Source organism: Rickettsia montanensis str. OSU 85-930, from assembly GCF_000284175.1.
Classification (GTDB): domain Bacteria; phylum Pseudomonadota; class Alphaproteobacteria; order Rickettsiales; family Rickettsiaceae; genus Rickettsia; species Rickettsia rickettsii.
This window is the reverse complement of record NC_017043.1, coordinates 459,712-575,054: the sequence shown is the minus strand read 5'-3', so window position 1 is coordinate 575,054 and position 115,343 is coordinate 459,712. Positions and strand designations below refer to the sequence as shown.

The following is a 115,343-nucleotide window of genomic DNA, read 5'->3' as shown; positions in this document are numbered from 1 at the left end:
TAAACTTACTCCTTTTATCGTTTCAACTAAAAATTTTAATACTTTTGCAATAGGGCTAAGTTCGTTAGTGTGATGAAGAGGTTGACGATTAGGATTCCAGTCCATCGGATCAAGATGTACACCGGAATCTGAAACAAGGTTAACAAGTCCAGGATCGCTATAAGCACAAAGTTTAGGAGGTTTTAAAGTAACTATTTTTCCGTCTACACCGATTATCTTATTATCAGTTTCTGTATAACCGACTTTATTGAGATGTACTCCATCGGTATAACCTGGATCTGCAGGGGAAGGTAGGGCATTTATCCCGGGAGGTAGAGGCATATCCGGTACGGCAACTCTAGCACAGACTCTAGTTAGAGGTAGACCGTAACCTGTAGGCCATAATACACATTCTCCATCCCAATTTAAAGTAGAGTTTTGGTGCCAACAAGCTACGGCATTACAGCTTTGAATTCTAATACGAATTTTTGGAGTAAAGTAACTACTATCAGGGGCTTCTTCCGCACATCTATTGAGTAAAAAACCGATAAATGTACCTGGGTAATCAAATTTTAATAAACAAGTATCATTATCGCGACCGTCGCTTTTATTCCAAGGAGGACATAATGTGCCTGGTTTAAAAGGCCCTCTTGGCTTTGCATTGATGCCTCCATCCTTATTCCAAATTTCCGTTCTCTCACTTTGACCGCAATTACATGGATCGCTAAGACAACTGGCTATATCATCCCAAATAGATGCATATACATTAAATGAGAAAAATGAAAATAAGAAAAATAGTAAATATTTTTTTAACACTTTGAGTATTCTTTATGCTCGTTGTTTTTATAGTTCATAATAAATTATTGTCATCCCACGAGCTTGTAGCGGGATCCAGTCCTTTTTAATTTTTTTTGGATCCCATAATAAATCACGGGATGACAGAGTGAAATATTAGTACGTATTTAACTCATTATATAGGTAATTAACCCAATTATCCGGAGGACCTTGGTGTTGTTCAAGTATTTTTTTATAAATATCCATTTCCTCCTGTCTGCTTGATAAAATACGGACAACTCCTATTAAAGCGGCAATACTTAATTCAGAAGCTATCGATTCATTATCCTTACTAATTAAGAACATTCTTGCAGAAAGTATTAGCTGTGATAATTTTCGTATTTCCGGCTCGCTTAAACCTAAAATTTTATCTAAATCTTCTATTTTAACGTCAGACGGTAGAATAATTTTAGTATTAATTAAATCAAGCCAAGGTTTTATAGTATATTTTGGATATGACTTAAGATAAATAAAATTGAAATTACTGACGAAAATACCGTTATTTTGAGATAAATTATTATAGATTAAATTTATATTATCATAATAAACCTCAGGTCTGTAAAGTTTATCAAAATTATCGGCAGCAAATATTTTAGGTTTTGTGCCAACTAGACTTAAATGATAAGTAAAAGCATAAATTACTGCTGCACTAATACTTTGGTGTTTCTTTAAATTATTATTAAATTGTTCTAAAAATTTTCTCTCCGTCGGGTAAAATTGTTTAGAAAATGGCTCATCAGAAAGTTTATATAAATTAAACCCTATAACTTTCCCTTCTTCAATGTTAAGAGACGATCCGTCAAATAATCCGGAATATAATTGTTCTTCGGTAAAAACTTTAAGTTTATCAAGTATTTGTATTCCTCCTTCCTCCTTAAAATCTTCTAATTTTAAAATATCGGAAAAAATACGTTTTTCTTTTTCAATTGATAAAATTTTATTTTTTAATTTCTCTAGAAAGGATATCTCTACTTCGCTAAGAGGTGAAATATAATGACCACTGATTAATTTTAAAAATTCTAAAATGAATGCTTGTGATTTTTCTGTATCATCTACTAAAAATGGATTGATAATTTGTTTGTCCGGTTCTAACCATTTGCCTTCTATTGCCTCGATAAAAATTTTAGAATCATTATTATTAGAGATATAAATTATTGTTGGATCGTATTTAGTCGATTCTGATATTAAAAAGTTCAATAATACGGTTTTGCCGGTTTTTTCCGTACCAAAGATGCAAGTATTACCTTTATTCGTTTTATCATGAAAATTCATGAAATATGGAGTACCTTTCTCGGTTCGCAGTAAAGTTATAGCCTTACCCCAAGGATTATATTGATTACCGAGTGTAGTATTATGAAGAGCGGTAAGAGAAGCAATATGCTCTAAGGATAATGGCGACATTCTACGTATAAAGGCAAAGTTAGCAGGTAATTGCGACCAAAATATTTGCTCAATATTAAGATCTTCTTTTACATGAATAATACCAAGTTTAAAAAGTTCGATTGATGCTTTAGCTACGGCTGCATCTAGTTTATTTTCATCTTCTTCTATAACGGCAATTGAAATTTGCTGATTACAAAATTGAAAATCTAAATTAGCTGCATCAAGCTTATTAATCCCTTTGTGATTAAGTAAAGTTGAGTCGTTAGTAATTTTTAGAATATAATCTTGACCACGCAATTTGGACATTACTTGTTTTTTGCTAACAAAGTAAAATATTTCAGTTATTATTAATTCCATCGGTAACTGTAAAAATTTATCCAGTGCATTAGAAGGAGTTTCGTGATATTCTTTTATAGATAGTAAAGCAGCGAATTTATTATTTTTCTCATGATCCGTAACTACCATTTTATCGCCGCTAATTGTATAAATACTTCTACCTAGTGCATCGGATAAATCTATTATAGGTACCAAACAATCATTATTATTAAGGTTAGCTATTCGATTATATAAAAATAAAGGATTAGAAAAAACATTATCATTTTCAAATATTATACCAAGTTTTTCAGCACTGAATTCGTTTAAATCGTTTAAAATATTATTAGTGATATTGTCTAATTTTTGAAAAGCTGAATCTAAGTAGTTATTTTCAAAATCAGTAATTAATTTATTAGATAAAGAATTTATTAAAGAGTTAAAATTTTTGATGTTAACTTTAGCAGAATCATGTACTATAGATATATATAAAGTATTAACGAATTTATCATTCCAATGGTTTTTTCTTTGCCATAGGGTATGAATATTTGCCGGTAATAATTTTTTGTAAGGAGTTGAATCGTCTAAGTTTTGTTTTTCTCGTATTGTATGTAGCCAAAAAGCAAAATCATAATCGGTTATATTCTTTTTTATAGAAACTCTAACCATTTCACGTAAATTTTGTATGTTACCGCTTATTTTCTCTGAGTTAATGCCGTGTATTTTGATAATTTGCAGTAATTTACCGTCTTTGGTAAGTAAAGTACTTTCATTATAATGACATGCTATAGGTATAAAATTAGGAGCATTATAATTATATATATCTTTGTCAAATTTTCGTAAATTACTAAACACAAATAACCTGAATTTAAATTATTTTAAATTATCGTTTTGTATACTCGTGCAACTTGAAAAATTGACTACGTCGTCTTTGTAAGTCCTCGGATGCTCACGTATTAAGTATAAGCTCCGCCCCTCGGCTTACAGACTCCTTGCTCTTTTCCGAGTTGAACTTCGTATAACAACTCTTCATTTCACAGGAGTATATACTAATGAACTTTGCCTGCGTGGATGCTAGAATCGTCATTGCGAGCAGCCGTAGACCTCTACTCGATGTCATTCCCGCGAAAGCTGGAATGACATAAGAGCCATGCAACAAAGCCAATTTAACAACAACTAGAAACTTTATCTTATTATTTATATTTAATAAACAATTATCCACTATAGGCAGTGATTTTTTGTAATCCTCCCATGTAATTTATCAAGACATCCGGTATAGTTATTGATCCATCTTCATTCTGATAATTTTCAAGTATTGCAACCATAGTTCTTCCGATAGGTAATCCTGAAGCATTTAAAGTATGAACTAAGGTAGTTTCGTTACTGCCGAATTCTTTATATCTTGCTTTCATTCTACGTGCTTGAAAATCTCCACAATTAGAACAGCTAGCAATTTCGCGATATTGCTTTTGTCCCGGAAGCCATACTTCTATGTCATAGGTTTTTTTTGCCGCAAATCCCATATCTCCGGTGCAAAGTAACATAACACGATAAGGAAGATTCAGTTTTTGTAAAATAGTCTCTGATGCATTAGTTATATATTCATGCTCATTTTTTGATTCTTCAGGGGTAGTAATAGACACTAGCTCAACTTTACCGAACTGATGTAATCTAATCATACCTCTTGTATCTCTACCGCTACTACCTGCTTCTGATCTAAAGCACGGGGTGTAAGCAACATAACGCATCGGTAATTTTTCTCTTGGTATAATAGTATCGGCGACTATATTTACTAAAGATACTTCTGCGGTTGGAATTAGTCTGTAACCATTTGTTGTTGCAAAAGACTCTTCGGCAAATTTAGGTAGTTGTCCTGCATTATACATAGCATTATCTCGAACTAATACCGGAGGTGATATCTCAAAGAAATCCAACTCTTTAGTATGAACATCAATCATAAAATTAATTAAAGCACGTTCTAGCTTGGCTAAATCACCTTTTAACGTTACAAATCTAGTTCCAGAAATTTTAGCAGTTTGTTCAAAATCCATTAAATTTAATTTTATACCTAGTTCAAAATGCTGTTTATTCAAAGCATTTGGATTTGTCTCTCCGTAAGTACGAACTAATTTATTCATACTTTCATCCATTCCGTAAGGTACTTCTTCGTCCGGAATATTAGGAAACATATTTAATAGTTCATTTAATTCGTTATTATTATTTAGATCCTGTTCAAGTGCTTCCAACTTCTCATTTATATGTTTGACATCTCTTTGTAACCCTTCAAACTCTTCGCCGCTTTTAGAGGCCATATTACCTAAAATCTTTGATTTTACCTTACGTGCATGCTGAAATTCTTGAATTAAACTCGTAATTTTTCTTTTCTCTCCGTCGAGCATAGCAATTTTACTAGACATAGGTTCAATAAATCTTTGGCTAAGCTTTTCATCGAACAATTCTTGATTTTCTCTAATCCATTTGATACTTAACATTTAGTGTCCTCGGTTTTTCTATAAAATTACATATCATTATTGAAGTTTCATATAATAAAAGTAGCGGCATTGCAAGAGCAAACTGGCTTAAAATGTCAGGAGGCGTTAATATTCCTGCAATAATAAAGTTAATTACCACGGCAATGCGTCTTTTTTGCTTAAGTGTTTGTACCTTAACTATTTTTAGTATATTTAATATCATTATCACAACTGGTAATTGAAAAGCAACTCCAAAAGCAATAATTAAATGAATAACTAAATTTAGATACTCGCTAATTCTTGCTTCCAAAACTATCGGTACTATCATATCACGTTTTTCAAAACTAAGAAAAAAATTCCAAGCTTTCGGCATTACAAAGTAAAAAACAAAAATACTACCGCACCAAAATAAAATAGGCGACATAAAAAGAATAAAAGCGATAATTTTTTTTTCATGGCAGTGTAACCCGGGACTAATAAATAAATAACACTCCAAAGCAATTATAGGTATAATAATAGTAAAAGCAGTAAAAGCTGCAAGTTTAATATAGGTAAAAAATGCTTCTGTAAGCCCTGTATAAATTATATTTCGTACCGTATCACCGCTTAGCTTAGCAAGCGGTTTTAATAAAACACTATAAATATTGTCGCTAAAATAATAGCAAATAGCAAATATAATTATAAAAGCAGTAAATATTCTAAGAAGTCTTATTTTTAATTCTAATAAATGTTCTTGAAAACTATATAGTTTCATAAAAATTCTGACTCTTCATTTCGCAGAAATATATATATCAATATTATAAACCTTTTTTAATAATTGTCATATCTTTTTAGAAATATTCACAAAGTCTAGTTTCTTTCTATATGTTTTATAAAATATCGGGATAAATAACATGCTAAACAGAGTATTACCTAAAAAGAATACAGGCCAAGTAAGATATTTTGCACAAATACCGCCAAGGCTAGCTAGAATAATACGGCTAAGAGAGCTAAAAGATGCAATAATAGAATATTGTGTGGCAACAAATTCACTATTGCAAAGGCTAGCAAAATAGATAGAGATAATAGTTCCTGCAAAGCCTGCACAAAAATTTTGTACTGTAACAGTTATTATAAATGTCTTTATATCATAGCCGATAGTAGCAAGAATCATAAACATAAGAGGTGACAATAATTGAATAACTCCACCAATTAAGACACTATGAAATATACCCATTTTTGCAGCTAAAATGCCGCCTAAAGCTCCTCCGACGAGCATGATTAGTAACCCGTAAGCTTTGTAAATAACGGCAATTTCATGAGTAGTAAAACTTAAATCTAGAAATAAAGGCGAACTCATAGCCATAGGTATAGAATCCGCAGCTTTATATAAAAAGATAAACAATATAATTAGCAGTAAATATTGCTGTTCATTTTTTAAGGAGATAATACTTTTTTTAATAACTTCAAAATATTGTTGTAATCCTATTAAATTAGTAGTTGTATGGTGTATTTCTTTTGATTGTGGTTCTTTGATACATAAAATTACTATAGGTCCAATTAGAGTAATGAATAGAGCAAATTTATATACTGTATTCCAGCCTAAAATAATTGATGAATATAAAGTACCGACGCTGCCGAGTAACATACCTAAACGAAACCCTATGCTACTAAAGGTAAAAGCCATTGAAAGCTCTTGTTTAGATGTAGGTCTCTCAATTCTATATGCATCAAGTACAATATCTTGTGTAGAACTGCAGAATGAAATAATAAATAAGATAATTGCAGTAATATATAAGTTATTACAAGGGCTTATGTTTAAGAACCCCGTCATCGCTAGGATTAAAAATATTTGTGATACCAATGCCCAGCCACGCCTGTGACCGAATTTAGAACATAAAAAAGGTATAGAGTATTTATCTATAAAAGGTGACCATATGACCTTTAAGCAATACGGAAAGGCAGCTAGTGATATCGAACCTATTATATCAGTGGTGTATTTTGCTTCGGATAATTGATATGGAACTGTAAAAAAAATTAAATTGAACGTAAGACCAGAAATTAAGCCTAAAAGTAAAATACCGATTAAATATGTATGGTTATTTATGTCATTCTTGCGTGAATTGATCTTCAACGTCATTGTGAGGAAAAACTGTAAGTTTCGACGAAGCAATCCAGTAAAAAATTCTGATTTACAGAATATTCTATTATTATTTCTGGATTGCCACGTTCCTTGCAGTTGTGGCTTTGTTGCATGGCTTACTTCCACCTCTGTCATCCCGCAAGTTTGTAGCAGAACCCAGTTAAAAATACTAATATTGTTAGTATTTTTAGTGGTTTTCTGGATACCGTGGTCAAGCCACGGTATGACACCGAACACGTTTTTTGAGCCATGCAACAACGCTTTCAGTCGCTCGCAATGACGATTAGGTACACACGCAATAATGCCTCGCAGGAATGACATAAAGTAATGATTAAAAATTTTGTACATGAAATCTAATAGCTTTAAATAGTTACTTAATATTTCATTTTTAGGGAGTAAGGAGCGACTTTGGAAAATATTTTACCGACTACCGGTATTTTAGTTACAATAGTGCTGATTAAGAAAAAGGAAGGAATAACATTTCCTTTAACCATAATTAATTGCTGCTTGGTATCAATATTACCTGTCATAGTAAAATCAAAGAACGGTCCATGTGCTTCCGTATCAAAAATTGTAATTATATTTCCTCTATAATTAAATTTACCGCTCATATCTTCAAATAAAATATTTTTATTATTAGTTATTGAACTAAGAAAACCCGGCAACGAAACAAAGGAAACAAGCCGTGTTAAAAAAGGAGTATCGACTACCGTAAAATGTTTTATAGAAAATTTGCCGTCTAATATTGGCACTATTTCACCTTTTTTTACTTCATATCTTTTTGCATTTAAGTTGATGTTAATCTGACCGTTTTGCATAGTGGTATACATTCCGAGCCCCTTAAGCAATGCTCCGGCATTATCGGATTCAATTAACCATTGTTCAAAAGTTTCCTTAGCGGTAAGCGACATCTTAACTTTTTTATTATCAATATTAGCATTTAGAAAGCCGGAGAAACACCGCACTTTATCACATTTAATTGCTAAATCAAGATTACCTAAAATTATATTATTCTTTAAAAGTATTTTTGATATATTAGTTTTTAAATTAATATTACGTGTAGAATCGCCCGCTTTTTCTAAAAACTGCATCATATTAGCATTTGATAAATCTAATCCGCTTCCATAAAGTGCTGTATTAAGATTATGGTTATCTATGATTATTTTTCCTTTTAAATCCGTATGATTATGTTTAACAGAGGCTAGATTAATATTATAAATATTTTTCTTAATTAAGGCATTACCTTTAATTTTTAGATTATCCTGCCCTGAAAGGTTAAATTCAATATTTCTATCGAAATTTTTATCATTTAATTTAGTATATAAATATAAATTGGCTTTTTTATATAATTTTTTATGAATAGATACTTTATCTATATAAAATTCTAAATTATTAAGATTAGAATTAACGGTAATAAAACTCTCATTATTATGCTGCTTTTTATACTCAAAATTTAAAACGGTGCTGCCTGAAATTAATTTAAATACTCCAAATCTTTGATTATTTGCCGCAATATTGCTTTTTATTTTAAGTAAACACTCATTATTTTTATCCGATATATCATGATCATAAGTAAAGCTGCTTGCATAATTATTAATGTTACCTTTACCGCTAATATTTAGTTTATTATCTTTAAAACTACCTTTGGCTTCACCGTTTTGTAATAGGATATTATTGTCTAAGGTGTTAAAAGAGATATTTGTTAATGTCGACAAAACATTATAGCTATTAGGGATATTGGGGCTAATAGGAATTATTAGCTCTATTATTGAATTTGCTGTTCCTTTGATTTTTTTAAGATCAATATTTTGAGCTTTAATATTTTGATATGCATCATTTGGAACAAAGGCAATTAAGTCATTAATTTCACCTTTAGCAGTAGCATTAAAAACAAATCGTGATTTATCCGGTCCTTCCCATTTGAAAGTCATAATACCGTCTGAAACGACACTTTTACCGCTATATGCTTCATTAATTAGAAATTTTATTTCCGGTCCTGAAATGATTATATTAGTATCAACTTTAGTCAAAGGCGGTAAATCTGTATGATATTTATATTCGAAATTCGAGATATGTAAATTTGCTTTTAAATTATCTTCTACTAAAATATTTTTTTTTAAAAATTTTTTATCTAATTTAATATTTAATTCTCCATTTTGGATGTAACCTTGTTTTATATGTTCTCGTAAATATGAGATTATAGGATTATCCGGAATAATTTTTTCGACTGTTTGATAAATTATTAAAGGCATATTTGCGGCAGCTGCACTTGCATCGATATTTTTATCGGTTATTATACCGCTTAGTGATAAAAAAGCTTTGTCCCCAAAGGTGAGTTTACAATTAACGGTCTTTGGATTATCCTTAGAATAGGCGGTTTTATATGAGCATAAAGCATTTCCTAGAGGTAAGTCTGCTCCTTGCGCATCAGTTAAGATATCACTTTTTATTGAAGTTAGTCGTATGTCGGTTAGGGAATATTGTTTAATTATATTTAACGAATAATCACCGGTCGTTGAAGTATTTATAATCTCTTCATCGTTATTTGAAATTACGGAAATTTTATCTATATTAAAATTAGCCTCTATTAACGAATTAGAGAAGAAATTTTTGAAATTAAAGAAAAGATTAAAATCGTTAATTTCTCCTCTAGCATTATCTATAAGACTTAAGGAAATTTTATCTATGGATAATCGGTTTTCTTTAAATTCTAAATTATGTAGTACAGCCTTTATATCATTTTTACTTAAATAAAATTCAATTATTTTTTTCAAAGGTTCATTTAAGTGTCCTTTATTTGCATTATAAACAGTTAGAGTTATAGCCAAAGATAATGAAATCAGAATTATAAAAATACTAATAAAGGTTTTTTTAATAAAATTCATTTGAGTTTGTAAATCTATTGAAATATGATAAAAGCTTTATATACTCGGATAGAACTTCAAAAATTGGTTACGTCATCCTACAAGTACTCCGGTACTCACGTATTAAGTATACGCTCTGTTCCTCGTCTTGTGGACTCCTTGCACTTTTTGAAATTGAGCTTCGTCTATACTACTCTTCATTTATTTGAGGTATGCACTTGGAATATAACGTATAATTTAAAAATTTAATATAAAAATCACAAAAAATTATGAATATTACATTTATCGGTAGCGGATATGTGGGATTAGTCTCAGGTATTATTATGGGCTATTTAGGTCATAATGTTACTTGTCTTGATAATGATGAGGTTAAAATATCCAAATTAAATAAGCAAATATTACCGATTTATGAAGCTAAACTTGATGAGTATCTTAAGCAAGTTTTAGAATCTGGTAGGTTAAAATTTACAAATATTTATAATAATGAACTTCAAAATGCCGATGCAATATTTATTACGGTCGGTACACCTTCAAAATGGTTGGGGGACGCGGATTTAAAATATGTTTATGATTCTATTGATAAAGTTTCCGAGCATATAAATAAAGATTGTTTAATAGTCATAAAATCTACCGTTCCGCCGGGTAGTTGCAGTAATATTATAGCTTATTTAAAATCAAGAGGCTTTTCATTTAATGTTGCTTCTAATCCTGAGTTTTTAAGAGAGGGTAGTGCGGTAGAAGATTTTTTATATCCTGATCGTATAGTTATCGGTGTAAATAATAAAGAATCAGAGGCAATATTGCGAAAAATTTATGCACCTTTAATAGAACAAGCTGCAAAGTTTGTGGTTACCGATTTAGTGACGAGCGAACTTATTAAATATGCTTCAAATAGTTTCTTAGCTACCAAAATTGCTTTTATTAATGAGATGGCTGATTTATGTGAAAAAATCGGCGGTAATATTAAAGATTTATCTAAAGGTGTAGGATTTGACCAAAGAATCGGTCAAAATTTTTTAAATGCAGGACCTGGTTTTGGCGGTTCGTGTTTTCCAAAAGATATTCTAGCATTAAATAATCTTGTAGAAAATCATCATATAGATTGTAGGATTCTTAAGGCAGTAATTAAAAGTAATAAGCAGCGTCCAAGTAATATGGTAGATAAAATAGCTACTTTGTTAGACGGAGATTTAAAAGGTAAAAATATAACAATTTTAGGCTTAACATATAAAGCAGGAACAGATGATGTGAGAGCAAGCCCTGCCATCGAAATTGTAAAGATCTTATTAAATAAAGATGTATATGTTAAAGCATTTGATCCTATCGGTCTTGAAAATGCTAAAAAGAATTTGGAACATAAAAATTTGCTATATTTAGATTCAGCAGTTGAAGCCTGTAAATCAGTAGATATTATAGTTATTGCAACTGAATGGTCAGAATTTAAAGAACTTAATTGGCAAGAAATTTATGATTTAGTAAAATTGCCGATAATCATTGATCTTAGAAATATACTAGATAATGAAGCAATGAAAAAAATCGGTTTTAGATATTATGCAGTCGGAAGTAAAATTTAGTCTTGTCGTTAAGGCTTCCGATGTTATTCCCGCCTACGCGGGAATAACATAAAAAGTCTACGGGAATGACATAAAGAGTCATACAGTAAGACAATAAACTTTAACATTAATTTAAAATGCGACCTGAATTTATTCATTTAAGAACTCAAAGCTCTTATTCTTTTCTAGAAAGTGCATTAACGATTGAGAAGGTAGTAGAACTTGCTTCATCGAATAAAATGCCTGCTATTTGTTTGGCAGATAAGGGAAATTTATTCGGCTCATTAGAGTTTGCATTATATGCAGTAAAAAAAGGACTGCAGCCGATACACGGAGTTATTCTAAATATAAAATACGATATAGATATTTTTGCTCAAATTTTGCTTATAGCTAAAGATGAAACTGGCTATAAAAATTTACTCAAACTATCAAGCCTTACTTTTACTAAAAATGATCGTAAGATATGCGATCACATTGATTTTGAAGATTTAATCGAATATCAAGAAGGATTAATAGGATTATGCTGTTATACCGACGGTATTGTAGGAAAATGCTTGCTAGCTCGCAACGAGGAGCAAGCGATGCTGTTTGCACGTAAATTACAGGAAATTTTAGGAGATCGTTTTTACTTTGAGATTATGAGACATGAGCTACCGGAAGAACAGTTTATTGAGAATAGTTATATTAGAATTGCTGCCGAGCTTGCTATTCCGCTTGTTGCTACTAATAAAGTTTTGTTTAGTGAGAAAAGCATGCATGATGCACATGATGTATTGTTATGTATATCAGCCGGTGTTACTAAAGAATATCCGGATCGAAAAACAGTTAGCGAAAATTGTTATTTTAGATCACCACATGAGATGATAGAGCTTTTTTCCGATTTACCTAGTGCCATCCAAAATACCGTGAATTTAAGAGAGCGTTGTTATTTTGCTGCACATGCAAACCCGCCGATGCTGCCTAATTTTGCCACCAACGATATTAGTGAAACGGATTTAATTAGAAAAGATGCAAAAGAAGGGTTGCTTGCAAGGCTTGCTACAAAGTTTAAATCTGAAAATATTTCGTTAGAGAATCAAGAAGAATTGAAAACCGAATATTTTGCTCGTCTTAATTATGAGCTAGATATTATCTGTAATATGAATTTTGCAGGTTATTTTTTGATTGTATCCGATTTTATTAAATGGAGTAAAAAAGAGGGTATTTTAGTCGGACCGGGTAGAGGATCGGGAGCAGGCTCGGTTGTTGCTTGGAGCTTGCTTATTACTGATCTCGATCCAATTAAATTTGGCTTATTATTTGAAAGATTTTTAAATCCTGAACGTATTTCAATGCCTGATTTTGATATTGATTTTTGTCAGGAAAGGCGTGAGGAAGTAATTAATTACGTACGTTCCAAATACGGTAATAATAGAGTAGGACAGATTATCACTTTCGGTAAGATGCAGGCAAAGGCTGTAATTAAGGATGTCGCTCGTGTGCTTAGCTTACCTTATAAATTTGCTGATTATCTAACGGAGCTTGTCCCTTTTAGTGCAGTTAATCCAGTCAGCTTAGAACAGGCAATGCGTGAAGTCCCAGAGCTTGCAAATGCCGCTAAAGGTAATGGGCTGTATAATTTAGACGGTGAAGCGGAGTTAATTAAGCTAGTGCTTGATACTTCGTTAATTCTTGAGGGGCTGCATAGGCATTCCTCAACTCATGCTGCAGGAATCGTAATAGCAGGTACTGATTTAGTCGATATAGTACCGGTATATAAAGATGCTAACTCCGATATGCTAGTAGTCGGTTATTCTATGAAATATTCCGAGATTGCCGGTTTAATTAAATTTGATTTTTTAGGGCTACAAACCCTAACGGTTATTACCAATTGTAAGAAACTGCTTAAAGAGCAAGGGATAGAAGTAGATTTTAACAATATGACGTTTGATGATAATAAGACTTATCAAATGTTGTGTAAAGGTAAAGGAGTCGGCGTTTTCCAATTTGAAAGTATCGGGATGAAAGATGCACTTAGACGCCTTAAACCTGATTCTATACATGATTTGATAGCTCTTGGTGCGTTATACCGTCCTGGTCCTATGGAAAATATTCCTACCTATATAGCTTGTAAGCATAAATTACAACAGCCTGATTATTTACATGAGCTATTGAAGCCAATCTTAGAAGAAACTTATGGAGTGGTGATATATCAGGAGCAGGTACAAAGAATTGCTCAGGTTCTTGCAGGTTATACGCTAGGAGCTGCCGATTTACTTCGTAGAGCAATGGGTAAGAAGATAAAAAAAGAAATGGAGGAGCAGGAAGAAATTTTTGTTAAAGGAGCAATTGCTAATAATATTTCGGAATCTCAAGCTAAATCCATTTTTGCGACCGTGGCTAAATTTGCCGGATACGGTTTTAATAAGGCACATGCTGCGTCTTACGGTGTTATTTCATACCAAACTGCATATCTTAAAGCTAATTATCCTGCTGCATTTTTAGTAGCATGCTTAAATCTTGAATTGAATAATCACGATAAAATTAATTTATTTTTACAAGAAGCAAAAGATAACGGCATAAAAATTACTGCACCTAATATTAATATTTCTGAAGGGTATTTTAGTGTAAAGTTTTCAGACACTGTCATCCCGCATAGCGTAAAGCCTGTCATACCGCGACTTGATCGTGGTATCCAGGAAATTTCAAAAGATACCGTGGTCAAGCCACGGTATGACATCGCGGGTGCAATAATCTTCGCCTTAGGTGCTATTAAGGGGGTCACGCCGAATTTCGGTAAGTTAGTAACGGATGAGCGAAAAGCAAGAGGGGCGTTTAAATCAATTACTGATTTTATTGAAAGATTACCCCCCAAATCTATTAACAGTAAATTATTGGAAAATTTAATCAAGTCAGGCTGTTTTGATGAGCTGCATGATAATCGATTGCAATTATTATCAAGCATTCCAAAATTGCTTTCTTATTCAACTTCATATCACGAAGAGCAGGAATCTAATCAATTTAGCTTAATTAAAGTTTCTAGTTTAAGTCCAACTATTTTAGTATCAAGCGATTATGCCGATAAAAATACTTTAGCCTTTTATGAATTTGAGGCTATGGGTTTATTTATCTCTAATCATCCTCTTACGGAATATCAAGAAATATTTAGTCGTTTAAATATTTTAAATACTGCGGATTTGCATAATAACTTACCTGATGGTACTAACCGAGTAAATCTTGCCGGTGTAATACAAAAAAAGGATTCTCGTATGTCGGCAAGAGGTAGGTTTGTGACGCTTGTGCTTTCCGATCCTGAGAATATCTTTGAACTTAGTATTTTTAGTGAGGAAGTTTTAAAAGATTATGTACATTTACTTGATGTTAAAAGTTTGGTAGTTGTTAATTGTGACATAGTTAAAGATGAGGGAGGAATAAAACTAACGGCAAAAAGCTTTTCATCAGTTGAGGATGCAATTAATAATAAACAATTTGAACTACAGTTTTATCCACAAAATCATGAAGAATTACGGCAGATAGTCACCTTGCTTGCAGCTCGTATAAATAACGAAGATCAGAGTAATGCTAAAGCTACAATCTATTTACAAAGCGCAGATGTAAAGAATTTTGTAGCAAAAATTACATTACCTGAAAAATTCTTGCTCCAAGGGCAAGATTTTGAGATTTTAAAAGGATATAGTAAATAGCGTAGTTGTTGCGTGGTTCGGTTTTCTGCTGTCATTCCCGCAAGGCATTGTTGTGTGGATACCGAGTCGTCATTGTGAGCAGCCATAGGCTGCGTGGCAATCTCATGAAATAATAACAAACTCCTGAGATTGCGGACGTACAATTACTTCGTAATTTTCCTCGCAATGACGAAAAAACCGAGCCATGCAACAAAGCCAATGCCTCGCAGGAATGACATCGAAACCTTGAGTCAACTTTTTATAGGCAATACCTGAATTGACGGTAAAATGAATCTATAATTGAGTAATATTCTTTGATGTTTTTTTACCGCTAAATACTGCATTATTATTTTTATTATCGCTAAGTTCCATATATTTTGTTAGTCGATGCTTGTCTGCTATTAACTTTGCTTCTTTTTCTAAATTGATATTTTGCTCAAGATTTGGATCTTTAACTAATTCTTTAAAATAATTACTTAATGGATTTTAATCCCAATTTTCTCGTTAATTTACTTAAATACTTATAAAATTTATTTTTGATAGTTTGTTTTTTATCTTCTGAATTTTTATTGAATGTATTATCGGTTTTAACTGCTTGTTTTTTATCTTCTAATACTCCTGTATTATTAGGTAGATTTTTATTAACTTCAGTTATTAGTGCATTTATTAAATTTTGTTTTTCTTCTTTAAGTACAGAGTCATTCAAAAAGCTTGATACAGGCGAATTTTTTGAGTGTATTGTATCCAAGTTAAGGTTAGTAGTTTCTTGTTTTTCTACGTTCGGGAGCGGTATATTAATATGCTCGTTTTTTGTTTCAATTATAGGTGAGTCTATTAATTTATGCTCTCCAAAAATATCTAGAGTTTGCTGCGTAAATTCATCTACTAATTTTTGAGCTTTTATAGGTGTTATTTCTTCATTAAATTTATTTTCACTATAATCTTTGACCATTTGAGTGATTTCTTCGGATGCTTTTGCTTCCGGTATAGTCATTTTGTATTTTTGTGCCATATCTTTTATGACATCATCCAATTTCTTATGTTCTTCCTATAGCTCTAGCGGTTTAGGGTTAGTATTACTTTGTTTCATTTGTTGGAAAATATCTATAGCCGGGCGGTTTGCTATTTTCGCTTGTATTTGTGCTTTGATAAGTATATTTACATCTTTATCATTTAAGCATTTTGCTGATAGCTCTTTAATGATTTGTTCTTTGTTAGATTTATATAATCTATAATTTTCTAAAACTTTTTTTGAGGGCGCGATTTCGTGATCTTCAAAACAAGTTTGGATATGGTTTATAACAGGCTTTAAAAGATCCTCGGTAATAGGTAAATCAGTGTCCTTATAGGGAAACACAGTAGATAAAAAATCTACTAGATCAATCTTGATGTACTTTAAATTAGATTCTTCAGCAACTTTATTAAATAACTTTTCTGTTGTGCTTGGTGTATGCCCTTCATTATAAAAAAAAGTATCAAAATAATTAGTAATTGATGCTGAATTGGCAATATCTTTTTGAATTTGATAAGTTGTATTTGAGATACTTTGTTCTTTTATTAAAGGTATATTTAAGATATTTGCTAAATTTTTTTGTTCACTTTCTAAGTTTGATATTATTTGTGATACTTGATTTTGTGCAATAAAATCATATATTTCACGAAATTCTGAATCCGGTACATTGTCTCTTAAAGCTTCTCTTATTGACCTGCTACTACAATTCCCTAAAGTTTGTCCGGTAACTGTTTTTCTTGAATCAGCTGTTGGATTAATAAATTGCTCCGATTTGAATCTGTTGATTTCGTTATTATGAGCTTTTATCGCTTCTATTTCATTTATAGATAATATAGAAAATATACTATCTTTTATTTCTTTATCTGTTTGATTTTTGAGTTCATATTTAATTGAGCTGAATTTTGCTTTACTTCTTGCTTCTATTGTTTCATTTATTTTAGATAATTGATCTTTTGGTGTTTGATTTAGCTTTGAATTATCTGCTCTTACCCCAGCACCGGCATTATATATATACGATAATTTAGAATATTTTATAACATTTGCATGTAATTCTGTATTAGTAGGAGCATTAGAATATGATAAATATGCTTCTCCGGTTTTTTGCAGTTTATCATATATTGCATCTGTAGTTTTTTCTAAAAATTTTTTTAACTGTTTTGCTGGTGGTAATTCAGTTAAGCTAGTTAAATTACGTACTAAAAAGGATTGCTTATAAATCCCATCTAAGCCATCCATAAGATGGTCTAATTTTTGACCTGTATTTTCGTCAAGATTTAAAGCTTTATAAGCTCCAAGTAAAGCTTTATACGCTAGCCGTTATAAAATGAGCTGAGCCTAAATTATAATCTTTTGTGGATTTATCATAGGTACGGGCATCGTCAAGCATTGCGCGGTACTGAGTTGCTTTTGCTTCATACTCATATTTCCGTATGTTATTTAAGGCTTGAGTGATATTTTCATAATGCTCTTTCAGCTTATTTTGGTTATTCTCTTTTAGAGCAGTATTTGTAAGTGCATTATCATAATTTTCTAAGTTGCCGAACTTCCTATCATTATTTATATTTTTAGCCATATTTTCAACTGACTAGTTAAACAAGGATAAAAATAATCATGTATTACGAATAAATAAATGTCAATAATTACTCACCTCAATATATCTACTTTATCTAATTGCTCCCATGTAAAATTTTCGTCTTCTCGGCCGAAATGACCGTAAGAAGCCGTTTTTTGATAACATGGAGTGCGAAGCTTAAGATGTTTAATAATTCTTCCTGGACGCATATCAAAATGCTGTGTTATAAGCTTAGTAATTTGTTCGTTGCTTAATTTGCTAGTACCGCAAGTTTCAGCATAAACAGATACCTACGCCTATTGTGTAGGATATTTATATTTCACAGCGATCGGCAAGTCCTGCTCCTACTATATTCTTAGCAATATAGTGTGCCATGTAAGCAGCCGACCTATCTATTTTTGTTGGATCTTTTCCAGAAAAGCAACCGTCGCCGTGTCTTGCCATTCTTCCATAACTGTCCACGATAATTTCCCTACCGGTTAAACCGCAACCTGCAACGGGATCGCCTATAACAAACCGACCCGTCGGATTAATTAGGTATTTAGTGTCTTTATGAAGTAAATTGCTTGGTAATGCCTGTTTAATAATTTCTTCCATTACTGCTTCAATAAGGTCCTTTTGTTGTATTTCCGGATGATACTGAGTTGATAAAACTACTGCATCAATGGCAATTGGTTTGTTATTTTCATATCGTAACGTGACTTGAGATTTTGCATCGGGTCTAAGCCAAGACATTTTGTTTACGTAAATATGCTTGCCTTTTCATTAATAAATGAGCGTAGTAAATCGGTGCGGGCATGAAACTATCCGTTTCATTACAGGCATAACCGAAAACCATACCTTGGTCTCCTGTACCTATTTCATCATCATTTGCATTGTCAACACCCATAGCTATATCGGGTGATTGTTTAATGATAGCTGAAATTACGGCACAACAGCTACCGTCAAATCCATAATTTGGATTATTATAGCCGATTTCTTGTATCTTGCTATGTACTATTTGCTCAATATCCACATAGGTACTAGTAGTAATTTCGCCGCTCACTAGAACTAAGACCGGTTGTTACAAATGTTTCACAGGCAACACGACCGTTAGGGTCTTGTTTTAGAATCTCATCAAGTACCGTATCTGAAATTTGATCGGCAATTTTGTCCAGGTGCCTTTCAGAAGCTGACTCAGACGTGAATATAAAATTTTTCATACATTACGCTCCTTTTAAAATTCTTCAAATGTTATATTAATATATGCTTTACTGGATTCCCGCTTTCGCGGGAATGACATCAAGTCATGCAATAACGCTGCCTTTAGCTAGGAATGATACACCTTCAATGAATTTCCATCCAGTTATTACCTGCTCTAATTTCGGTTATAATCGGTACATCCATATTAGTAGAATTTTCCATGATTTTTTTAATAATAGGTGTTATAATTTCTACTTCATCAATCGGTGCTTCAAATAGTAATTCATCATGAATTTGCAGTACTAATCTTGTTTTAAGTTTACGTTTTTCTATTTCTTGATCTAGATTGATCATAGCAATTTTAATTATATCGGCATTAGTTCCTTGAATCGGAGCATTAATAGCCGCACGTTCTGCAAGTTGTTTAAGCTTTTTATCATGAATTAGAGGTACAAAACATTTTCTGCCAAAGAAATTTGTGACATAGCCGTTACTACTTGCAAAAGCTTTTGTTTGCTCCATATATTCTTGCACTCCTTTATATTCAGCAAAATATTTCTTGATATATTCGGATGCTTCGCCGTTAGTAACGTTTAGTTGCTTAGCAAGCCCAAAAGCACTTATACCGTAAATGATACCAAAATTTATAGCTTTTGCTTTACGCCTATGTTCGCTAGTTAGTTCGTGTTTTTGTAAGTTAAAGATCTGACAAGCAGTTTGAGTATGGATATCGTCTTTATTGATAAATGCTTGTTTTAGTGCATCTATATTTGCGATATGGCTTAATATTCTAAGCTCAATTTGAGAATAATCGGCAGATATTAATTTATAACCTTCTTCAGCAATAAAAGCTTGTCTGATTTGATTCCCCTCACTAGAGCGAATAGGTACATTTTGTAGATTAGGTTCTTGTGAGCTAAGTCTTCCTGTAGTGGTAGAAGTTTGTAAAAATGTCGTATGTACTCTATGTGTTATATTATCTATCTGTTTCGGCAAACTATCGGTGTAGGTATTCTTTAATTTTGTCAGTTGCCGCCATCTTAATAACAAATCTGCAATATTATATCCATGCTCACTAAGTTTTTCTAGTATTTCCGCTCCCGTTGAGTAAGAGCTTGTTTTAGCTGAAGCTTTACCGAAAGGTAATTGCATTTTTTCGAACAAGATTTCGCCTAATTGTTTTGGCGAACCAATATTAAATTTAGTTCCGCTAAGAGCAAAAATTTCTTCTTCAAGTTTTAGAATTTCTGTTCCAAATTCAGCAGATAATTGTTTTAGGTAATTAGCATCTACTGTAATACCCACTTTCTCCATTTTATCTAAAATAAAACAAATAGGTAAATCAATGTTGCTATAAAGTCTAAAGGTTTTGTTGTCTTTAAGCTCCAATATAGTTTGCTTATAAAGTGAGATAAAGTTTATTACTATTTTTGCTGATTCGATAATTATATTGTCTATCAAAGTTTCTTTCAAAACTTCTTTAAATAAATTTTTCTGTGATAAACCGGCAGATAACGCATACTGCATTAATTCTAAATCTTCTATAGCCGTAATGTCATGAGATTGGTTTGCATAAAATTTAAGTAGAGGTTTAAGAGAGTAAGTAATTTTTTTTATGGATTTATCGGTTAGTAAATTGAAGATTGTATACGAAAACCAGTTGTTATTAGTTTTAGTATTATAAGAAAATAGATCATGAGAAGTGTTTGGAATTTTAATAATATAGCTTTGGTTTTGCAGTGATAAAATAAAAGCAAGATTAGTTCCTTTATGCTGTAATAAATATATCCCGAATATTCCTATTTTCTCGGCTTCTTTAGCAAAGTCTGCTAACTCATTAACATTATTAATTTCTTTTATTTCCGTTACTTTATTATCTGCTATCTCTTTGTGGTCATTAATTTTAATATCCAATAAATTTTCTACTCTTTTATATAAAGATCTAAAACCGTATTCCTGTAAAAATCCTGTTAATTTATCGCTATTTGGAGGTGACCATTCTAAATTATTTAGCTGAAAATCTAAATCAACATTAGAATCAAGCCCTATTAACTGCCATGAAATTAACGCCGCTTCTCTTGAATTTTGTAAAGTTTCACGTTGTTTTACGCTTGAGACTTGGTCTAAAGAGTTAAATATATTTTCTACAGAACCAAATTGCGTTATAAGACTACTTGCAGTTTTTGGTCCAATAGATGGCACACCCGGAATATTATCCGATCTATCGCCGATTAAAGCCATTACTTCACGTAATTTATTAGAAGTAGTGCCGAATTTTGTAACAACATCATCCTCCGTAATATATTTCCCTTTTAACGGATCATATATCTTGATGTTTTTAGTCATTAACTGTAATAAATCTTTATCGGAAGAGATAATGACTACATGTTCGCCAAGTGCAGCAGTTTTAGTAGCAAAGGTTGCGATAATGTCATCGGCTTCATAACCGTTCTTCTCTAGAATAGGAAAATTTAAGTTACTTGCAACATCACGAACTAAAGGTAATTGTACAATTAAATCTTCAGGGGGTGGAGGGCGGTTAGCTTTATAGTCGGGATAAATCTGATGGCGAAAATTTTTCCCGCCGCTGTCAAATACTACAGCGACATGTTTAGGCTTAAAGTCGCTCAGTAATTTTAGCAGCATTGAAGTAAAACCGTAAAGAGCACCGACAGGCTCGCCTTTTGGTGAAGTTAAAGGCTGTTGTGCATAATAGGCTCTAAAAACAAATCCGTATCCGTCTATGAGCAATAAGGTATTTTTTTGAGTCATTTTATGATTTTATTTTTAATTAAATCGTCATTGCGAGGAAATTGCATAGCAACTGACGAAGCAATCTCAGGAGTTTATTATTACTTCATGAGATTGCCGTGTAACCTACGGCTGCTCGCAATGACAACTCAATATTCGTGTGGGCAATGACGTAGCAAAACCTCACAACCCCACTAGATTTCTAGCAAAATCATGTCGGTTGAATATTTTTAAGTCCTCTATCTTCTCGCCTATACCGATAAAGTATAAGGGTAAATTAAATTTTTGTACTACTCCGACAATTACACCCGCTTTAGCACTGCCGTCTAGTTTAGTCACGATAAGCCCCGTCAAATTAGTAGCATCATTAAAATGTTCTACTTGGTTATAAGTATTTTGTCCGGTAATAGCATCAATGACTAAAACGCTATGAGTGGGTGCATTCTCGTCTAGTTTTTTTATAACTTTTACAATCTTAGACAGTTCATCCATCAAATTTTTCTTATTATGAAGCCTACCTGCCGTATCGATAAAAAGTATATCGATATTTTGTTTCATCGATTCTTCCATCCCGCGATAAGCAACACTCGCAGGGTCAGCCGATTCTTCACCGGTAATAAGTAGTGCATTTGCTCTATCTGCCCAAGTACTTAGCTGATTTACGGCAGCTGCTCTAAAAGTATCGCAGGCTGCAACTGCTACTTTTTTCCCTTGTGCCGAGTACATTGCAGCAAGCTTACCTATAGTCGTGGTTTTACCTGCTCCGTTAACACCGCAAACTAAAATTACGTTTAATTTATTTTTGTTTAAAGTAAAAGGAATTTCTGATTTTGATAGCTGCTGCTCTATTAATTTAGCAAGGGCTTCTTTTACTGTATCACTATCTATTTCTTTGTCAAATTTTACCTTTTTAAACTCTTCAATAATATTAGTTACTACCGAAACACTCATATCACTTGAGATAAGTAGCTCTTCTAGCTCTTCTAGAGTTTCTGCATCTAATTTTTTCTTGTAAAATATTTTGTCGATACCTTCCGATATTTTATTAGAAGTTTTAGATAAACTTTGTTTTAATTTACTAAATATCGAAATCATATTGGATAGTTTTTTGTTTTATGGGTGTTGGTGTTACGCCTGCGTGAGTATCAAATCGTCATTGCGAGGAAATTACGTAAGTAATTGACGAAGCAATCTCAGTAGTTTGTTGTTATTTTATGAGATTGCCACGCAGCCTATGGCTCGCAATGACGATTAGGTATCTACACAGATAAGCCATCTTGCAATGATGATTAAGGTACTTATCTCTTTTTCTTATTTTTGCTTTTGTTTTTATTTCCGTCAGTGGTTTTATTGAATCTACCTAAATTTTTAACAAATTTTTGTAGTCCGTTAAGTTCCGTTCCATATGTCCTAGTATATTCATGGACTATTTCTATATCTTGTCTATGAGAATCATCTATTACTGCTACTTCCTGCATAAAATTATTAGCATCAAACGTAATTTTTACTATCTTCTGCTTTTCAATTTTTGGATTGAGCCAAGCTCTTTGAGACATAACTCTTTCAACATAATACCAGGTATTTTGGGAATATTCCGGTACCATAGTAGGCGTACCTATTAACTCTACGACTTCTGTTTTATTTAGTTTTTTAGACTCTAATTTTACAAGTGCCGAATCATCTATGGATTGCCCTCTATTTTCGATAGTTTTGCAGCCGCTTAAGGGAAAAAAGGCTAATATACTAAAAATGTATGTTATAAAGATTTTCATAAGTTTAATTTTATCTAGATTTTATTACAAGATTATAATATACTGCTTCACTAATTTGACAAATACTTTTTAATTCATATTTAGAGAGACTAATAATGGCAGTTCCAAAGAAAAAAACATCAAAATCAAGACGTAATATGAGACGTTCGCACTTAGCACTTGGCAAAGTTAACGTAATAGTTGATTCGCAAACTGGTGAATATAAGCTTCCGCATCACGTTTCTTTAGTCGACGGTACTTATAATAATCGTCTAGTAGTAACAAAGAAAATTAAAACTGAAGAAGAAGTAGCCTAAAAGATTTATGACCTGTAAAATTATTGGTTGCGGCGGGTATCTTCCTTCAAAAATAGTTAGTAATGACGAGCTTGCAAAATTCGTAGATACTAACGATGAATGGATTAGAACAAGAACAGGTATTACGCAGCGTCATATAGCAGGTGATACAGAATATACTTCCCATCTTGCTTTAAAATCAGCTGAAAAAGCTATAGCAGATGCAGGGATATCGGTAAATGATATTGATTTAATTATTACATGTACTACTACCCCCGATAATAGCTTCCCTTCGGTTGCCTCTAAGCTTCAAGGTTATCTTGGTTTAACTAATATACCGTCTTTTGATTTACAAGCAGTATGTGCCGGCTTTGTTTATGGTTTACAAGTAGCAAATTCTCTTATCTCATCAGGTAAATATAAAACTATTTTGCTTATAGGAGCCGAGAAAATGACGTCGTTATTAGATTGGAATGATAGGACTACTTGCGTTTTATTCGGTGATGGGGCCGGTAGCGTAATATTACAGCGTAGTAGTGATGATTCCGGTTTAATAGATAGTAATATCTTCTCAAGCGGGGCTGATTATGAAATATTATACACAAACGGTGGTGTAAGTATGAACGGTATTAGTGGCAAAATAGTTATGCAGGGGCAAAAATTATTTCGTCATGCAATAGAAAAAATGCAACAATCTATAAAAGATTTACTGCATGCTAATCAATTCAGTGTAAGCGATATTGATTATTTTATACCTCATCAAGCAAATATCCGTATTATAAATAAACTCGCTGAACTATTAAATATAGAAGAGCATAAAGTAGTGAAAACCTTAGAAAAACATGCTAACTGCTCTGCTGCTTCTATTCCGCTTGCTTTGAGTACTCTCAAAGCATCAGGCAAAATAAAAAAAGGTGATATTCTACTATTTTCAGCTATCGGTGCAGGTCTTACTTGGGGCAGTGCATTCATTAGATGGTGAATATACTCGTTTTATTAGACATCTTCGGAAACTCTACCGTCTAGAGGTAATTTGTACGTTGATCCTGTACTTGAATCCTCACGTACCTCTATGTACGCTGCAGTTCTGCATGCCGTGTCTCCTTCAAATTCCTCTCTATAAGCGAGTTTCTGAAGATGTCTATTTGAAAAATTGGCAACGCTACTTATTTGCTTATAATCCTCACATATTATATATGCGCTGCAGTTATAAGCTTCAAAATCGATTCCTCTTTTCCCCATTAAACTTCATCTATCTATTTATCCAAAGTATATACTTGTATTATAAAAATGATATTTTTACCACATTTATGCATGAGTAATTGCATTTTATGATATTTTAGCCTTTAAACTGATAAAATAATGATATATACTAACTCACATAGCTTTTGGTTAGTTTAGTTTTATGACTAGCTAAAATGAATTCAATATTAATAAATTATAATCTCAAGGAGTTTAATTATGAAAACAAAAATTATATTAGCTTTTCTTGCATTATTTGTGCTTGCAGGGTGTAATACAACAAAAAGAGCGCCGCAATTTGACGGTAATATGAACCAAGGTGAAGAAACTTCGTTAATGAAAGATTTCGAGAAGCATGCAGGAAATGCAGTATGGTTTGCTTTTGATAGCTCTGCTTTATCACCAAAGGCTAAAGAAGAACTAGAGAGACAAGCTTGCTGGTTATCAAAGCATCCTGAAGTAAAAGTTACTGTTGAAGGACATTGCGATGCAAGAGGTACCAGAGAATATAACTTAGGTTTAGGTGAAAGAAGAGCAGAAGCAGCGAAAAAATTCTTAGCTCATAAAGGAATCGATCATAACAGATTAAATACAATCTCTTATGGTAAAGATAGACCTGCTATGATGGGTAATACTGAAGAAGCTTTTGCTTATAATCGTAGAGCTGTAACAGTTGTACACCACTAAAATTATTTACTAATTATAGTATACTAAAAGGTCGAGCTTACTGCTCGGCCTTTTTTTATTTATAACTTGATGTTATTATTGCGAAAGCGTTGATGCGTGGACACCAAATCGTCATTGCCAGCCATAGGCTGTGTGGCAATCTCATGAAATAACAACAAATTCCTGAGATTGCTTCGTCAATTACTTTGTAATTGCCTCGCAATGACGAAAAAACTGAACCATATTGCCCTGTTTTTTAGGCGATACCTCAAAAATATAAAAATTTTACTAGACTTAACTACATAATAATTATATAAATTTCAAATGAAAAGGGGCTGTAGCTCAGTGGGTTAGAGCACGCCGCTCATAACGGTGTGGTCGTAGGTTCAAGTCCTACCAGCCCCACCACACAAATTCTTATTTAAATTCGCATTAGCACTGAATTTATAATGATTAATCTAAAAACACTTTCTTGGTATCTTACTAAATTATATTCTAAGTGTTTCTTTATTATATTATTTCTTTTAATCGGGCTATTAATTATCTCAAATATTTTTGATCTTTTACAAAAATTCAAAAATATTTATGTTCCTTTTAGTTTTTTTTGGAGACTTATCTTATATAAGATTCCTTATTTACTAGGTCAAGTATCTTCGTTAATTAGTTTTACCGCTATGTTATTTTTTCTTAGAAATCTAACAAAAAATAATGAATTAACGGCTATGTTATCTAGCGGTATTCATATTTGGCAAGTGCTTGTTATTCCATGTATTGTAACTTTAATGTTAGGTATAGTTTTTACGACTATATTGAATCCTATCGGTACTATAGGCTTACAAAAATATGAGTTATTAGAAGCAAAACTAACTAAAAAAGCCTTGAGTGAGGGTATAATATCTAAATCAGGCTTATTATTTTTTGAAGCTTTAAATGATGCAAATCAAATTATCCAAACACAATTTATTAATGTTGCCGAGAAAAAATTAAATAATATTACAATTTTATTTGTTGATCATAATAATTCTTTTTTAAAGAGAATTGATGCATTATACGGTATTATTGAAAATAAAATGTTACATTTAAATAGAGTTAAGGTTTTCACAAAAGAGGAAACTAAGGCTTACAATAATTTAACTATACAGACAAATTTATCAATTAATAGTTTAGTAAATAAATTTATTCGTCCTGAAATGGTTTCTATTTGGGCTTTACCTAAATTAATTAATGAATTATTAAATTCAGGTTTACCGGCTATTAATCATCAAATTTATTATTACAAGCAATTATTTAAGCCTATAATGATGATGGCAACCGTAATTTTAGCAGGTTGTTTTATTAGTCTTAAACAGCGTGATAATTCCCAAGAAAAAATACTGCTATTAGGTTTATTTTCAGGTTTTATAGCATATTCGTTATCAGAAATATTATTAAAAATACTTACTTATAATAATTTGTCTTTAATTGCTGCTATTTTATTACCTAGTATGCTAATATTTTTTATTAGTAACTTTATTATGTTACATTATAAAGAAATTTAATATAGACGAAGTTTAATTTGAAAAATTGGCATCGTCGTTTCTCATTTTTTATCCTCACGTAGTATTCTACGCTGCGGTCAAAAATTCCGAGGCTTCTCGCTCTTTTCCAAATTAAACTTCGTCTATATTAAATTTTTATTTACTATGGGACTGTTTATTTTGTTAACAGTTCTATAGAAGTGTTTTTAGAATTTAGAGAGAAAAAATAAAATGATAATGAAATTTTTGGAAGGGTTTTCTTCCGGTATGGCCATAGATCTTGGTACGGCAAATACTATTGTCTATCAAAAAAATTGTGGAATTGTTCTAAGGGAACCTTCTGTTATTGCGTTAATAAAAAAAGACGGTGCTTTTGTGCCTTATGCTTATGGTCATGAAGCAAAAATGATGCTTGGGCGTACTCCTACGGATATTGAAGCAAAAAGACCTTTAAAAGACGGTGTTATTGCCGATTTTAAGGGTGCAGAGGAAATGATAAAGTATTTTATTAGAATGGTGCATAATCGTCGCTCTTTTTTTGGGCCGACAATTGTTATTTGTGTGCCTTCCGGTTCTACGCCGGTTGAGCGTCGTGCTATCCAAGAAGCAGCAGAAAGTGCAGGGGGTAGGGATGTCTATTTAATTGAAGAACCTATGGCGGCAGCGATCGGAGCAGGGCTACCCGTAACGGAAGCAACCGGTTCGATGATTGTTGATATTGGAGGAGGCACTACCGAAGTTGCAGTTTTATCACTAGGGGGCATAGTATATGCAAGGTCGGTAAGAGTCGGCGGTGATAAGATGGATGAAGCTATTATCTCATATATAAGAAGGCACTATAACCTATTGATAGGTGAGGCTACTGCCGAAAAGATAAAGCAAGAAATAGGTACGGCTTATGTAGATGAAAATGCTGAGCCGAGAAAGATGGAAATTAAAGGACGTGATTTAATTTACGGTATTCCTAAAGAAATGATATTGAACGAAAGACAAATTGCTGATAGTCTAATTGAACCGGTAAGTCAAATTGTTGAAGCGGTAAAAGTAGCACTAGAAGCAACACCTCCTGAATTATCTTCAGATATAGTTGATAAGGGGATTGTTTTAACAGGCGGCGGCTCATTATTACGAAATCTTGATTTTGTTCTTAGTGAAGCCACTAAATTGCCAGTAATAGTTGCAGATGATGCCCTCTCTTGTGTGGCACTTGGAACAGGAAAAGTACTTGAAGATTTTACAAAGCTAAAACATGTACTATTTAAACAGGATTAAAAATGGCAATACTTGCAAATAGAGTAAAAAATTCTTCAAATTCATTAGAATTAATAAGAATAATATCAAATACTCTTAAGCGTTTTTTTGTTATATTTGGGCTTGGATTGTCTGTATATTTATTTTTTATTACACCTAAAAAAATATCTAGTATATCACTTGAAGTAACCGGTAGTATAGTATCAACCGGTTTAGTAGTTTATGAAGATATATTTGAATATATAAATTCAATAACACAAAAATTTGTTTATTTTCAAGATTTAGAACGAAAAAATATAGAGCTTAAACTTGAGATAGCAAGATTACAACATTTACAAAGTGAAGTAGAATCGGTAAGAGCCGAAAACATTGCATTAAAAGATTTGTTAATGATTGCTGAGGAAGAAGAATTTGAATATATTACTACTAAATTACTGAGTGTTTCCTTTAATCCCTTTTCTAGAACTGCTTTGATTTCTGCAGGTAAAAAGCAAGGCATTGAACCTGATCAAATCGTTGTTAATGCAGGAAAATTAGTAGGAAAAGTAATAGAAGTGAGTAATAATTATGCTAAAGTAATGTTAATTAGCGATGTTAATTCTAGAATACCTATTAAAGCTAATTCTTCAAGAGAACAAGGTATTTTAGCAGGTAATAATAATAATAGTAAAATTTTATACTTGCCTAACAATCACTTAGTACAGAAAGATGAGGAGATAGTAACCTCTGGACACGGTAGTATTTATCCTGCAGGTATTTTAGTGGGCTATGTGTCTAAAGTTACGGAACATGATGTTATGGTAAACGTAGCAGCTGATCTATCTAAAACGGAATTTGTACAAGTATTATTGCCTAAGGAGTAATTTCTGTTTTTTTTGTACTCTATGTCATTACCGCAGAATCGGGGCTTTGTTGCATGGGGCAGTTTATGTCATTCCCGCGTAGGCATTGTTGCATGGACCTGTACAATCCCCTGTGTGTCACCCCGTGGCTTGACCACGGGGTCCAAAAAACAATATAATTTTAGTATTTTTAACTGGATCCCGTGATCAAGTCACGGGATGACAGAGGTGAAATTGATCCACGCAAAAAAGCTTTCCCGTGTAGGCGGGAATTCAGCAAAATAACTTCAATATTGCTACAGAAGTTATATATTTGATAAAATAACCATATAAAAACTTGTTTTTATATGGTTTTACTAGATTTTCGCCTACGCGGGAATGACATTGAGTAGGCTTTTCGATCCATGTAACAAGGCTGGTAATGCTCGACACACTTTGTATATATCTATCCATTTATTCAGAGGTTATTAATATGGCACTTGCTACTAAAGTAAAAGAATTTTTAGAAGAAAAATTAAAACAAGAAAAGATAGATCGTAAATATCTTGCCGAAGTCACTAATATCCCTTATACGACTGTTAGCAGAATTATGAGAGCGGAAGCTAATCGTGAATTCAATCCTGAGATAGATACTATTTTAAAAATAGCAAAATATTTTAATTGTACTATGGATGAGGTAATAAAAAGAAAAGTACAGAATAATTCATAAAGCTTGATGCAAGCGAATTTTGCATGACTCGCCTGTACTCACGTAGTTTACCTACTGCTTTCGCAGGCTCGCATTTAAATTCATCTTGTCTAAATCTTTCTGAAATATGCTGTACCTACGAAATAAAACATAAAATATGACAACAAAAAATAAAAGAGTTCTTCAGAAATTCGCTTATATAGAGGAATTTAAAGGAGACATGGAACGTAGCACTGCAGCGACGTCTAAATTACCTCTAGAAGTAGAACTTTCGAGGAACTCTAAAGGACTGATTATAATTTTATCTTCCCCTTCAGGTACAGGCAAGTCGAGTTTAGCTAAAGCATTATTGAAAATAGATAATAATTTGCGTTTATCTATTTCGGCAACTACAAGAAAACCACGTTTAGGAGAAGTAGAGGGCATAAACTATTACTTTAAGACCGGTCTAGAGTTTGAAGAATTAGTTAAGCAGAATAAATTCCTTGAATATGCTAAAATATACGATAATTATTATGGTACGCCTAAAGAATATGTCGAAATGTTATTAAATCAAGGCTTGGATGTTTTGTTTGATATTGATTGGCAAGGAGCAAGAAGTATTAAGAAAAATGCTACTAATGTTGTTGCTATATTTGTATTGCCTCCTAATATTGAAGTATTGGAACAACGCTTAAGGAATAGAGCGACCGATAATGAAGAAGCAATAAAATTACGTATGCAGTCGGCACAAAACGAAATATCACATGCTAATGAGTATGATTATGTAGTTACTAACGATGACTTTGACCGGACGCTTAAAAAAATACATGCGATTATAGTTGCAGAACGAGAAAAAGCGTTTTGACTTTGTCGTTTTTTCTTTCTATACTGAGAATTAGACGTTATGTTTCTAATTTTCATGGTACTAATTTAAATGCTTAGAAAACAATTCCTTTCATCAATAATAAAACATTTTAAAACTCATAAAGTTTGTGCCTTGTTAGGACCAAGGCAGTGCGGGAAAACTACACTTTCTAAACAATTCGTAGAAGCTTCTAATATTCCTAAAATCAATATTTTTGATCTTGAAAATCCTTTAGATTTAGCAAGATTAAATGAACCGATGCTTGCTTTGTCTGATCTAAAAGGATTTGTTATTATTGATGAAATTCAGTATAAACCGAATCTATTCCCTATTTTAAGAGTTCTTGTTGATACAACTGATATTAAATTTTTAGTACTAGGCAGTGCATCAAGAGACTTAATTAAACAAGGTTCTGAAACACTAGCAGGTAGAATAGGTTATATTGAAATGACACCGTTTACCTTATCTGAAGTGTCAGGTACTCAGCAATTATGGATACGCGGCGGATTTCCTTTATCATATCTTGCAGATGATGAAGAGTTAAGTGCTTTATGGCGTCAGAATTACATTAAAACATTTTTAGAAAGAGATATACCAAATTTAGGTTTTACAATTCCGTCTATGCAGTTACGTAGGTTTTGGTTAATGCTTTGCCATTATCACGCTAATATATTTAATGCTTCAGAACTTGGAAATTCTTTATCTATCTCATATCATACCGCAAAGCATTATTTAGATATTTTAGAGGGAACTTTTATGATCCGTATTTTGCAGCCTTGGTATGAAAACCTTAAAAAAAGACAAGTTAAGACTCCAAAAATCTTTTTTAGAGATAGTGGAATATATCACGCTTTATTAGGCTTAAATAATTATGAATCTTTAAGCACTCATCCTAAAATAGGTGCATCATGGGAAGGATTTGCCTTAGAACAAATTATTAGATATTATAAAGCCGAACCCGAAGAATGTTATTTTTGGTCATCTCATAATGGAGCGGAAATAGATCTTTTAATTTTTAAAAACGGAAAACGTCTGGGGTTTGAAATTAAATATACAAATACACCGAGCATTACAAAATCAATGCAAATATCCTTAGAAGATTTAAAACTTGATCAAATTAATGTAATATTTCCAGGTGAGATTAGTTTTAAATTGTCAGAAAAAATACAGGCAATAGGTCTCTCGAGCTTAACTCAAAATGATACAAAAACTGCAACTACATAGTTACAGCTTTTAGAATGTTATATTATTTCACACCCGCCTTTAGAAGCTTTACCGGCAAGTTTGACATCTTTGGAAGCATTATCCACGCAACTACCTAAATCTTGATTATATTGGTGGATTTGACTACTCGCTTGCATAGCTTCTTTAAATATTGCGTTATGTTGTTGCTGTTGTTCTTCAAAGTGTACTTTTGCAGCTTCTAAAGCTGCTTTTCTTTGTTCAGGAGTTAAATTTTTAAATTTAGACATAATATTTACCATTTAGTTAAATTCCTCTCGTTTTATTATTTGTAACTTTAATATTAGGAGTACGAGCAGGAGATAAACTCCCAGTATTAGTATCTTTTACTTGTGTTTGTTCTCTGATTTTATTAGCTAAAGATTTAGTTTGATTCACGTTAATTTTATTTATTACTTTATTATGATGCTCTATATCCTTTACAACGCCGTTTGTCTTAATTGCTTTATGCTGATTTTTTAGAACTACATATTTTTCATATGCATCTAAATATTTTTCTGGTTCTTTTTTATAACGCTCTTTAATATCACTTCCTAATTTCTTTATTTTATCTTTATTTATGTTGTGTTCTTTTTCACGTTTAATAATTTCTTGATCTAATATTTTTTTACTATTTTCAATCTTCTCTACATATGCCTTATGTATTTTTAGCATTTCTTGGTGAAATTCTAATTCTCCTTTTAATTCTTTAACTTTTTTTGGTGCTAAGCCTTTTTCTTGTAATTGTTGTGATAAATTCGTTATTGTTGTATTTAATTCATTTAATTCTGTATGTGCTTGTTTGTGTTCTTCAGTTATTTTTTTATGATTTTCATGTAATGCTTTATGCGTTTGATTTAGTTTCAATATTTCTTCATGAGTTAATATTTCACGATTTAACTCTTCATGATCAATAATGTTTTCCTTTTCCAGTTTATTTATTATCTTATCTAAACGTTTATTACTTTCTTCAATTCTTTTAGTATCTTTAGTAATATTTTTTATAAATTCATTATGCAAATTATTAAGTGCAGAAATTCTTTGTGCAATTGCTTTTTCTTTTTCGGCAAGTTTTATTGCTCTTTGTGATTTTAGAAATTCTTCTTCTTGAACCCTAGCTTTCTCAATAGATTGTTCTACTTCATAGTTCTTGATCTTAGTTTCAGCATTCTCTTTTAGATTGGATATGTCAAAATTCACGCCATATGAAGCTGCTTCGCTTTGTAAACTACTCAATTCTCCTAGGATTGTTTCTATTTGAGAGCGAGAATAAGAATTTTTAAGATGCTCTTTTAAATTATCGAATTTATATTTTAATGTAGCTGTTATATCAGACATACATGCTAATCATCTTTAATATTAACGCCAAGAAATGTTAACAAAAGTTAATAATTAAGTCAAGAAAATTTTAACAAAAATTAATCTTGTATTTCTAGCCATTGATTTAATAACTCGTCTAGTTTCTTTTTATCATTAATTAATTGGCTAGTAATGCGGTTATATTTTTGAGGATTATCTAAATATAGATTAACGTCTTCAAGTTCTTTTTCTAAGTGTTTGATGGATATTTCTAGCTTTTCAATATCGTTGGGCAATGTTTCAAGCAAACGCTGATATTTATAAGATAGCTTTTTATTTAGAGGTTCTTTTTGAGAAGTTAGTGGTAGTGGTTTTGAAGCTTTTTTGGCTATAGGAGAGGTAGTAAAATACTGCTTATAATCTTCATAACCTCCTGTTAAATCATGAATTTTACCTTGAGCGAAAACTAAAGTTCTAGTAACTAACCTATCTAAAAAGTCACGATCATGGCTCACGACTATTAAAGTACCTGAATAATCTGCAAGTATATCTAGTAAAATTTCCAGACTATCCATATCGAGGTCATTAGTCGGTTCATCTAAAATTAACAGATTTCCAGGGTTAATTAGAATTTTTGCAAGTAATAATCTATTAGCTTCACCGCCTGATAAAATAGCGGTTTTTGCATTAAGTAGTTTAGGATTAAACATGAATTGTTTTAAATAACCGGCAACATGTATGGTTTTACCGTTTGGCAAAAATACTTGATCACCGTCTGTAGGACATAAAGTTTGTTGTAATGTATGATTAGGCTCTAGTTCTTCTCTATGTTGATCAAAATATGAAATATCTAAATTACCGCCATATATAATTTTGCCGCTTTCAGGGGTAAGCTGTTTTGTTAGTAGTTTGATAAAGGTAGATTTGCCTGAGCCATTTGCACCAATTATACCAATTTTCTCGCCTTTTTTTACACGAAAGCTAAAATTATCAATAATTTTAGTATTTTTATAACTAAAAGTAATATTATCTGCTTCAATAATGAATTTACTTTTAGCTATATTTTCGGCAAGCTCTGTCCTAACTCTTTGTGTTGAACTAGCTAGTTTTGCAGTCTGTTCTTGTGTTATTGCTCTTAAAGCTTTCAAATCTGCAAGTCTCTTTTGATTCCGCTTACGTCTAGCAGTAACACCGGCATTTAACCATTCATTTTCTTGAGATAATTTTTTATTTAATTTCCGAAGAGCGGCTTCTTCTTGGTCTATGATAATTGTTTGCCATTCATCAAAAAATTTAAATCCTTTATCGGATTTACGTAAAATTCCTCTATCAAGCCACCAAATTTTATTAGTAACATTTGAGAGGAATGTTCTATCATGACTAACGCAAATAATAGCACCGTTATAAGATTTAACAAATTCTTCTAACCATTCGATTGTTGCAATATCTAGATGGTTAGTCGGTTCATCAAGTAGTAATATTTCCGGCTCTAATATTAAAGCTTTAGCAAGGCTTGCTCTTCTCAGTTGACCGCCTGAATAGGTGGATAAATTATCTGTTCCGTTGATTTGTAATTTTTCTAGAATTATATCGATTTGGTATTTATCTATTTCTTTTGTACTATCTGTTTGTTGTAAGACAAAATCATAAACAGTTAGATGAGTTTTTATAGAAATATCTTGTTTTAAATAACCGGTTGTAACTAAAGGATCTTGAAATAATTCACCGTTATCTAGCTCATAATCACCTGATATTACTTTCATTAAGCTTGATTTCCCGCAGCCGTTACGTCCTATAAGACAAATCTTATCGCCTTTGTACAAATAAAGCTCTAAATCAGATAAAATTACTTTATCCGCAAAACTTAAGTTACCGTCTTTAATGTAATAAATTGGGGGCATAGTTGATTATTGGCTAGTTTTTATGTCATTCCTACGGAAGCAGGAATGACATTAGTTAAAGGTTGGTAGACAAAGTTTAATTTGGAAAAGCGCAAAGAGTCCATAAGACGAGGAGCAGAACGTATACTTAATACGTGAGTACCACAGTGCTTATAGGACTTTGTGCCAATTTTTCAAATTAAACGAGTATACTCTTAATCACTAAACTAGCATTAGTACCACCGAATCCGAACGAGTTGGAAAGCACGTAATCTATCTTAGTTTTCTTAGCTTTAAGTGCAACTAAATCTATATTCACCTCATCCATAGGGTTATCTAAGTTTAAGGTTGGCGGTGCAATCTGGTCTCTAATTGCAAGAGCTGAAAAGATAAACTCAACACTTCCTGCCGCACCAAGCAAATGTCCTATTGATGATTTAGTAGAAGACATTAAAACTTTGGGATTCGCTTCTAAAAATAATTTTTGTACGGCTGCTAATTCTATTCCATCACCAAGTGTAGTAGAAGTACCGTGTGCATTAATATAATCAATCATATCGGGCGTGATAGTTGCATCTAGAATTGCGTCTCTCATCGCTCTATAAGCTCCTCTACCTTCAGGGTGTGGAGCTGTCATATGATAGGCGTCACCTGTAGAGCCGTATCCTATAACTTCACCGTAAATTTTAGCCCCTCGATTTAAGGCATGCTCATATTCTTCTAAGACTACAACGCCTGCTCCTTCACCCATAACAAAGCCGCTGCGGTCTTTATCCCAAGGTCTTGAGGCTTTTTCAGGATTATCGTTATATTTAGTACATAATGCTCTAGCAGCAACGAAACCTGCAACTCCGACAGGTGTAACTGGAGCTTCCGCACCGCCTGCGATCATAACATCGGCATAGCCGTGCTTTATCATGCGCATAGCATCGCCTATAGCATGTGCCCCTGTAGAGCAAGCTGTTACTGCCGCGTGGTTTGGACCGCTAAAACCGTATTTTATAGAAACAAGACCGGATAAAAGATTAATTAATGAAGCGGGGATAAAGAAAGGACTAACTTTGCCGTTATTTTCTTGATAAAGTTTGATAGAGGTATCTTCGATCATTTTAAGCCCGCCGATTCCTGAACCTAATATCACGCCGGTTCTATCACGAGATTTTTCATCGTCGGGTAACCAGCCGCTATCTTCAACTGCTTCGGTTGCGGCTGCTACTCCGTAATGGATAAATTTATCCATTTTACTTAGTCTATTAACGTCATCTGCTTGTGTGAAATTTTCAAGTTTAAATCCATCTTTCTCAGAGTTATCTATAAGTCCGGCAATTTTACACGCAAGTTTAGAAGTGTCAAATTCTGTAATAGTTTTTATACCGCTTACTCCATCTACAATATTTTTCCAAGATGAGCCAACATTAAGCCCCACAGGAGTAACAAGTCCAAGTCCGGTAATAACTACTCTTTTATTTACTCTTTGATTCGGCATTTTTAATTGTCTATTAGGGATTTAATTTATGCAGATTAAGATTGGCGTTCTTTGATATATTTTATAACATCGGATACGGTTTTAATTTTAGTGGCTTCATCATCAGGGATATCAATACCGTATTCAACTTCTATTGCCATCATTAACTCTACGGTATCAAGGCTATCGGCTTTCAAATCTTCTATAAATCTTGAATCCGTAGTTATTATCGATTTATCTTTATTTAGCTTTTCAGCAACCATTTCAATAACTTTCTGTTCGATCTTATCCGTTGTACTCATAATTTTGAACTCCATAAATCATTTAATTTTATATGCCGTATAATAGCGGTTATGCAGCTATTAGACTTTGTTTTAACTGTATGAATATTTATTTAAAATATTCATTGCATTTTATCTTTAAAAGAACTTCTAGCACAAAAAATTATTTTATGCTAGCACAAAATAATCTTATTAATTTTTATACCATTAACATACCGCCGTTTACATGTATAGTTTGACCGGTAATATATGATGCCTGATCGCTTGCTAAAAATGCTACTGCGTTTGCCACGTCTTCCGGCATACCGTAAGTGCCTAGCGGAATTTTTTGTACCATAGCTTCTCTTTGTTTTTCATTTAGTTTATCGGTCATATCTGATTTAATAAATCCTGGAGCTACTGCGTTAACCGTAATTCCTCTGGTTGCAACTTCGTAAGAGAGCGATTTGGTCATACCTATTAAACCTGCTTTAGAAGCACAATAATTAGCCTGCCCGGGGTTACCTGAAATTCCTACTATTGAAGATATGTTAATAATACGTCCATACCTGTTTTGTATCATTTTTTTTATTGCTTCACGATTTAAAATAAAATTTGCTTTTAAATTAATATCAATAACTTTGTCAAAATCTTCATCTTTCATTCTAATTGCTAGCGTATCGCTAGTAATACCGGCATTACATACTAAAATATCTAACTTTGATGCTTTAGATATTAAATTTCTACATTCTTCCTTATCGGCAAGATTACATACCTCTATCGTATAATTATCTTTTACAACATTTCCAAGGGATTTTAATTTTTCCTCATTACTACCGCTAATAATTACATGGCTTCCGAGCTTGTGCAGTAACCTCGCTATAGCTCCGCCTATGCCTCCTGAAGCTCCCGTAATTAAGGAAGTTTTACCTGTTAAATCAATCATTTTCTTCCTCCGTTTGATCAAGATTTATATTAGTAATTTTTGACGATTTTTCACGTATTATTTTTTCAATTTCGTTGGAAATTTGTGGATGTTCTTTTAAATATTGTTTGACGTTTTCACGCCCTTGACCTATGCGTACGTTCTTGTAGGAAAACCAAGAGCCGGATTTCTCAACAATATCAAGCTTAACTCCAAGGTCGATTATCTCGCCTTCTTTTGAAATACCTGAACCGTACATTATATCAAAATCTGCAGTTTTAAATGGAGGAGATACTTTGTTTTTGACTACTTTTACTTTGGTTTGGCTGCCTATTACTTCTTCTTTATCTTTAATGGGGCCGATTCTTCTTATATCGATCCTAACAGAAGCATAAAATTTTAAGGCATTACCGCCTGTCGTAGTTTCAGGACTACCGAACATCACACCTATTTTCATTCTGATTTGATTGATGAAAACAGTAATACAATTGGTGCGATTAATTGATGCGGTAAGTTTACGTAAAGCCTGGCTCATTAATCTTGCTTGAGAAGCCATTTGAGCATCACCCATTTCGCCCTCAATCTCTGATTTCGGTACTAAAGCCGCAACACTATCTATTATTATCATATCAATACCACCGGAGCGAATTAACGTATCGGCAATTTCTAGGGCTTGTTCACCTGTATCGGGCTGTGAAATAATAAGCTCATCAATATTTACGCCTAATTTTTTAGCATAAGCAGGGTCTAATGCATGCTCGGCATCAATAAAAGCACATGTACCACCCTTTTTTTGAGCTTCTGCAATTAAATGCAATGTTAGGGTGGTTTTACCTGAGCTTTCAGGACCGAAAATCTCGATGATTCTACCTTTGGGAACACCGCCGATTCCAAGAGCTATATCTAGCCCAAGTGAGCCAGTCGATACGGCCTCTATATCAACATGCGGACGCTGCCCTAGTTTCATTACCGAACCTTTACCGTAGCTTTTTTCAATTTGTGCGAGTGCTGCGGCAATGGCTCTTTCCTTATCTGTATTTGACATAAATTTCCATATTATAAACTTACCAATTAAAATATAAGCTTGAGAAAGAAAAATCAAATTTTATTTATGTTATTGCGCTTGTAAGATTAAATCTTGACTTCCATACTAGGTGATGCTTAGATGTTAAATTTACTTGTGTTATGGTTAATTGATTTGGACTTGCTTACTATGTTACCAACTGAATTAACCTAGGACTATTAACAAAATAAATTTTAAAGCTAATTAAAATACTTGTTAACAGTCCCATAGTTCTCGAAAAAGATAGATTTAGTAAAACCCTTATTAAATAATTTATCACATATGGTATCACAATTTCCGCAAACTGAATATATTGCTAAAGATAATTCATCATCTATATCTTATAAATTTAGATGGCATATTTTAATTATTTTAAGCATTTGCTTACTTTTGGCATCGATGGGTGCTACAATCTTGCATGCTGTTATGCCTACTATAATCCTTGATTTAAAACCATCTAATTTACAACAATTATGGATAATCAATGGCATATGCATTAGTATTATGTCGTGTTTTACTTGGGTTAGGAGGATCAGTGATGATGCCCTCCACTTTATCGGTATTGCGTAACATTTTTACTAATACACATGAACGTATGATCGCAATATCCGTGGGGAATAATGGCAACCGTAGGAGCAGCTATAGGACCAGTACTAGGGGGAGTATTGGTTGAGTTTTTAAATTGGCAATTTGCATTTTTTATAAATGCACCTATTGCATTAGTAATTATTGCCTTTGGCATAGTTTAGATTCCTGAATCATCTAATCCTAGTAATGAACCATGGGATTGGATAGGAGTATTTCAATCGTTTTTTGGGATGGCAGCTTTAGTTCAAGGCATTAAGATGTTGGCTAAATACGGTATTATGAATCTAGTATCCGGCGGAATGCTATTAATTGGTATTGTGTTACTAATAATATTTACCTTATGCCAACTTAAAAGTGATGATCCGTTAGTGGATATGCGTTTATTCTTAATTAGCAATTTTAGTATAGGAGTGATAGTTTATTTGCTGATTACGTGTGTCTTAGGATCCATAATGTATCTTATGTCCTTATGGTTACAGTTTATCATCAAAGGGTTAAGTCCTTTGTATGCAGGGCTTTATATGTTGCCTGCAGCAGTTTTTGCTTTAATTGCATCTTTAGTTATGCCATATTTACTCACACGATTTATTGCACGTGTAATAATGTTTAGTGGGCTTATTTTACTACTATATCATTGATTTTACCTAGTATATTAGACTATATTATCGAATACTATATATCTTGGATTGCTTGGTATAGGAAGTAGTCTATGCCTCTCTACCACCGTAACAGTTATGATGAATGCAGTACCGGCAGAGAGATCCGGAGGTGCAGCAGCATTACAAGAAACAGCATATGAATTAGGTAATGTATTAGGTATAGCTGTTATTGTGAGTATTACGTCTTTTATATATAGTAACAATCTAGTAATCCCTCACGGTGTTTCTGTATCAATGGCAGAAATAGCTCGTGACTTAATCGGTGAAGGAATAATTATTGCTCAACAACTACCACCTTCATTTGCTCACGAATTAATTAAGGAGGTTAATATTACTTTTATAAATGCATTTAATATAGTAGGTATTATTCTAGGAATAATCATGCTAATATTGGCGAGTGTGATTATGTATGTTCTTACTCCTTTTAAAGCATCTACCTCTCTACATTAATATGATGAAACTGGTATAGAAACCTTACCGTCTTTTGCTATTTTTGCACTATTTACCATAATAGTTAATAATGATCTTAGTGCTTATTTTTATAGTAGGTAGTTAATAAAATGAGATGATGATATTTTCAAGGCTATAAATCATTACTAAATATTTTTTCTAATTCTGCTAAGCGTTGTTCTATTCTTTCGATATCGCTTTTTGTTATAGGTCTTTCTAGTAAATCTGCTATCTCGGCTCTTAGATTTTTTTTATTTTCATTTACAGTAAATTCTGTAACGAGTCTTGAGATGGTTTTAGTATTTTGGTCAGACATATTTGTTTCCGATTGATTAAACTTAAACTGCTCAAGTTTCAACCACCGAAGAGAAATAAACTCTTGGTGGTCGTGGGAGTAAGAAAACCGTCAACGACAGCCATAATAGTCTTTAGGTTCTAAGCTTAAGCTTTAAACCTTGGACATAACTGTTATAACCCCGACCGGAATAAAGCCGAGGATTGCATCAGTTTTGTGAGCAATGTTCTCACTTTTGGCAGAGGTTTTGACACACCGAAATAGCACTTTGCTACTCTAAGTATCATTTTATATATAACTTTCAAAAAGTCAATGATGGTTTTTGTTATGGTACTAACAACGTTCTATGCTTCTATATCTGAGGAGTCATATGATGATGATACATCGGCTAATAACGGCATTTCGCAATTTTGATAGTCAATATCTGTGTAACGAGGGTTAAATATCTCAAATATTTCTGTAATGCTTTCTTTATATTCTTCAGACTCGGGATTTGCTGTTCGTATGATTGTTATTAAGCGTGCAAAGTTGCTGATAGTCTTAAAACTATCATCACCGCCAAGACTCTTACATATTTCATGCAATATTCCGCTTGAAGAACCTAAGTTTATTGCTATAGCGGATGGGGAATTTAATTTTACAATTTCATTATTTAAATTAGTTAGTGGTAGTATTGAGAATTCATATTCCTTAATAGATTTTGCTAGTTTTATAATATCATGTAAATTATTTATTTTTATAACTTCATCTAATATAACTGCATTATTCTTAAAATTTGCATGTATTAGTTCTATAAATGCTAATTCTTTATTCTTCATTACTAAATCTAAATTTTCATTTTTTATATTTCTTCCCTTATACCAATCCCATCCATATTTAATGCAATACCCTAAGATAGTACCTACAGCTAGTGTTCCTAATGCTACTCCAGCTATATAAGCACCGCTATATCCACCGTCATTTGTATCATCGTTAGGTCTTTCTGTAGTAGTAGGGTCAGTGTAAGCTTTACCGAGTTGATCTAAAATATCTTTACCTATTTCTGTAGGAGAGACATTATCTAAAGAGAGACCTAAGTGATTTAGAGTATTTTCAAGAGTATTTATAAACGATTCACGAGGGATTAAAGTTTCTTTATAAGTGTTATAGTTTTGTAAAGCACTCATAGCTTCTTCTTTAGTGCATTCATTTAAACCCAAGAAATCAGCTCCGCTAGTTTCGGTAATATTGCCTTGAGAGAACATATAATCATTCGTTACTTTATAAAGTTGATCAAGAATACTAGCCGTACCGTTTTGATGAGGTGTCACGGCTTGTTGTAAAAGTATATGAGGATTATTTTCAGCATCGATAAAAATATTATTTATTGGAGTATTTAAACCATTGTTGCACTCTTGGTGTAATATTGAAAAATCATTTGGGGACTCATTGAAAGATTGTTCAATGTTTTTCCAATTACACTGTGCATTATACACTATATAACCTTTTTTAAAAGCTCCTTCAACAGTACTATATACTGATGAAAATATAGTACTGCTTAATTTATGAATAATGTGGCTTACATTACCCGGTAAACTGCTTGCTATTTCATTTCCAAACATAGGCATAATGCATTTAAAATTTATATTTAATATAGATGCCATAATGTTACTCCTTTAATTAATAAAACGTGGTTTCTAAAGTATGTGAATGTTTTTGTCAAGAATAAATAAATTAATATATGGAAATAATATATGGAAAGATTTGAGAAAGATGATTGTTATGCTGTAATGTTTCGTTTTTTCGTCATTGCGAGGAGAGGCAAAGCCTCAACGTGGCAATCTCAGGCATTTTGTACTAGACTTCTTGCATAACCTATCTTATAAAGAGGAACTTGCAGGAAACGGATGCGAGTACCGGATTAACGTACAAATTACCTTTAGAAGGAGGTTATGCAAGAAATCTACTGTTTCATGAGGTTGCTACGCTCCTTACAGTCGCTCGCAATGACGATTTGGTGTCCATGCAATAATACCTTGCGGGAATGACATAGAACGAGCTATACAATATTACTTACCTATGCAGAAATTTTTAAAGATCTCGCCTAGTATTTCTTCTACGTTGATAACACCCGTAATTGCACCGATGCAGCGTGCCGTCATTCTAATATCTTCAGTTGCTAGAACTAAATCATTATCTAAGCTAAAAGCCGTTAAATGTGAGAGAGCTTGTTGTAAATAGTTACGATGACGCTGATTTGTTATATAAGGAGTTTCGGTAAATCCTGCCATGTTTTCGGCAATATTTTCAATATTTTTTAATATACTTGAAAGAGCAATATTATTTTTTACTGAAACTCTTAAGCATTTATATTTATTTTCAATAGAAAAGATTTTACTAGCTTCGATTAAATCGATTTTATTAATTATTGTGATAGTATTTTCATCAATTAAATTAATAATATCTTCATTTATAGAGGAGTCTAATTTTTCGGCATCAAACATTATAATTTTAATATCTGCTGTTTTAGCTGAATTTATAGCTCGTTTTATACCTTCTTGCTCGATAATGTCACTACTTTCTTCTCTTATACCTGCTGTATCCTGTAAAATAATAGGATAGCCGCCAATGTCTAAATGTCCCTCAATTATATCTCTAGTAGTTCCTGCAATATTTGAGACAATCGCTATATCTCTCTGCATTAAGAAGTTTAGTAAGCTAGACTTACCAACGTTTGGCGGACCGATAATTGCAAGCTTAAGACCACTGCGTAGTAATTCTCCTTTTCTGTTATCATTAAGATATTCCGATATTGTATTTACAAGAATTGTATGAGTATTAGTAACCTCATTAAGGACGGTATCAGGTATATCTTCATCAGGGAAATCTATATAAGCTTCAAGCAGAGAGATAATTTTTAAAAGCTGACTACGCCAATTATTATATAATTCTTCAAGTTTGCCGCTTGCTTGTCTAATTGCTTGCTTATGCTGCATTATAGTTTCGGCATTAATTAAATCGGCTATCCCCTCTGCTGCAGTTAAATCAAATTTGTTATTTAAAAAAGCTCTTTTGGTAAACTCTCCTGCTTCTGCCAAACGAATACCAGCTATATTTAATAATGCATTTGTCAGCATTATAGATATAGCTTTGCTGCCATGCGTGTGAATTTCGACTACGTCTTCCCCGGTAAAGCTACCAGGTGACTTAAAATAAACAACCATAACATTATCGATTAGCTCCTTAGTTTCAGGGACTGTAATTTGTTGATAATACATTAATCTTGATTTAAAGTCCTTTCTACCGGTAAGTAGCTGTAAAACTTCTAGGCTTTTAGGACCAGAAATCCTAAAAACCGCTACGCCTGCTTTACCGAATGCAGAGCTTTGTGCAAATATCGTTTCCACTTATTTTCTATGCCTCTTGCTTAAGTTATTTTATATAATATAATAACAACAGAAATAATCATATTATTATTACTTAAGAAAATCATGACACCAAAAACAACCTCTTTAAACTTTAGCCGTTTAAATTGTCAAATCCCGAATTATAAAACTAAAATTCTAGAACTTAGCAAGGAACGTGATTCAAGTTCCATATATATAGATTTTGTTCAAAAATTTTTAAATTATATTCCGATAGATTATGATTTTGAGAATAGAGAAGAATTATTCCAAAATTTTGCAGATGAAGCCTTTAAGTTTTTTAAGCAGAGGATAGCAAGAGCAAGAAAAATAGCAATAACAAAGGCAGTTATCGAAAATGATCCGGCAATAAATGTCTTGATATTACTTGATAATAAGCCGTATATTGTTGATTTTATCATATGTTTGCTTAAAAACATGAATTTGCAAACTAAGTTTTTACTCCATCCGGTAATAAACTGTGTCCGAAATAGTAAAGGAGAATTAGAAAAAATATTAGAAAATTCTGTGTCGGATGAAAAATCAGAATCAATACTACATTTAACCATTTTAGGAAATTTTGACGATAAAACTACTACATTTTTAACCGAGGCTATAAATGAAAGATTAGAAAAGTTAGAGCAAAGCTATAGCCATTTACCGCAATTACTCACAAAATTACAAGATTTATCTAAAAATATAATTGATAATTATAAATTAAATTTTAAAGAGGCTAAAGAATTCTTAAATTGGTTACAAAACGATAATTTGGTTTTATTGGGGACTCTTGATTTTGAAGTAAAATCTTTAAAATTAAGCAATGAAATAGGAGCAGCAAAAATATGGCAAGAAGTAAAAGACGAGATTGATGATATTATAAAATGTTCTGCTAGTCCTTTATATCAAAATCAATTAATAATACTCGGTAAAATAAATAGTGCGTCGCTTATCCATTCAGATAATTTAATCGACTATATCTTAGTGAAAAAATTTGACTCTTCGGGTGAATATATTTCGGGAAGTATAATTTTCGGTATATATAATTCAAATATGTATTACCATTCAATAAGTAATATTCCAATCCTACGACAAAAATTTAATTTTGTAATTGAGAAAGCCGGTTTTGCATTATCTGGTTATAATGCCGATAAGTTAAGAATTTTAATGGAGTCGTTACCGAGAGAAGCTTTAATACAAATTGATCAAGGCGATTTATATTGTATGTGTTTACATATGCTCTCAAGTATGATGAGTAAGAAGCTTAAATTATTTATTCAATATGATTGGTCTAGTTCTTTTCTTAATATCATAATTTTTCTGCCACGAGAACGTTTAACGGCTGAAATGCATAATATGATAGATTGTTATTTAGCAGAAAAATTCGGTAGTAAAATTTTATCCAACCATATCACCGAAGTAGCCGGTAATTTTTCTTATCTTTTTGTAACGCTTGAAGCACAAGGGGAACATAAAATAAATTTTGCAGCAGAAATAATACAACAAGATTTAGATCGTATCTCTACACGTTGGAGTGAAGATTTTTATTTTAAGCTTTCTAAAAAATTCGGCGAATATCAAGCAGGTATTAATTTAAAGCTTTTTGATAATGTTTTTCCGGCAGATTATAGGCAAAAATTTTCTCCGGAAATAGCTTTAGTAGATATTGAATATCTAACGGAAGCAAGTAAGTCACAAAAATATATGTTTAATCTAGTTTCTGTAAATGAAACGGAATTTTACTTAAAAATATATAGTCCAAAAGTAAAACTTGCACTTTCTAACATATTGCCGCCAATAGAAAATTTAGGTTTTAAAGCAATTGATGAACAAACTTTTGCAATTAAGGAGGCTCTCGAAATCAAAGAAAGCTGGATATATAATTTTATCTTAACTTCTATTGTACCTGTAAAGGATAATATTACCGAATTAAAAATAAATGTTGAAGAAGCTTTAGACAAAATGGCACTTGGGATGCTTGCTAATGATTCTTTAAGTAAATTAATAGTGCTTGCCGGTTTTAATTGGAAGCAAGTTAAACTCGTCAAAGCTTTAACAAGATATTTACATCAAACGGGATTTAGTTACGGTAAAGGCTATGTACAGTTAACGTTACTTAAACATCCCGAATATACAAAAATGTTGGTAAATCTATTTGATATAAAATTTAATCCTAAACATTCGGATAATAATTGTGAAGTAATTAAAGACAAACTAAATAATTACTTAGTAACCGTTGAGATGAGTAGTGAAGATAAAGTACTACGTAATATGCTTGGTATAGTTAATGCTATTACTAGAACAAATTACTATCAACCACATAAACATATTTTTTCATTTAAGTTTGATTCTTCAAAAGTACCGGATTTACCTAAACCTGTTCCGTTTGCCGAAACATTTGTTTATTCTAGAAATTTTGAAGCTGTTCATTTAAGAGGCGGTCCCGTATCACGCGGAGGGCTTAGATGGTCGGATAGAGCAGAAGATTATAGGCTTGAGGTCCTTGGGCTTATGAAAGCACAAATGACTAAGAATTCCGTTATTGTCCCTGTCGGTTCTAAAGGCGGCTTTTATGTTCATTTTACTGAGGAAGGGCTTACTCGTGATGAATATATGGAAAAAGTGGTAGAATGCTATAAGAATTTCTTGAGAGGTTTATTAGACATAACTGATAATATCATTGACGGTAAAGTAGTACATCCAAAAGATGTTATTATTTATGATAAAGAAGATCCTTATTTAGTGGTTGCTGCCGATAAAGGTACAGCCTCATTTTCGGATTATGCTAATAGTGTGGCAAGAGAATATAATTACTGGCTTGATGATGCTTTTGCTTCCGGTGGTTCTGCAGGTTACGATCATAAAAAAATGGCTATTACTTCCAAAGGAGCTTGGATTTCCGTAACTAATCACTTTAAAACTTTAGGGTTAGATGTCCAAAAAGACCCTATTACCGTCGTAGGTATAGGAGATATGTCGGGAGATGTGTTCGGTAACGGTATGCTCAGATCAGAGGCTATTAAGTTAGTTGCTGCCTTTAATCATAAACATATATTTATTGATCCTACTCCTGATCCTTTATCAAGTTTTAATGAGCGTTTGCGTTTATTTAATTTAAAGGGTTCTAATTGGTCTGATTATGATTCTAAGCTTATTTCTAAAGGAGGCAAAGTATTTGAACGCAGTAGTAAATTAATAAAATTATCACCGGAAATTAAAAAATTACTTGATATAAATGATAATGAATTATCACCGGAAGAATTAATTAAAGCTATTTTAAAAGCAGATGTTGATTTATTGTGGAATGGCGGAATAGGCACTTATATCAAAGCTAAAACGGAAAATAATTTAGAAATCGGTGATAAAGCAAATGATAACCTTAGATGTAACGGTGAAGAAATTAGAGCAAGAGTTATAGCAGAAGGCGGTAATGTTGGGGTATCACAGAGAGGTAGAGTTGAATATGCTAAAAAAGGCGGACGCATAAATGCTGACTTTATTGATAATTCAGCAGGTGTTGATTGCTCCGATCATGAGGTAAATATCAAGATTGCTTTAAGTAGTGCGATAACCTCAGGAAAAATTACTTTAGAAGAACGTAATAAACTTCTAAACGATATGACAAAGCAAGTTGAAGAGTTAGTATTACTTGATAATTATAAGCAAACCGAAGCAATAACAATTATGCAACTATCTCCTACTTTAACTGTTAATATACTTAGTCAATTTATAGATATTTTAGAAGAAGAAAAAGTATTAGAGCGGGAAAATGAATTCTTGCCTAGTGCAGAAGAATTGAATAGAAGAGCTATTAGCGGTGAAGTATTAACTCGTCCTGAGCTTTGCATATTGCTATCATATAGTAAGAGATCTGCTTATCATGAGTTAATTAATTCTACTTTTTCCCATGATAAATATTTTGATGCATATCTTATAGATTATTTTCCTGAAATGATGCAAAAAAATTTTCGTAATGAAATTTTATCTCATCCACTTAAACATGAGATTATTAAAACCGTTACTATAAATAAAATAATTAATCAGCTTGGAGGACCGCTTATTAGTATTGTAAAGCATGAGATTGGGGCTCCTCTTTGTGATATAATAAGGTCATATACCATTATTTGTGAAATTTTTGATCTTGATGATATATGGGAAACGATAAGTAAGCTACCTACTAATATTGATTACAATGTAAAAATCGACATGTTTACCGAAATAACGAAATTAATGCGTCGAGGTATTTCGTGGTTTATTAAAAATTTAAAACATCCTATTAATATTAGTGAAACTATAGAAGAGTTTAGAATTCCTGCACAAAACCTAAGAAAAACGGTAGATACTTTATTAGTCGGAGAAACTAAAATAAGATTTGAAGAAAAATTAAATTATTATACCACTAGCGGGGTAGAGGCATCATTTGCTGCTACTATCGCTACATTTGACAATTTAATTTCAGTATTTGACATTATATATGTAACAAAACAGACTTCAGGGAATAATAAAGAGATAGCAAAAGCTTATTTTGTTATAAGTGATATGTTTAGTCTTGATTGGTTACGTAAAGCTTGTGATAGTCAATTGAACGATTCATTTTGGCGTCGCTTAGGTATTCAATCGCTAAAAGATGATTTATATGACAAACAACGTAGATTATTAATAAAAATAATTAATAAATCTAAAACAACTATTGATTTCAATTTATGGATTGATAATAATAATAACTTAGTTAGAAATTTTCTTGATTTTATTAAAGAAATTAAAGCTCAAGAAACTATAGACTTAAATATAATTATTTTAGCAAACAAGAAATTTGAAATATTCTTACAAAAACTTGAGTAAATTATGTCGTCAATGCTTAAGCAAATTAGGTTAGATTCAGGTAAAACTTTAAATCAGGTATCTAGTGATTTAAAAATTAGAAAAAAATATTTAGTAGCTTTAGAAGAGGGTGATTTTGATATTTTACCGGGAGCAGTATACGTAAGAGGTTACTTAAAATTATACTTGGATTATCTTAATGTAAAAGATAGAAATGCAGAGCAGATAGAAGCTACTAAACAGAACGAAACCGAAAAATTATTAAATAATAAAAGAGCTACGGTATTGATAAATTATAAACGTAAAAAACAATTAGCACTTATATCTATTATAATGTTATCAATTATTATTGTAAGTCATCCATTCATAATTAACGCTTAAACGAAAATGGATAATGAAATATTAGACTGCTTACAGAACGAAGCTAATAAAGAGGCATTTGAAGGGGACACGGAACGCGGCACCGCAGCGTACATAGACGTACGTGAGGATGCGAGTATAGGATCGACGTACAAATTACCTTTAGAAGCAAGTTATGTAAGCAGTCTAAAGAAATTAATGGAAGAAGTAGAACATAAACTCGATGATTTGTTGAGTATGCTTGTAAATAATCAAAATGAAGTTCAAAAATTACAAAACGAAAATAAAGCATTAAAAGATAATTATATAACAATGCTAGATCAAATTAACATTTATATTAATGAACTTGAAGAAATAAAAAAACAGCAAAAATAATTATGTCAATTGTTACGGTAACATTAAATAACAAGAGTTTTCAATTATATTGTAATAATGGAGGTGAGGAAGAATTACTATCTTTAGCGAATAAATTGAATGATAAAATAGCGGAAATTAAACTTGGTAGTCCCACAGCCTCTTTTGAGCTATTATTAGTTATGGCATCACTTAATGCGCAAGCTGAAATAGCTAGTCTAACAGAAAAACTTAATAAAAACGGTCTTCAAAAAAATCATCCTGACGAAGAAAAATTCGCAGAAACCTTAACTACTATAGCAGGTTACCTAGAAAACCTTGCACGTAAAATGGGAAAGTGATATATTAGCTCTTGGCTGCTTGGTTCGTGAGCTTAATATTAACCTAGGACTACCACTAACTTTTAGGACATCGTCCCTGTCTAATACTAATTCAGTTTAGATATATGAAGTCCACCTTTACATAAAGGTCTTTGAAGGATTTTAAGTAACGGCCAAAGCGGTCATGTATACTCGTTTAATTTGAAAAATTGGCTACGTTGTCTTTTGCTGATAATCCTCACGTACTAAGTATGTACGCTGCGGTTATCAGCTTCAAGACGCCTTGCTCTTTTCCAAATTAAACTTCGTCTACCTACTTTTCGTTTACTCACAGTATACCTTTAAAATGAAACAAACAAAATCACGCAATAAAGTTCTCGGTGCTTTTTTAGGCACTATTATTGAATATTACGACTATAGTTTATATGGTTTTTCAGCGGCAATTATCGCTGATAAATTCTTTTCAGCCAGTACTGATCTATTAACAAAGCTTGTAAATGTTTTTGCCGTTTATGCAGCAGCATATTTATCAAAGCCTATGGGTGCTTATATTTTTGGACGTATAGGGGATATATACGGTCGAAAAAAAGCCTTAAGTTTTACGATTATCGGTATTGTAATCCCTACCTTAATAATAGGTTTATTGCCCGATTATTCCTCGATAGGAGTTTGGAGTACAATAATTTTAGTTTTATGTCGCTTCATGCAAGGTATTTTTATTGGAGGGGAATATGACGGTGCAGCGATTTATGTTATTGAACATTTAGGAGCAAAATACCGATTTACTGCCTCGGCAATAACTAGATGTACAGGAGTAATGGGTTTATTATGCGGAATCGGTGCAACTAATTTCTTTAATTCTCATATTTTTCCGGAGTGGGGTTGGCGTATTCCGTTTTTACTAAGTTTACCACTTGCATTAATAACTCTTTATTATCGCCGGAAATTTGATGAAACACCGGAGTTTAAAAAAGCACACTATAGTCAAGATTCTATTGAAAAACTTAGCTCTATAATTAAAAAGCAATGGAAAAATATTGCACGGTTAATATTTTTAGCCGGAGGTTTTGGAGCAACATATCAAATTGCGATCATCTTTATGAAGCAATATTTACCGATCGTATTACCTTCAGTCGGTATTATTATGAGTTCTTTTTCGGTCTTAATAGTAATATGTTTTGCTGTTTGCATGCCGATTGCCGGTTTTATTGCTGATCGCTTAGGAGTTAATTCGGTATTAAAAATCGCATTTATATGTACTATTACAGCAAGTGTATTTTTTGTGATAGCAGTAAAATATCAAATGACTAATTTAGGGCTTGCGGCTAGTTTAATGTTAGCTGCATCAGTTGCACCTTTTAATGCTCTTGCTCATAGTATAGTTATTAAGTCTTTTGTAGTTAAAGAACGCTATCGTGTTATAAGTTTAGGACATAATATCGGCTCAATGTTAATGTCCGGTACTGCTAATTATATTTGTGCAAAGGTAATAAAATCATTTGGTTTTAACCTATTCCCGATTTTATATCTTTGCATGTTTGCCGTACTTGCTTATTCTATGACCATATTATTTAACCGTAATAGGTAAAAAATAAATCTTGACGAAAATAATGAATATAAGTATCTTTGTTTGTAATTTTTTTAACTTTAAATTTAAATGTTATGCATAAAATTTTTCATAAATCTATAATTTTTATTATCTTATCTATACAAGGAAATATTAGTTTTACCGATGCAAACGGAATTATATACGCTAGATATTGGTAATTGCAAAGAACGTAAATATGACTATGAAGATCATTTGGAAGAATTGTTGAAGCAAGAAATTTCTTTAGCAATGCAGAAGAATGGTTTAAGAGTTAAGCTATTGCACAACAAAGATATTAGAACACAAAAGCTTGATAGATTTAGTATCTCGTTTTCGTAGCTCCTATGATAATGTTTATACTGCTTTATATACGCCTTTATTATGGCCTGAAGAAAAAGCTTTCTCAATGACTCAAAATATAGGTGAACCTGTTATTATTTTAGGAGAAAAAACAGGAGCTGATATATTTGTATTACTTAATTATGTGCAAATGATAAAGACTAATGGAGCTCGTACACGTGACTTTTTGATGAGTGCTTTGGGTTGTTCAGTAAGTAATGCAGATAATATATTTTGTCTATAGGAATAGTAGAAGCAAAAAGTGGTAGAATATTATGGACTAATGCAACGCCCCAAGCACAACCATTTAGTAGCTCTATTTTCTCTTCTCGTGATAAATCAGAAATTGGCAATTTTCATTCAGTAATAAATATGCTTTTATCTCCATTATAAACTGAATTTTGTGTCGTCCAGGGGTGGTTGGTGTAGCTTATCATTCCTCTCTGTTATCCCGTGATTTATTCACGGGATCCAGTAAAACATATAGTATGGGTAGACAAAACACATCTAATTTAAGTTCATAAACTATAAATCGTTTTTATCAAATAGGAAAAATTCACCTATTTCATGGATAATAAACTTATTTTCATCAATATTATGTTTTTTTCCGATCTCTTTAAAAAGAGTATCGTTATAACCCGAATCACCTATAAAACAAATATCTCCTATCTTAGTTTTAATGATAAAAGTTCCCCATAATGCTTTATTTTTATCAAATATTCCTCTAGCCGACCAATGCTGTGTCGGTTCTAAATAAAATTCTACATCGCCTTTAATTTCATCTTCTTGGAAACTTTTTGAATTTAGCTGTATTTCTTGTTCTTTATCACCCTAAGGTAACAATTTCTGCATCGGTAATATGTTTTTTGATTATTACGTCATTCATTAGCGGTGTAATAATCTTAGGCTTATCTCGTACCCATAAATCTTTAATTGTGCTGATGTCTAAATGGTCATAGTGATTATGGCTTATTAATATAACATCTATTTTAGGTAAATCGGTAAAATTAATACCGGGTTTTACCACTCTCTTTGGTCCTGCAAAAGTAAAAGGACTAACCCGCTCCGACCATACTGGATCGGTTAAGATATTTAAACCGTCTATTTGAATTCAAAAGGTTACATGCCCTACATAGGCTACTCGTACAGCGTCATCTCGATCGCTTGATATTAATGAATTTTGCGGCACTCGCCTATGCTCACGTACATTTGTACGTTCCGCAGGCTCTTCCTGAAATTCATCTTGTCTGAAGCGATCGAGATTTAGCTGTGTATTTTTATTGCTAGTTATTTTTTGTGGTGGAATATCAGTGGAAGTAAGCGGCAGTGCTGTCGGCCATTTTGGTCGTTTTGAAGTTATTTTCCATTTTAGAATATCAAGTAAGGTTTTAGGTTTTATATTAGGATCAATATTGAAAAACATATTTTTATTTAGATAGACCTTCCTTTCGGTTTATTATAGCTTTTAACTTGTTCAGCAAAAGATTTTGTCTCTTTATTTGTTGGTTTATGAATAAATCCTCTAGTTTTTTCTCCTATCAACATGGCTTCTTGAAGTATATCTTTAGCTATAGATGCCGATATTTCCGGAGTTTGTTTTATTTCTACCGTTATCTTTTTTGCTTTATTTATGTCTCTGCCTATTACTTCATCTAGTGGAACATTTTTATAATCTGCAAGAGCAACAATTGCTCCCATATCAGGCATTTTTGTACGACCATCTAGAAAATTTTTCCACGCTGTTTCATGAGTACCTGTTTTTTCACTTAACTTATACGGGGTTATATTGTCTGTTTCTAATATATTCAGTACAAATTTTTTAAAATTATTTCTAATTTCTTCTGGACCATCTTTATTTGTTTCTGATATATTGTTAATCCGATTAAATCTTTCTTTTGACCTTATATCTTCGCTCATTATTTTTTCCTGTAAAATTTACTCCTAAAAATTGAGAGTTAAAATAACTTCATAGATAGCCTCTTAGACTTATTTATTAATATATAACTAATAAATAGTAAATAGAAGATAATTATAATGAAAATAATAAACTTAAGCTATTGAATTAAGTATTTAGGTCTTATATATGAAATTTAAATTAATCTATTTTAACTTTTTTTGTCACAAATTATAAAATTTTTCTGCAGTAGGAGCCACGTCTTTTCCACTTCTTTTACTATAAATTAAATTTCAGATGCAGAATCTAAGATATTTTAAAAAGATTATATAAATTAAAAATTGTTTTTTCTGCATCTTGATCATTTATGAATAAGGTAATTTTAACTTCTGATAATTGTATCATGTTAGCATTTATATTATCTTTCGTTAACTTTGATAATATTGTTTCAAGTAATTTACAATCATTTTTAATCCCATAACCAATAAGAGAGATTGTAGCAATTTCGGTATCAAAAGTAAAATCTTGTATCTGCTTATCATCTTTTAAATTAGTCAGTAAAGCTTGTAAATTATTTTTATCGGTTAAATTTGTAATAAAACTATATTCTTCATTATTTTTTATCTCTTGCATAAACTCAATATGATTATTATTTTGTGTAATCATATTTGCAACTTGCAAAAAACTTAAAGAAATGTTCTTTACAGATATTTTTAATAAATTTTTATTAGAAGTAATGCTGTTAATAATCCCATTCTCCATATTTTTATCCTTTGAAGTGATTAACGTACCTTCTGTATCCGGTGAAAATGTTGACAGAACACGCATATCTACTTTATACCGCATTACTAACTCTCCGGCTCTAGGGTGTAGTACTTTTGCTCCACTTGATGCTAGTTCTAACATTTCTAAAAAATCTATTTCTTTTATCTTCTTGGCATTTGGAATAATTCTTGGATCAGCAGTAAATATTCCCTCTACATCGGTATAAATATCACATCTATCGGCTTTCATAGCTGCAGCGATTAAGGCGGCAGTAGTATCAGATCCTCCTCTGCCCAAAGTAGTTAACCTATTGGATTTGTTAATTCCTTGAAAACCGGCTATTATAGGGACTGTATTTAACTGTAAAGATTTTTCTAGTAAATCTGTAGTAATTGATTCTACTAAAGCTTTACTATGATTATTATCGGTGAGCATCGGTAATTGCCAAGCTAGAAATGATCGCGCCTTTATGTCTTCTTCTTGAAGAGCGAGCGCTAGTAATGAAGCAGTGACTATTTCACCGCTAGAAAGTGCTACATCATATTCTGCAAATTGAGAAATGTTGTTAAGGCTTGATACTTCATTACACAATGTGACAAGTTGATTAGTAACACCTGCCATAGCCGAAACTACTACAATTACTTGGTTATTTTTAGCTATTTCGGTTTTTATGATAGGAACGATTTTTTTTATTCTATCAACATTTGCAACGGAAGTGCCACCGAACTTTTGAATTATTAAGGCCATAAGTAAAGAAAGCCTAATAGAATATTATGTTATATGATTAATTTCCGCCTGTCGTCATCTAGCTTACTTACAGACATTAATTGTGTAGGACGGTTTTCAATTGTCATCTCGCGACTTGATCACGGGATCCAGCTTAAAATACTAATAATATTAGTACTTTAAGTTGTTTTTATGGACCATATAGTCAAGCCACGGGGTAACAAAGTGGATTTTACCAATCAACACAACAATACCATAAAAAGCATTTTTCGTTCCACGTAACACTAGTAGATCAAACCGCAATACTTAAGCACTGGCAATTTCTTTAACATTCACGATTTTATGATTTCGCTTAGTTAAAAATTCTACTCTACCTTCTATCAAAGCAAATATTGTATGATCTTTGCCAAGTCCTACATTCGTTCCAGGATGAATTTTTGTGCCGCGTTGTCTAACTATAATATTACCGGGTATTACATATTGTCCATCGGCTTTTTTAACTCCCAGCCTTCGACCGGCCGAGTCTCTTCCATTCCTAGAACTACCACCGGCTTTTTTGGTTGCCATTTTATAATTCCTTTTAAGTTATTATTATTGTTTGGTAATATCTAATATTTTTAATTCCGTCAATTCTTGACGATGACCGGCTTTACGACGATAATTTTTTCTACGCTTTTTCTTAAAGACTATAATCTTATTATCTTTAAGTTGGTTAGTAATTTCAGCCGTAACGACAGCCCCTTTAACTATTGGAGTTCCAATAAAAGAAGGCTTTGAGTATTCGCCAATCATTAAAATTTGATCAAACTGAATTTTAGAGCCAAGTTCTCCATCAATTTTTTCGACTTTAATAATACTATTTCTGTCTACTTTATATTGTTTTCCACCTGCTTTTATAACTGCGAACATGAAAACTATCTCTTTAAAAATTTATAAATATTTATCGTATCATATTATTATATTAGAAATTAGTCAATGATATTTTTTTATAGCAAATCTATTGTCGAATATCTATTAACACAAATATAATTGCGTATTGAGTTACCGCAGCAGATATTGCAGCTAGCAAATCATCAAGCATAACGCCGATACTGCCCTTAATATTTTTGTCCAACCAATTAATAGGCCAGGGCTTTACTATATCAAAAAATCGGAATAGACAAAAAGGTAATACGAAAAGTAATATAATATTTATTGTTAGCGGACTAAAATATTTAATTAAATACGATTCATTAGCAAATAAAGCGGAAAAAAATACTAAAACGATAGTTAGCATTTGCCCTACTACTTCATCAATTACCACTTCTTTAGGGTCTTCTGAATTTGTATAATTTAAATATATTTTAGTAAAATAAGTGCCGAGTATTAAGAGTATCAAACATAGGCTAAAGCTTATAATAAATATACTGACAAGTTGAGCTTCACCGAGAGTAAGACTTAAGAAAGGAATGATTATTTTGTTATTAACAATAAAATATATTAAGAAATAAGTTAGAGGGAAAGCGGCAATCGATCCAAAAGTGCCTGGGCAGTATTTTATTTTCCCGATATAAAAAAAAGTAGCAAAAAATTCTGAAAATTGTTTTTTAGTAAACATTTCTTTAATTATTTTATCCTAGATTAGAGCTATAATATCTTATATAATTAAATTTTAACTTATACAGCAAGAATATCATGGGAATGAGCTTTAGCCATTTATTAATAGTTTTATTAATTATTTTTGTATTATTCGGTGCCGGCAAATTACCGCAAGTCATGTCCGACCTTGCTAAAGGTCTTAAAGCTTTTAAAGACGGCATGAAAGACGACGGTAGTGATAATGATAAAAATAAATAATTAATCTTTAGTGTCCCTTTGTCATCCCGTGGCTTGACCAGCCTTGTTGCATGGCTTGAAAAACCTACTCAATGTCATTCCCGCGGAAGCGGGAATCCAGTACTTTAAAGATTTTTTGAAAAGCTCGATTTATCTCGCTTTACTCTGGATTCCCGCTTCCGCGGGAATGACATCCTGAACGTTCTGGTCAGGTTACTGAGTGACCAAGATACAACAACGCCCTAATTTCCTGAAATAGTAGAATATATCCCATTCTCTTTCCTAATAACATCATATCGTCTCTGAGCTACTCCATCGATGAAATGAATATTACCGGATAAACCTATATAAGGTTGTCTACTGTTCATTCTATTTAAAAACCTTTCAGATGCAAATTCATTGCCTATATAGTTTGCAGTCATACGTCCTAAATCATAAGAAAGAAGATGCATGAAGCCTATATGGTTAATACCTAAGTCTTTTGCCCTATCCGGAACGTTGCTATTGAGTAAATTTAAAGAGCCGGTAAAGCTAATATCGATATTTTCAGGGTAATCGATATCAATACGATTATCACCGATTAAAATAGCCTTTTTATCTAAATTATATTTACGAATACTATCAGCGAGTAGGTTTAAATTTTTTGGATCGTCTGATATATAAATAACCGGTTTTGTCGTGTCGCTACGTTCATTTATAATATCGGCATTGTCTGAAATATTTCTTGTGGCTTTTGCTATAGATTCAGGATTATCCTCATAAAATGCAGTGCATGATAATGATGCATTGTTCTGAATCAATATATTTTGCATTACTTGACTAATAGTTTGCGAATGCTTCCCTTTAGGTAATAATGCCATAAAATCTTTATGGTCGTTACTTGCGTAATAATTAATGATACGTATCAGTTGTTTTAAAGGTGCATGACCGAATACAAATAATTTATCTTCTGCAAGAGCCGGGTTATTTGACATAGTTATTATAATAATATCATTTGCCTTTGCTTTTTCGGCTATTAGAGAGGTAAAGTTAGAATATAGAGGACCTAAAATAATCTTAGTTTTACGTGCTACTATTTTATCCATAGCGGCTAAAACGTTTTTTTCGTCTGAACCGTCGTAAGAAGTAACATGTATGTAAGATTTGATTCCGTCGTTAAGTCCCATTTTAATTAAATCTTTATATTGTTTCCCGACAATACTATCAGGACCCTGATTTGGCATTAAAATTGCAATCTCAATTTCTTTTTGTTCTTTTTTAGGAAAACTTATAGGTTCTTCTTTAGGAGTTTGACAGGACGTTAAATATATCAAACAAAAAAATGATAGAACGATTCGTAGTTTATGTTTTATACTAGCCATAATGTTACTTAAAATTAAAAAACTATGATTAGATATCTTTCCAAACCGGGATTATATATTGTTTCAACACCGATCGGTAATTTTGAAGATATAACGCTTCGTGCTATATCGACTTTAAAAAATTCGGATATTATCTTATGCGAGGATACTAGAATATCACAAAAATTGCTAGCAAAACATGACATTCATACAAAATTACAAATTTATAATGATCACAGTGACGAGAAAGATAGAGAAAATATCATAAGTTTAATAAAATCGGGCAATATAATAAGCTTAATTTCTGATGCAGGGACTCCTTTAATTTCCGATCCCGGCTATAAGTTAGTTAGAGATATACGCAATCTTAATTGTCATATAGATGTAGTACCGGGAGTATCTGCACCGGTTACTGCTCTAACTTTATCGGCTCTTCCTACTGATCGATTTTTATTTCACGGGTTTTTACCTAAAACTATAGAAAGTAAGAAAAAGATTTTTTCTGAACTAGTAAATCTTAAGGCTACTTTGATTTTTTTTGAAACGGCCCCTCGTTTGATAAATACTTTATCGGTAGCTAAGGAAATACTAGGAAATCGAGAAATATGTGTAGCTCGTGAGTTAACTAAACTGTATCAAGAAATAAAAACAGGGGATATAGATGAAATAATAGAGTTCTATCAAAATAATATTTTAAAAGGTGAGATAGTATTGTTGATTTCAGGAAATATACAGGAACAAAACCAACAAAAAAATTTAGAAAAATTTATAGAACTTTGCTTAAGTAAAAACTTAAGTAGCAAAACTATTACCGAACTTGTTTATGACAAATTCAAAGATGTTTATAGTAAAAAAGAGATATATAGATTGGTGAATAAGCAAAAGATTTAATATAAATTTATAGTAGAATATTTACCTCAGAATATGCTAAAATAAAGAGAAAATAACATTCAGTAACATAATAATATGTCAAAAGTTAATCCGAGAGTAGATTTAGCGTTTAAAAAATCTTCGGAGTAGAGATTTATTGATATCGCTTATTAATTTGATAGTAAGTGAGAAAGATCAGATTGTAGAAGTAACATTACTTAATCCGTATATCCCAAGAATTTTAAGGCTGATAAACTATCTATACTTGATATAAAAGTCAAAAGTGAAAGCAGTAAAAGGTATAATATCGAAATCCAAGTAACCGATGAAGCGGATTACGATAAAAGAGCTTTGTATTACTGGGCGCAAATGTATACGGAGCAACTGAAAGAGGGATCAGATTATGCGGCATTAAATAAAACAATAGGGATACACATACTTAACTTTACCAGTATTACAGATACAGATGAATATCATAATTCTTTTCAGTTGAAGGAAATAAAAAGTGGTTTAGTATATTTTAAAGATATAGAGTTACATACGATAGAGCTTAATAAATTTGCTAAGAATCCTAAGGAGGAGTTATCTGACGTCGTCAAGAAAGTTAAAAATGCTTTAGATATATGGCTAGCATTTTTAACACGTAATGATTTATTAAATGAAGATAATTTACCGAAAGAATTGGATAATGATGTATTGAAAAAAGCATTAACCGTGCTTGAGGTAATAAATTTAAATGATGCAGAAAGAGAGGAATATGAAAATCGTTTAGAGTGGCTTAGAATTGAAACTAGTGCTTTTAAAAAGATGAAAGAGGAAGGAAGAGCTGAAGGCGAAGCTAGAAGAAATATTGAAATAGCAAAAGAAATGCTAAGTGATAAAGAGCCTCTAGAAACAGTAATTAAATATACTAAACTTTCAAAAGAAGAAATAGAAAAGCTAAAAGCAGAAATCGATAAGGCGGGAAAGTCGTCTGCGATATATACTCCGAGTAAATGAAGAATCGGCAGACGACCCATTATAAAAAACAGTATATTTAGTTAGCTGAGCTGTAAGGACAGCCGCAACCTTTTTTAGGCTTATTTCTTTCTGCTGAATCTTCAAGTTTTTTATCGGCTGCCTGCACGTCTTGACCTGCACCTTGCATTGTATTACAAGCACTTGTTAAGAAAGCTACAGCTACTAATATAGAAGTTATAAGTGCTGAACGCATAAATTTTACCTTTATCAAATTTAGCTTAGATATTATGAAGTAAGCAAAAAATTGTCAACTTGAAAATATATTAAAATTTAAAGTATTTGTACACATCACTTAGCCGTATCTTTATAATCACATAAGATATTTTGTTGACAAAATATTAATTTTTTAGTATTTCTTTAAGAATTAATATTTAAAAGATTTATAAAATGAAAGAAATCAATGATCAATTGAAAGAAGCACTATCTTCTATGAAAGACGGTGTCTTAGATTGTACAAATTTAGAGGGAATAAGCTTACAAGAGATTTTTAATTTTCTTCAAAATCCTGATATAGTAAAGGATAAAATTATCTCTCTTGATATATTAACTTATGAAAATTGGAAAGAAGTAAATGATTTTATTTTGTAATTAAATGATAATTCATCTTTTAAGCCCCAAACTATAGAAATTTATACCTTCATAGATATATGGAAGATATTTTTAATTTAAGATTAAAAACAGGCATAAATATTACTAATCATACTGATGTTAATATGACAGATCACAGAAAAGAGGCTTTATTAAAAAAATTCTTAGAGAGATTTAAAAAAAAATTTTTACTAAAGATGAAGAACAGTTAAGTCAATTTATAAAAGCTGCATGTAAAGCAGCTAAAACCCCGGATGGCGTCGAAATGCAGTATGGGCGAGCTTTACGGCTTGGTTCTAAGTATAATTTCAGTAAAATAGATAAACAATATTCTGATTTACAGGGTATTTTTAAAAAGTTACAAGAGACACAAATACAAAAAGTAAATTCAGAAATTCATCATTATAAACAGGAAGATGATTTACATTTTTATATGGTAAAAGTCAACGGAGCGGATATGTCTGCTTGGCAAGATTTTTTGGGTAAGCAGAGTAGCTTTCAAAGTTCTTATCAAGGCAATGATTTGGTGATAAAAAATTTTGATAAGGGGAAGTATGCCTTTTCCGCTAGCTTAGATTATCATGATCAAGGCTTAACCGATGTATTATGTAGCCTTTGTTTCCAATAAAATATGACAAAAAGGTGATTCGCTTGATACTTCATCTATAGAGATGTTTATAACCATGCTGATTTCTCAAAATGCAAGCTTTATTTCGCATTCTGGTATAGCAAGACTTCCAATATATCAAGAAAAACCTTTTATTATAAAACATAAAAATCTTGCAGTTAAACTTCATAGTTTTATTGCCGCCTGTGCCAAAAATATTTATTCTAATAAAAAAGAATATATGATTACTGTACCGGTAAAGGAGATGACACAAATAATTCTTAAAGAATATGAAAAAAAAGGAGTTTTAGATAAAATATATATAGGACATCAGCAAGAAAATTTAGATAATAAACAAACCCCTATAAAACTTATTGAGGATAATGACAAAACTTTATTTAGTCTTTATGATAGAAACGGTAATATATTACATGAATTAACTAGTGTACAAATGGAAGGAGAATTCACTTGGTTTTGCAAACATCCGTATCTATTCAGGGGGCAAGGTAAAAAAGTACACCGTTCGTTACTTGTCATTTAGAAACATTAGCAACGCTTGAGCCTAAACCTAATTCTATAGAACATGAATATTATTCAGAAATAATTGGTAGTTTATAAGATTTACTATAACTCTTATTTAAGGTTAAAATAATAATCGCAATACTCTTTAATAGGGCAGATGTCGCAATCGGGTTTTCTAGCTTTGCATATATATCTGCCGTGCAGAATTAGCCAGTGATGGGCATGCGTTAGCCATGTTTTATCGATAATCTGCAGTAGCTCTTTTTCTACTATTTCAGGAGTACCGCCTTTAGCAAGCCCGATCCTTTTGGCTACTCTAAAGACATGCGTATCAACTGCCATTGTAGGCATGCCGAATAAGCAATTTAGTACAACATTAGCAGTTTTTCTGCCAACGCCCGGTAGTTTAATTAATTCCTTAAAATCATTCGGTACTGAAGCTTGATAATTGCTTATCAATATTTTACATAATGCGATAATATTTTTTGTTTTGCTGTTAAATAGTCCGATAGATTTTATATATTTTTTAAGTCCTTCTTCGCCGAGTTCTAAAATTTTTTCTGGTGTATCATAAGTTTCAAATAAAGATTTAGTTGCTAAATTTACTGATATATCGGTGGCTTGAGCAGATAATATTACCGCTACTAATAAGGTAAAATCATTCTTATATATTAATTCGGTTTTCGGATTTGGATTATTCTTACTAAAAATCTCAAAAATTTTATTAACTATTTGTGCTTGCATATATTGCTATAGAAAGTGTATTTTAGAAGATAAATTATTGAGTCTTAAAATGCTAGAAAATAAAAATTTTAAATTTATAGAAAATGAAATAAAAAATAATAAAGTAGTATTGTTCATGAAAGGTACTAAAGAGTCGCCTGCATGCGGATTTTCAGGAACCGTAGTAGCTATTTTGAATAAATTAGGTGTAGAATTTCGTGATGTTAATGTACTTTTTGATGCTGAATTACGTGAAGATTTAAAAAAATTTAGCGACTGGCCAACATTCCCACAATTATACATTAACGGAGAATTAGTCGGCGGGTGTGATATTGCTAGAGAGTTATATCAAAGTGGGGAACTTGAGAAGATGTTGAAAGCGTATACTCGGTGAATTTCAAAAATTGGTGTCGTCGTCTAGCAAGTTCTGTGGTGCTCACGTATTAAGTATACGCTCCGCTCCTTGCCTTGCAGACTCCTTGCTCTTTTTGAAATTGACCTTCGTATACTACTACTCAACCTTAATATTTTAAGTACATAAACATATAAAAACATGAGCAAATATTTAGAATACCCCGAAGTAGAAAGTAAAGAGCAGCCGCCGAAGAAGCTAGTAGTATTACTGCACGGTGTCGGCTCGGACGGACATGATTTAATAGGACTTGTGCCTTATATCAAAAATTATTTACCCAATTGTCACTTTATTTCCCCGCATGGTATCGAGGCTTATGATATGATGCCTTATGGTAGACAATGGTTTAGTTTGCAAGACCGCAGCCCGCATATTATGGCAAAGCTAATTGCAAATAATATTTCTAAGGTTGAAGATATAATAAAGCAAAAGCAGGACGAGTTAAATCTAACCAACAAAGATACTATCATTATTGGCTTTTCTCAAGGTACGATGATAGGGTTATATTTAACACTAGTTCAAAAAGAGCCGTTTTTCTGTACTATAGGTTTTTCGGGTGCATTAATTCCACCTATGGAAGTTAATAATAAGCTTACTCCTATATGCTTGATTCATGGGGAATTAGATGAGGTGGTCGGTATTAGCGAGATGTATAATGCTTCAAACTATTTATCTAAGCTGCATGTAGAGCATAGCGGACATAAATTAACGTCTCTTGCTCATTCAATAGATGGACGGGGGCTTGAGATTGCGATTAATTTTATAAATAACCGTCATTGCGAGCAGCCGTAGGCTGCGTGGCAATCTCAGGATTTTGGTACGAGATTGCTTGTCAAAATTTTCAATTTTTCTTCACAATGACGATTAGATATCCACACAACAAAACCAAAAAAAATATGAGGATGAATGAATATTTTTAATAATAATTTACACGAAACGGATAAAGAGATTAATGAAATAATAAAGCATGAAAAGCTACGTCAAAGTAGCGTAATCGAGCTTATTGCATCAGAAAATTTCGTAAGTCCTGCTGTGCTTGAATCTCAAGGGTCGCTTCTGACTAACAAATATGCCGAAGGATACCCAAGTAAGCGATTCTATAACGGTTGTGAGGAAGTAGATAAAGCTGAAAATTTAGCTATAGAACGAGTAAAAAAACTCTTTAACTGCAAATATGCAAATGTCCAACCTCATTCAGGATCACAAGCAAATCAGGCTGTATATCTTGCTTTATTACAGCCGGGTGATACGGTTCTTGGTATGTCCTTAGATAGCGGCGGGCATCTAACTCACGGTGCGGCTCCTAATATGTCCGGTAAATGGTTTAACGCCGTTTCTTATAGCGTAAATAAAGAGACTTATTTAATCGATTATGATGAGATTGAACGCTTAGCGGATTTGCATAAACCAAAATTACTTATAGCCGGTTTTTCTGCTTATCCTCGTAATATTGATTTTGCAAAATTTAGAGAAATCGTGGATAAAGTAGGAGCTTACTTTATGGCAGATATTGCTCATATTGCAGGACTTGTTGCCACAGGTGAGCATCAAAGCCCTATTCCTTACGCTCACGCTGTTACCTCTACTACTCATAAAACACTTAGAGGTCCAAGAGGCGGTTTAGTTTTATCTAACGATGAAGAGATAGGTCAAAAAATAAATTCTGCATTATTTCCAGGACTACAAGGTGGTCCGTTAATGCATATAATCGCCGCAAAAGCCGTAGCTTTTTTAGAAAATTTGCAGCCTGAATATAAAAGTTATATTCAGCAGGTAATAAGTAACGCTAAAGCTTTAGCAAGTAGCTTGCAAGAAAGAGGATATGATATATTAACAGGTGGTACCGATAATCATATTGTTTTAGTGGATTTGCGTAAAGACGGAATCACTGGTAAGCTTGCCGCAAATTCTTTGGATAGAGCAGGGATTACGTGTAATAAGAATGCTATCCCGTTTGATGAAACTTCGCCTTTTATCACTTCAGGTATTCGCCTTGGTACTCCCGCATGTACTACTAGAGGCTTTAAAGAAAAGGATTTTGTATTAGTTGGTCATATGGTAGCAGATATTTTAGACGGTTTAAAAAATAATGAAGATAATAGCGATCTTGAGCAGAAAGTATTAAATGAAGTGACAAAATTAATTAAATTATTTCCGTTTTATGGCTAATTTAAATAAACGACCTGATTGGATAAAAGTAAAAGTTCCTAATTCTACAGAGTACTATAATACAAAAGATTTAATAAAGAATCTGAGATTAAATACTGTGTGCGAGGAAGCTGCTTGTCCTAATATTGGTGAGTGCTGGTCAAAAAAACATACAACTGTGATGATTTTAGGTTCGGTTTGTACTAGAGCCTGTAGGTTTTGTAACGTTAAAACGGGTAGAACGGATTTACTTGATCCGCATGAACCGCAAAGGTTAGCGGAGGCGGTACAAAAGCTAAATCTTAAGCATGTAGTAATTACTTCCGTCGATCGTGATGATCTTGAGGACGGCGGAGCTTCACATTTTGCGGAGTGTATTAGCGAAATCCGAAAATCATCGCCAAATACTACTATTGAGATTCTCACACCCGATTTTTTAAGAAAAGAAGGAGCAGCTGAAATAATAGCAAACGCAAAACCTGACGTTTTTAACCATAATGTCGAAACAGTACCGTCTTTATACAAAACGATTAGACCGGGGGCTAGATATTATAATTCTTTAAGCTTACTTCATAATATCAAAAAATTATCTCCTGAAATTTTTACAAAATCCGGTATGATGGTAGGGCTTGGGGAAGGAATAAATGAAGTAATACAGGTTATGGATGATTTAAGAGAAGCAAAGGTTGATTTCCTAACTATCGGGCAGTATCTGCAGCCTACCCAAAATCATGCTGAGGTCGCAAAATATGTTACGCCGGAAGAGTTTAAATATCTAGAGCGAGTAGCAAAAACAAAAGGATTCTTGATGGTTTCGGCAAGCCCGCTAACCCGTTCTTCATACCATGCCGATGAGGATTTTCAAAAATTAAAAGAGAATTACCAACAAAAACTGGTGTCTTAAAATATCATGCTTATTACCTGTGTGGTCAGTTTTCATAGCTATTATCTTTGTTTACTAAAGTAAATAATCCTCATGTTGATTAATTTATATATATGATATCATAAGTGTAACACACGTGTATACGAGTATTTTATGCAGAAGAAATTGACAATTACTATATATGAAGCGGTTTATTATAGGCTTTATTCTGTAATATGTGAACGTAAAATTAGCAAATTTATTGAGCAACTTGTAAAAACCTTATGTAATTAATGAGGAGCTTGGAGCCGCTTACAAAGCCATGGCTCAAGATACAAAAGCTAAGGGGAAGGCCAATGAGTGGGGAGAAGGGTTAATAGAACGCGATTTTTATGAAAAGAGGTGAGGTATGGTGGTCGACTTTAATCCTTTGTTAGGTGGGGAAGTCGCTAAGGTAAGACCGGCAATAATTACTCAAATGCTTCATTAAATCGTGTGCAAGTAATACCTTTAACTAGTAACATCGATAAATGCTATCCTTGTGAAGCTTACGTAATGATAGGTAGCAAAAAAGGTAAAGCCATGACCGATCAAATAATGACAGTAAGCAAATTAAGATTAAAATCTAAAATTAACGTTATCTCTAATGAAGATATACATCTTTTAAAATATGCTCTTAAGTTGCAGCTAAGTCTATAACGACTATTCATTCAATATTTGGTACAATGATAAACGTAGAAATTGTAAGAAACTACAACAAATGGCGTGAGCATAAGCAGATAAATAAGAGTTTAATCAAAAAAATAACTCAAAATATTTTATTGCGATTTGATAATTTTAGTAAAATAAAACAATTTGAATTATCAATTTTACTAACAAATGCTGCAGAAATATTGACCTTAAACAAACAATTTCGTAATATAGAAAAAGCTACTAACGTTCTTTCTTTTCCAAGCAACGAATTAAATTGGCAGGATTTATATTCTAAACTTGAATTTTTAGGTGACTCTGATTATATGCATTTAGGTGATATAGCATTTTGTTATGAGGTAATATGTAATGAATCGTGTGAGCAGCAAAAAACTTTTGAGAATCATTTTATTCATCTTTTAATACATAGTATTTTACACTTAATTGGGTTTGATCATCAAAATGACACAGAAGCAAGTATTATGGAAAATCTAGAAATTGAAATATTATCATATTTCGGTATTTTTTCCCCTTATTAACTAAATAAAAAAATTTATGTTAAAATCTTCAAAAAAAGAAGATTCTAGTAAAAAAAATCAAAATAATAAGTTAATTTTTACTGTACAAAAATTATTCTCTCCGATAAAAAATTTTTTTAGAAAAACAAAAACGCCCGATAATTTTTTTGGTGTCATAAAACGCCTTAAAATTAATAGCCAAAAAATGACTTTAGACGAGCGTAATATTTTAGCTAATTTATTGGAGCTAGAAGATAAAACTATTGAAGATATAATGGTACCGCGTTCCGATATTGCGGCAATAAAATTAACTACGAATCTAGAAGAATTAAGTGAGTCTATTAAGTTAGAAGTCCCACATACACGAACTCTTATATATGACGGTACTTTGGATAATGTAGTAGGGTTCATTCATATCAAGGATTTATTTAAAGCGTTGGCTACAAAGCAAAACGGTCGTTTAAAAAAGCTTATACGTAAGCATATAATTGCAGCTCCTTCCATGAAATTATTAGATTTGCTAGCAAAAATGCGTCGTGAGAGAACACATATTGCAATAGTTGTTGATGAGTATGGCGGTACTGACGGTTTAGTTACTATTGAAGATCTTATAGAAGAAATAGTAGGACGAATAGATGATGAGCATGATCAGCAATTAGATAGCGATAATTTCAAGGTTATTAATAACTCAACAATTATTTCAAATGCACGTGTTGAAGTAGAAGTGCTTGAAGAAATAATAGGAGAAAAGCTACAAAATGATGATGATGAGTTTGATACGATAGGTGGATTAGTATTGACTAGAGTCAGTAGTGTTCCGGCTATCGGTACTAGAATAGATATTTCAGAAAATATTGAAATTGAAGTTACGGACGCAACTCCTCGTTCTCTAAAACAAGTCAAAATTAGACTAAAAAACGGTTTGAATGGTAAATGAATACGAATTTAGAGTCGGTGTGTCCTCTAAATTCGTTAAAAATATTTTATTAGTATATTTCAGCTTGTGCTTCATGTCCTATCAATTCCATCGGACTTTCTTGCGCAGTTGCTTCTGTATAATGCTCATATGCTAGAATTGCTCCCATTGTTGCTACTGCATCGGCACCACATTTGAGAATAAAAGCCGGAGATTTAAGTAAATCACCTGCTATCACATAAATTCCAACAGCACATACTCCTACTACTGCAAGCTTACCATACCAAGGGGTTGTATCATCACTTCTAAATAACTCGACTATTTTGTTAAGTATAAAAATAAACCTAATTAGTTAATATTAAATTTTAGTTATGCGATATATAACTAAACATTAACTAATTGTCAATGATAATTACCATGAAACATGGAAAATATAATTTTATGACATTATTTTCATTTGACTTAGCAGAGAAATTTGAGTTAAATATCGAAGCTCTATACATAAAAAATTATCATTATGAATGAATTACATATTAAACTACAAAATTACAGTAGTACATATCCTGAAGAAATTGTTACAAAAACAAAAATGCTTGAATTTTTAAATGAATATGAAAACCCTTTTAGCTGAGATTTACAAATAGGACATTTCACTGCTTCGGCTTTTTTACTCAATAATGATAAAACTAAATTTTTATTGATGCACCATAAAAAGCTTGATAAGTGGCTTCAACCAGGCGGTCATTGTGATGGAGATAGTAATATATTAAATGTGGCGGTTAAAGAAGCTATAGAAGAATCCGGAATTAATGAAATCAAAACGATAAATAAGGAGATTTTTGATATAGACACCCATTATATTCCGGAAACTCATAAGGAGCCTGCTCATTATCACTATGATGTACGATTTTTACTAAAAACAGTAAATAATGATAATTTTATAAAAAATAATGAATCGAATGAACTTAAATGGTTTAACTTTTCTGATTATTCAAAATTAGATATTGAGCTAGAACGTTCCGTTACTAGAATGATAGAAAAGTTTATGACAATTAACCATCCTGCTTGTTAAATATAAATTATTGCCCTATAATGGCGTTTTTTAAATAAAATGTAAATCAAATGTCATCATCTAGAATTTTTCATTCCGTAGTAAGAACAAGGAAGATAATACTCCAAAAAACCTAGAAATTACGCATCAAGATTCAATTAATGAGAACAGACATACGAACTCTCTAGCAGGCGAAGTTGTTACTATTAAACTTAAGGATCAGCCTCAGCCTCATAATTTTATAAAGAGTGAAAAAGTTACCCTAACTTCATTTAAACCGCCTTCTTCTCAAAGTAAAGACGAATTTGATCCTATCTTAAAAGAGGTTGAAAATATCTTAAAGGATTTTGAGATTTATAGAGACTAAAGCTTTAGGAGAGATTGATTCATAGTAACATCGATAGTTTTATGCTGTAAGGTTCCTAGCTAAAAAGGGCATTGCCCGCGTGGATCAAAAAACGCGTTCGGTGTCATACCGTGGCTTGACCACGGTATCTTGTGTCACAGACTGTATCCTTAGATCCCGTGATCAAGTCGCGGGATGACAGTAATTTATTTTATGCTATTTTTTGATATTCAAAATATATTTTTCTTACTGCATAAATCCACGCTAAGCATACAAAAGTAAATACCATCATTAGAATTGGTGAGATTGAGGTAAAAGTAGCAGTTGGAACTAAAGTAAAAATAATAGATTGCACAAGACCGCTAGAGGATTTGCCGACTTTTGCACTTATCACGTCAACCGCAGCTTTGCCTTTGGTTTTAAGCTCCTCATCAAGAGGGATATATAACATTTCTCTTGAAGTATCCCATATAGAATATTTAGTACCTTTAGCTAAAATATTTTGAATACCACCGATCGAAACGGCAAGAGCAAGAGGTGACATTAAAATTGCTCCATCAAATAATGATAAAATTTGTTGGTCAAATACGATAAGTACAAAGAACAAAATGCCTGTCACCATTATTATAACCGGTGAAATAACTGCTGCTACAAACCAGTTGTGCATACGCATAACGTTATTACCGATGATGGTCATAACCATTATTGCCACGCCTGTCCAAAGTATATACAGACTGTTAAATTCAGCATAGGTATTTACAGTCGGATATAATTCCTTAATTTTTGCTTTCCATACGGCTTCGACTAAGTTAATAGCAAATCCGAAAGCTGCCGAACAAATTAAAAGTAGCCATAAATATTTTGATTTCGCAATATATTTAAAGCTTTTAATTAGCCCCATACGTTCTGAAGTTGATCTACCACTTTTTGCTTTAGCATAAAATAACGGATTAGTAAAAACGTTCTTGCTAATAAATCTAACTAACAAACAACAAATAATAGCAACAATTGCCACAATTGTCGTGGATACTTGAACTAAAGTGATTTTACTATCCGAAATACTCATAAACTTCTTAATAATAGTATCTTCCGATGATAGATTCATCATTAAAAAGCCGACTAATATTAAAGAAGAGTTGCCGAATAGCGAAAAGAGAGTATAAAATCTTTTTGCTTCTTCGGTAGTAGTAAGTTCATTAGCAAACTGCCAAAATAATAATACGTAAAAAATATTAGGCCAAAGCTCGGCAAGACTATAATATACTATATAACCCCAATTACCTACTAATGAGATATACCACTTAAAATGAGGATAACGTTTCATCCAGTCAGCTAGATTATCGGGATGTACATGAAAAATATGAATATTAGGATAGATTACGAAAGTGAATAAAACAAAACAGCTGATAAAAAATGCACTTAAATAATAAAAGATCTTTTCAAAAGTAAGATAATTAATCATTGTAGCATAAATAACCACGAATAAAGCAGCGGCAGGCGTAACGCAATAAACTTTAGCAAAACCTGCTATTTCTGCACTAATCTCGGAGATTAAAATACTATCTTTTAAGATTCGTAAAACATTTTGATTAAATAAAATACAAAACATCAAGGTACTCATCGGAATAAACTTTCCGAGTTCGTAATTATGCACAGGCCAAAGTGCTGCTCTGAATTTGTTTTTAAACGATCGTGATGAGGTACTTAGCATTATAAATCCCTAAGGACAAAAAAAAAACTTAAGCACTTCAAGATTTTATGAAAAGATATTTCCCCTAAAACTTTAGAGCCTATATATTGTTATTACATTCTGAAGATACTGAGCTTATACAATATATTTAGCCTTTTGTCAAGAATTACTAATATAAGATTAGATACTCTTAATGCTAGATAGTAATAAACTACAGGAATATTTTGATCTTTATAATAATTATACAAAGACACATAATTTAGGTAATAAATATTTAAAATCAGGTAAAATAGTAATGCAAACAGAGCATTATAGGGTGTTGTGTTACTCGGCATCATCCTGTGGTTTGTCCACGGGTTCCAGTAAAAATAAATTAAAAATGGATTCCCGCTTTTGTGAGAATGACAAAGGGGCAGCCGGGCATGACATAGAAAGCAGTCAGGATGACATCAAAACTTTCCTAATCATCCCCTCTATCTTCAACTCACCGGAAATATTTTTTTTAGCTCGTGACAAAAGTTTTATTGAAAATTTAAGAAGCTACGGTGAAGTTTATTTAATAGATTGGCTAGAGATTGAGGAACCTAAATATTTACTAGACGACTATGTGCATAAAATAATTGAAGTAATAGATAATTTGAAAATTAAAGACATTAATTTAATAGGTCATTGTATCGGCGGTAACCTTGCGATAGCTACAAACGTACTTATGCCTAAATTTATCAAAACTCTGACTTTACTTACCTGCCCGTGGGATTTTTCTTATTTTTTCTCTATAACTTCCGATAAGGAGCAAGAATTAGAGAATTGGCTTATGTCAGGTAATAGTATATCTAAGGAGGTTTATAATCAAATTATACAAAATATATTAGATGAAAATATGTTTATAAATCTTAAATGGAAAATTGATAATTTTATTATTGATCCGAGTTTAATTCGTTGTCCTGTATATATAGTAGCAGCAGAAGATGATCAAATAGTACCTAAATCTTCTATTTTACTTTTGCAAAAATTATTAAAAAACTCTAAGCTTATAGATGTAGCAGGCGGACATATTAGCATATTAGTTATTTAATAAATGATAAACTAGATAAATTATTTAAGGAGTACACATTATGACAAAACCGGTTTATATAACTTATGCGAAAAGGACTGCTTTCGGCTCGTTTATGGGTAGCCTTAGTACAACAGCTGCACCTATGCTTGCTGCTCATTTAATAAAGGATATACTACAAAACAGCAAAATCGATCCAGCTTTAGTAGGTGAGGTAATCCTTGGACAGGTAATAACCGGTGGTAGCGGGCAGAATCCGGCGAGGCAAGCTCTGATTTATGCGGGAATACCGAAAGAAGTGCCAGGCTATACGATTAATAAAGTATGCGGTTCAGGTCTTAAAAGCGTAGCAATTGCAGCGAATTCAATTATGACGGGTGATAATGAAATAGTTATAGCAGGTGGGCAGGAGAATATGTCGCTCGGTATGCACGGTAGCTATATCAGAGCAGGAGCTAAATTCGGCGATATTAAAATGGTTGATCTAATGCAGTATGACGGATTAACCGATGTATTTTCAGGAGTATTTATGGGTATTACTGCCGAAAATATCTCGAAACAGTTTAATATTAGCAGACAACAGCAGGACGAGTTTGCCTTAAGCTCTCACAAGAAAGCAGCTAAAGCACAGCTAGCAGGAGTTTTTAAAGATGAAATCTTACCTATCGAAGTAACGATTAAAAAAACTACTAGTTTGTTTGATCATGATGAAACAGTAAGACCTGATACCAGCCTTGAAATTTTGAGTAAATTACGTCCTGCTTTTGATAAAAACGGTGTAGTTACGGCGGGTAATGCTTCCTCTATTAATGACGGTGCGGCATGTCTTATGGTAGTTTCCGAAGAAGCTTTGAAAAAGCATAATTTAATGCCGCTAGCTCGTATTGTTTCTTATACTTCAGCCGGTGTTGATCCAAGTATTATGGGTACTGCCCCTGTTCCTGCATCCAAAAAAGCTTTAAGTAAAGCAGGTTGGAGCGTTAATGATTTGGAAGTTATCGAGGTTAATGAGGCGTTTGCCGCTCAAAGTATTTATGTAAACCGTGAAATGAAATGGGATATGGAGAAGGTTAATGTTAACGGTGGAGCAATAGCAATCGGTCATCCGCTCGGGGCAAGCGGCGGACGTGTACTTATTACTCTGATACACGGCTTACGAAGAGCTAAAGCTAAAAAAGGCTTAGTTACTTTATGTATCGGTGGCGGTATGGGTATGGCTATGTGCGTTGAAGCAGTTTAAATGTGCATTTGACTATATAGGCATTAATTGCTTTATTTGCTAAAGAAGAAAGTTGTATTCATCTGAATTAACTATAGTTCATTGTAATATATATCTGATCTAATATCTCTACAACCTAATAATGCATCATTACAATGTGTTATTGTATTTATAAACTCATGAAAGGTAGAAAAATTTATGTTATTACAAACACGCTTTAGCTTTTGACCAAAATATTTAGGAATATTCCTAAATTTTTTGCCCAACTCCATACCATAAAATAGTTAGGATTAAAATCAGTAGAATCTATAAGAGGAGTTAGTTTAAAATGCTTCAATAAATTAGAAAAGTTATTTATGAGTTTATGAGAGGCTCACGCTTCATTGGGTACATAATTCTCATCATTAAATTGATGCAATATTCTTAATCTTTTTAGGCATATAGGTATCTCTTTTGCAAGTTCCATATAACGAGAAGATGGAAATTGGGTATTATAAAAGGTATAAGTTTGATTGCTTTTAAGCCATTCCTGGTCATTATTTATTATTTGTGCATCTTCAATTGGATATGCATCATTCCCATCAATTAAACAAGACAATATACAACTTAAGGTAGCTAATTGCATGCTTGGTGACCAATTGAAGTACTAACTCCTAATAAAAACGAAAATTTAAATAGATATTTTGAAATTATTAGAGAACATGGATAAAACAAAACTCGGTATTGATCTTGAGAAAAACGAAGTAGCAGTTCATTGGCATATTTATCTCGGTTATTTAAAATGGTCGGAAGCTGAACTTGATATTTTAAAGAAAATCCAAAATATAACTAAATTAGATCAAGAGTGCTTAAATGATTATAATAACCATCAAGATAAGCAAGGGCAACCGACAAACACCTATTGCTGGTTTAACTAAAAACGGTAAATATATTGAAGGATCGATGGTTATCTCTACTGCTGCTTATGCTCTCGGTAGAATCATGATAGATAAGTCTAAATTTTGTAGATAATAATAACAGCCTAATAGAGGAAGTATTTTCAGAAAGCGAGAGAATATATTTTAAGGATAAAAAGCAAGATTCTTGAGTTAAAACTCTAGATTTAAAAATGATTAATCTTATGATTGATCTTGTAGTGCAGAAGTTAGAAATTGACAAAAAATATTTATTTAGCCGCTCTGAAATATGCGTAAGAAGAGTTACCTCGCATAAAAAGAAAAAAGATAAACCAGATTTTGTACGAAGTAATATAGAAGAATTTGACTCGGAATCAGCAATTGCCAAATATCTCGGTAAAGAAGATAAGTCGGATTCCATAGATGTTTTAAAGCATCAAGAAAGTCTACAAGAACTGTTATCTCCATTTATGATGCAACCGACGCGTTGGTGTTTATTGCCGAGTCACTCTCTTGCGGCACTGCAAGCTGCTGCGATTAATTTGGTATTACTCTCTTTTGCAGGAAAGCTTTTTGCTGTTAATGGTCCGCCTGGTACAGGTAAAACCACTATACTTTTTGATCTTATAGCAAATATCTATGTAGATCGCGCTTCATATTTAGCAACTTTAGAAACGGGTTTCAAAATAAAAAATCTTCCTTACATACACCAAATTTTGATTATCATGTTAATTCTTTAAAACCGGAATTACAAACTTACGGTATGGTTGTTGCATCATCTAATAACAATGCCGTTGAAAATATATCTAAAGAAATATCGTTATGTTATATAGTAAAATAGATAAGCTATATCATAAAGATTTAAGTTATTTTAAACAACTTTTATTGGAAGAGGAAAAAGAGAAAGATTTGGGTATATTTGTTGCGGTGCTCGGTAATCATGGAAATAAAAAGAGATTTTCAAATAAGTTTTGGAAATATAAAGATGAAGAAGAAAATGATGATAAGAATAATGAAAAACATACAATGCTGCAATATCTTAATCTGCTAGTTAATAATAAATGTAAAGATAAAGTCCCTGCACATTTTAAACCTGAATATTGTAATGCTATAGATGAAATTAATAATGAATGGAAAGAAGCGTGTGCTGATTTTAACAATTTATACAGTGAAATTCATGAAGTTTATGAAAATATTGCATCAGTTATTGAACTTAATAAAGAGAAAAGAGAATTAATTAAGGAAGAAGATTTAGGAGCGATATATGCAGAAAAAAAAGAAGAGCAAAATGAGTTAGAACTAGAGCTTGATTATAAAAGCTCTAAAATACTTGAAATTGATTGTGAAATAAAATTATTAAATTTGGGTTTTGTCGAAAAAATTCATGCATTTTTTAAAACCGCAAAATACAATTATTGCTATGAGCAAAAACGGGATTTAATTAAGCTAAAAAATAAATCTTCGGAAGAAATTGACCGGATAAAAACTGATATTAAGAATATTAAAGCTGAAATTAAGAAAATTGAAGCTTCTGTAGAAGAAATAAAACAGCTTAACGACGATATAAGCTTGGCTATCGTAAGTTTAAAAGATAAATATTTCAATATTAAGGATTTTGAAGAAGATTTATTTTGGAAAAATTGGCAAGAAAATTTTGAAGATTTAAATAAAGTCACTCCTTACTTTGATAAAGAGTTTGAAAAATTAAGATCAAAATTATTCATAAGTACTGTAAGATTACATGAGATATTTATAAATGCTAATGCTGATAATTTTTGGCATAGCCTGCAATATTTCTTTGATATGGCAGTGCATTCATCGGGTGACCCTAAGATAAACAAAATTGCTTGGCAAAATTTCTTTATGGTTATACCTGTTTCATACCTGTTGTGTCTACAACTTTTCACTCATTCGATAAAATGTTGGCAACATCCGAACATAATGAAATTCCTTGGTTATTTATTGATGAAGCAGGGCAGATACCGCCACAATATGCAGCTAGTGCTATTTACAAATCAAAAAAAGTCGTAGTAGTCGGTGATGCGCTGCAAACAGATCCTATTTCTATATTAAAGCAAGATTTAATGAACAAATTATGTGAACATTTTAAGGTTTCATATCCTGAGTGGTCACCTTCGGAAGTTTCATTGCAAAACCTAGCTGACCGTAATTCTTTATATCAAACAAAAATAGATGATGTTACGGTTGGTTTCCCTTTATTAGTGCATAGAAGATGCCAAAATTCGATGTTTAAAATATGTAACAAAATAGCTTACGGTGACAAAATGATTTTTGCTACCTCTGACTGTAACTCTGATATTAGAACGATTTTAGGTACTTCAAAATGGATAGATATAAAAGATAATAAGGTTCAACGTTATAAATATGAATCGGAAGCCGAATTTCAAAAATTACTAGAGTTATTAAAACAAGTATTAAAAGAGAAAAATGGGGATGATTTGCTCAAACAAATTTACATTATTACAATGTATAAAGATTACAGCGAATCTATTCGTAGAAAATTGAATGAAATATATGAAGATTCAAGATATGAGAAAACAATTCAAGCATTTGGATATAAAAATATCGGCACTATTCATGCATTTCAAGGCAAAGAAAACGATACGGTAATACTACTACTAGGAGCTCAGCATCTCTTGATGAAGGTGCAAGAAATATAATGACGAAAAAGCCAAACGTCTTAAACGTCGGTATTAGCAGAGATAAAAATAACCTTTATATTATCGGTAGCCTTGAGATTTGGCTGAAAAATAAATATATGCCGGAAATCTATAATATGCTTGGTGATAAAGATTATACTTAGATAGCACTACAAGAATTGGCTAACTGTCCAGACTGGCGGAGAGAGAGGGATTCGAACCCTCGATACGGCATGACCCGTATAACGGTTTAGCAAACCGCCGCCTTCGGCCACTCGGCCATCTCTCCGGTTATGGCTTTACTTTATATCATCTAATAAGCAAAATTTCTAGAATTATTTTATATTTTCTAACTAAATATAATCATTTTCCGGCTTTACGGAATTGCCCATAATCAAAGCTTCCTTATCACATCCGGGTAGTCCTTTAAAGTCCATATACCAATCACTAGGTAAATCATCCCAACTACGGAAATATTCAATATATTTGTAAAACTGTTTAGCCTTGGCTTCGATAGTTTTAATATCCGTGTTATCATAACAAATATCAAAGAGTTGTTGGGTTATATAATAAATAGATTTAGTATTATTTTTATATTTATCTATTAAGTACTCTATAATTGCGATTCGCTTGTTTAAGCTAAGATGATAAGAGTCTGAAATTAACAATTGTACAAAATTCTCACTATCACTACAGATGCTAAATAATATTTCTGAATGTTCTCAAATAATTTCTGATATTTAACTAAAAATCTATTCCAAGTTATTGCTTCAAGATTGACAAAACTCTTATAGTCTTTTGGTTGGCATTCGGGAATATATTTTTGTAACGGTACTAAAAAATTGAGGTTATCTAAATTTTGATGAAAATCTTGTAATTCTTCAAAATGTGCAGTCATAAAAATGATTGTACACTGAGTAATAAGAAAATCTACAAAATAAAATTGATAAATAAATTTGATGATATTTGAATATCTGCTACTAACTTGCTGTCTAGTTTTCTAATATCATTTACTATATCGCCTATATATTTTAACTCATAGGTTCTTCATAATTAGCAATAATATAAATTTCCGGATTATATATATCTTTGAAGTTATTTCGCAGTATATTTTTTACTGCTTTTACCGCATTTTGATTTAGATAATCAAGCTCTAATATATGGATATTGGTAAGTAATAAACTTGCATGATCTATTTTATTAAAAGGAGCAACATACCATGGATATTCACCTTCTTTAATGTCTTTTTGGATAAGAGCAATTTTTTTATAACATTCTTCTTTTAAAAATGTATCATTAGTATCTGTTAAGGCTAAATTTTTAAAATCCTCTATTACTTTGTCTAAATAGCTCTGCCAATCACTAGTTAATAATTCTAGCAATTGCTTTAAAAAAACTAAAACTAATTTGCATATAATAATATTAAGTTAATTTAAAAACTTTATGAATCAGAAGTTATTAGAGACAGTTATTTACTAACGTTATCTAAACAATTCTGTAGTTCTTCTAAATTACTTATATTACTTAACTTATATGGATAATTAATTTTCCGGAGCATATTTGTGAGTACGCTTCCTGCCCCTATTTCTACTATATGAGCGATTTCTAATTTGTTAAATAGTTCTAAAGTTTCACGCCATCTAACTCGCCCGCATATCTGAAGAATTAAATTTTGTTTGATTTCTGTAGGATCTAGAGTAGGTTTTGCGGTATAATTTTGGATTACCGGTATCAGAGGTTTATTAATTGCAGCTTTATCAAGAGCTACTCGCATTTTTTCTTCTGCTGGCTTCATTAAGCTACAATGAAATGGAGCACTAACTTTCAGCTTTATCGCTTTATAACCTAAATCTTTAATTATACTAATAGCATGATCTATAGCTGTGGTCTTGCCGCTAATAACTATTTGTCCTTCGATGTTATCGTTGGCAATTTGGCATAAATTTATTTTGTTGATCTCTTCTAATATTTCTTCAAGTTTTTGAAGCGGAATATTGATACAAGCCGCCATGCTTCCCTCACCTTCAGGACATGCTTCCTGCATAGATGTACTACGTATATGAAGTAGTTTTGCTGCTGTCTCAAGGTTAATACTTTCGGTACTACATAAAGCACTATATTCACCTAGCGAATGACCGGCAGCATAATCGCAAAGATTATCCAAACTTTTACCGGTTTCAGCTTTGATAATATTTATTATTGCCATAGATACTGCCATTAATGCCGGTTGTGCGTTAGTGGTTAAGGTAAGTTCTTCAGAAGGTCCATTAAAAATTATATCAGTGAGTTTTCGGTTTAGTACTTCATCAACGATTTGAAAAGTTTCTTTGGCGGGTTTAAAATTATCATAAAAATCTTTTCCCATGCCGATTAATTGCAACCCTTGACCGGGGAAGATAAAAGCTGTTTTCATATGTTGTATTATCGATTGAGTTTATTAATAGATTTTATTAAAATTTTCTAAAATAGTCAAATTATTTTAAGCATTTTAAAACTGTTTTTCAATTGTTACGCTATATATAATTTTTACAAAAGTATTAATTTTTCTTAGTTCTATAACTTGATTACTTCCAACTAGTACTATAAATTAAACTAAGAAAATATAAACAAGGAAATTAGTCATAAAGTTAAAAGAATATTTTAAAAAGTTAGAAAGTACAGCTTTTGGCCCGTGGCTTGCCGCATTTAAAAAATTATTTAGTAAAGAGGCATTAGAAGAGGAAGTACTGAATATAAAACTAAAGGAATCTGAAAAGCAAGAGGTTAATAAAAAAGATTTAGTTATTTTATCTAATAATGTTATTGAAATTGAACAAAAAGATACAATAGAGCATGAAATTTCAAGAGTTAACCAATATAAAGAAAATGTAGGTTTGGTATCTACTCTAATTACTAATATTCAATTAGAAAAATTTGCAGAATTTATCTCTAATTTACCGAAAAAACATGGTGAATTTAAGGATTACTTTCGTAGTGAAGAACAAAAAGATGGGTTTTTTAAAGAAGATGCTTATAAAAAAGTTGTTAATAAAGGTAAATTTAGTTGAAAAATTCCAAAACTCATATAAATATAATTATGAAAAAATAGAACAAAATGTTCATGAATTACAAGCTTATTTAGATTCATATGAATATAATTGTGGTATTCTTAAATCTGATTTATTAGTATCATAATGCATAAATTATTATGTTATCTATTTTAGAAGTAGCGGTTTCAATAAAAATCTTATTAATTTTCTTATGACAATATCTAAATATAAATGATTTAAATTTAAGATATAGGAGTTAAATTGAAATAAAAAATATTTAAGTTGAAATTTAAATAAATGTTACTACTATTATGTAGTATCTAACTAAATTCTGTGAAATTAATAGTTCAATATCTTATATCCTCTGTTAATAAGTATTTTTATTTTTCTTGTTGTAGTTGTTATTTCTAAAATAACAAAGTATAAACAAGCCTTAAAAGAAAAAAATTTAAGTATTATTCCTTATTACCTTTTTCATAAGCATAATGCAGGGATGGTAATTGTTTAAACCTTTCTATTTTAATTCTTGCTTTATTTTCAAAGAAACTTTCTAAAATTTTTAACATAAGACGTAAATATATGTGCATCTTAATAGTATATTATATTTAATATAGCCGCTACTAATTGAGAAGTTTATCGCAAGTTTGTTTGGCTATTTCATACCAGCAATTTTTAGGAGTGGTAGATTTATTACTAAAACCGCATATAATCAGCCTGTCTTTAGCTCTTGTCATTGCAACGTAGAGTAGTCTTATATATTCTTGCAAATCTTTTAATTTTTCAGCTTCTTTCAGCTCTTGCAAAAATTCAGGAGTATCGGCAGCATTAGCAGAGAAAAACATTTCTCCTTTATCATCCCAAATAAATTTATTGCTGCTTATCGGTAAAGTAGTAGAATCGCATAATATAACAATAGGAGTTTCAAGCCCTTTAGAGCCGTGGACGGTCATTACTCTTATTTTGTCTGAATGCTCCATATCACGTTTAATATAGATATCGTTATTCTCAAACCAAGCAACGAATCCTTGCAGTGAATTATCTATATCATTTGCATAGTTTTTGCTTAATGTTAATAGCTCATTTATCATATCATCACTATCATCATCGTAAATCTCTCGTAAATTTAGATTATGCACCACTAAATCAAAGAAGTTCTCAACAACCGATATTTTATAAATTTCAATTAGAAAATCTAATTTATTATATATCTCCTCATGTGAAGAGAGTATATCCCATAAGCTATTCTCACTTTTATTTACAAGAAGTTCGTATAATTGCTGTTCGCTTATTCCAATAATCGGTGATTTTAGTAAACCGGCAAGATTTAAATCATCATCAGGTAGTAACACAAATTTAGCTAATGAAATTAAATCCATTATAGTTAGATTTTCCTTAAGGTTCATTCTATCGCTTACCTCAACTTTAAGCTTAGCTTTGCTCAGTTCTTTGATCAGATTATTACTAAATTCATCTCTCTTTCTTACTAATATCATGAAATCTTTTTCAGATATTCTGTTTGCAGTAGATGGTAAAATTTCTTCGCTTTCTATTTGTTCTTTTATAAAATTTACGATTTTTGCTATGAGTAAATCGGCAGCAGATTTAGAATTTTCATAATCTTCAGGTAGTGCCCAAAAAAGCTCTTCTTGTTTTTCACTCGTCACTAATGGCCAAACTGTTACAGAGCCTTGATGTGTACGAAATGAGGATATTGAAGGATTATTCGAAAGGAATAAACTCGGGTAATTGGATTTTATATTTTTTAAAACATTATAAGTAAATTGTAAAATCTCTGCACATGATCTATAAGAATATTCAAGGGTGATATTTTTGAATTTCTTATTAGCATTTGTAAGATTTGCTTTTAGTTGCTCATTTACTAAGTTGAAATTATGAAGATCAGCCCCTTGAAAACTGAAGATCGATTGTTTATCATCGCCGACTATGAAAACACTATTATTTAGCCTCTCTACAGCATTAAACTCTGTTATTAAAGTAGTAATAATATTCCACTGCGGGGGGCTTGTGTCTTGTGCTTCATCAACAAGAATATGATTTATCTCGCTTTCAAGCTTATGCAGCAACCACTCATGAGTAGTTTTATTATTTAGTAATTTTTCGGTGTAGTAAATTAAATCGTCGTAATCGAGTAAATTATTTTCTTCCTTATATGAATCGTATTTTTTTAAAATAATATGCGCAAGTTTAGTAAGTAAGTTCGTATGATATTCTAGCTCTTCTATGCGACGCAGCTCATCTAATCGGTAAATTTCATAGGTAATTTTTTCTAGCTCTAGTAATAATTTAGGATATTTCCTTATTAATTCTTTCGATAAAAGGCTTTGTCGTTTTTTCCCGTCTTTGGTAAAAAAAATTTCTTTCGGTGCTATCTCCAAATCATACTCGGCAAATAAGTTTTTTACCTTATCGTAAATATTATTTAATTCCCCTAACGCTAATCTTTTATTAGATATTTCTTTGGGAATTTGCTTATTTATAAATAACTTTCTGAATTTAATTTTCTGCTCGATTATCTCGGTAAAAATATCTTGCAGAGTTATTTCATGAAATCGGTTAAGTAAAATTTTAATTAAGTCATTATGTTCATCGCTTAAGTAAATTTCGTTTCTGATATTTAGGAAGATATCTTGTAATTTAGTTTCTTCAAGGATTTTAAATTCCGGTGTTATGCCGGCTTCTAAGGGAAAAGTTTTAAGGATTTTTTGACAAAAAGCATGAATTGTATAGATATTTAAAAGCTTATTGCTATTTAGTATTTTATCATATAAAGTTTTTGCGTTTTCTGTTTCTTGCGGCGATGGCTTATTGCCGCTCATTAAGAAAAGTGCTTCTTCTAGTTTCTCGGCGTTGCAAAGAGAAAGATATTTAAGGCTGCTATTAATCCTTACTTGCATCTCTATAGCTGCAGCATTAGTAAAAGTAAGGCATAAAATATTGGAAGGCTCTACGCCCGTTATTAACAGACGTAAAAATCGATCGGTTAGGATTTTAGTTTTACCGGTACCGGCAGATGCTGATACCCAAACGGAGTAATTAGGATCGGATGCTTCTTTTTGTAAATCACTCATTTATGTATCGATTTTCTACTGTCACCCCGTGGCTTGACCACGGGGTCCAGTCTTTTTAATTATTTTTCTGGATCCCGCTACAAGCTCGCGGGATGACATCCACAGCCATATAACGACGCCGATAAATTACATATATTACGATTAAAGAAATAGCAAGTCCAAACCAAGTTAGGGCGTATTCTAAATGGTCATTTCTGATTGCTGCTAAATGATTTATTGCAAGAGGTAATAAAATATCTAGATTGCTAATATCTTTTCCTTCCGCAATAATATAAAAATTCTCAAGATCTAAGCCTAACACTTTGGATGTTTCTTTTAAATTTAGCGTTAGCCACACATTATTTTTTATATCGTTAGCAGGTAAGTAGATACGAGTTTTTTCTGATGGCATGGTAACACCGATAATCTCGTGCTGCCGGTCGTTTGTAGCTTGCGTGATAATATTTTTATTGCGATTACTGAACCAACCTCGTGCTACTAAAATAACTTTATCTTCTATGGTTTTAAAAGGAGTAACTAAATAATATCCGTCTTTTTCACTCGACATTGACCTTCTACCGTATAAATATATGTCTTTATTAGGCAAAAATTGACCGGTAATTTTTACTTTGTGATAAGGTAAACCGTCTTGAATTTCTGCTAAATTAATTGCAGGTGAGGTTAGGTTAGCTTGCATTGAAGCTAAAAATAATTTCTTTTCTTTTAAACGACTAAGCTGCCAAAAGCCTAAAGAGATAAGTATTGTAAAGGTTATAAATACAAGAAAATTTGTTTTCATAGATAAGTTTTAAGGGGATTGTTGATAATCGTCATTGCGAAAAAGGAGCGTGGCAATCTCATGAAATAATATAAAATTCCTGAGATTGCCATGTCGAGGCTTTGCCTCTCCTCTCAATGACGTTTTACTAAGCAGTTTTTAAAATCCTACTGAGAAACTCTTTATGTTTTTGCAGTTCTTCTTTTGTAGGTTTAATAACAATAGTAGCTTGCTCTGTTGTATTATTTACTTGATTAGTTGCTAAATTATTTATTCCGGCAGATTTATCAACCATTTTAAAAGTGGATTGTCTACCGCCCGTTAACTCTACATATACTTCTGCAAGTAATGCTGCATCTTTCAAAGCTCCGTGAAGCTGCCTACCTGAATTATCAACTTTAAATCTTTTACATAATGCATCAAGATTATATTTTGAGCCTGGAAACATGCTTCTAGCCATTACTAAAGTATCAATAGTATTTGCTAGTTCCAAGAGTTTAATTTCGGTTCTTTTTAATAATGATAATTCGTGATTTAGAAATTTAATATCGAAAGGAGCATTATGAATAATCAGTTTGCTATCTGAAATAAACTCTAAAAAATCATCGGCTATTGTATGAAATAGAGGCTTGTCTTTTAAAAATTCGCCGGATATGCCATGAATTCTATAAGCCTCAAACGGCATATCTCGCTCAGGATTAATATAAAAATGAAAATTCCTGCCTGTTAATACCTTATTTACCATCTCAATAGCACCGATCTCAACGATTCGATGACCTTGTCGTGGGTCAAGTCCCGTAGTTTCGGTATCTAAAATTATTTCTCTTAAACTCGACATTCCAAATCCTTTATTAGCTTCGCTATTTGTTTTTCCAAGTCTAACATATCAACGCCGCTATTTATAGCAAAATCTGCTTTTGCTATTTTGCTCTCTTGTGATAGTTGAATTTCTTTGATTTTATTATAAATTTCTATATCAAACGAAGATCTCGTTATTGCTCTTTGCATTCTTATTTCTTCAGAGCAGTATATTGTTACGACAAAATCAAAATATTTATCAAATTTAGCTTCATAAAGCAGCGGTATTTCGGCAAAGCCAAATTTGGAATTAGCATTTTCTTTTTTAAATAAAATGAGTTTATCTATTAGTAAGGGGTAAATAAAATTTTGTAGTTTTTCTCTAGCTAGGTCGTTATTGTAAATTAAATTACTGATTTTTCCAATATTGAAAGACTCAAGTTCAGGTAGTAATTTTAAAATCTGAGTTTGCAAAACTACATCTTGATATAATTCTTTTATGCATCTATCGGCACAAAAAGTTTTATATCCTTTTTCTGCTAAATAATCCAACATAAAAGTTTTGCCTGATGCATAGCTACCGGTAATACCTATTGCTAACATTTTGTTATAAAAATTTTATGTTCATTAGAGAGTTTTATAGTTAATTCTTCTTCGACTATAATTACGTTATTTTTTTGAATCGCTACCCCTTTGTAATTATATTTAGCAAGATTCTTTATAGTATTAGGACCGATCGTCGGCATATCTAGTCTATTATCTTGACCTAATTTTGCTATTTTTACTAATACTCCTCCATGAGGATTTTTACGTAAATCTGCACATCTCGTTATTAAATTATCCGTTCCTTCGGCAGCCTCTATACCAAGTATGTAGCCACTTTCAACTATAACCGATTGTGCGATGTCGAATGAACTTAGATGATTCAATAATTTTATTCCAAGCTCAATATCATTTTTATCTGAACTTATAGGGTTAGTATAGGTTATAATATTGGAGTTACCTTGTTGATTTTTATATATTTCATTACTTGAAATTACCTTGAAACCGTAACTTTCAAAAAAATCCGCTACTGTTTTTAGCAAACTATCATCTCCTCGAATTTTTTGCCCAACTATTTTGAAAAGCAATAAACCGCCTATTTTATCTACGGCTAAATTTTTAAAATTCGGTCTATTAACTCCACCGATAAAAATAATATTTTTTACCTCATGCTCCTTAAAATATTTTATAGCTTCCCCGACCATACCGACTTTTAAAATCTTATATTCAAAATCTTTAATTTGATCTATATCAGCTTCGTCTTTAATTGCCGCTATATAGCAATTACCGCCTTGCTTTGTATAATTACCTGCTATTAAGTAAGGTAATGAACCTCTGCCGGCGATAATTCCAAGATTTGGTAGCATAATTAAGTTTTTAATTTAGAATTCTAAACATTTATTATAAGTCCATTTTTAATATAAATCTAGAATTCTTATTTGACCTTTACATTTTAATCAAATTAAGGCATAATGTTTGGTGCTAATATAGCTATAGTAATAAACGTAATTTAGAATAGAGGTTGCGGACTCGGGGGCAGTACCCGACGCCTCCACCAAAACTTTCTAAATAACTTGCTCCTAAAGGTAATTTGTACGTCGATCCGGTACTCGAATCCTCACGTTACTTGCGTGTACGCTGCGGTTCTGCGTTCCGTGTCGCCTTCAAATTCCTCTTTATTAGCTACGTCATTTAGAAAAGTTTAAATATGTAATAACTCTTAAAGAGTAGACAATACGAAGTTCATCGAGTATTTTTGGGGGGCGAAATAGGATCGACGTGCCTAATAAAAAGATTGCTTTTACTCGGGATGATTCCGCCGATGGCTTTTGCCATATGGGTCAAAACAAAGAAACGCAAACGATAATAATCGTTCTGTAGGTCGTTTAGCTTTAGCAGCTTAACCCTACGCGGCTGGAGGGTGTGCCGGGCAACAGAAAAACCCTCACTTATACTTGTTTAATTTGAAAAATTGGCATTGCCTAAAAACGGTTGATCTTGTCATTGCGAGCGAACGTAGAGAATGTGGCAATCTCATAAAGTAGGACTCCTGAGATTGTTTCGTCAAAACTTACAGTTTTTCCTCGCAATGACGTAAACTGTTCAAATTAAACTTCGTTGACCTATTTTTATTTATTTTTCTCGTATGAATATTGAATATAAAAAATTTGTGCATGAATATATGCTAAAATTTGTGAAAAAAATTCTAACAAAAATTCAGCATGAAGATTTATATTGGGATCAGTTAATATACATATCGTACAGAACCGATAACCCTGCGGTAATTTTACCTTCAAAAGTTAAACAGGCATACCCGAAACAGATAACAATAGTGCTGCAATATCAGTTTGAAAATTTAATAGTAAATGATACGGGCTTTTCTTTAACGGTAAGTTTTGACGGTGTTAAAGAAATAATTTACGTACCTTTTGATGCACTTATTAGCTTTGTTGATTCCAATAATAATTACAGTCTAACTTTTAATCAGTCGTTAAATATACACGAAAATCCTCAACATGAAGAGGAAATAAGTAATAATAAAAGTTATCAGACTTCATCATCTTCAAGTCCAAATGTTATAATGTTAGATAAGTTTCGTAATTCTTCTAAACCTAGTTAATGCATATTATGGATTCAAAAGTAGTGATATATACTGATGGTGCATGTGCGGGTAATCCAGGTCCCGGAGGGTGGGGAGCTTTGCTTCAATTTAATGATACTAGCAAAGAAGTATTTGGTTATGAGTTAGACACGACTAATAATCGTATGGAAATTACGGCAGCACTTGAAGCCTTGAGGATTTTAAAAAAATCTTGTAATATTGAGATTTATACCGATAGTAAATATTTGCAACAAGGAATTACCGCTTGGATTCATAATTGGATAAAAAATAATTGGTGTAAAAGCAACAATGAACCCGTTAAAAATGCCGATTTATGGCAAAAATTATACGCAGAATTGAGTAAACATACTATTATTTGGAAATGGGTAAAAGGTCATGCAAATAATAGCGGTAATATTGCTGCCGATAAACTTGCAGTGCAAGGAAGAGAAACTGCTATAGAAATTTTAAAATGTCGTGGATAGATAAGTTTTTTATTACTTTTTTGCACAAAAAAGTAGGAGAAGATGAGTTTTTGAATCAATATTATGAAAGCCGTAATATTGATTATTTAGGGCGTCCAAGGAGGCTTGTTATTTATAAAAATGTAAATGAACCTACAAAAATTTCGCCAAGTTGGCACGCTTGGTTACATCATTTAGTAAATGAGATACCAAAAAATACTCAGCTTTTTCCATGGCAAAAGAATAATAAAATAGTTAAAAAGCTGCCTAAAACATCAAATCTTAAATATAATAGATGGCAACCATAATTAATTAATAAAATATAAAAAACAATGCAACAGAACATTATTGAAACAATTATAGGCTTTGTAGTATTAATTATTGCTTTGCTATTTTTGATTTTTGCCTACAAAACAGGTAGTTCTATAACTAGCTCAAAAGGCTATCAGGTAACTGCTCATTTCCAAAGTGCGGAAGGGATAGCAGTCGGAAGCGGCGTAATGATTTCAGGTATAAAAATCGGTAATGTAAAGAAAATTACTTTAGATCCAAATAGCTTTTATGCAAGTGTATATCTAAATATTAATGATGATGTTAAAATACCTAAAGATTCTAAAGCCCAAGTAGTCACCAGCGGGTTACTTGGAGGTAAATATATTTCAATTGTACCGGGTAATGACGATGAAAATTTAGCGGCTAATGAAGAGATAAAATATACTCAATCAGCAATTAATATTGAATCATTAATTAATAAAATTGTTTCTTTATTCGGTAATAAGTAGAAGTAATACGAAATAAAAAATCATTAAATTTAGCCGAATCTAGTTTAGATTCGGTTTTTTTATTGTTTAAGCTATTGTAAAGTTCTTATAAGAGGAGTATCGTATAGTTTTGTAGGCAAAATAATTTGCTTAACAAAATGTAAACTAATAAAGGAGTAAATTATGAAAGAATCAAATTCCAAACTCTGCTAAAGCAGATGTCGAAGGTATCAAATACGTAATGTAAAAGGTAAATCCGGAGATATTCTAGATGAGCAGTTGGGTAATTTATCATCCGTTATGGAACATTATAAAGATAAAGGCATGGATAAAGGTAAAGCTAATGTAGCGGATTTATGTGAGTCGACACGTGGCCACCCTTTGCGGAACCTCGCCTACGCTTTTGGTGCAGGCGTATTGCTCGCTATTCTTATGAAATAGGTAATTCAATGTTAAAATCTCTAATATATAAATTATTAAAAAGTAGCATTAAGCAAGAAGAGAAATCTTATGGCAAACCATTTGTCTATTTTTTTAATATTCTAGGTTTAGTTTTAATAATTATTGCTAATTAAAGTATAGTATAGTATTTTTACTTTTCAATCTAAAAATGAACCATTACTGTATATTACTTATTTTTTTCTTTCAATTAGTTTATTTATCACATATCTATCATGCTAATAAAATAAAGTAAATTTTAAAGTACTAATTATTAGTTTGTTTCTTGCTTTTAACGTTACTATTTTCTGGGGAATACAGTTAAATCTATATAATTACAACTATAAAAAACATCGCAATATATTATAGCTTTTTTCTATCAATTCACGAAATATATTAAGTTGTACTTCCTTTTCTTATTTATCGTGTAAAGCGAAATTTCCTATTGACTTTTATATAAAACAGAATTTTTTGTAAAGAATTTATGCTAGACTATGAAAAAGAACAGAGCAGTTTAACAAGCAACCAAAAAGAAGCCACGGGAATTTTACCTACAGCTACTTTTCTTGAGTATTTTGATTGAATGTTGTACGTTACCTTAATGGCTTTATCCTGTATAATTATGGCAAATGCTCCTACTTATGAACAAGTAGGTTATTTTGCTGCTGTATTAATCACAATTTGCCGTGCAATTCAAGGTATATCTTCTGTAGGTGAAATAGTGTTAGCAGAACTTTATTTAACTGAAATTACAAAACCACCTATACAATATCCCGTAGTGTAGCATCAGTAATTGGGACAACTGCAGCTTTAGCTATAGTATCTTTAGTTACCACTCAAGGATTTAATTGGCGTCTTGCTGTTTGGATAGGTGCAATTATTATAGTTGTGAGGGGCCACGCTAGAGCTCATCTTAGAGAAACGCCTGATTTTGTAGATGCAAGTGCTAGACTTTTACGAAAATATGAAAAAGCAAATATCGACAAAAAAGAATTAAAAAACGATGAGATTTTTAACCAAAAACCTAATAAGAAGACAACTATATATTTCATAATGAGTTGTGCTTGGCCCATATGTTTCTACTATACTTATATTACTTGTGGTGCAGTTTTAAAGAATGCATTTGGATATAGTGCAGCTCAGGTTATTCATCATAATTTTATTATTTCAATGTTCCACCTAGCTAGTATGTCTTTAATATGTTTTCTAAGTTATAAAATATATCCTTTAAAAATTCTTAGAGTAAAATTAGCTTTACTCTTTATATTTATTCTATTTTCACCATACCTTTTAAAAAGTACAACTACACCTTTCCAGCTTCTTTTAATTCAAATAGGTTTGATAATATGTTCATTTGATACTGTTCCTGCTGTTTCAATCTTTTTTAGGCATTTTCCAGTTTTTAAACGCTTTACAGTAGTATGATACATGCTGTTTCTAGAGCCTGAATGTATATAATCACTTCGTTTGGAATTATATATTTAACAAAATATTTGGGTCAATATGGTTTGTTTGTTGTGATAGTTTCACTACTTATAATTTGTATGTTTGGTCTAAATCATTTTCAAAAGTTGGAAAAAGAAGCAGGTTATTCATAGTGAATAATGATATTTGTTTTTGTTGAGAAAATTTATCTTTGTATAAAAACCTATAGCAAATTTCATTAAACTTTTCTTCAATTTCATAACACTCTAAATGTGTAGCAACAACTAGAAACTTCTTAAATGTTTCCACAATGATCTGCTTCGCTTTTTCAGGTGATTTAGCTGCTAATGTTTGTACATTTCAAATAATTTTATAAGTGCGGTATCATATCTTTTTTGCTTAATTAATAGGTTTAAGCTTTCCTCGACACTGATTTTTCTGTGAAGTTTAATTCTAGTTAAACCTTCTACATGTTTTGCTATTTCTTTACCAAAAATTTCGATGATCCTCTTTTCAGTAAGTTCTGTATCCTCAATAGTATAGTGAAGTAGAGCAGCATTTATCATATTAGAAGTAAAAAGCTTAGGCGCTTCGTCTGCTACAAACTCTGCAAGCATAATCGCTACTTCGATCGGGTGCGAATAATACGGATCGCCTGACTGACACATTTGTGAACCATGATATTTACGAGCGTAGTAGATACCTTTTTTAACTTCCTCTATATCAACAGGCTTTTTTACTTTAGTATTTAAATATTCGAGTTTATCAAGTAGCTTTTTAGCGTAAACACAAATTTCAAACTTTTCTTTTGTATTTAAACAATTTCATTTTGTGTTATTATTTATTTTTGCTTCTTGTTCTTGCTGTAATTTATACTCTGCTGCTTTTTCTTCTATATTAGTTAAAAAAGAAATAACAAAAAGTTAAAAAACTAGTGAGAATAATAGCAAATGTTATTAATATTAACTTAAGCTCTTTCCTTGCATTTTGAGCTTTTAAACGCTTTCCCTCCTCTTCATCTATTATTCACTCAGTAGTACTAATTATAATTTTCTAAATCTAATTTACTTATAAAATTATTTAGAGTTGAAAAGATTATCATTACGCGGAAAACAACTGCTTCTAGGTGATACCTGCTTTTAATCTTAATTTTTATATTCCAGGATAAACTATAGTATGCTAAGATATTGCTTTTAAAAATAAGTGATTATCAGTGTCAAAATTTTCTTTTAATATTCATCATCAGCATAAAAAAGCTAGAAGCGGTATTATCGTAACCGCACACGGTGAGATGCGTACTCCCGCTTTTATGCCGGTTGGAACTAGAGGAACGGTTAAGGCAATGCTACCTGAATCGGTAGCAGAAACGGGGGCGGATATATTGCTCAGCAATACTTACCACTTAATGCTTCAGCCGACTGCCGAACGTATAGTACGGCTTGGTGGCTTACATAAATTCATGAATTGGGATAAGCCGATATTAACCGATTCTGGCGGTTTTCAGGTAATGTCGCTATCGAAGTTACGCAAGATAACCGAAGAGGGGGTAAGTTTCAGCTCTCATATTAACGGCGATAAATATATGTTAACTCCTGAGCGTTCTACCGAAATACAATATTTGCTTGGTAGCACAATCACTATGGCTTTTGATGAATGTACTCCTTACCCTGCAACCTTTGAGGAAGCTAAAACTTCTATGCAGCTTACGACTAGATGGGCGAATAGATCACGTAATGCTTTTGTTAAGCGGGAAGGCTATGCACAATTCGGTATTATTCAAGGTAGTGTTTACGAAGAATTACGTGAGCAATCGGCTAAGGATCTAGTAGAACTTGATTTTGAGGGTTATGCTATAGGTGGACTTGCAGTAGGTGAGGGGCAGGAGCTTATGTTTAAAGTACTTGATTATGCTCCTGATTTTCTGCCGCAAAATAAGCCGCGTTATTTAATGGGAGTCGGTAAGCCTGCTGATATTATAGGTGCGGTTAGCAGGGGTATAGATATGTTTGACTGCGTAATCCCGACACGCTCAGGTCGCAACGGTCAGGCTTTTACGAAATACGGTACGGTAAATATCCGCAATAGCAAATATGCCGATGATAACAAGCCGCTAGAACATGATTGCCTATGTCCTGCTTGTAGAAACTATAGTAAAGCTTATCTACATCATTTAGTTAGAATCGGTGAAATACTTGGCCCTATGCTAATGACATGGCATAATTTAACATATTTCCAAAATCTCATGAGCCGTATTAGAGCATATATTAAACTAGGTAAAGATTTTGATTTCGATTCTTAAAGTGACTAGTTATAAAACATGCCTTATTACATGTAAACGTACTTAAGTAGGTTATGTTATGAAAAAAGTTTGTGCAGATCACACTTCAGTGATTGTAACTAGACAAAAACAAAAACCGGTGGTTATTATGTCGCTTGAAGATCATAATGCTATGGAGGAAACTATACTTGTTAAAAAGTCCTAAAAATGCTGAAAGACTAAAACGAACAATTAGCGATTTTGAAGAAAATAAAAATTTTAGGAATTGGATTTGATTGTAAATTAAAATAAAAGTATGAACTACTAATGCAAAATATTGATTTAATATCTGAAGAGGAAGCACAAAAATTACTAGAAGAACTCGCTGATAAAATAGCAGCGTACAACCATGCTTATTATATAGAAGATAATCCTTTAGTTTCTGATAGCGAATATGATCAGCTATTTAATACCAATCTCAAGTTAGAACAAAAATTTCCTCATTTAATTTTAGAAAATAGTCCTAGCAAAAAAGTAGGGGCTAAAATAGTAAATAAATTTGCTAAAGTTACGCATCAAGTGCCTATGCTATCTCTCAGTAATGCTTTTGATGAGCAAGATGTGAGAGATTTTGTAGACCGTATAAAAAATTTCTTACGCCTTAATGAGTTTGCTCCTATCTTTTGTGAACCTAAAATAGACGGTTTGTCTTTTTCTGCTGTTTATAAAAACGGGGTGCTTACAACGGGAGCTACAAGAGGTGACGGATATGTCGGTGAAGATATAACAGCAAATATTAAAACAATCAAAAATTTTCCTTATAAAATAGATAATGTCCCGGAGTTTTTAGAAGTACGAGGGGAAATTTATATTGAAAAACAAGATTTTTTAAATCTAAATAAAGAACAAGAAGAGCAGGGCAAGGATAAATTTGCCAATCCTCGTAATGCTGCTGCCGGATCACTTCGTCAGCTTGATTCTTCTATTACGGCTAAAAGACCGCTCAAATATTTTGTATATTCAGGAGGGGTAACTGAACAGAATCTCGCTTCTTCACAAGATCAATTACTTACAAAATTAAAAGAATGCGGCTTTAACATTAATGAAATATCTAAACTTGCGAGTTCTGAAGAAGAAATTTTCGCCTTTTACGAATATCTCAAAACAAATAGAGAAAATTTACCTTATGAAATTGATGGAGTAGTATATAAGCTAAATGATTTTGCACTGCAAAATAGAATGGGCTTTATTGCACGAAGTCCACGCTTTGCTACCGCGCATAAATTTCCTGCAATAATAGGACGAACAAAGTTACTTTCTATTACTGTACAGGTCGGTAGAACTGGTACGTTAACGCCGGTAGCCGAACTTGAACCCATAGAAATAGGTGGGGTAACTGTTAGCAGAGCAACATTACATAATTTCCAAGAAATTGCACGAAAAGATGTACGGATTAAGGATTATGTATTCCTGCAACGTGCTGGTGACGTTATTCCTAAAATCATGGGAGTTGATTTTGATAAACGTCCTAGTGATACAGCAACGTTTGATACTCCTTTATTTTGTCTGTCATGCAATTCTAAGTTACATTATATGCCTGAAGATATTATTATACGCTGTGATAATGGCCTTAACTGCCCTGCTCAGAATTATGAGCGTATCCGTCATTTTGTATCGAAAAATGCTATGGATATTGAGGGGCTTGGGCGTAAGCAAATTGAGTTTTTAATAGATAATGGATTGATTAGTAATCCTTTAGATATTTTCTTTTTAAAAGAAAAAAATGACTCTAGCTTAGCAAAACTTGAAAATATGGATGGATGGGGTAAAAAATCAGTAGAAAATCTTTTTAAAAATATAGAAAAATCAAAAAACGTTAGTTTGCCAAGATTTATATATGCATTAGGCATAAGGCGTATCGGTGAACAAAATGCTAAATTACTTGCTAAAGAATTTGGCAGCTATAATAATTTTATAGCTCAAATGGAATTGCTTAGAACAAATGAGCCTGATATTTATCAAAAACTAAACAATTTAGAAGGAATCGGTGATAAGATTTTAGTAGATATTATTGATTTTTTTGATGTTAAAGAAAATATTGAGCTTATCAAAAAACTTGGTGCAATATTAAATATTGAAGATTATAAAGAGACTAGAGAACAGAGTAGTTTAACGGACAAGATAGTAGTATTTACCGGTAGTTTACCAACGATATCTAGAGCGGAAGCTAAAGCAACGGCTGAGAAGCTTGGGGCTAAAGTTGCAGCTGGCGTATCATCGAACACGGATTTAGTTGTAGCCGGCGTTGATGCAGGCAGTAAACTTAAAAAAGCTAAAGAGCTTAATATTAAAATTATTGATGAAGAAGAATGGCTTACGCTTATAAAAAATGTTTAAAGTAAGGCATTGCTAACTAAATGATAGTAAATAAAAAACTCGATGTCATTTCCGCGGAAGCGGGAATGACATCGGAAAGCTAAACTACACTATAAAACAACTTTTTCTAGGCAATGCTAAACTTTTTGACAAAGATAGAACAGTTATTACAAAACATATTAATAAAATTCTAAAAGAAAGAAAACTAGACAATACTTACTGAAAGAATATCTAATTAAAGGCTATAGTATTAATCTATACTGCTTTTACGAAAGATTGCACAGTAAATTATACTATGATATAATATATAATTGCTGTAGCTAAGTTAGACGAGATGCCTAAATCTAAACTAATACGAGAAGCCATTAAAAATTATTTACGTGAACTAAAAGAAGATAGAGAAGAGGCAGCAACTGCTTTAGCAAGAAGCAATAATAAAAGTGATAAATTACTTATTTCAGCAGAAGCAACGGAATTCTTAAAAAAGAAATATGGTTTGTAAAGTATATGCTCTGTGTCATTCCCGCGAGTTGGTCATAGAAGTGAAATTTATGATTAATTTAAAATGAACTATCGTCATATTTATCATGCAGGCAATTTTGCCGATATAGTCAAACATTTAGTCCTAATTAGTATTTTAGAACAGCTCAAGAAAAAAGAAAAACCTTTTGTGGTTTTAGATGCTTTTGCTGGGCTAGGTCTTTACGATTTAAACTCGGAGGCGGCTTCTAAAACTCTAGAAAGTGATACGGGAATTAATAAATTACTGCAAGCTACCGATCCTATTCCTCAGCTCTTACAAACTTTTTTAAATATAATAAATATAGCAGGCAAAAGTCACTACCCAGGTTCACCTTTTATAATTAAACAATTATTAAGACCAAATGATCGCTTAATTGCCTGCGAACTTCATCCAAGCGATTATTTAAGTTTAAAAAAATTATTACCAAATGATACGCATAATATAGATGCTTATAATGCTATCAAAGCTTTACTACCATTTAAAGAGAATAGAGGATTAATTTTTCTTGATCCGCCTTTTGAAGTGAAAAATGAGTTTCAAAAATTACTTGAAGCACTTAAAAAAATCAAGCTACGAGTTCTTAATAATACTGTCTTAATTTGGTATCCTATAAAAGATTTATCTTTAGTCCGTGATTTTTACCACAATTACAAAAATATCGGATTTAAAGAAACTATGATTATTGAATCTGAGCTTTTAAATAGTGATAAAAATATGGTAAAGTGTGGGTTAATGTTAATTAACCCTCCAAATATTAGAGGAGAATTAGAGAAATTAACAGAATATTTAAGTGGCACTCTTAATTTGAAATTTACATACATTTATCTTTAATGTCTTTTAAAAAATATATCTTTTTACTGTTTATAGTTTTTCTTGTTCAAGGTTGTAGCAGTATTAAAGAATCTAGTGATACTACGTTACTTTCTACTACTTCATCTCAATTAAAGCAAAAATATAAAATCAGCCATGCGGATTTAGTAGTACAGTATGATTTAACAAACAAAAATAGCAAATATATATATGCAAAAAACTTAGGTCTAATAATTAATAACCCTAAACAAAATAAGATTTTTTTACACAAATTCCATAATAAAAACCCGGCAGAATTTAATAAAGCAGCCGAAATAAAAATAGCTGATATAAAGGCAGTTGTAACAAAACTAAATTCAAAATATCAGTTTCTCTCTAAACCGGAAGCTAGCTATTTTGCAAAAAAACAAACTCATAGGAATAATATCTCGGAATTAACCAAGCTTGATAAAATAATTAGTACAATACCGCTTATGATGCCGGAATATGAGCCGAAAATTACTAGCCATTACGGAATTAGGACAAGTCCTTATAAAAAGAAAAGAAAAAAGAAATGTTTCCATAGCGGTATTGATTTACAAGCTAAAAAAGCAGCACCGATATATGCAGCAGCAAGTGGAATTGTTATAAAAGCCGCTAGAGCACCTGATTACGGGAATTTTGTTGAGATTAAACATGGACGCAAATTTGTTACGAAATATGCTCATTTAAAAGAAATGTCAGTCAAGGAAGGAAATAAAATTAAGCGTGGTCAATTTATCGGTATACAAGGAAGCACTGGTAATGCAACGGGTGAACATTTGCATTTTGAAATTCTGTTAGATAATAAAACAATCAATCCGTTTGACTTTATTTTTAACTACCGTAAATGTTAAACTATGATCAAACTTTTATATCCTGAATTTTGGCAGAAGCGAAATATTATAGCTTATTTGCTTTTGCCTATAAGCTTGATATATCAATTTTTAGGCTATTTACGAGCTAGTTTAGCACGTCCTATTATGTTGCCTGCTAAAGTTATTTGTGTCGGTAATTGTAGTGTAGGAGGTACGGGTAAGACGCAGATAGTAATGTATCTAGCCAAATTACTAAAAGCTAGAAATGTAAGTTTTGTAATAGTAACTAAGGCTTATGGTAGTAACCTTAAAAGTGCAACTACCATACATCAAGGACATACAGCATTAGAGGCAGGAGATGAGGGGGTAATACTTGCAAAGTACGGAGCAGTTATTGCTACTAAAAGTATTAAAGAGATTGTGCCGTTAATTAACGAGCTTAAACCTGATACAATAATAGTTGATGATTTCCTACAAAATCCTTATTTTCATAAAGACTTTACTATAGTCTCAGTAGATAGCCAAAGGCTTTTCGGCAACGGTTTTCTAATTCCTGCCGGTCCTTTAAGACAATATCCAAATAAAGTCCTTGATGCAGCTGATTTAATTTTTTTAGTCAGTAGCCACCAAGATAAAATACCGAATATTTTAACTCCTTATGTCAATAAGTTAATAAATGCTCAAATAGTTCCTGCAAATAATATAGATAAAACTAAAAATTATTTTGCTTTTAGCGGTATCGGTAATCCTGAGCGTTTCTTTGCGACTTTAAAAAATTACGGATTAAATATAACCGGTTACAAAATTTTTCCTGATCATTATAATTATTTACAAGCAGATTTAGAAAATTTATATTCATTAGCTAAAGAGCATAACGCTACCTTAGTTACTACAAGAAAAGATCATGTTAAGTTTAATGATTTAAATAATAATATTGTCTGTCTAGATGTAGAATTATCTATAAACAATCCTGATTTATTAAATGAAAAAATTTTTAAAAAAGCTCAGATATTTAATTGAGTATTTTATCGTTGTTATATTCCTAAAGGTAATAGGAATATTCGGTGTAGATAAAGCGGCGGATATTTGTAGTTTTATAGCAAGAAAAGTCGGTATATTATTTGCTGTTAATAAAATTGCTAGACGAAATATTAAAGTAGTATTCGGCGATATGTGTGATGTTGAAAAAATCATAGATCAAACTTGGGATAATTTCGGTAGGTTTATCGGTGAATTTACATATGTTGGCAAGATGGATGAAGTCGAGTTAGAGCGTAGAATCGAAATAATCGGTATAGAAAATATTAAAAAACTTGAAGGACAACCTTTTTTATTATTTAGCGGTCACTTTGCCAATTGGGATATTAGTCTTAAGCTTCTTCATAAATTTTATCCGAAAGTTGCCGTAATTTATCGTAAAGCAAATAACCCGTATGTTAACAAGTTGGTTAATGAAAGTCGTGCCGGTGATAAATTAAGACTTATACCGAAAGGTCCTGAAGGTAGCAGAGCTTTAGTCAGGGCTATCAAGGAGAGTGAACCTATTGTGATGCTTGTTGATCAAAAAATGAACGATGGAATTGAAGTGCCTTTTTTAGGGCATCCTGCTATGACTGCAAGCGCCATCGCTAAAATTGCTTTGCAGTATAAATATCCAATTATACCTTGCCAAATCATTAGAACTAAAGGCAGTTATTTTAAAGTAATAGTTCACCCGCAATTAAAGTTTGAGCAAACCGGCGATAATAAAGCCGATTGCTATAATATTATGCTTAATATTAATCAAATGCTAGGAGAATGGGTTAAGCAAAATCCTTCCCAATGGTTTTGGTTTCACAATAGATGGAAGAAATGAAACGTCATTGCGAGCAGCCGTAGGCTGCGTGGCAATCTCGTCAAATATCCTGAGATTCTTCGTCAATTGCTATGCAATTTCCTCGCAATGACAAAAAAATGAGCCACGGTATGACATTTTAAGAAAGCATAGTCCGTAATTTCTCAAGTACTTCTTGAGCGTGATTTTTAGCATTTACCGACCGCCAAATATGCTTAACTATGCCTTCCTTATCAAGTAAAAACGTAGCTCTATCAATACCCATATATTTTTTACCGAACATTGATTTTTCTATCCATACCCCTAATTGTTCGCATAAATTTGAATTTGCATCAGAGGCTAAATCAAATCCTAAACTATATTTTTCTTTAAATTTATCATGAGAGTCAAGCTTATCTTTGGATACTCCGATAATTACCGTATTAAGTTTATCGAATTCCGGTTTTAACTTGTTAAAATCTTGTGCTTCAATAGTACATCCAGGTGTATCGTCTTTCGGATAAAAATATAATATTACGAATTTTCCTTTTAAATCCGATAGTTTAATTACATTATCTTTACCTATGTGTAAAGATAAATCAGGAACTTTTTTTCCTAGTTCTAATGTCATAATACCCTCAAATTTATTTGATACAATAACTATATATTCAATATGTACTTTTTAAAATTGCTTTTTATAATTATATTATTTATGATACCGGTATATAATACTTAAGTTTAATTTTTATTAACTATTTCAATAAAGAGGTTTTATGAGAACTATAAGTGAAGCACTTGAAGAATGACATAAAAATCTTTAGGACTCTGCTAAAATTATTACTGTCGATTTTAATAAAAAATGTCATGAAGTAGCGGATAAATTATCCGTCAAAATTAATGATTTAGAGGAATATGCTAAGGATAGTAAAGACCATTCTTTAGAAACTATAAAAGAGCAATATAAAAATTTAACGAAAGAGTTACAGGATTATCAGAAAATTAAAGATGATAAAGTGGAAGAATATAGACAAACTCTTGTGAAAAAACTTGATGATTTAAGTAAGAGAGTTGAACAATATAATAATAAACATAAATAATTGGAGAATATAATAAAATTTTAATAACATTAGGTGCTACCGCTACTTTATTATTAACACCTAGCATTTTTGCAGATTTGCCTACCAAGGGTGACACAAAAGCAAATGAAGTGCAAACTGAAGAAGTAGCTACAAGCAGTACAAAAACAATTACCGAAAACTTACAGGAATTAAAAGACAATTTAACAAACCTAGCACAAACGGGAGCCGATAAATTTAATCAGACCTTAAGCAATACTTATGATCAGATAGCCCAAAGCGTTGCAGAGATAAAAAAGAATGTGAAAGATCAGAAAGATAAAAAAGGTGAAGAACTAATCTATAGATGCTGTAAAAGCAAAAATGGAAGATTATAAAAAAGCAGGCAGCAAGAAACAAGAAAAAATACGTCAGCACCTAGTGGATAAATTAGAAGAGCTAAATAAAAATATTAACGAATATAATAACGATAAAGAAAAAGCAAATTCGTAATTTTTTAACGTCATTGCGAGGAGATGCGTAGCATCGACGCGGCAATCTCATAAAGTAGGATAAACTCCTGAGATTGCTTTGTCGAAACTTATAGTTTCTCCTCGCAATGACTGCGGACAATATACCCTTAAAAACCGGTATTATTTATGACTATTACCAAAGAAAAAATTGCAGCTATGTTAAGCTCTAAATTGGGTTTTTCAAATAATTTATGCGAGGAAATAGTTCATACTGTTTTTTCTAATATTTTAGAAATAGCAAAAGAGCAAAAATTAACTTTAAAGAATTTTGGTAGCTTTGAGGTTAAACAAAAAAATCCACGTCCCGGAATAAATTTTCATACCAAAGCACCGGTAATTATAGAATCAAAAAAGAATTTACGTTTTGTCCCTTCTTCTAAATTAAAAGCTTTAATTAATGGATCTACTCGATGAACTTCGTTATAATTTGTTGGCTTGTTGCATGTCTCGGGAAATGCTTTTTATGTCATTCCCGCGAAAGCGGGAATCCAGTAAAACCTATAAAAAACTTGTTTTTTTAGGTTTATTTTGTCAATAATGTGTATCAATATTAAGGTTATTTTTTGAGACTCCCGCTTTCGCGGGAATGACATAAAAAGCATTTCCCGAGACATGCAACAAAATCTGTATTCGGAGTATATGACAAACAATAAGCTAACAAAAAAATATTATTCTTCTAGTGAAGTGATTAAGCATTTAAATATTGCTTTACATCAATTAAGATATCTAGAGACAAAAAGCCCTGATTTATCTAATTATAAAATAAATAATAGAAAATATTATACTGCTAATGATATTGATCTACTTCAAAAATCTTTAAATAAAGGTATTACATTTTTTCCTACCGCTAGAATCGATATATTACTGACCAACTTCCATAATTTGTCTCTTCAAATAAAAAAAATTCTTGCCGATTCCTAGATGACTTGCGTATAGTACTTGTCATATCACGTTTTAAAGAAAAGAAAGTAGCATATTATGACAATAAGACAAATGGTAAAGCCAGTAATTATAGGTATATCTGGTCCTGAATTAACCGATGCAGAAAGAGAATTATTTGAAGGGCATAATCCTTTAGGTGTCATTTTATTCCGTCGTAATATTAGAAAGAATGATAACGGTGCGCAGGATAAAGAAGCCCCTATTAAGCTTATTGCAGATATAAAAAAAGTATTAGGGGAAAATACTATCATCTCTATAGATCAAGAAGGCGGTAGGGTAAAAAGGCTCATAGCACCGACTTTTTATGACGCTCCAGCTGCTCAAACTTTTACTGATCCCCAAGCATGTAAACAAAATTATAGTGATATTGCGAAAGAGCTGAGAGCAGTAGGTATTAATCTAGATTTTGCACCGGTAGCGGATTTGATCCACGAAGGAGCAGACAAGATAGTCGGCGATAGAAGTTTCGGCGGGGAGCCGGAAGTAGTTGTGCCTTTATGTTTAGCTGCTATAGACGGATTACAAGAAGAGAAAGTCGGGGCTTGTATAAAACATATTCCGGGCCATGGTAGAGCTACGGTGGATAGCCATAAAAAATTACCGATTGTCGATGCTGATATAGAAGAGTTAGAAAAAACAGACTTTAAAGTATTTAAGGAGCTAGCGAAGCACGATAATATTAAACTTGCTATGACGGCACATATAATTTACAAAGCTCTTGATCCTGAGAACCCTGCCACCCTATCAAAAAAAGTTATAGACTATATTAAAAATAATATCGGCTTTAAAGGGCTTATTATTTCCGATGCAATAGATATGAAAGCTTTAAGCGGTAGTATGGCAGATATGACCAAAGCAGTTTTAGATGCAGGCGTAGATATAGTGCTTGAATGTACCGGAGAATTTAACAAAATGTCTGAAGTTCTAAGTAGTGTTTCGGAAAGTTCTATAGATAAATTTTCTGACTTGTTTATTGCTTAATGCTATTATTCATTTAATATCATACAGCGGTTCGACCGCGGCATCTTAGGACACAGTCTGTGATGCAAGATCCCCATAGCCACGGGATGACAACGGAACTGCACAACGGCAGGTATTTAGCCGTAAAATGGCTATTAAGGAACTTATCCAATTAATCTAAGTTAAAATTAATTAAACAATTATATTGAAAAAATTTATTTTTACTATTAATCTGTTTTTTAATTTTTAGTTAAAGAATTAATTTTATAAATTACTTGAATAGTGTTATGAACAGTCTTGTGGATTTAAGTTCTAAAAGCTATAGGTAATATTTACTAAGAATAGAGATATAGAGAATTTTAGGTAGCAGGAGGGGATTTGATTTATGATATTATTAATCTGCTTAAAGAAGATTTAAATAAAGCAGATATAGAAAATGAGATATACATGCGTCTTAAAGAACCTTATTCTGTTTTAAAAAAGATGAAAAGGAAAGAAGTGCCGATTGATGCATTGAAAGACTTAATTGCATGTAGGATTATAGTTAAATCTAAAGCTCTATGCTATAATGCTTTGGACGTAGTTAAGAGTTCTCCGCATTTAGATTGGTTATACACCAAAGATTATATCAATAGACCAAAAAGCAACGGCTATCAATAGACCAAAAAGCAACGGCTATCAGTCTCTTCATAATATAATGCAGCTTTTACACTCTAAACGTAATTTTGAAATACAGATAAGAAGTGAAGATATGCATAAAGATGCCGAGCTTGGTAGAGCAGCTCATTTAAATTATAAAGAAGAACAAGACCGTCATTTGAAAAAAGTTTTTGACGTTACTAATGACACGATACTTTTTAAAGCACGTCAAATGGTAAAACAATTTGAAGGATTAGAAGAGCAAATTGTAGAATATGAAAAAGAAATTATGCGTATTTGGCATACTAAATACGACGAAATGCTAAAATGGGCAAATACTGCTGAAGTGCTAATATTTAACGAAAAGTAGGGAAATAATTAGTTCGTCATCCCGTGACTTGACCACGGGATGACACTGATAAGGCATAACGCCAATGTGGTAAAAATATAACATTTATTAAAACTTTATAAAAAAACTATAGTGATGCTTGTAATTATATACAATATATAGTATGCTCGATCCGTAGTTTAGAAACTATTGAAACAAAATATTAGGTTATTTCCTTATCAAGTGTGGGATGTCTTGACTCACGTTTGATAAGTTTGTTTTAATACTAGGTACTAAATTTTAACTTAAATATAGGACAAAAATTATGGCTCAAAAACCAAATTTTCTAAAAAAATTAATTTCCGCAGGGTTGGTAACTGCTTCTACAGCTACCATAGTAGCCAGTTTTGCAGGTTCAGCTATGGGTGCTGCTACACAGCAGAATAGAACAACAAACGGAGCTGCTACAACTGTTGATGGTGCGGGATTTGACCAAACTGCCGCTCAAGTAAATGCTGCGGTTGCTCCAAATGCAGTTATTACTGCTAATGCTAATAATGGTATTAATTTCAATACTCCAGCCGGTAGTTTTAACGGTTTGTTTTTAGGTACTGCAAACAATTTAGCAGTGACAGTGAGTGCAGATACTACCTTAGGGTTCGTCACTAATGTTGCTAATAATGGTAACTCCTTTAACCTTACGCTTGGTGCCGGTAAAACTCTTACTATAACAGGTCAAGGTATTACTAATGCACAAGCTGCTGTTACAAACAATGCTCAAAATGTTGTTGCACAATTTAATGGTGGTGTTGCTGTTGCCAATAATGATCTTAGCGGTGTAGGAGCAATAGACTTTGGTGCTGCGGCTTCTACATTAGTATTTAATTTAGCAGAGCCTACAACTCAAAAAGCTCCTCTTATACTTGGAGGTAATGCTGTAATAGCTAATGGTGTTAACGGTACATTAAATGTTACTAATGGATTTATTCAAGTTTCAGATAAAAGTTTTGCTACTGTTAAGGCAATTAATATCGGTGACGGTCAAGGTTTCATTTTCAATACTAATGTTGCTGCTGGTGGTAATGCTTTAAATTTACAAGTAGGTGGTGCTACTATTAATTTTAATGGAACAGACGGTACGGGTAGATTAGTATTATTAAGTAAGAATGGTGCTGCTACCGACTTTAACGTTACAGGAAGTTTAGGCGGTAATCTAAAAGGTATTATCGAATTTAACACTGTTGCAGTAGCCGGTCAACTTATAGCTAATGCAGGCCCTGCTAATGCAGTAATAGGTACTAATAATGACGCAGGTAGAGCTGCAGGATTTGTTGTTAGCGTAGGTAATGGTAATGCAGCAACAATCACTGGACAAGTTTATGCTAAAGACATGGTTATACAGAGTGCTAATGCAGGTGGGCAAGTAAATTTTGGACACATAGTTGATGTTGGTACAGACGGTACTACTGCCTTTAAAACAGCAGCTTCTAAAGTTGCAATAACCCAAAACTCAAACTTTGGTACTACTGATTTCGGTAATCTTGCAGCACAGATTACAGTTCCTGATACTATGACCCTTACCGGTAATTTTACAGGTAATGCTAGCAATCCCGAGAACACTGCAGGTGTGATAACTTTTGCTGCTAACGGTACTTTAGCAAGTGCTAGTGCAGATGCAAATGTTGCGGTGACAAATAATATTACAGCAATTGAAGCATCAGGTGTCGGAGTTGTCCAATTATCAGGAACACATACTGCCGAGTTACGTTTAGGAAATGCCGGTTCTGTCTTTAAACTTGCTGATGGTACAGTTATAAACGGTAAAGTTAACCAAACTGCTGTTGTCGGCGGTGCTCTTGCAGCTGGTGCTATTACCTTAGACGGTAGTGCTACAATTACCGGCGATATAGGTAACGGTGGCGGTGCTGCTGCGTTACAAGGCATTACTTTAGCTAACGATGCTACAAAAACATTGACACTTGGTGGAGCAAATATTATCGGTGCTAATGGTGGAACGATTAATTTCCAAGCTAACGGTGGTACTATTAAATTAACAAGCACTCAAAATAATATTTTAGTTGATTTTGATTTAGCTATAAATACTGATCAAACAGGTGTTGTTGATGCGAGTAGCCTAACAAATGCTCAAACTTTAACTATTAGCGGTACAATCGGTACTGTTGGAGCTAATAATAAAACTCTTGGACAATTTAATGTTGGCTCAAGTAAAACAGCTTTAAATGGCGGTAATGTTGCTATTAACGAGTTAGTTATTGGAAATAACGGTTCAGTACAATTTGCTCATGATACTTATTTAATAACAAAAACTACAAATGCTGCCGGTCAAGGTAAAATAATATTTAATCCTGTTGTAAATAATAATACAACTCTTGCAGCTGGTACAAATTTAGGTAGTGCTGCAAATCCACTTGCAGAAATTAATTTTGGATCTAAAGGGGCTCATGCTGATACTATATTAAATGTTGGTAAAGGTGTAAATTTATATGCTACTAATATTACTACTACCGATGCTAACGTAGGTTCTTTCGTCTTTAATGCCGGTGGAACAAATATAGTAAGCGGTACAGTTGGTGGACAGCAAGGTAGTAAGTTTAATACTGTAGAATTAGATAACGGTACTACTGTTAAGTTCTTAGGTAATGCAATGTTTAACGGTGGAACTAAAATTGAAGCTAAGTCTACCTTACAAATCGGTGGTAACTATACTGCAGACTTTGTTGCATCTGCCGATGGTACTGGTATAGTAGAATTCGTTAACACCGGTCCTATTACCGTAACATTAAACAAACAAGCTGCACCTGTTGGTGTTTTAAAACAAATGACGGTTTCTGGTCCCGGTAACGTAGTGGTTAATGAGATAGGTAATGCAGGTAATGCTCATGGTGCTGTGACTGGTACGATTGCTTTTGAAAATTCAAGTTTAGGTGCAACTTTATTCTTACCTAGCGGCATTCCATTCAATGATGTAACAATTAAAAGTACCGTAGGTAATGAAACAGCTAAAGGTTTTGATGCTCCTAAAGTGATTGTTTCAGGTGTTGATAGTGTCATCGCTGACGGTCAAGTAATCGGTGATCAAAATAATATCGTAGGTCTGGGTCTTGGAAGCGATAACGGCATAATCGTTAATGCTACTAAATTATATGCAGGTATCGGTACTACAAACAATAATCAAGGTACTGTCATACTTAGCGGTGGTGTTCCTAATACCCCTGGTACAGTTTATGGCTTAGGCAAAGATGCTAGCGCTTCACAGTTAAAGCAAGTAACGTTCACTACAGACTATAACAACTTAGGTAATATTATTGCAACTAACACAACAATTAATGACGGTGTAACTGTTACTACAGGCGGTATAGCCGGAACAGTTTTTAACGGTAAAATTACTCTTGGAAGTGTTAACGGTAACGCTAATGTAAGATTTGCTGACGGTATATTGTCTAATTCTACAAGTATGATTGTTACTACTAAAGCTAATAACGGTACTGTAACTTATTTAGGTGGTGCATACGTCGGTAGTATAGGTGCTTCAAATACTCCTGTAGCTTCTGTTAGATTTACGGGTAGTGGTACGGGTAGTGATAATGGTGCAGTATTACAAGGAAATATTTATTCACAAGTCATAGACTTTGGTACTTATGACTTAGATATTGTCAATTCTAATGTAATTTTAGGCGGTGGTACTACTGCTATTAACGGTGCAATCGATCTTTGTACAAATACTTTAACATTTGCAAGTGGTACTTCAACATTGGGAAACAATACTTCTATTGAAACTACTTTAACATTAGCAGACGGTAATATAGGTCACATCGTTATCGCGGAAGGTGCTCGAGTTAATGCAACAACCACAGGAACTACAACCATTAACGTACAAGATAAGGCCAATGCAAATTTCAGTGGTACACAAACTTATACTTTAATCCAAGGTGGTGCTAGATTTAACGGTACTTTAGGAGATCCTGACTTTGCTGTAACCGGAAGTAATCGTTTCGTAAATTACGGTTTAATACGTGCTGCTAACCAAGATTATGTAATAACACGTACTAACAATGTAGAAAACGTAGTTACTAATGATATCGCAAGTAGTACGTTTGGAGGTGCACTGGGTGTAGGTCAGAACGTTACAACATTTGTAAATGCAACTAATACTGCAGCATATAATAATCTTCTTTTAGCTAAAAATAGTGCTGATTCTGCTAACTTTGTCGGATCTATCGTTACCGATACAAGTGCGGCCGTAACTAATGTACAATTAGATGTAGCTAAAAATATCCAAGCTCAACTTGGTAACAGATTAGGTGCTCTTAGATATTTAGGTACTCCTGAAACTGCTGAAATGGCTGGACCTGAAGCTGGAGCAATACCGGCTGCGGTTGCTGCAGGTGACGAGGCTGTTGATAATGTAGCTTACGGTATATGGGCAAAACCTTTCTATACTGATGCACATCAAAGTAAGAAAGGTGGTTTAGCTGGTTATAAAGCTAAAACCACCGGTGTCGTAATCGGTTTGGATACGCTAGCTAACGATAACTTAATGATCGGTGCTGCTATCGGTATCACTAAAACTGATATAAAACACCAAGATTATAAGAAAGGTGATAAAACCGACGTTAACGGTTTCTCATTCTCTCTATATGGTGCCCAGCAGCTTGTTGAGAACTTCTTTGCTCAAGGTAGTGCAATATTTAGCTTAAACCAAGTGAAGAACAAAAGTCAGCGTTACTTCTTCGATGCTAACGGTAATATGAGCAAGCAAATTGCTGCCGGTAATTACGATAACATGACATTCGGTGGTAACTTAACAGTCGGTTATGATTACAATGCAATGCAAGGTGTGTTAGTAACTCCAATGGCAGGACTTAGCTACTTAAAGTCTTCTGACGAAAACTACAAAGAAACCGGTACAACAGTTGCAAACAAGCAAGTTAACAGCAAGTTTAGCGATAGAACCGATTTAATAGTAGGTGCTAAAGTAGCCGGCGGTACTATGAACATAACTGATCTTGTGGTATATCCGGAAGCTCACGCTTTTGTGGTTCACAAAGTAAATGGTAGATTATCTAAAACTCAGTCTGTATTAGACGGACAAGTTACTCCGTGTATCAGCCAGTCTGACAGAACCGCTAAAACATCTTATAATTTAGGTTTAAGTGCAAGCATAAGACCTGATGCTAAGATGGAGTACGGAATCGGTTATGATGCTCAGATTGCAAGTAAATATACTGCACATCAAGGTACTCTAAAAGTCCGTGTAAACTTCTAATCGCTCCCGATTAGCAAGTTTATAAGTTCCTCAAGAAAAAAGCCCTCTTTGAAGAAAGGGGGCTTTGTTTGTTCTTTCTTCCCGCATACATGCCTTGTCGCATGGCTCAAAAAACCTACTGTATGTCGTCCCCGTGTAGGCGGGGATCCAGAAAAAAGTGAGATAAATCGAGCTTTTAATTTTACAAACTTATTGTGTATAATCTTTAAATTACTGGAGTCCCGCTTGCGCGGGAATGACATAAACAAGCCATACAACAACCCCCCGCCTATGCGAGAATGACATCACCTACTTTTCCACCCCGTGCAATACCTTCACTAACCTCAAATTTTATTGACTTCTAGTCGGAAAGATATAAATTTTTACAGCTAAGAATTTAAAATTAATAAATATTATGAAAAAAATATATATTAGTGATTATTATGCTTCTAATAAGCGGAAGTATATTTGCTCAAAGTCAAATATTCAATTTAGTTGTACCAGTTAGCTATTTTATAAATCATGTATCCCAATTGGAAAAACTAAAAGAAAATCTTAATAAATATAAGCAATCTAGTGTAGTAGGGGTAAGCGGTATGGGTAAAACGTAGCTTGCTAGAATGTACGCTTATGAAAATAAAGATAACTATAACATAATTTGGTTGATTGATTGTAATCTAAATATAGAGCAGCAATTACTCAAATTATCTAAAGCTATTAATACCGAGGTAAAATCACCGGTGATTTCAGAAGATATGGCAGTGATGAAGAAAGATTTAACGGTTTATCTAGCAAGTAAAGATAAATGGTTATTGGTGTTTGATAATTTAAAAATAGGCGAGAATAAGAAAATAGAGGGTTTTATTAATTGGGAGTATAACGGTAATATTATATTTTGTTCCCAAGACGATGAATTATTATCTAACATAATCAAAGCAAACGCTTTCACTAAGCCGGAAGCTGCATTACTTGCAAAAAATATATTGGAAGATAAAAATCCGGAATTAATAAATTTTTTGACTCAAGAATTTGGAGGTTATCCGATTCTCGTAGTTCAAGAAGCACAAATATTAAATCAAATACAAGGTTTAAACTTAGAGAAATACAAGAAAAAGATAAAAGCCTCTAAGGATAAAATTGAGCTAAATATAAAACTTGTTAGCAATGAATTAAAGCCTAGTGCCAAGAGATTACTAGATGGGATAGCATTGCTTAATAATCAAAGTTTTTCAAGAGAATTATTAAATTCTATTACTGAAGATAAGCATATTCTAGACGATGATATTTATCAGCTTTCTAAATTTGCTTTGATCTCTAATATTGAACCTAATGAAGTTAATCCGATATTTGAAATGCATAATGTTATAGCTGAAAAAATATTACAAATAAATGGAGATAAAGGAAATAAAGAATATCTTGAACGTAGTGTTACTAATCTTTTAAATTCTATACCTAAAAGTTTAGTAAAGGGGCGTATTTTTAGAAATGCTAAAACTATACCGGATTAATTACAAAAAATGTAGAAAAATACGATATATCGATATATAAAATTTTAGAGTTATAAATTTATTAATACAATATGCTAATTCTTCCGATTTATATAACTCAAAAAAATTAGTAAATTGGTTTGATAAAAACAATCAAAAAGGTAAATTTAAATTATGGACAATGAATAATGAAGAAAAATTTGCTTATGCTGCATATTTAGGACGCATAGGGTGTATTATAGAACTTGGTCGGATCCTAAAAAAGCAATTGAATATGATACGAAAGCTAAGTAGGTATTTGATAAAGTGAAAGGATATGATTCCATAAAATGTAATGTAGTTTTCGGTTCGGCTATATCCAATATTCAGCTAGGAAATCTAGAAGAAGCAGAAAAAAAATATCCAAATGATGGAATATATGTTCAATCAAAATCTAGTAGATCAAACTGACATAGCAACTATATATTGTGCAAAAGCTAAATTATTTAATATCCAAGGTAAAAATTATGAAACATTAAGAAGAATTGACGATACTATAAATGCTTGTACCGAAAACGGGATGAAACCTCAAGATTTATTTCTTACCGGTTCATATCTCATTAAATTAGATGTATTAAATAATCTTAAGAAACATCAGGAAGCTCTTTTTTTATTAGAACAAGTATATGATATGAATAAGTCGAGTAAAAAAGAGGAAAATCAAGTATTTGGACGAATTTTTACCCAAAAATCAAGAGCAAAACTAGGTTTAGGTGATGTACCGAGGCTCTAGAATAAAAAAGCTAAAGCAATTTTTCTTAATGATCCAACTAGACCTAACAAAGAGATTATTATATCACCGGATATAGATTTGGCAAAAACGTTTGTTGCTGAAGGGGATGCACTAGTGTTACTTAATCAAAATGAGGAGGCGGTAGATACTTATGCTACTGTTGAAAATATATATTGGAATAACTATAAAGAAAATATGAAAAATGTGTATGAAATAAGTAATATGTATTTTGCAGTCCTAGTTGTACTTTACCTAAGAAATTTTGGTATGAAAAATTCCGTAATAATCAGATAGAACAATTCGGAGCTGATCATCCGAATAGTATAAAAATTTTAAACCTTAAATGTGATGGTTCAAATTAGCTAGAATTTTTTCTGATTAGTGCAATAAAAAAACCGGACGCGGTAAGAATAATTCCAAGCCAAATAAAGCTCATCGTTGGCTTGTAATATATTTTAGCATGGATTATATCGCCGTCTATATTACTTAAAACTGCGTAAAGATCATATGATAAGTAAGAGTATATATCACTTTCTTGCGATAAACTCTTTTCAACTATATAAAGCCTATTTTCCGGCTTTAATATAGTTATATTACGGCTATTATCCTCAAGCCAAAATTCAGCGATTTGTCTATAATAATTTTTACCTTGAGCAAACTTAATATTTTGCAATGTTACTTTAAATTCGTTAAATGTTTTACTTGTTCCTACTCTGCCGGTAAAATCCATTTCACTTTGTAATAATGTATTCATAGTAATACTAAAACTAATTAGTGCAAAACCAAAATGCCCAAGGATCATACTAGCGTTACTTGCTTTAAGTCTATTTCTACAATAATTAGTTTTAACCAAAAGATAATGAATATTATGAAGCATAAGAAATATAGATGCGATTATAGTTAAAATCGATATAACACTAAATGTTATTTTTAATGATATTAAATAAGTAATTATTAGAGATAATATTAGAATTATAATATGTTTTTTAATAGAGCTTCTGGTAGTAAATAATCCTATGGTACCAAGAATAGGGATAACGAATATAATAAAATTATTAACAAAAAATGTTTCACTAATAATAATAGGTTTATCGTCGAATAAAGAGTAAATTGGCGGATAAAGTGTGGCAGCTATTAGCACAATAAGGCTAAGAAGGAGGAATATATTACCGAGGAGTATGGAGTTCCCACAATTCGTCATTGCGAAGCCACGAAAGTGGCTGTGGCAATCTCGGCTAGTTTCCTGAGATTGCTTCGTCAATGCTAATGCATTTCCTCGCAATGACGTGGTAGTATACAACCCAATACTACCAATCCCCATAATCAAAAATATCCCAAGCAAGTATATTCCTCTCTCAGGTGAGAATGCAAAAGAGTGAATTGAGGTAATAAAACCGGAACGTACTAAAAAAGTACTAAATATTACTAATAAAAAAGTAATGATGGATAAAATTATCGTCCAGTTTTGCATACGTCCGGTTTTTGTTGTTACAATTATAGAATGATGGAGCATAATTCCGGATAACCAAGGAAATAGTGAAATATTTTCTATCGGATCAAAAAACCAAAATCCGCCCCAGCCGAGTTCTCTATATGCCCACCAAGAACCAAGGCTAATTCCTATGGTAGTAAATAAGATACCGATATTGGAAAATGTTTTGAGAAGTCTTATGTCATTAATGGATTCCCGCTTTCGCGGGAATGACATAAGTGGGTATGAGAATGACATAGAGGCACAAACAATAGTAAACGGTACTACATAGCTAACATAGCCTAAATAAAGCAGAGGAGGATGGATGCTCAAAGCAATATCTTGTAGCATCGGGTTTAAGCCTAACCCTTCTTTAGGAACGAAAGAAAACACGTTAAAAGGATTGGAGGTAAAGTAAATAAAGCTGCTAAAAAATAATTGTATAGCTGATAGAATAATAATAGATAAAAATTTAAGACGGTTATCTTCAAGTAAAAATATATAACAGCAACTAACGATTTGTAATAAACAAAACCATAATAACATTGAGCCTTCGTGGCTCGACCAACTACCGGCTATTTTATATATTAAAGGTTTTAAAGTACTGGAATTTAAGAAAACATTTTGTAGTGAAAAGTCAGAGATAATAAAAGCATAGACTAGGATAAAAAAGACAAGTATAGCACATGAGGCAGCTATGTAGAAGGGGAAAGTAATGAGGTAGTGGTTATTCCCGCGAAAGCGGGAATCCAGTCTATAAAATAGAGATTTTTTATGGATTCCCGCTTTTGCAGGAATGACATAAAAGACAAAAGACAAACCGATAACCGACAAGCACATCGTTGTTAGCAGTAAAAAATTACCGATTTCACTCACTGCTTATTGTTCCTTCGGTAGTAGGTGATACGGTAATTTTTACGCTATCAATCTTATTGGCAATTTTCTTTAAAATAATTACCTTTAAATTAAATATTTCAATTACTTCCCCTTGATTTGGAATTCTAGCAATTTTATGGATTATTAATCCTGCTATAGTGTTTGCATCTTCATCCGATAAATTCCAATCAAGTTCTCGGTTAATATCTCTAATAGTCGTAGTTCCTTTTATAATGAACTCGGTATTAGACTTCTTGATAATTTCATTATTAAGTCTATCATGTTCATCAGTAATGGGGCCTACGATTTCTTCTATAACATCTTCAAGAGTAATAATACCTAGTAGAGTACCATACTCATCTACAACACAAGCAAAATGATTATTACGTTCTCTAAATGCATGTAGCTGGTCTACTACAAGTGCATTCTCAGGGATAAACCAAGGTGGGGTTAGAAGTTTATTAATATCAACTTTTTTTGCATCATTATTATTTTCGTATAATGCTTTAAGCAAATCTTTTAGATTGAGAATCCCTATTATATTATCTCTATTATCTTGCCACAAAGGTATACGTGTATGAGCACCCGATAATAAAGTTTTAATTATCACTTCATGAGGTAGGGCGATATTAAGGGCTATAATACTACTTCTGTGAGTCATAATTTCCGATACCGTCATATTACGTATATCTAATATCCCGCCGAGCATATTACGATCAGATTTATAAACTCCGCCTTCTTGATGGTAATGCTCAATCACGCCTCTTACTTCTTCCGTTCCTGATATTTGAGGGTTTAAATTAATACGAAATATGAAGCAAAATATTTTTGTAATGTAATCAAGAGCAATATTAATAGGTTTGAAAAGCTTTAAAAATATTATGATAGTTGAAGCCATTTTTAATGCTAATTGTTCAGGTTTAGCAACGGCTATTGCTTTCGGTACTACTTCGGCAAAAACAATAATTATAAAAGCCATAACGCCGGAAGCAACAATGGGTCCATTATCTCCAAGAAAGCTAATAAAGAGAGTAGTAGCAATAGTGGTACAAACAGTATTGATAAAACTATTACCTATTAATAAAGTTCCTATGACCTTTTCTTTTTTCTTAAGAACCTCTAAAACTGTTTTAGCACGCTTATTACCGGCGATTTTAAGCTTATGAATCTTTCCTGGGGAAGAAGCGGTAATAGCAGTTTCGGTAGCGGCAAATAAAGCAGATAAGGCGATCATTATTATAATAACGATCACAAGTATGGTAGTCATTTTTTGTTAAAATATAAATTAACTATAAGTAATTATATTAGTAATTATAGATTTTGCCTAATGTTTTTTTGTTATCAACGACTCCTTTCAGTATCTTTTGTTTGTCGACTGTTAATAAGATTTTGAAATTTGTTATTTGTAGATAATGTCTTGCGTGATTCGTGTCCAATCGCTATTGCTTGTTGCTGTATTAATAATGTATTAGCTTGAGCTTTCCTTAAATTTATACCTTGTTCTTTAGATTCTTCAGTAGTTAGAATTTTTTGCCCTTTAGAGAGTTTTATCGCGCTATCGCATACGAACACTCCGCAATCATATACATTTTCTTGT

116 protein-coding genes, 2 tRNA genes, 2 other RNA genes and 9 pseudogenes (2 of these 129 only partly in view) are annotated in these 115,343 nt (G+C 32.3%); 73 read left to right on the top strand and 56 right to left on the bottom strand.

Going from position 1 to position 115,343, the window contains the following annotated elements:
- The 7 genes from MCI_RS03175 to MCI_RS03150 all read right to left on the bottom strand — a co-directional run.
- Positions 1-795 carry the start of a hypothetical protein gene (locus MCI_RS03175; RefSeq protein WP_014409628.1) on the bottom strand. It extends 2,694 nt beyond the left edge of the window, so the window shows 795 of its 3,489 coding nt (coding positions 1-795); the start codon lies at positions 793-795; the stop codon falls past the left edge of the window.
- A 135-nt stretch (positions 796-930) separates the two neighbouring features.
- Positions 931-3,363 (bottom strand): VirB4 family type IV secretion/conjugal transfer ATPase, encoded by a 2,433-nt coding sequence (locus MCI_RS03170; RefSeq protein ID WP_014409627.1) that lies wholly within the window; start codon positions 3,361-3,363, stop codon positions 931-933.
- Between the two features lie 94 nt (positions 3,364-3,457).
- A complete protein-coding gene (locus MCI_RS10490; RefSeq protein WP_014409626.1) occupies positions 3,458-3,673 on the bottom strand; it encodes a palindromic element RPE5 domain-containing protein in 216 nt (71 codons plus the stop codon).
- Positions 3,674-3,722: 49 nt separating this feature from the next.
- On the bottom strand, positions 3,723-5,000 hold the full coding sequence (gene serS / locus MCI_RS03165; RefSeq protein ID WP_014409625.1) for a serine--tRNA ligase: 1,278 nt from the start codon (positions 4,998-5,000) through the stop codon (positions 3,723-3,725).
- Complete coding sequence (tatC, locus tag MCI_RS03160) at positions 4,978-5,733, bottom strand: twin-arginine translocase subunit TatC (RefSeq protein WP_014409624.1); 756 nt, start codon at positions 5,731-5,733, stop codon at positions 4,978-4,980. The genes serS and tatC overlap by 23 nt, the downstream gene beginning before the upstream one ends.
- 66 nt (positions 5,734-5,799) lie before the next feature.
- Positions 5,800-7,449 carry an MFS transporter gene (locus MCI_RS03155; protein WP_198002878.1) on the bottom strand — a complete coding sequence of 550 codons (1,650 nt, stop codon included), beginning with the start codon at positions 7,447-7,449 and terminating at the stop codon, positions 5,800-5,802.
- Positions 7,450-7,475: 26 nt separating this feature from the next.
- The gene (locus MCI_RS03150; protein ID WP_014409622.1) at positions 7,476-9,986 is read right to left on the bottom strand and encodes an AsmA-like C-terminal region-containing protein; all 2,511 of its coding nucleotides are present in this window, start codon (positions 9,984-9,986) and stop codon (positions 7,476-7,478) included.
- A gap of 248 nt (positions 9,987-10,234) precedes the next feature.
- On the opposite strand from MCI_RS03150, the gene MCI_RS03145 reads away from it, so the two are divergent.
- Both MCI_RS03145 and dnaE read left to right on the top strand, forming a co-directional pair.
- Positions 10,235-11,539, top strand: coding sequence for a UDP-glucose dehydrogenase family protein (locus MCI_RS03145; RefSeq protein WP_014409621.1), 1,305 nt, complete (start codon positions 10,235-10,237; stop codon positions 11,537-11,539).
- Between the two features lie 116 nt (positions 11,540-11,655).
- Complete coding sequence (gene dnaE / locus MCI_RS03140; protein ID WP_014409620.1) at positions 11,656-15,201, top strand: DNA polymerase III subunit alpha; 3,546 nt, start codon at positions 11,656-11,658, stop codon at positions 15,199-15,201.
- A 451-nt stretch (positions 15,202-15,652) separates the two neighbouring features.
- Here the strand turns inward: dnaE and MCI_RS08975 are convergent, their stop codons facing one another.
- The 8 genes and pseudogenes from MCI_RS08975 to MCI_RS03095 form a co-directional block, all read right to left on the bottom strand.
- Positions 15,653-16,192: a hypothetical protein gene (locus MCI_RS08975; protein WP_198002908.1), complete on the bottom strand. Its 540-nt coding sequence runs from the start codon at positions 16,190-16,192 to the stop codon at positions 15,653-15,655.
- 36 nt (positions 16,193-16,228) lie between these two features.
- Positions 16,229-16,537 carry a hypothetical protein gene (locus MCI_RS09705; RefSeq protein ID WP_232202724.1) on the bottom strand — a complete coding sequence of 103 codons (309 nt, stop codon included), beginning with the start codon at positions 16,535-16,537 and terminating at the stop codon, positions 16,229-16,231.
- Positions 16,538-17,178: 641 nt separating this feature from the next.
- A pseudogene (locus MCI_RS03120) lies at positions 17,179-17,428 on the bottom strand (hypothetical protein).
- A 67-nt stretch (positions 17,429-17,495) separates the two neighbouring features.
- Positions 17,496-17,765 carry a hypothetical protein gene (locus tag MCI_RS03115; protein ID WP_014409617.1) on the bottom strand — a complete coding sequence of 90 codons (270 nt, stop codon included), beginning with the start codon at positions 17,763-17,765 and terminating at the stop codon, positions 17,496-17,498.
- Positions 17,766-17,836: 71 nt separating this feature from the next.
- Positions 17,837-18,967 (bottom strand): annotated as a pseudogene (gene metK, locus MCI_RS08475) (methionine adenosyltransferase).
- Positions 18,968-19,091: 124 nt separating this feature from the next.
- Complete coding sequence (gene polA / locus MCI_RS03105; RefSeq protein ID WP_014409616.1) at positions 19,092-21,719, bottom strand: DNA polymerase I; 2,628 nt, start codon at positions 21,717-21,719, stop codon at positions 19,092-19,094.
- Between the two features lie 162 nt (positions 21,720-21,881).
- A complete protein-coding gene (ftsY, locus tag MCI_RS03100) occupies positions 21,882-22,793 on the bottom strand; it encodes a signal recognition particle-docking protein FtsY (protein ID WP_014409615.1) in 912 nt (303 codons plus the stop codon).
- A gap of 203 nt (positions 22,794-22,996) precedes the next feature.
- Positions 22,997-23,470 (bottom strand): outer membrane protein assembly factor BamE, encoded by a 474-nt coding sequence (locus MCI_RS03095; RefSeq protein ID WP_014409614.1) that lies wholly within the window; start codon positions 23,468-23,470, stop codon positions 22,997-22,999.
- 95 nt (positions 23,471-23,565) lie between these two features.
- Between MCI_RS03095 and rpmF the strand changes: the two genes are divergently transcribed.
- Both rpmF and MCI_RS03085 read left to right on the top strand, forming a co-directional pair.
- Positions 23,566-23,766, top strand: coding sequence for a 50S ribosomal protein L32 (rpmF, locus tag MCI_RS03090; protein WP_004997395.1), 201 nt, complete (start codon positions 23,566-23,568; stop codon positions 23,764-23,766).
- Between the two features lie 7 nt (positions 23,767-23,773).
- Complete coding sequence (locus MCI_RS03085) at positions 23,774-24,727, top strand: beta-ketoacyl-ACP synthase III (protein ID WP_014409613.1); 954 nt, start codon at positions 23,774-23,776, stop codon at positions 24,725-24,727.
- Here MCI_RS03085 and MCI_RS03080 read toward each other — a convergent pair.
- Positions 24,717-24,987 (bottom strand): annotated as a pseudogene (locus tag MCI_RS03080) (palindromic element RPE1 domain-containing protein). The gene MCI_RS03085 and the pseudogene MCI_RS03080 sit on opposite strands and share 11 nt — an antisense overlap.
- Before the next feature lie 219 nt (positions 24,988-25,206).
- Between MCI_RS03080 and pal the strand changes: the two are divergent.
- The 8 genes from pal to MCI_RS03040 all read left to right on the top strand — a co-directional run bounded on the left by pal (position 25,207) and on the right by MCI_RS03040 (position 32,022).
- Positions 25,207-25,674 carry a peptidoglycan-associated lipoprotein Pal gene (gene pal, locus MCI_RS03075; RefSeq protein WP_014409611.1) on the top strand — a complete coding sequence of 156 codons (468 nt, stop codon included), beginning with the start codon at positions 25,207-25,209 and terminating at the stop codon, positions 25,672-25,674.
- A 310-nt stretch (positions 25,675-25,984) separates the two neighbouring features.
- A tRNA-Met gene (locus MCI_RS03070) sits at positions 25,985-26,061 on the top strand.
- Positions 26,062-26,102: 41 nt separating this feature from the next.
- Entirely contained in the window at positions 26,103-27,191 is a 1,089-nt protein-coding gene (locus MCI_RS03065) for an LptF/LptG family permease (RefSeq protein ID WP_014409610.1), read from the top strand.
- Positions 27,192-27,401: 210 nt separating this feature from the next.
- The gene (locus tag MCI_RS03060; RefSeq protein ID WP_010977764.1) at positions 27,402-28,442 is read left to right on the top strand and encodes a rod shape-determining protein; all 1,041 of its coding nucleotides are present in this window, start codon (positions 27,402-27,404) and stop codon (positions 28,440-28,442) included.
- A 2-nt stretch (positions 28,443-28,444) separates the two neighbouring features.
- Positions 28,445-29,284, top strand: a complete 840-nt coding sequence (gene mreC, locus MCI_RS03055) for a rod shape-determining protein MreC (RefSeq protein ID WP_014409609.1) — start codon at positions 28,445-28,447, stop codon at positions 29,282-29,284.
- 451 nt (positions 29,285-29,735) lie between these two features.
- Positions 29,736-29,972: a helix-turn-helix domain-containing protein gene (locus tag MCI_RS03050; RefSeq protein WP_004997409.1), complete on the top strand. Its 237-nt coding sequence runs from the start codon at positions 29,736-29,738 to the stop codon at positions 29,970-29,972.
- A 136-nt stretch (positions 29,973-30,108) separates the two neighbouring features.
- Entirely contained in the window at positions 30,109-30,798 is a 690-nt protein-coding gene (gene gmk, locus MCI_RS03045; RefSeq protein ID WP_014409608.1) for a guanylate kinase, read from the top strand.
- 69 nt (positions 30,799-30,867) lie between these two features.
- Positions 30,868-32,022, top strand: coding sequence for an ATP-binding protein (locus MCI_RS03040; RefSeq protein ID WP_014409607.1), 1,155 nt, complete (start codon positions 30,868-30,870; stop codon positions 32,020-32,022).
- A gap of 17 nt (positions 32,023-32,039) precedes the next feature.
- Here MCI_RS03040 and MCI_RS03035 read toward each other — a convergent pair whose 3' ends face one another.
- The 7 genes from MCI_RS03035 to recA all read right to left on the bottom strand — a co-directional run bounded on the left by MCI_RS03035 (position 32,040) and on the right by recA (position 38,893).
- On the bottom strand, positions 32,040-32,270 hold the full coding sequence (locus MCI_RS03035) for a hypothetical protein (protein WP_041404194.1): 231 nt from the start codon (positions 32,268-32,270) through the stop codon (positions 32,040-32,042).
- A gap of 16 nt (positions 32,271-32,286) precedes the next feature.
- The gene (locus MCI_RS03030; protein ID WP_014409605.1) at positions 32,287-33,357 is read right to left on the bottom strand and encodes a hypothetical protein; all 1,071 of its coding nucleotides are present in this window, start codon (positions 33,355-33,357) and stop codon (positions 32,287-32,289) included.
- Between the two features lie 80 nt (positions 33,358-33,437).
- Entirely contained in the window at positions 33,438-35,219 is a 1,782-nt protein-coding gene (locus tag MCI_RS03025) for an ABC-F family ATP-binding cassette domain-containing protein (protein ID WP_014409604.1), read from the bottom strand.
- A gap of 178 nt (positions 35,220-35,397) precedes the next feature.
- A complete protein-coding gene (gene fabF, locus MCI_RS03020) occupies positions 35,398-36,684 on the bottom strand; it encodes a beta-ketoacyl-ACP synthase II (RefSeq protein WP_014409603.1) in 1,287 nt (428 codons plus the stop codon).
- A gap of 35 nt (positions 36,685-36,719) precedes the next feature.
- Positions 36,720-36,980 carry an acyl carrier protein gene (gene acpP / locus MCI_RS03015; RefSeq protein WP_008579292.1) on the bottom strand — a complete coding sequence of 87 codons (261 nt, stop codon included), beginning with the start codon at positions 36,978-36,980 and terminating at the stop codon, positions 36,720-36,722.
- A gap of 163 nt (positions 36,981-37,143) precedes the next feature.
- Positions 37,144-37,869 (bottom strand): 3-oxoacyl-ACP reductase FabG, encoded by a 726-nt coding sequence (gene fabG / locus MCI_RS03010; RefSeq protein ID WP_014409602.1) that lies wholly within the window; start codon positions 37,867-37,869, stop codon positions 37,144-37,146.
- Positions 37,862-38,893 carry a recombinase RecA gene (gene recA, locus MCI_RS03005; protein ID WP_014409601.1) on the bottom strand — a complete coding sequence of 344 codons (1,032 nt, stop codon included), beginning with the start codon at positions 38,891-38,893 and terminating at the stop codon, positions 37,862-37,864. Before recA ends, fabG begins: the two co-directional genes overlap by 8 nt.
- Positions 38,894-39,193: 300 nt before the next feature.
- On the opposite strand from recA, the gene MCI_RS08970 reads away from it, so the two are divergent.
- From MCI_RS08970 to MCI_RS09695, 4 genes are all read left to right on the top strand, one after another.
- Positions 39,194-39,481, top strand: coding sequence for a multidrug resistance protein (locus MCI_RS08970; RefSeq protein ID WP_014409600.1), 288 nt, complete (start codon positions 39,194-39,196; stop codon positions 39,479-39,481).
- Between the two features lie 50 nt (positions 39,482-39,531).
- A complete protein-coding gene (locus MCI_RS10265) occupies positions 39,532-39,660 on the top strand; it encodes a hypothetical protein (RefSeq protein WP_014409599.1) in 129 nt (42 codons plus the stop codon).
- A gap of 69 nt (positions 39,661-39,729) precedes the next feature.
- A complete protein-coding gene (locus MCI_RS02990; protein WP_014409598.1) occupies positions 39,730-40,137 on the top strand; it encodes a hypothetical protein in 408 nt (135 codons plus the stop codon).
- A gap of 96 nt (positions 40,138-40,233) precedes the next feature.
- Complete coding sequence (locus MCI_RS09695) at positions 40,234-40,608, top strand: hypothetical protein (protein WP_232202723.1); 375 nt, start codon at positions 40,234-40,236, stop codon at positions 40,606-40,608.
- A gap of 133 nt (positions 40,609-40,741) precedes the next feature.
- Here MCI_RS09695 and MCI_RS02980 read toward each other — a convergent pair whose 3' ends face one another.
- The 3 genes from MCI_RS02980 to mnmE form a co-directional block, all read right to left on the bottom strand.
- Positions 40,742-40,924 (bottom strand): hypothetical protein, encoded by a 183-nt coding sequence (locus MCI_RS02980; RefSeq protein WP_041404107.1) that lies wholly within the window; start codon positions 40,922-40,924, stop codon positions 40,742-40,744.
- A gap of 323 nt (positions 40,925-41,247) precedes the next feature.
- Positions 41,248-42,546: a DUF5460 family protein gene (locus MCI_RS02975; protein WP_014409595.1), complete on the bottom strand. Its 1,299-nt coding sequence runs from the start codon at positions 42,544-42,546 to the stop codon at positions 41,248-41,250.
- 405 nt (positions 42,547-42,951) lie between these two features.
- Positions 42,952-44,289, bottom strand: a complete 1,338-nt coding sequence (gene mnmE, locus MCI_RS02970; RefSeq protein WP_014409594.1) for a tRNA uridine-5-carboxymethylaminomethyl(34) synthesis GTPase MnmE — start codon at positions 44,287-44,289, stop codon at positions 42,952-42,954.
- A gap of 84 nt (positions 44,290-44,373) precedes the next feature.
- Here mnmE and MCI_RS02965 point away from each other — a divergent pair, with 84 nt between their 5' ends.
- The 8 genes from MCI_RS02965 to MCI_RS09690 all read left to right on the top strand — a co-directional run bounded on the left by MCI_RS02965 (position 44,374) and on the right by MCI_RS09690 (position 52,309).
- Positions 44,374-49,125 (top strand): NAD-glutamate dehydrogenase, encoded by a 4,752-nt coding sequence (locus MCI_RS02965; RefSeq protein ID WP_014409593.1) that lies wholly within the window; start codon positions 44,374-44,376, stop codon positions 49,123-49,125.
- Positions 49,126-49,128: 3 nt separating this feature from the next.
- Positions 49,129-49,485: a helix-turn-helix domain-containing protein gene (locus MCI_RS02960; RefSeq protein ID WP_014409592.1), complete on the top strand. Its 357-nt coding sequence runs from the start codon at positions 49,129-49,131 to the stop codon at positions 49,483-49,485.
- A gap of 6 nt (positions 49,486-49,491) precedes the next feature.
- Positions 49,492-49,839: a palindromic element RPE1 domain-containing protein gene (locus MCI_RS02955; RefSeq protein WP_014409591.1), complete on the top strand. Its 348-nt coding sequence runs from the start codon at positions 49,492-49,494 to the stop codon at positions 49,837-49,839.
- A gap of 2 nt (positions 49,840-49,841) precedes the next feature.
- On the top strand, positions 49,842-50,159 hold the full coding sequence (locus tag MCI_RS02950) for a cell division protein ZapA (RefSeq protein WP_014409590.1): 318 nt from the start codon (positions 49,842-49,844) through the stop codon (positions 50,157-50,159).
- 9 nt (positions 50,160-50,168) lie between these two features.
- Positions 50,169-50,327: non-coding RNA, 6S RNA (ssrS, locus tag MCI_RS07545), on the top strand.
- Between the two features lie 157 nt (positions 50,328-50,484).
- Positions 50,485-51,726 (top strand): MFS transporter, encoded by a 1,242-nt coding sequence (locus tag MCI_RS02945; protein ID WP_014409589.1) that lies wholly within the window; start codon positions 50,485-50,487, stop codon positions 51,724-51,726.
- A gap of 144 nt (positions 51,727-51,870) precedes the next feature.
- On the top strand, positions 51,871-52,065 hold the full coding sequence (locus tag MCI_RS02940; RefSeq protein ID WP_083837092.1) for a hypothetical protein: 195 nt from the start codon (positions 51,871-51,873) through the stop codon (positions 52,063-52,065).
- Positions 52,037-52,309 (top strand): hypothetical protein, encoded by a 273-nt coding sequence (locus MCI_RS09690; protein ID WP_232202722.1) that lies wholly within the window; start codon positions 52,037-52,039, stop codon positions 52,307-52,309. The genes MCI_RS02940 and MCI_RS09690 overlap by 29 nt, the downstream gene beginning before the upstream one ends.
- 545 nt (positions 52,310-52,854) lie before the next feature.
- Here MCI_RS09690 and MCI_RS08965 read toward each other — a convergent pair.
- The 7 genes and pseudogenes from MCI_RS08965 to MCI_RS02900 all read right to left on the bottom strand — a co-directional run.
- A pseudogene (locus MCI_RS08965) lies at positions 52,855-53,155 on the bottom strand (MBL fold metallo-hydrolase); the annotation flags it as partial.
- A gap of 21 nt (positions 53,156-53,176) precedes the next feature.
- The gene (locus tag MCI_RS02925) at positions 53,177-53,488 is read right to left on the bottom strand and encodes a palindromic element RPE3 domain-containing protein (protein WP_014409587.1); all 312 of its coding nucleotides are present in this window, start codon (positions 53,486-53,488) and stop codon (positions 53,177-53,179) included.
- 8 nt (positions 53,489-53,496) lie between these two features.
- Complete coding sequence (locus tag MCI_RS02920; protein WP_014409586.1) at positions 53,497-53,982, bottom strand: helix-turn-helix domain-containing protein; 486 nt, start codon at positions 53,980-53,982, stop codon at positions 53,497-53,499.
- Between the two features lie 283 nt (positions 53,983-54,265).
- The gene (locus tag MCI_RS02915; RefSeq protein ID WP_014409585.1) at positions 54,266-55,471 is read right to left on the bottom strand and encodes an aspartate kinase; all 1,206 of its coding nucleotides are present in this window, start codon (positions 55,469-55,471) and stop codon (positions 54,266-54,268) included.
- Between the two features lie 285 nt (positions 55,472-55,756).
- Positions 55,757-56,017 carry a 50S ribosomal protein L27 gene (gene rpmA / locus MCI_RS02910; protein ID WP_011271503.1) on the bottom strand — a complete coding sequence of 87 codons (261 nt, stop codon included), beginning with the start codon at positions 56,015-56,017 and terminating at the stop codon, positions 55,757-55,759.
- Between the two features lie 24 nt (positions 56,018-56,041).
- Positions 56,042-56,359 (bottom strand): 50S ribosomal protein L21, encoded by a 318-nt coding sequence (gene rplU / locus MCI_RS02905; RefSeq protein ID WP_004997480.1) that lies wholly within the window; start codon positions 56,357-56,359, stop codon positions 56,042-56,044.
- Between the two features lie 88 nt (positions 56,360-56,447).
- Entirely contained in the window at positions 56,448-57,047 is a 600-nt protein-coding gene (locus MCI_RS02900; RefSeq protein ID WP_014409584.1) for a phosphatidylglycerophosphatase A, read from the bottom strand.
- 77 nt (positions 57,048-57,124) lie between these two features.
- Here MCI_RS02900 and MCI_RS02895 point away from each other — a divergent pair, with 77 nt between their 5' ends.
- Entirely contained in the window at positions 57,125-57,286 is a 162-nt protein-coding gene (locus MCI_RS02895) for a Sec-independent protein translocase subunit TatA (RefSeq protein WP_004997483.1), read from the top strand.
- Between the two features lie 221 nt (positions 57,287-57,507).
- Here the strand turns inward: MCI_RS02895 and MCI_RS02890 are convergent, their stop codons facing one another.
- On the bottom strand, positions 57,508-58,626 hold the full coding sequence (locus MCI_RS02890; RefSeq protein ID WP_014409583.1) for a penicillin-binding protein activator: 1,119 nt from the start codon (positions 58,624-58,626) through the stop codon (positions 57,508-57,510).
- A 24-nt stretch (positions 58,627-58,650) separates the two neighbouring features.
- Here MCI_RS02890 and rsmI point away from each other — a divergent pair, with 24 nt between their 5' ends.
- Positions 58,651-59,496: a 16S rRNA (cytidine(1402)-2'-O)-methyltransferase gene (gene rsmI, locus MCI_RS02885; protein ID WP_014409582.1), complete on the top strand. Its 846-nt coding sequence runs from the start codon at positions 58,651-58,653 to the stop codon at positions 59,494-59,496.
- 240 nt (positions 59,497-59,736) lie between these two features.
- Positions 59,737-60,474 carry an Rpn family recombination-promoting nuclease/putative transposase gene (locus tag MCI_RS02880; protein ID WP_083837090.1) on the top strand — a complete coding sequence of 246 codons (738 nt, stop codon included), beginning with the start codon at positions 59,737-59,739 and terminating at the stop codon, positions 60,472-60,474.
- Positions 60,475-60,511: 37 nt separating this feature from the next.
- On the opposite strand, the gene MCI_RS02875 is transcribed toward MCI_RS02880, so the two are convergent.
- Positions 60,512-60,688: an entericidin A/B family lipoprotein gene (locus tag MCI_RS02875; RefSeq protein WP_014409580.1), complete on the bottom strand. Its 177-nt coding sequence runs from the start codon at positions 60,686-60,688 to the stop codon at positions 60,512-60,514.
- Positions 60,689-60,882: 194 nt separating this feature from the next.
- Here MCI_RS02875 and MCI_RS09685 point away from each other — a divergent pair, with 194 nt between their 5' ends.
- The 3 genes from MCI_RS09685 (at position 60,883) to MCI_RS06980 (ending at position 62,231) form a co-directional block, all read left to right on the top strand.
- A complete protein-coding gene (locus MCI_RS09685; RefSeq protein ID WP_232202721.1) occupies positions 60,883-61,083 on the top strand; it encodes a hypothetical protein in 201 nt (66 codons plus the stop codon).
- A 265-nt stretch (positions 61,084-61,348) separates the two neighbouring features.
- Positions 61,349-61,711, top strand: a complete 363-nt coding sequence (locus tag MCI_RS09680) for a hypothetical protein (RefSeq protein ID WP_232202720.1) — start codon at positions 61,349-61,351, stop codon at positions 61,709-61,711.
- A 55-nt stretch (positions 61,712-61,766) separates the two neighbouring features.
- A complete protein-coding gene (locus tag MCI_RS06980; RefSeq protein WP_014409579.1) occupies positions 61,767-62,231 on the top strand; it encodes a hypothetical protein in 465 nt (154 codons plus the stop codon).
- A 92-nt stretch (positions 62,232-62,323) separates the two neighbouring features.
- On the opposite strand, the gene nth is transcribed toward MCI_RS06980, so the two are convergent.
- Positions 62,324-62,956, bottom strand: a complete 633-nt coding sequence (nth, locus tag MCI_RS02850) for an endonuclease III (RefSeq protein WP_014409578.1) — start codon at positions 62,954-62,956, stop codon at positions 62,324-62,326.
- A 49-nt stretch (positions 62,957-63,005) separates the two neighbouring features.
- Here nth and grxD point away from each other — a divergent pair, with 49 nt between their 5' ends.
- The 7 genes from grxD (at position 63,006) to tlyC (ending at position 68,502) form a co-directional block, all read left to right on the top strand.
- The gene (gene grxD, locus MCI_RS02845) at positions 63,006-63,329 is read left to right on the top strand and encodes a Grx4 family monothiol glutaredoxin (protein ID WP_014409577.1); all 324 of its coding nucleotides are present in this window, start codon (positions 63,006-63,008) and stop codon (positions 63,327-63,329) included.
- A gap of 159 nt (positions 63,330-63,488) precedes the next feature.
- Positions 63,489-64,139: an alpha/beta hydrolase gene (locus MCI_RS02840; protein WP_014409576.1), complete on the top strand. Its 651-nt coding sequence runs from the start codon at positions 63,489-63,491 to the stop codon at positions 64,137-64,139.
- A 114-nt stretch (positions 64,140-64,253) separates the two neighbouring features.
- On the top strand, positions 64,254-65,516 hold the full coding sequence (gene glyA / locus MCI_RS02835) for a serine hydroxymethyltransferase (RefSeq protein ID WP_014409575.1): 1,263 nt from the start codon (positions 64,254-64,256) through the stop codon (positions 65,514-65,516).
- Positions 65,509-66,399: a lipoyl synthase gene (lipA, locus tag MCI_RS02830; protein ID WP_014409574.1), complete on the top strand. Its 891-nt coding sequence runs from the start codon at positions 65,509-65,511 to the stop codon at positions 66,397-66,399. The genes glyA and lipA overlap by 8 nt, the downstream gene beginning before the upstream one ends.
- 453 nt (positions 66,400-66,852) lie before the next feature.
- A complete protein-coding gene (locus MCI_RS02825) occupies positions 66,853-67,056 on the top strand; it encodes a type II toxin-antitoxin system PemK/MazF family toxin (RefSeq protein ID WP_083837089.1) in 204 nt (67 codons plus the stop codon).
- A gap of 26 nt (positions 67,057-67,082) precedes the next feature.
- On the top strand, positions 67,083-67,586 hold the full coding sequence (gene ybeY / locus MCI_RS02820; protein ID WP_014409571.1) for an rRNA maturation RNase YbeY: 504 nt from the start codon (positions 67,083-67,085) through the stop codon (positions 67,584-67,586).
- A 16-nt stretch (positions 67,587-67,602) separates the two neighbouring features.
- Positions 67,603-68,502: a hemolysin C gene (gene tlyC, locus MCI_RS02815; RefSeq protein WP_014409570.1), complete on the top strand. Its 900-nt coding sequence runs from the start codon at positions 67,603-67,605 to the stop codon at positions 68,500-68,502.
- Positions 68,503-68,551: 49 nt separating this feature from the next.
- Here the strand turns inward: tlyC and MCI_RS02810 are convergent, their stop codons facing one another.
- Positions 68,552-68,815, bottom strand: coding sequence for a hypothetical protein (locus MCI_RS02810; protein WP_083837088.1), 264 nt, complete (start codon positions 68,813-68,815; stop codon positions 68,552-68,554).
- A 183-nt stretch (positions 68,816-68,998) separates the two neighbouring features.
- Between MCI_RS02810 and MCI_RS02805 the strand changes: the two genes are divergently transcribed.
- A complete protein-coding gene (locus MCI_RS02805) occupies positions 68,999-69,112 on the top strand; it encodes a hypothetical protein (RefSeq protein WP_014014742.1) in 114 nt (37 codons plus the stop codon).
- 69 nt (positions 69,113-69,181) lie between these two features.
- Positions 69,182-69,553 (top strand): NUDIX hydrolase, encoded by a 372-nt coding sequence (locus MCI_RS02800; RefSeq protein ID WP_014409568.1) that lies wholly within the window; start codon positions 69,182-69,184, stop codon positions 69,551-69,553.
- Between the two features lie 536 nt (positions 69,554-70,089).
- Here MCI_RS02800 and tlc5 read toward each other — a convergent pair.
- Positions 70,090-71,589 (bottom strand): GTP/GDP exchange transporter Tlc5, encoded by a 1,500-nt coding sequence (gene tlc5, locus MCI_RS02795; protein ID WP_014409567.1) that lies wholly within the window; start codon positions 71,587-71,589, stop codon positions 70,090-70,092.
- A gap of 172 nt (positions 71,590-71,761) precedes the next feature.
- On the opposite strand from tlc5, the gene MCI_RS02790 reads away from it, so the two are divergent.
- Positions 71,762-72,643 carry an alpha/beta hydrolase gene (locus MCI_RS02790; RefSeq protein ID WP_014409566.1) on the top strand — a complete coding sequence of 294 codons (882 nt, stop codon included), beginning with the start codon at positions 71,762-71,764 and terminating at the stop codon, positions 72,641-72,643.
- Positions 72,644-72,683: 40 nt separating this feature from the next.
- Complete coding sequence (locus MCI_RS02785) at positions 72,684-73,862, top strand: acetyl-CoA C-acetyltransferase (protein WP_014409565.1); 1,179 nt, start codon at positions 72,684-72,686, stop codon at positions 73,860-73,862.
- 352 nt (positions 73,863-74,214) lie between these two features.
- On the opposite strand, the gene MCI_RS09675 is transcribed toward MCI_RS02785, so the two are convergent.
- A complete protein-coding gene (locus MCI_RS09675) occupies positions 74,215-74,466 on the bottom strand; it encodes a hypothetical protein (RefSeq protein WP_014409564.1) in 252 nt (83 codons plus the stop codon).
- 76 nt (positions 74,467-74,542) lie between these two features.
- On the opposite strand from MCI_RS09675, the gene MCI_RS08955 reads away from it, so the two are divergent.
- The 5 genes and pseudogenes from MCI_RS08955 to MCI_RS09660 all read left to right on the top strand — a co-directional run bounded on the left by MCI_RS08955 (position 74,543) and on the right by MCI_RS09660 (position 77,561).
- Complete coding sequence (locus tag MCI_RS08955; protein ID WP_041404105.1) at positions 74,543-74,758, top strand: hypothetical protein; 216 nt, start codon at positions 74,543-74,545, stop codon at positions 74,756-74,758.
- Positions 74,759-74,961: 203 nt separating this feature from the next.
- On the top strand, positions 74,962-75,477 hold the full coding sequence (locus MCI_RS08950; protein ID WP_232202719.1) for a hypothetical protein: 516 nt from the start codon (positions 74,962-74,964) through the stop codon (positions 75,475-75,477).
- A gap of 622 nt (positions 75,478-76,099) precedes the next feature.
- Positions 76,100-76,393, top strand: a pseudogene (locus MCI_RS10480) (hypothetical protein); the annotation flags it as partial.
- Between the two features lie 263 nt (positions 76,394-76,656).
- Positions 76,657-77,418 (top strand): DEAD/DEAH box helicase, encoded by a 762-nt coding sequence (locus MCI_RS09665; RefSeq protein ID WP_232202717.1) that lies wholly within the window; start codon positions 76,657-76,659, stop codon positions 77,416-77,418.
- Positions 77,418-77,561: a hypothetical protein gene (locus tag MCI_RS09660; protein ID WP_232202716.1), complete on the top strand. Its 144-nt coding sequence runs from the start codon at positions 77,418-77,420 to the stop codon at positions 77,559-77,561. Before MCI_RS09665 ends, MCI_RS09660 begins: the two co-directional genes overlap by 1 nt.
- Positions 77,562-77,594: 33 nt before the next feature.
- Here MCI_RS09660 and MCI_RS02745 read toward each other — a convergent pair.
- From MCI_RS02745 to fabD, 5 genes are all read right to left on the bottom strand, one after another.
- Positions 77,595-77,686, bottom strand: a tRNA-Ser gene (locus MCI_RS02745).
- A gap of 64 nt (positions 77,687-77,750) precedes the next feature.
- On the bottom strand, positions 77,751-78,065 hold the full coding sequence (locus tag MCI_RS02740; RefSeq protein WP_014409563.1) for a hypothetical protein: 315 nt from the start codon (positions 78,063-78,065) through the stop codon (positions 77,751-77,753).
- On the bottom strand, positions 78,059-78,295 hold the full coding sequence (locus tag MCI_RS02735; protein ID WP_014409562.1) for a hypothetical protein: 237 nt from the start codon (positions 78,293-78,295) through the stop codon (positions 78,059-78,061). The genes MCI_RS02740 and MCI_RS02735 overlap by 7 nt, the downstream gene beginning before the upstream one ends.
- A gap of 133 nt (positions 78,296-78,428) precedes the next feature.
- Positions 78,429-78,779 carry a hypothetical protein gene (locus MCI_RS09655; RefSeq protein WP_014409561.1) on the bottom strand — a complete coding sequence of 117 codons (351 nt, stop codon included), beginning with the start codon at positions 78,777-78,779 and terminating at the stop codon, positions 78,429-78,431.
- 86 nt (positions 78,780-78,865) lie between these two features.
- Complete coding sequence (fabD, locus tag MCI_RS02725; RefSeq protein WP_014409560.1) at positions 78,866-79,810, bottom strand: ACP S-malonyltransferase; 945 nt, start codon at positions 79,808-79,810, stop codon at positions 78,866-78,868.
- A 460-nt stretch (positions 79,811-80,270) separates the two neighbouring features.
- On the opposite strand from fabD, the gene MCI_RS09650 reads away from it, so the two are divergent.
- A complete protein-coding gene (locus tag MCI_RS09650; protein WP_232202715.1) occupies positions 80,271-80,444 on the top strand; it encodes a hypothetical protein in 174 nt (57 codons plus the stop codon).
- 437 nt (positions 80,445-80,881) lie between these two features.
- Here the strand turns inward: MCI_RS09650 and MCI_RS10260 are convergent, their stop codons facing one another.
- From MCI_RS10260 to MCI_RS02695, 6 genes are all read right to left on the bottom strand, one after another.
- Positions 80,882-81,013, bottom strand: a complete 132-nt coding sequence (locus MCI_RS10260) for a hypothetical protein (protein ID WP_269479131.1) — start codon at positions 81,011-81,013, stop codon at positions 80,882-80,884.
- Positions 81,014-81,046: 33 nt separating this feature from the next.
- Positions 81,047-83,515 (bottom strand): UvrD-helicase domain-containing protein, encoded by a 2,469-nt coding sequence (locus tag MCI_RS02715; protein WP_014409559.1) that lies wholly within the window; start codon positions 83,513-83,515, stop codon positions 81,047-81,049.
- Positions 83,516-83,570: 55 nt separating this feature from the next.
- Entirely contained in the window at positions 83,571-84,293 is a 723-nt protein-coding gene (locus MCI_RS02710; RefSeq protein WP_004997569.1) for an SURF1 family protein, read from the bottom strand.
- Between the two features lie 127 nt (positions 84,294-84,420).
- Positions 84,421-85,110, bottom strand: coding sequence for a DNA polymerase III subunit epsilon (gene dnaQ, locus MCI_RS02705; RefSeq protein ID WP_014409558.1), 690 nt, complete (start codon positions 85,108-85,110; stop codon positions 84,421-84,423).
- Positions 85,098-85,673: a dephospho-CoA kinase gene (gene coaE, locus MCI_RS02700; RefSeq protein ID WP_014409557.1), complete on the bottom strand. Its 576-nt coding sequence runs from the start codon at positions 85,671-85,673 to the stop codon at positions 85,098-85,100. The genes dnaQ and coaE overlap by 13 nt, the downstream gene beginning before the upstream one ends.
- Entirely contained in the window at positions 85,667-86,479 is an 813-nt protein-coding gene (locus MCI_RS02695) for an LpxI family protein (RefSeq protein WP_014409556.1), read from the bottom strand. The genes coaE and MCI_RS02695 overlap by 7 nt, the downstream gene beginning before the upstream one ends.
- Before the next feature lie 74 nt (positions 86,480-86,553).
- On the opposite strand from MCI_RS02695, the gene ssrA reads away from it, so the two are divergent.
- The 8 genes from ssrA (at position 86,554) to MCI_RS09640 (ending at position 90,802) form a co-directional block, all read left to right on the top strand.
- Positions 86,554-87,062: a transfer-messenger RNA gene (ssrA, locus tag MCI_RS07520) on the top strand.
- Positions 87,063-87,258: 196 nt separating this feature from the next.
- The gene (locus MCI_RS02690) at positions 87,259-87,732 is read left to right on the top strand and encodes an SspB family protein (protein ID WP_014409555.1); all 474 of its coding nucleotides are present in this window, start codon (positions 87,259-87,261) and stop codon (positions 87,730-87,732) included.
- Entirely contained in the window at positions 87,732-88,199 is a 468-nt protein-coding gene (gene rnhA / locus MCI_RS02685; protein ID WP_004997577.1) for a ribonuclease HI, read from the top strand. Before MCI_RS02690 ends, rnhA begins: the two co-directional genes overlap by 1 nt.
- Positions 88,187-88,486, top strand: coding sequence for an NADH-ubiquinone oxidoreductase subunit NDUFA12 family protein (locus MCI_RS02680; RefSeq protein WP_014409554.1), 300 nt, complete (start codon positions 88,187-88,189; stop codon positions 88,484-88,486). Before rnhA ends, MCI_RS02680 begins: the two co-directional genes overlap by 13 nt.
- 24 nt (positions 88,487-88,510) lie before the next feature.
- The gene (mlaD, locus tag MCI_RS02675) at positions 88,511-88,960 is read left to right on the top strand and encodes an outer membrane lipid asymmetry maintenance protein MlaD (RefSeq protein ID WP_014409553.1); all 450 of its coding nucleotides are present in this window, start codon (positions 88,511-88,513) and stop codon (positions 88,958-88,960) included.
- Positions 88,961-89,861: 901 nt separating this feature from the next.
- Positions 89,862-89,960 carry a hypothetical protein gene (locus MCI_RS07515; protein ID WP_014409550.1) on the top strand — a complete coding sequence of 33 codons (99 nt, stop codon included), beginning with the start codon at positions 89,862-89,864 and terminating at the stop codon, positions 89,958-89,960.
- Positions 89,961-89,999: 39 nt separating this feature from the next.
- A complete protein-coding gene (locus MCI_RS09645; RefSeq protein WP_232202714.1) occupies positions 90,000-90,161 on the top strand; it encodes a hypothetical protein in 162 nt (53 codons plus the stop codon).
- Between the two features lie 104 nt (positions 90,162-90,265).
- Positions 90,266-90,802 (top strand): hypothetical protein, encoded by a 537-nt coding sequence (locus MCI_RS09640; RefSeq protein ID WP_232202713.1) that lies wholly within the window; start codon positions 90,266-90,268, stop codon positions 90,800-90,802.
- A gap of 108 nt (positions 90,803-90,910) precedes the next feature.
- Here the strand turns inward: MCI_RS09640 and MCI_RS02660 are convergent.
- Both MCI_RS02660 and MCI_RS07500 read right to left on the bottom strand, forming a co-directional pair.
- Positions 90,911-91,596 (bottom strand): annotated as a pseudogene (locus MCI_RS02660) (HD domain-containing protein).
- Positions 91,597-91,626: 30 nt separating this feature from the next.
- Positions 91,627-91,828 (bottom strand): annotated as a pseudogene (locus MCI_RS07500) (hypothetical protein).
- Between the two features lie 187 nt (positions 91,829-92,015).
- On the opposite strand from MCI_RS07500, the gene tgt reads away from it, so the two are divergent.
- From tgt to MCI_RS02625, 8 genes are all read left to right on the top strand, one after another.
- Complete coding sequence (gene tgt, locus MCI_RS02655) at positions 92,016-93,101, top strand: tRNA guanosine(34) transglycosylase Tgt (RefSeq protein WP_014409549.1); 1,086 nt, start codon at positions 92,016-92,018, stop codon at positions 93,099-93,101.
- Positions 93,102-93,159: 58 nt separating this feature from the next.
- Entirely contained in the window at positions 93,160-93,285 is a 126-nt protein-coding gene (locus MCI_RS09635; protein ID WP_014364972.1) for a type II toxin-antitoxin system Phd/YefM family antitoxin, read from the top strand.
- A 101-nt stretch (positions 93,286-93,386) separates the two neighbouring features.
- Entirely contained in the window at positions 93,387-95,456 is a 2,070-nt protein-coding gene (ligA, locus tag MCI_RS02650) for an NAD-dependent DNA ligase LigA (RefSeq protein WP_014409548.1), read from the top strand.
- 313 nt (positions 95,457-95,769) lie between these two features.
- Positions 95,770-95,937, top strand: coding sequence for a hypothetical protein (locus MCI_RS02645; RefSeq protein ID WP_198002877.1), 168 nt, complete (start codon positions 95,770-95,772; stop codon positions 95,935-95,937).
- A gap of 63 nt (positions 95,938-96,000) precedes the next feature.
- On the top strand, positions 96,001-96,789 hold the full coding sequence (locus MCI_RS02640; RefSeq protein ID WP_014409547.1) for a 23S rRNA (adenine(2030)-N(6))-methyltransferase RlmJ: 789 nt from the start codon (positions 96,001-96,003) through the stop codon (positions 96,787-96,789).
- Positions 96,789-97,643 carry a M23 family metallopeptidase gene (locus MCI_RS02635; protein WP_014409546.1) on the top strand — a complete coding sequence of 285 codons (855 nt, stop codon included), beginning with the start codon at positions 96,789-96,791 and terminating at the stop codon, positions 97,641-97,643. Before MCI_RS02640 ends, MCI_RS02635 begins: the two co-directional genes overlap by 1 nt.
- Before the next feature lie 3 nt (positions 97,644-97,646).
- A complete protein-coding gene (lpxK, locus tag MCI_RS02630; protein WP_014409545.1) occupies positions 97,647-98,624 on the top strand; it encodes a tetraacyldisaccharide 4'-kinase in 978 nt (325 codons plus the stop codon).
- The gene (locus MCI_RS02625) at positions 98,587-99,459 is read left to right on the top strand and encodes a lipid A biosynthesis lauroyl acyltransferase (protein WP_014409544.1); all 873 of its coding nucleotides are present in this window, start codon (positions 98,587-98,589) and stop codon (positions 99,457-99,459) included. The genes lpxK and MCI_RS02625 overlap by 38 nt, the downstream gene beginning before the upstream one ends.
- Before the next feature lie 118 nt (positions 99,460-99,577).
- On the opposite strand, the gene bcp is transcribed toward MCI_RS02625, so the two are convergent.
- Positions 99,578-100,048, bottom strand: coding sequence for a thioredoxin-dependent thiol peroxidase (gene bcp, locus MCI_RS02620; RefSeq protein ID WP_014408978.1), 471 nt, complete (start codon positions 100,046-100,048; stop codon positions 99,578-99,580).
- A gap of 465 nt (positions 100,049-100,513) precedes the next feature.
- On the opposite strand from bcp, the pseudogene MCI_RS02615 reads away from it, so the two are divergent.
- The 10 genes and pseudogenes from MCI_RS02615 (at position 100,514) to MCI_RS02570 (ending at position 111,693) form a co-directional block, all read left to right on the top strand.
- Positions 100,514-100,985, top strand: a pseudogene (locus MCI_RS02615) (hypothetical protein).
- A gap of 146 nt (positions 100,986-101,131) precedes the next feature.
- Positions 101,132-101,419 (top strand): HU family DNA-binding protein, encoded by a 288-nt coding sequence (locus tag MCI_RS02610; protein WP_014409543.1) that lies wholly within the window; start codon positions 101,132-101,134, stop codon positions 101,417-101,419.
- Between the two features lie 225 nt (positions 101,420-101,644).
- Positions 101,645-101,926 carry a MerR family transcriptional regulator gene (locus tag MCI_RS02605; protein ID WP_014409542.1) on the top strand — a complete coding sequence of 94 codons (282 nt, stop codon included), beginning with the start codon at positions 101,645-101,647 and terminating at the stop codon, positions 101,924-101,926.
- Between the two features lie 57 nt (positions 101,927-101,983).
- On the top strand, positions 101,984-102,928 hold the full coding sequence (gene nagZ / locus MCI_RS02600) for a beta-N-acetylhexosaminidase (RefSeq protein WP_014409541.1): 945 nt from the start codon (positions 101,984-101,986) through the stop codon (positions 102,926-102,928).
- A gap of 357 nt (positions 102,929-103,285) precedes the next feature.
- Positions 103,286-103,916, top strand: a pseudogene (locus tag MCI_RS02595) (bifunctional (p)ppGpp synthetase/guanosine-3',5'-bis(diphosphate) 3'-pyrophosphohydrolase).
- A 283-nt stretch (positions 103,917-104,199) separates the two neighbouring features.
- The gene (gene ompB / locus MCI_RS02590; RefSeq protein WP_014409540.1) at positions 104,200-109,161 is read left to right on the top strand and encodes an outer membrane protein OmpB; all 4,962 of its coding nucleotides are present in this window, start codon (positions 104,200-104,202) and stop codon (positions 109,159-109,161) included.
- Positions 109,162-109,760: 599 nt separating this feature from the next.
- Complete coding sequence (locus MCI_RS02580) at positions 109,761-110,648, top strand: hypothetical protein (RefSeq protein WP_232202712.1); 888 nt, start codon at positions 109,761-109,763, stop codon at positions 110,646-110,648.
- A gap of 285 nt (positions 110,649-110,933) precedes the next feature.
- Positions 110,934-111,077, top strand: coding sequence for a hypothetical protein (locus MCI_RS09630; RefSeq protein WP_232202711.1), 144 nt, complete (start codon positions 110,934-110,936; stop codon positions 111,075-111,077).
- Positions 111,046-111,399, top strand: coding sequence for a hypothetical protein (locus tag MCI_RS09625; protein WP_232202710.1), 354 nt, complete (start codon positions 111,046-111,048; stop codon positions 111,397-111,399). The genes MCI_RS09630 and MCI_RS09625 overlap by 32 nt, the downstream gene beginning before the upstream one ends.
- Positions 111,400-111,477: 78 nt before the next feature.
- Positions 111,478-111,693 carry a hypothetical protein gene (locus tag MCI_RS02570; protein WP_041404104.1) on the top strand — a complete coding sequence of 72 codons (216 nt, stop codon included), beginning with the start codon at positions 111,478-111,480 and terminating at the stop codon, positions 111,691-111,693.
- Between the two features lie 64 nt (positions 111,694-111,757).
- On the opposite strand, the gene MCI_RS02565 is transcribed toward MCI_RS02570, so the two are convergent.
- The 3 genes from MCI_RS02565 to MCI_RS02555 all read right to left on the bottom strand — a co-directional run.
- Positions 111,758-113,746 carry a heme lyase CcmF/NrfE family subunit gene (locus MCI_RS02565; protein ID WP_083837084.1) on the bottom strand — a complete coding sequence of 663 codons (1,989 nt, stop codon included), beginning with the start codon at positions 113,744-113,746 and terminating at the stop codon, positions 111,758-111,760.
- A complete protein-coding gene (locus MCI_RS02560; protein WP_014409537.1) occupies positions 113,739-115,013 on the bottom strand; it encodes an HlyC/CorC family transporter in 1,275 nt (424 codons plus the stop codon). The genes MCI_RS02565 and MCI_RS02560 overlap by 8 nt, the downstream gene beginning before the upstream one ends.
- Before the next feature lie 74 nt (positions 115,014-115,087).
- Positions 115,088-115,343, bottom strand: the final stretch of a protein-coding gene (locus MCI_RS02555) for a Ulp1 family isopeptidase (RefSeq protein WP_014409536.1). The gene runs 1,643 nt beyond the window's last position; only the last 256 of its 1,899 coding nucleotides appear in the window; the start codon falls outside the window, past its right edge — the gene reads right to left on this strand; its stop codon occupies positions 115,088-115,090.

Coding starts and splice junctions, on each gene's coding strand:
- serS (WP_014409625.1), bottom strand. CDS start 5,000: ATGTTAAGTATCAAATGGATTAGAGAAAATCAAGAATTGTTCGATGAA.
- tatC (WP_014409624.1), bottom strand. CDS start 5,733: ATGAAACTATATAGTTTTCAAGAACATTTATTAGAATTAAAAATAAGA.
- MCI_RS03155 (WP_198002878.1), bottom strand. CDS start 7,449: ATGTACAAAATTTTTAATCATTACTTTATGTCATTCCTGCGAGGCATT.
- MCI_RS03150 (WP_014409622.1), bottom strand. CDS start 9,986: ATGAATTTTATTAAAAAAACCTTTATTAGTATTTTTATAATTCTGATT.
- MCI_RS03145 (WP_014409621.1), top strand. CDS start 10,235: ATGAATATTACATTTATCGGTAGCGGATATGTGGGATTAGTCTCAGGT.
- dnaE (WP_014409620.1), top strand. CDS start 11,656: ATGCGACCTGAATTTATTCATTTAAGAACTCAAAGCTCTTATTCTTTT.
- MCI_RS08975 (WP_198002908.1), bottom strand. CDS start 16,192: ATGGCACAAAAATACAAAATGACTATACCGGAAGCAAAAGCATCCGAA.
- MCI_RS03115 (WP_014409617.1), bottom strand. CDS start 17,765: ATGGCTAAAAATATAAATAATGATAGGAAGTTCGGCAACTTAGAAAAT.
- polA (WP_014409616.1), bottom strand. CDS start 21,719: ATGACTCAAAAAAATACCTTATTGCTCATAGACGGATACGGATTTGTT.
- ftsY (WP_014409615.1), bottom strand. CDS start 22,793: ATGATTTCGATATTTAGTAAATTAAAACAAAGTTTATCTAAAACTTCT.
- MCI_RS03095 (WP_014409614.1), bottom strand. CDS start 23,470: ATGAAAATCTTTATAACATACATTTTTAGTATATTAGCCTTTTTTCCC.
- rpmF (WP_004997395.1), top strand. CDS start 23,566: ATGGCAGTTCCAAAGAAAAAAACATCAAAATCAAGACGTAATATGAGA.
- MCI_RS03085 (WP_014409613.1), top strand. CDS start 23,774: ATGACCTGTAAAATTATTGGTTGCGGCGGGTATCTTCCTTCAAAAATA.
- pal (WP_014409611.1), top strand. CDS start 25,207: ATGAAAACAAAAATTATATTAGCTTTTCTTGCATTATTTGTGCTTGCA.
- MCI_RS03065 (WP_014409610.1), top strand. CDS start 26,103: ATGATTAATCTAAAAACACTTTCTTGGTATCTTACTAAATTATATTCT.
- MCI_RS03060 (WP_010977764.1), top strand. CDS start 27,402: ATGATAATGAAATTTTTGGAAGGGTTTTCTTCCGGTATGGCCATAGAT.
- mreC (WP_014409609.1), top strand. CDS start 28,445: ATGGCAATACTTGCAAATAGAGTAAAAAATTCTTCAAATTCATTAGAA.
- MCI_RS03050 (WP_004997409.1), top strand. CDS start 29,736: ATGGCACTTGCTACTAAAGTAAAAGAATTTTTAGAAGAAAAATTAAAA.
- gmk (WP_014409608.1), top strand. CDS start 30,109: ATGACAACAAAAAATAAAAGAGTTCTTCAGAAATTCGCTTATATAGAG.
- MCI_RS03040 (WP_014409607.1), top strand. CDS start 30,868: ATGCTTAGAAAACAATTCCTTTCATCAATAATAAAACATTTTAAAACT.
- MCI_RS03035 (WP_041404194.1), bottom strand. CDS start 32,270: ATGTCTAAATTTAAAAATTTAACTCCTGAACAAAGAAAAGCAGCTTTA.
- MCI_RS03030 (WP_014409605.1), bottom strand. CDS start 33,357: ATGTCTGATATAACAGCTACATTAAAATATAAATTCGATAATTTAAAA.
- MCI_RS03025 (WP_014409604.1), bottom strand. CDS start 35,219: ATGCCCCCAATTTATTACATTAAAGACGGTAACTTAAGTTTTGCGGAT.
- fabF (WP_014409603.1), bottom strand. CDS start 36,684: ATGCCGAATCAAAGAGTAAATAAAAGAGTAGTTATTACCGGACTTGGA.
- acpP (WP_008579292.1), bottom strand. CDS start 36,980: ATGGAGTTCAAAATTATGAGTACAACGGATAAGATCGAACAGAAAGTT.
- fabG (WP_014409602.1), bottom strand. CDS start 37,869: ATGATTGATTTAACAGGTAAAACTTCCTTAATTACGGGAGCTTCAGGA.
- recA (WP_014409601.1), bottom strand. CDS start 38,893: ATGTCAAATACAGATAAGGAAAGAGCCATTGCCGCAGCACTCGCACAA.
- MCI_RS08970 (WP_014409600.1), top strand. CDS start 39,194: ATGGTATCACAATTTCCGCAAACTGAATATATTGCTAAAGATAATTCA.
- MCI_RS10265 (WP_014409599.1), top strand. CDS start 39,532: ATGGCAACCGTAGGAGCAGCTATAGGACCAGTACTAGGGGGAGTATTG.
- MCI_RS02990 (WP_014409598.1), top strand. CDS start 39,730: ATGGCAGCTTTAGTTCAAGGCATTAAGATGTTGGCTAAATACGGTATT.
- MCI_RS09695 (WP_232202723.1), top strand. CDS start 40,234: ATGATGAATGCAGTACCGGCAGAGAGATCCGGAGGTGCAGCAGCATTA.
- MCI_RS02980 (WP_041404107.1), bottom strand. CDS start 40,924: ATGTCTGACCAAAATACTAAAACCATCTCAAGACTCGTTACAGAATTT.
- MCI_RS02975 (WP_014409595.1), bottom strand. CDS start 42,546: ATGGCATCTATATTAAATATAAATTTTAAATGCATTATGCCTATGTTT.
- MCI_RS02965 (WP_014409593.1), top strand. CDS start 44,374: ATGACACCAAAAACAACCTCTTTAAACTTTAGCCGTTTAAATTGTCAA.
- MCI_RS02960 (WP_014409592.1), top strand. CDS start 49,129: ATGTCGTCAATGCTTAAGCAAATTAGGTTAGATTCAGGTAAAACTTTA.
- MCI_RS02955 (WP_014409591.1), top strand. CDS start 49,492: ATGGATAATGAAATATTAGACTGCTTACAGAACGAAGCTAATAAAGAG.
- MCI_RS02950 (WP_014409590.1), top strand. CDS start 49,842: ATGTCAATTGTTACGGTAACATTAAATAACAAGAGTTTTCAATTATAT.
- MCI_RS02945 (WP_014409589.1), top strand. CDS start 50,485: ATGAAACAAACAAAATCACGCAATAAAGTTCTCGGTGCTTTTTTAGGC.
- MCI_RS02940 (WP_083837092.1), top strand. CDS start 51,871: ATGCAAACGGAATTATATACGCTAGATATTGGTAATTGCAAAGAACGT.
- MCI_RS02925 (WP_014409587.1), bottom strand. CDS start 53,488: ATGTTTTTCAATATTGATCCTAATATAAAACCTAAAACCTTACTTGAT.
- MCI_RS02920 (WP_014409586.1), bottom strand. CDS start 53,982: ATGAGCGAAGATATAAGGTCAAAAGAAAGATTTAATCGGATTAACAAT.
- MCI_RS02915 (WP_014409585.1), bottom strand. CDS start 55,471: ATGGCCTTAATAATTCAAAAGTTCGGTGGCACTTCCGTTGCAAATGTT.
- rpmA (WP_011271503.1), bottom strand. CDS start 56,017: ATGGCAACCAAAAAAGCCGGTGGTAGTTCTAGGAATGGAAGAGACTCG.
- rplU (WP_004997480.1), bottom strand. CDS start 56,359: ATGTTCGCAGTTATAAAAGCAGGTGGAAAACAATATAAAGTAGACAGA.
- MCI_RS02900 (WP_014409584.1), bottom strand. CDS start 57,047: ATGTTTACTAAAAAACAATTTTCAGAATTTTTTGCTACTTTTTTTTAT.
- MCI_RS02895 (WP_004997483.1), top strand. CDS start 57,125: ATGGGAATGAGCTTTAGCCATTTATTAATAGTTTTATTAATTATTTTT.
- MCI_RS02890 (WP_014409583.1), bottom strand. CDS start 58,626: ATGGCTAGTATAAAACATAAACTACGAATCGTTCTATCATTTTTTTGT.
- rsmI (WP_014409582.1), top strand. CDS start 58,651: ATGATTAGATATCTTTCCAAACCGGGATTATATATTGTTTCAACACCG.
- MCI_RS02875 (WP_014409580.1), bottom strand. CDS start 60,688: ATGCGTTCAGCACTTATAACTTCTATATTAGTAGCTGTAGCTTTCTTA.
- MCI_RS09685 (WP_232202721.1), top strand. CDS start 60,883: ATGAAAGAAATCAATGATCAATTGAAAGAAGCACTATCTTCTATGAAA.
- MCI_RS09680 (WP_232202720.1), top strand. CDS start 61,349: ATGCAGTATGGGCGAGCTTTACGGCTTGGTTCTAAGTATAATTTCAGT.
- MCI_RS06980 (WP_014409579.1), top strand. CDS start 61,767: ATGCTGATTTCTCAAAATGCAAGCTTTATTTCGCATTCTGGTATAGCA.
- nth (WP_014409578.1), bottom strand. CDS start 62,956: ATGCAAGCACAAATAGTTAATAAAATTTTTGAGATTTTTAGTAAGAAT.
- grxD (WP_014409577.1), top strand. CDS start 63,006: ATGCTAGAAAATAAAAATTTTAAATTTATAGAAAATGAAATAAAAAAT.
- MCI_RS02840 (WP_014409576.1), top strand. CDS start 63,489: ATGAGCAAATATTTAGAATACCCCGAAGTAGAAAGTAAAGAGCAGCCG.
- glyA (WP_014409575.1), top strand. CDS start 64,254: ATGAATATTTTTAATAATAATTTACACGAAACGGATAAAGAGATTAAT.
- lipA (WP_014409574.1), top strand. CDS start 65,509: ATGGCTAATTTAAATAAACGACCTGATTGGATAAAAGTAAAAGTTCCT.
- ybeY (WP_014409571.1), top strand. CDS start 67,083: ATGATAAACGTAGAAATTGTAAGAAACTACAACAAATGGCGTGAGCAT.
- tlyC (WP_014409570.1), top strand. CDS start 67,603: ATGTTAAAATCTTCAAAAAAAGAAGATTCTAGTAAAAAAAATCAAAAT.
- MCI_RS02805 (WP_014014742.1), top strand. CDS start 68,999: ATGAATGAATTACATATTAAACTACAAAATTACAGTAGTACATATCCT.
- MCI_RS02800 (WP_014409568.1), top strand. CDS start 69,182: ATGCACCATAAAAAGCTTGATAAGTGGCTTCAACCAGGCGGTCATTGT.
- tlc5 (WP_014409567.1), bottom strand. CDS start 71,589: ATGCTAAGTACCTCATCACGATCGTTTAAAAACAAATTCAGAGCAGCA.
- MCI_RS02790 (WP_014409566.1), top strand. CDS start 71,762: ATGCTAGATAGTAATAAACTACAGGAATATTTTGATCTTTATAATAAT.
- MCI_RS02785 (WP_014409565.1), top strand. CDS start 72,684: ATGACAAAACCGGTTTATATAACTTATGCGAAAAGGACTGCTTTCGGC.
- MCI_RS09675 (WP_014409564.1), bottom strand. CDS start 74,466: ATGCAATTAGCTACCTTAAGTTGTATATTGTCTTGTTTAATTGATGGG.
- MCI_RS08955 (WP_041404105.1), top strand. CDS start 74,543: ATGGATAAAACAAAACTCGGTATTGATCTTGAGAAAAACGAAGTAGCA.
- MCI_RS08950 (WP_232202719.1), top strand. CDS start 74,962: ATGATTGATCTTGTAGTGCAGAAGTTAGAAATTGACAAAAAATATTTA.
- MCI_RS09665 (WP_232202717.1), top strand. CDS start 76,657: ATGTTGGCAACATCCGAACATAATGAAATTCCTTGGTTATTTATTGAT.
- MCI_RS09660 (WP_232202716.1), top strand. CDS start 77,418: ATGACGAAAAAGCCAAACGTCTTAAACGTCGGTATTAGCAGAGATAAA.
- MCI_RS02735 (WP_014409562.1), bottom strand. CDS start 78,295: ATGACTGCACATTTTGAAGAATTACAAGATTTTCATCAAAATTTAGAT.
- fabD (WP_014409560.1), bottom strand. CDS start 79,810: ATGAAAACAGCTTTTATCTTCCCCGGTCAAGGGTTGCAATTAATCGGC.
- MCI_RS10260 (WP_269479131.1), bottom strand. CDS start 81,013: ATGCACATATATTTACGTCTTATGTTAAAAATTTTAGAAAGTTTCTTT.
- MCI_RS02715 (WP_014409559.1), bottom strand. CDS start 83,515: ATGAGTGATTTACAAAAAGAAGCATCCGATCCTAATTACTCCGTTTGG.
- MCI_RS02710 (WP_004997569.1), bottom strand. CDS start 84,293: ATGAAAACAAATTTTCTTGTATTTATAACCTTTACAATACTTATCTCT.
- dnaQ (WP_014409558.1), bottom strand. CDS start 85,110: ATGTCGAGTTTAAGAGAAATAATTTTAGATACCGAAACTACGGGACTT.
- coaE (WP_014409557.1), bottom strand. CDS start 85,673: ATGTTAGCAATAGGTATTACCGGTAGCTATGCATCAGGCAAAACTTTT.
- MCI_RS02695 (WP_014409556.1), bottom strand. CDS start 86,479: ATGCTACCAAATCTTGGAATTATCGCCGGCAGAGGTTCATTACCTTAC.
- MCI_RS02690 (WP_014409555.1), top strand. CDS start 87,259: ATGAATATTGAATATAAAAAATTTGTGCATGAATATATGCTAAAATTT.
- rnhA (WP_004997577.1), top strand. CDS start 87,732: ATGCATATTATGGATTCAAAAGTAGTGATATATACTGATGGTGCATGT.
- MCI_RS02680 (WP_014409554.1), top strand. CDS start 88,187: ATGTCGTGGATAGATAAGTTTTTTATTACTTTTTTGCACAAAAAAGTA.
- mlaD (WP_014409553.1), top strand. CDS start 88,511: ATGCAACAGAACATTATTGAAACAATTATAGGCTTTGTAGTATTAATT.
- MCI_RS07515 (WP_014409550.1), top strand. CDS start 89,862: ATGCTAGACTATGAAAAAGAACAGAGCAGTTTAACAAGCAACCAAAAA.
- MCI_RS09645 (WP_232202714.1), top strand. CDS start 90,000: ATGGCAAATGCTCCTACTTATGAACAAGTAGGTTATTTTGCTGCTGTA.
- MCI_RS09635 (WP_014364972.1), top strand. CDS start 93,160: ATGAAAAAAGTTTGTGCAGATCACACTTCAGTGATTGTAACTAGACAA.
- ligA (WP_014409548.1), top strand. CDS start 93,387: ATGCAAAATATTGATTTAATATCTGAAGAGGAAGCACAAAAATTACTA.
- MCI_RS02645 (WP_198002877.1), top strand. CDS start 95,770: ATGCCTAAATCTAAACTAATACGAGAAGCCATTAAAAATTATTTACGT.
- MCI_RS02640 (WP_014409547.1), top strand. CDS start 96,001: ATGAACTATCGTCATATTTATCATGCAGGCAATTTTGCCGATATAGTC.
- MCI_RS02635 (WP_014409546.1), top strand. CDS start 96,789: ATGTCTTTTAAAAAATATATCTTTTTACTGTTTATAGTTTTTCTTGTT.
- lpxK (WP_014409545.1), top strand. CDS start 97,647: ATGATCAAACTTTTATATCCTGAATTTTGGCAGAAGCGAAATATTATA.
- MCI_RS02625 (WP_014409544.1), top strand. CDS start 98,587: ATGAAAAAATTTTTAAAAAAGCTCAGATATTTAATTGAGTATTTTATC.
- bcp (WP_014408978.1), bottom strand. CDS start 100,048: ATGACATTAGAACTAGGAAAAAAAGTTCCTGATTTATCTTTACACATA.
- MCI_RS02610 (WP_014409543.1), top strand. CDS start 101,132: ATGACTATTACCAAAGAAAAAATTGCAGCTATGTTAAGCTCTAAATTG.
- MCI_RS02605 (WP_014409542.1), top strand. CDS start 101,645: ATGACAAACAATAAGCTAACAAAAAAATATTATTCTTCTAGTGAAGTG.
- nagZ (WP_014409541.1), top strand. CDS start 101,984: ATGACAATAAGACAAATGGTAAAGCCAGTAATTATAGGTATATCTGGT.
- ompB (WP_014409540.1), top strand. CDS start 104,200: ATGGCTCAAAAACCAAATTTTCTAAAAAAATTAATTTCCGCAGGGTTG.
- MCI_RS02580 (WP_232202712.1), top strand. CDS start 109,761: ATGTACGCTTATGAAAATAAAGATAACTATAACATAATTTGGTTGATT.
- MCI_RS09625 (WP_232202710.1), top strand. CDS start 111,046: ATGTTCAATCAAAATCTAGTAGATCAAACTGACATAGCAACTATATAT.
- MCI_RS02560 (WP_014409537.1), bottom strand. CDS start 115,013: ATGACTACCATACTTGTGATCGTTATTATAATAATGATCGCCTTATCT.